Below are 111,440 nucleotides of genomic sequence, written 5' to 3'. Positions count from 1 at the left end.
GACGCGCCCGTCGCGCCGCTGAGCGTCGAAATCCGCGACGCCGGCGGTCGGACGATCAAGACCTTCACGGTCGCGCCGCCGCGGACGATCCTCGCCGCGACCGAGACCGCGCGATTCCGCGCGAGCCTGCCGTCGCCGCCGGCCGCTGGGCGCGCGGTGGTGCTGCGTTTCGCCGACGCGTCCGCGACCCGCTCCGACCCTCGGGTGGCGGCGGCGGATCGGTGAGGCAGGTCCGCGCCGGCAATTAGCTCAGGTTGCGCCTCTCCCGCGGATCGGCAACCTTCTCGACGGCGCTCCCGTTGCGGGCGTGAGCGTCGGCCGACGTCGGCGTATGGGATCGCCGTGCCTTGAGTGTTCGCGAAACCGTTCCCATCGTCGTCGAGACGACCGACTCGGTCGATCAGAAGCGCGCCTTCGACTACTGGCGCAGCACGGCACTGGCGCGCGTCGACGCGACGCCGCTGGCACCCGACATCCCGTTCGCGGCGGGCCGCCGGCTCGCGATCACCCGTCACGGCGCGATCCTGCACACCCTGAGCAAACCGATCGGGGTCGAGCGCACGACGCAGCACGTGCGCCGGGACGGGCGCGACGACATCGCGATCGTGCTCCTCGTCCAGGGCAGCGGCTACATCGAGCAGGGCAACAGCGGCGCCGTGCTGGGCGCCGGCGACATCGCCGTCCATGCCATGGACCAGCCCTTCGCGATCGGCAGCCGCGATTCCTACGAGGAGATCCGCCTCCAGGTGCCGCGCGCCGCCTTCGTGAGCCAGGTCGGCAGCGTGCACGCCTTCGCCGGGCGCGGTCTCCGCGCGACGCCGCTCAGCGGCCTGTTCGCGACCTATCTGCGGTCGTTCTCCGAGACGGTCGGCGGTATGTCGGAGGCGGAAGCCGGCATCGCCCTCGAGGGCGTCCTGCACCTGCTGCGCGCCCTGGCCGACCGCCAAGGCGAGACGGCCGGCGACGAGCTGTCCGGGGACGCCGTACGGGCCCTGGCCCTCGCCCATATCGAGCGCCGACTGCACGATCCCGCCTTCGGGCCGGAATCGCTGCCGACGGCTCTGCGGGTCTCGCGAAGCCGCCTCTACGCGGCTTTCAGCGGCGACGAGGGCGTGGCGGCGAAGATCCGCGACGCCCGGCTCGACCGGGCCTACAGGCGGCTCCGCGGCGGCACGCGGATCGGGTCGGTGATGACGAGCTGCGGCTTCACCGACGCGGCCACCTTCAGCCGCGCCTTCCGCCGCCGGTTCGGCGTGGCGCCTCGGGACGTGCTGGAACGCCGCCCCTGACGGAGTCAGATGCGGCTGCCGCGCGGGTCGGAGACCGTCCGCCCGGGCGCGACCGCGCCCGCGAGCCGCTGCGCCACGCCGATGAACCCCAGGCCGAGGCGGATCGCGACGACGCCGACCCGCGCGATCCGGATCTGCCCGGGCAGCTGGCGCGGGCCGATCGGGCGGTAGGCGAGGCGCGGGCTGGCGCGCTCCGCCTCCGCGATGGCCTGACCCAGCGGGAGGGACGCGATGCGCCGCGCCTCCGGCGGAACGATGCCGATCGCCCGCGCCCAGCCGTCGCTCCGCGCGAGCGCCCCGCGCCCGTGCATCTGGCGGAATCGCCGCCGCCAGAGGTAGCGCCGCACGGCGCGCGGGAAGGTCTCCATCCGGGCATCGCAGAGCGCGTCGGGCTCCTCGCAGCGGGAGCGGATCGTGTCCGCCACGCCGCCCGGCGCGCGCCCGGCGAGGCGGGCCGAGATGGTCACGCAGACGTCGGTGGCGTGCCGGACCCGCAGCCCGTGTTCCAGCAGCCGGGCGATGAAGGCGCCGTCCTCGCCGAGCGGGATCTCGGGCATGCCGCCGACGGCGAGGTACGCGCTGCGGGTCACCGCGAGGGTCGCGCCGATTGCGGTCCGGTGGCAGGGCCAGGGGTCGTTCGGATCGGGATCGATCCGCGCCTCGGCCTCGGTGATCAGGGCGTCGTAGGTGTCCTCCAGCCGGCCGCGGGCGGGGAGCGAGGGCGGCAGCAGCGCCGCCTCCGCCGCGTCGAGCTCGACCCGGCCGGCCACAGCGTCGGCCCCGGCCTCAATCGCCGCGCGATTGCGCGCCACCCAGTTGGGCGGGACCCGGCTGTCGGCGTCGGTCGACAAGATGATCCCCGCATTCCCCGCATCACCCAGCCAGGCGGCGGCGGCGTCCATGGCCCGGCGCCGGGCCCATCCGGCATGGGCGCCGGAAAAATTCTCGACGGACACGCGGACCGGGATCGACAGCGTCGGCACCAGCGCGGTGACGAGGGCCTCGGTGCCGTCCGTGCAGTTGTTCAGGAACAGCACGAGCCCGACGCGCCCCGATTCGGCACCCTCCTGGGCGTCGATCGCCCGCAGGCACGCGGCGATCCGCTCCTCCTCGTTGCGCACGGGCACCGCCACGATCGCATCGGGACCCGGGACGTCTGACAAAGGGGGGCTCGACACCGGTGATCATCTCCGCCGGACCCGTCGTGCGGGTCTGGATCGGGCTTATGCCGGAGCTTCCCTGAACGGGACCGGACCGGGGAGACCTAGCGACGCGCCGCCGGTCAGAGGGTCTTCTCGACGAAGCCCTCGATCCATTCCGGCTGGGTCTCGCCGACCGAGCGGCCGACCTCGGTCTCGCCCTTGTAGGCGATCAGCGTGCTCTGCATCCGCACGTTCAGGCGGCGCAGCAGCTCCTTCTGGCTATCGAAGTCGATGTCGAAGATCTGGAGATCCTTGAAACGCGGCTCGGCCGCGAGTTTCGCGAGGATCGGCTTCTGCGTCCGGCAGATCGGGCACCACGGGGCGCTGACCGCGATCAGCACCGGCTTCCCGCCCTTCTGCGCGGCCTCGAAGGCCGCGTCCGAGAACGGCCGGGTCTCGCCCGCCAGGGCAGCGGTCGGGACCTCGAGCAGGGCCGGGCCGGCGAGGGCGAGGCCGACGAGCGCGAGGACGTGACGGCGGCTCTTCATGGCATGCGATCCTCCCGCGACCCCGTCGGCGCGGGGGGCTGCTGGTGGCGGGATGCTACGTCGCGCGCCCGGCCCCGTCCCTGTGACCTGTGCGCCCCGGAGACGGAAAGCCCCCGCGCCGGATCACATTGTCGAGACGCCGGACGGCGGCGCGTCGGACGACCGGTCCTCCGCCACGAGCGCCGCGATGTCGTCGGGATCCACCGCGTCGATCGGGCGCCGGATCTTCAGGGCGCGCGTGGGCGCGCCGGCGCGCATCACCAGCACGATCGTCTCCATGTCGGGGCAGCCCGGATCGGCGCAGGCGATCTCGTTGACCGCCAGCGTGTCGGCCTCGCCGAGGCCGAGGGCCGTCCGCAGATCCTGCTTCAGGCGCGCCGCGATCGCGGCGCGCTCCGCCGAGCGGGCCCGCCACGCCTTGAGGCTCACGAAAGCCATGCGCGATGCTCGTTGTCCTGCCGTGGAAGCCCGGTTGCGGATGTGTAACACTGTTACAGTTTTCCGGGGGCGGTCAAGCGTCGCCCCATGCGCCTGAAACAACCGTCGTGTTCACCGGTCATGTAGAGGCCGACCTCGGAAAAACCGACTGCGTTGGTCTTCGGACTCGACAGGGGCGTAGAGGTCCGGTGTGGTGTAATAGGCGCGCGAAGGATGTGAGATCTTGCGACCCTGGCGGGACGGACCGGACGACCGGCGGAGCTACCATCACGGCAACCTGAAGGAGGCCCTGCTGGAGGCCGCGCGCCGGTTCATCGCCGAGCGCGGGATCGGCGGCTTCACCCTGGTCGACGCGGCGCGGCTCGTCGGCGTGACGCCGGCCGCCTTGTACCGCCATTTCCGCGGCCGCGAGGCGCTCCTCGAGGAACTCGCCGGGCGCGGCTTCGCGGAGCTCGCCGCGCGTCTGGCGCGGGCCCTGACGTCGCGCGGGACGCCGCTGGAGCGGTTCACCCGGATGGGTGAGACCTATCTCGCCTTCGCCGAGGAGGAGCCGGCCTACTACGCGGCGATCTTCGAGACCCGCGGGGCACCCGTCGGCGGGGCCGATCCCGACGCGCCGCCCGGCACCCCCGGTGCGGAGGCGCGGCCGAGTCCCTTCGACCTGCTGGTGGAAGCGCTGCAGGCGACCTTCGCGGACGGGTTCGGGGGCGTGGCGCCCCGCTTCATCGCCCTGGAAGTCTGGGCCCTCGCGCACGGCCTCGCCACCCTCTCGGCCGCCGGCCATCTGCCGCGCGGCCCCGGCTTCCCCGACAAGTACGAGTTGCTGCGGGCCGGAGTCCTCGCCCTGGTCCACGGGGCGGGGCGCCCCGGCGAGCGCGACGGCGGCGGTGGGCGGCCTTGAAAGGCCCCCGCCGGACCCGCATGTTAACCGCGTTCACATGAACAGCGGAGCACAGCCGTGACCTCTCAATCCTCCTCTCCCTGGGCGACCGGCAGGCTCTGCCGGTCCGGCCCGTTCCCGCGTCGGTCGCTGGAGATCGGCGCGATCGTGGTGGGCTTCATCTACTGGTGGCCGATCGGCCTCGCGCTCGTGGCCTGGAAATTCGCGGGCTACCCGGCCTTCGCCGAGATGCGGGACGCCGCGCGCCGGACGGTGTCGGGGTTCGAGGGCGGGCGCCCCGCGTCGCGCTTTGCCCGCGCCTTCGAGGCCGCGAACCGCCGCGGCGGCAGCGGGAACGCCGCCTTCGACGAGTACCGCCGGGCCGAGCTCGACCGCCTCGAGGCGCAGCGCCGCGCCCTCGAGGAAGAGAGCCGCGCCTTCTCGGACTTCGTGGAGGAGCTGAAGCGCGCCCGGGACCGCGAGCAGTTCGACGCGTTCATGGCCAAGCGCCGGACCGAGGGTGGCGGCCGCGCGGTCTGATTCTGCGACGCGGCGTCCGGGCTCATCGGCCCGGACGCACCCCCTGAACACCGCGTGCCGTCTCAGGCCGCGCGGACGCGATCGAGGAACCGCGCCACCTCGCCGTTCAGGTGCTCGGACTGCTCCGAGAGCCGCGACGCCTCGGCCAGAACCTGCCCGGCGGCCTGACCGGTCTTCTCGACGGCCCCAGCGACGCTGACGATGCTGCGGGTCACCTCGCCGGTGCCGGCCGCGGCCTGACCGACGTTGCGGACGATCTCGTGGGTCGCCGCGCCCTGCTGCTCCACCGCCGCCGCGATCGTCGTCGCCACGCCGTCGATGTCCCGGATCCGGGCCGTGATCGTCCCGATCGCCGCGACGGCCTGCCCGGTCGAGGCCTGCACCCGCCCGATCTGGCCCGCGATCTCTTCCGTGGCCCGGGCGGTCTGCTCGGCCAGCGCCTTCACCTCCGTGGCCACCACCGCGAAGCCGCGGCCGGCCGCGCCCGCGCGCGCCGCCTCGATCGTGGCGTTGAGCGCCAGGAGGTTGGTCTGACCCGCGATGGTCGAGATCAGCCCGACCACGTCGCCGATCCGCGCCACGGCCTCGCTCAGGTCCCGGACCAGCGCGCCGGTCCGGTCGGCCTCCGCGACCGCCGCCCGCGCGAGGCCGGCCGAGCCGTCGACCTGCCGGCCGATCTCCTGCACGGAGGCGCCGAGTTCCTCGGCCGCCGCCGCCACGGTGCCGACGTTGCTGGCCGCCTCCTCGGCCGCGGCCGCGACGGTGGTCGACTGCCCCGCGGTCTCGGCCGCGGTCTCCGTCATGCCGCGGGCCGTGGCCTGCAGGCCGGCGGCCGCCGTCGAGACCTGCGCGACGATCCCGCCGACGGCGTCGGCGAAGCGGTCGGCGACCTGCCGCATCGCGAGGCTGCGCTGGCGCTCCGCGTCCTGCCGCGCCGCCTCGGCCTCGGCCTCCAGCTGCCGGGTGCGGATCAGGTTGTCCTTGAACACCTGGACGGCCGCCGCCATGGCGCCGATCTCGTCGCGACGGTGTCGGAACGGGACCTCGGTGCCGGCCTCACCCCGCGCCAGCCGGGTCATCGCGGCGGTCATCGCGGCGATCGGCCGCGAGATGTAGAGGAGGCCGAAGATCGCCGCCGCCAGGGCGGACACCAGCGCGAGGCCGATGCTGGCGACGGCCGCGGCGGACGCGGCCTCGACCCGGATCATCGCCGCGTCCGCGTCCTGCTGCGCCGCTTTCTCGTCGTGGTCCGCCAGACGGGCCAGCGCCGCCCGGGCGCCGTCGTACAGTGCCACGACGTCGGGCCGGATCAGCAGCGCGGTCGCCTCCGTCTGCCGCCCCGCCTCCACGAGGCGCCGCACGTCCCGTTCCACCTCCGCGAATCGGGTCCAGGACGCGCCGAACGCGTCGTAGTGCCGCCGCTCCTCGACGGTGGTGATCAGCGGTTCGTAAGCCCGGCGCGCGTCGCGCAGCCGCGCGTGCGTGTTCGCCAGGGCGGCCTCATTGGCGTCCCGGTGCTCCGGTGTATCCGACAGCAGGATGAGCCGGTACTGCTTGATGCGCACCTCGGAGGCCGCCACTTCGATCGCGCCGACCTTCTCGAGGGAGGGCACCCAGTCCCTGGCCAGCGCCGTCGCAGCCTGCCCGATCCCGGCCAGCTGACGGAGGGACAGACCGCCCTGCGCCGCGGAGATCAGGGCAAGTCCTGCGAAGAGAAGGGCCAGGATTGCTTTGAGTGGAATGGATGCGCGCATGACGATCCTCGGCCAGATCCGAGTGCGGGACGGTCGCATCGGGCGGTCCGACGCAGGCGACTGCATCTAGCCACTTCAGGATCTCGCGCAACTCGCGCCTTAGAAACATCGTAGAATGATTTTTACTTATGATAATACTCTAGAACCGATAATTTACCGAACAAAGCTACATTATTATATCAAATAAAGGTCAACCGTCGCGCAAGTTCGGGTATCTGTTTCGGCCGAAAATCTCTCTTATCCAGACGAAAGCGTTGACGGCGACGAGACAAGTGACGCTTGTGCCGGACCCGCACGCGACGGTCCGCGCCGACCGAGCTCCCATCCATCCGAGAGGATTCCGCGCCCGGCCGCGATGCCTACCCGAGTCCTCACGCACCTCCGTCGATCCGGCCTTCCGCCGGGATCACCGGGACGAGTTGCACCCCGGCCTTCGCTCCTGCATTGCTCCTCAACCGCAAGGGGAGGGTTCGGGGCATGTCGACGGCTCGGGTCACCGTGGTCGATCACCCGCTGGTGCAGCACAAGCTGACCCATCTGCGGGACAAGAACCGCTCGACCAAGGGCTTCCGGCAGATCCTCAACGAGATCGGGATGCTGCTGGCCTACGAGGTGACCCGTGACCTCCCGCTGGAGCCCGTCACCATCGAGACGCCCCTCCAGCCGATGCAGGGGCAGCAGATCCAGGGCAAGAAGCTGGTGCTCGCGCCGATCCTCCGCGCCGGAGTGGGCTTTCTCGACGGCATGCTGTCGCTGGTGCCGTCGGCCCGCGTCGCGCATATCGGGCTCTACCGGGATCCCGAGACGCTGGAAGCCGTGGAGTACTACTTCAAGGCGCCGTCCGATCTGGCCGACCGGACGGTGCTGGTGCTGGATCCGATGCTGGCGACCGCCAACTCGGCGATCGCGGCCCTCGACCGCCTCAAGGCCCGGGGCGCCTCCGACCTCCGCTTCGTCTGCCTGCTGGCGGCGCCGGAGGGCCTTGCCAAGTTCCAGGCCGCCCATCCGGACGTGCCGGTCTGGACCGCGGCGATCGACAGCCACCTGAACGACCACGGCTACATCGTCCCGGGCCTCGGCGACGCCGGCGACCGGATGTACGGCACCCGCTAGGAGCCGGCCTCAGCGCCGCCGCCGGGCTCCGGCGCGGCCCTTGCCGACGACCTTACGGAGGGTCTGCGAGAGCTGATCCACCGAATAGGGCTTCTGGATCAGGTCGAAGCCGTGGACGCCCTCCTGCGCCAGCACGTGGCTGTAGCCGGAGGTGAGGACCACCGGCAGGTCGGGCAGGCGCCGCTGCAGCTCGCGGGCCAGCGCGATGCCGCCCATGCCGGGCATCACGACGTCGGAGAAGACGGCGTCGAAGCGGAAGGGGATCCTCTCGATCTCGACGAGCGCCTCCTCGGCATTGGTCGCCCAGACGGTCTTGTGCCCGAGATCTTCCAGGATCTGCGTGGCGAAGCGGCCGACCTCGATGTTGTCCTCGACCACCAGCACGCAGAGGCTGGCGCCGTCGAGCCCGCTCTCCTCGCTCCGCGGCGTGACGGACATGTCCGGCGCGTACTCCGCCTGCGGCAGGTAGAGCGTGAAGGTCGTGCCGTGGCCCGGGCTGCTGGACACGTCGACGTCGCCCCCGGACTGCTTGGCGAAGCCGAAGACTTGGGACAGCCCGAGCCCGGTGCCCTTGCCGATGTCCTTGGTGGTGAAGAACGGTTCGAAGATGCGCGGCAGCACGTCGGACGGAATGCCGATGCCGGTGTCGGACAGCGACACCGCCGCGAAGGTGCTGCGCGACCCCGCGTGACCGCGGATCGCCGGCATCGGCCGGTCGCCGGATAGCTTCAGGGTGAGGGTGCCCTCACCGCCCATCGCGTCGCGGGCGTTCACCGCCATGTTGATCAGCGCGGTCTCGAACTGGCTGAGGTCGGCGCGGATGTAGCAGGGGGTGGCGGGGATTTCGGCCAGAACGCTGATGCGCGCTCCGGTGACCGAATCCAGCATCTCCGCCACGGCCCGCAGCGAGGCGCCCACCTCGAAAACCTCGGGCCGGAGGGCCTGACGGCGCGCGAAGGCCAGGAGCTGGCCGGTCAGCTTGGCGGCGCGGTCGACCGTGTCGGAGATGGCCTCGACGTAACGGCGACGGCGCTCCTCCGGCAGGTCCGGGCGCTTGAGCAGGTCGGTGGAGGATTTGATCACCGTCAGCAGGTTGTTGAAGTCGTGGGCGACGCCGCCGGTCAGCTGCCCCACCGCTTCGAGCTTCTGCGACTGCCGCAGCGCCTCCTCCACGCGCTCGCGCTCGGCGCTCTCGGACTGGAGTTTGGCATGAGCCTCCGCCAACGCCTGCATACTGCGTCGCTGCTCGGTCAGGTCCGTCAGGATCCCGCAGAGGAGCGGCTGATCGCCCTGGCAGGCGAAGCGGCTGAGCGACAGGAAGGTCGCGCTCTCCGATCCCGCCGCGTGCAGCGCGATCTCCTCGCGGACGGGCCCGTCCATCGCGTGCCGGATCAGGCGCCCGAGGTCGACATCCGCGTGGACGAAATTCCGGAGCGCGCGGCCGGTCAGGCGCTCCTGCGGCTCGCCGAGCATCTCGGCCAGCCGCCGGTTGCAGTAGAGCAGCGTCCCGTCCAGCGCCAACGTGAACGCGCCTTCCTGCATCTGCTCGATTAGCGCCCGGTAGGGCAGGTCCGCGTTCTCGAGCGTGTAGACGAGGCGCTCGTGGTTCGGGCCCTCCACCACGACGGCGTCGAAATCGCCCCGGCGGATGGCCGCGAGGGTCTCCTCGCTCTCCTCCAGCCGCGCCTCGAGCTCGCGGATATGGGCGCGATAGGCGTCGAGCCCGGGCTCGTCGCCGGGCAGCAGAGCGTCCACACCCATCAGAGCGGCTCCGCGGCGGACGCGATCTCGAGACTGCGCAGCACGCGGCCCTCATCCAGGAGGTCGCCCGAGAGGCGCCGTTCCGGCCCCGGCGCCAGTCTCAGGAGTGTGGGCGCGGCGAGGATCCCGTCGCGCTCGGCAAGGTCGGGCTGCTGATAGATGTCGACGATCTCCAGCTCGTAGCGGCCCGGGAAGTGGGCCTCGCAGATGCGGCGCAGCACTTCGACCGCGCGCAGCGAGCGCGACGCGGTTCCGGCCACGAACAGCCGCAACCGGACGTGCTCCGCGTCCGTCGGAGACGAGGCGGCCGCGTTCAAGGCCGGTCGGCCTTGGGACGGATGTCGAGGCCGACCAGAACCTTCTCGGTGTTCGACAGGTCGCCGATGATCCGCTTGAGCGGCGACGGCAGCCGGCGCACGAGGGTCGGGATCGCGAGGATCTGATCGCCGGCGGCGAGCTGAGGGTTCTTCATGAGGTCGATGACCTCGATGTCGTAATGGCCGGCCAGGTGCTCCTCGCAGAACCGCTTCAGGTTGCTCAGGGCAGCGAGAGACTTGGCCGTCTGCCCGGCGACGTAGAGGCGCAGGTGATAGTGGCCGGCATCGCGGTCGGGATCCGTCTCGGGTGCTTGGTCGTCCGATGTCGTATCGCTCATTCCGCGGCACTCCGTCGTGCGCTCAACGCCTGCTGCTCCGCCGCGAGCGTGACGCCCCGCGCCGCGTCCTCGGTACGCAGGCTCTCCTCCTCGTCCACGGCCGCCTCGAGACCGGCCCTGAGCTCCTCGATCTGACGCTCCAAGGCGGAGCGTCGGCGCGCCATATCTCGGAGCCGGCGCTCGGTCGCGTCCCGGTGCTGCAGCGCGGCCGCGCGTTCCTGAGCCTCCTGAACCAGGCGCGCGGTGCCGGTGAGAACACCTGAAGGACCAATATAGGCATCCACCAACTGGATCCCGTCCGACGACATCAGAAATTCGCGGATCTGGTTGGAGTGGCTCATACCCCGCGCCTTGATGACGTAGAGGGTCCGCGTCCGCTCGCCGTTCGCCTCCATGTTCTGGAGCTTGATCCAGGCATCCATCAGGGAGGACACGCCGAGATCGTTGTCCTCGATCAGGGAGCCGTCGCCGCGGAGGGTCGTGAAGATCGCCGTGATGCCGCGGGTCTTGATCAGGTCGATCATGCGCAGGAGCGTCGCCTGCAGCTCGCCCGACGACCCGCGCAGGGCCGAGATCGGGTCGAGCACCACCACGTCCGGCCGGAACTGGTCGAGGTCGCGGTGCATCCGCGCGAGATGCGTCTCCAGACCGAACAGGCTCGGCCGCGCGGCCTCGAAGCGGAGGCGGCCGCTCGCCACGTGCGCGGCGAGGTCGAGCCCGATCGAGCGCGCGTTGCGGATGATCTGGGCACCGCTCTCCTCGAACACGAAGGCCATGCAGCGCTCGCCGCGCCGGCAGGCCGCGTCGAGGATCGAGGCGGCGAGCATGCTCTTCCCGGTCCCGGCCTCGCCGGAGATCAGGATCCCGGAGCCGCGATGGAAGCCCCGCGGCCCCAGCATGGCGTCGAGCCCGGCGATCCCCGTCGAGAGGATGCCGTCGGGCACCCCGTAGACGAGATCCGCCGAGGTCACCGGCAGGACGCTGATCCCCGCGTGATCGATCAGGAACGGGTACTCGTTGGTGCCGTGGGCGGAGCCTCGATACTTGACGACGCGCAACCGTCGCGTGGTGATCTGGTCCTCGACGCGGTTGTCGAGCAGCACGACGCAGTCGGAGACGTACTCCTCCAGGCCCTGGCGGGTGAGCGGCCCGTCGCCGCGCTCGCCCGTGATGATCGCGGTCAGGCCGCGATCCTTGATCCAGCCGAACAGGCGGCGCAGCTCGGCGCGGAGCAGGGTCGGATCGGTGAAGCCCGCGAACAGCGTCTCGATCGTGTCGAGGACGACGCGCTTGGCCCCGATCGAGTCCACCGCGAAGCCGAGGCGGATGAACAGGCCCTCGAGGTCGTACTCTCCGGTCTCCTCGATCTCGCTCCGCTCCACGCGCACGTGGTCGATGGCGAGATGGCCCGCGGCGACGAGACCGTCGAGGTCGTAGCCGAGCGACGCGACGTTCGCCGCCAGATCCTCGGCCCGCTCCTCGAAGCTCATGAACACGCCGGGCTGGCCGTAGAGCGTCGCGCCGTTGACCAAAAAGGTCGTGGCGAACAGCGTCTTGCCGCAGCCCGCGGCGCCGCAGATGAGCGTCGGCCGCCCAGCCGGCAGACCGCCATGGGTCAGGTCGTCGAAACCGGTGATGCCGGTCGCGACCTTGGGTAGTGTCCGGGCGGCTTGCGGGTCGGGCACGATGGGCGAATCCCTGGACGTCTCGGAGGACGGCAAGTCCGGAAGTGGGGCGGCGCTCTCAACCCTGCCGGGCCGATCGGGACGGTTCGCACCGCGAGAGACGCGGAGGCTGGCGCGAACAGCGCATCGAACGGGCGGAACACCGGTGGAATGCGGTATGGCAACGGGTCCGCCCGCGCAATATGGGTGCGTGACGCGTCCGGCCGCCATCCCGTCGACGGACTGCGCAGACCGATGGAGGGCCTCCATGCTCGGCTGGGACGTCGACGTCAACGAGGCCCTGACGGCGCCGGCCGTCGCGCGCAACCGCGACGCGATCCTGGCCGTGCTCCGCGAGATCCTGCCCGACAGCGGCACCGTTCTGGAGATCGCCAGCGGCTCCGGTGAGCACGCGGTTCACGTCGCCGCGGCCCTGCCTGGCCTGGACTGGCTGCCGAGCGATCCCGAACCCGCCGCCCGGCGCAGCATCGCCGCGCACGCGCTCCGGGCCGGGCTCGCCAATATCCGGCCGCCGCTCGCGCTCGACGCCGCCGCCGCGGCGTGGCCCGTCGAGCGGGTCGACGGGATCGTGTGCATCAACATGATCCACATCGCGCCCTGGGCCGCCACCGAGGGCTTGATGGCCGGCGCCGGACGCGTCCTGAGCGCGGGCGGCGTCCTGTTCCTGTACGGGCCGTTCCGCGAGGCGGACCGGCCGTTCGCGGAGAGCAACGCCGCCTTCGACGCCTCCTTACGCGCGCGGGATCCCGCCTGGGGCGTGCGGGACCTCGACGCCGTCGCGGCGGAAGCGACCCGGCACGGGCTCAGCCTGGTCCGGCGCGTGGCCATGCCCGCCAACAATCTGAGCCTGATCTTCGGCCGGGCGGACAGGTGAGCGCCCGTCTGTCACGGCTTTCCGCATCTGCACACTGTATTCAAGCATCCGCGTGCTGCACTATCCTGTCCTGAACCCGATGCGGCGGCAAAAGCCGCACGGGCCGCAGGAGGAAGCCCATGCCGATGGAACGCAGCGTCTCGAGCCGGGCCCTCGCCCTGCTCGCAGTGGCCGGATTACTGGGATCGACACAGGCGCGGGCCGCGGATCCCATCAGGATCGGGGTGATCGCCGAGGCGCAGTCGGTGGTCGGGGCCTCGATCCCGCAGGCCGTCCAGCTCGCCGCCGACGAGATCAACGCCCAGGGCGGCGTCGACGGGCGCCAGATCCAGGTCGTCACCTACGACGACAAGTCCTCGGCCTCCGACGCGGTCCGAGCCTTCCAGCGGGCGGTCTCCGAGGACAAGGTCAACCTCGTCATCGCCAGCTACATCTCCGAGGTCGTGCTGGCGCTGATGCCCTGGGCGGCCCGGCTCAAGACGCCGATGATCACGCCCGGCGCGGCCTCGAACGAGATCAGCGCCGCGGTCCACAAGGACTACGCGCGCAACAAGTACACCTTCCATGGCTACCTGACCTCGGCGGCGCTCGCCCAGTCCATCTGCGATTCCACCAAGGACATGCTGATCGACCTGATGAAGGTGAAGACCGCCGCGATCATGAGCGAGGACGCGGCCTGGACCCGGCCGCTCGACGTCGGCTACGAGAAGTGCCTGCCCGAGATCGGCGTGAAGGTCGTCGACCACATCCGCTTCTCGCCGGACACGGGCGACTTCACGCCGATCTACAACAAGATCGAGGCGGCCAAGCCCGACCTGATCGTCACCGGCATCTCGCATGTCGGCGTGCAGCCGACCGTGCAGTGGCAGAACCAGAAGGTGCCGCTCGCCATGACCGGCATGAACTCGCAGGCGACCTCCTCGACCTTCTGGTCGAACACCAACGGCGCGACCCAGGGCGTGATCTTCCAGAGCATCGCCGTGCCGGGCGCGGCGATCACCGACAAGTCGCTCGCCTTCAGCGCCGCGTTCAAGAAGCGCTTCGGCAGCGACCCGTCCTACGCCGGGTACATGGCCTACGATCAGGTCTACTACGCCGCCGACGCGGTGAAGCGGGCCGGCACCACGGAGGCCGACAAGCTCGTCGACGCCCTGGAGAAGACCGACTGGGTCGGCACCGTCGGGCGCACGCAGTTCTACGGCAAGGACGACCAATTCACCCACTCGATCAAGTACGGGCCGGGCTTCGTTACCGGCCTGATGGCGCAGTGGCAGGACGGCAAGCAGGTCGCGGTCTGGCCGAAGAGCCTCGCGCAGGGCGCGATCGTCCTCCCGGCCGCCGTGAAGGCGGCGGCCCGCTAGGCGGCTCCCCGGACCGGCAACGGGCACGCGGCTTGCCAAGCGCGCCCGTTGCCGCAAGTAGAGCCGGGCCGCGACACCGTGAGCGCGGCCGAGACGACGTGCGCGCTGAGGACAATCGCTGATGGCCACCACCGACCTGCCCGGGACCATGCGCCAGATCCGTTACGCGGGTTCCGGGGGACCGGAGGTGATCAGCCTGGAGAACGCGCCCGTGCCGAGCCCGGGGCCCGGCCAGGTCCTGATCGAGGTGGTGGCGGCCGGGGTGAACCGGCCCGACGTCGCGCAGCGGTCCGGGGTGTACCCGCCGCCGCCCGGCGCCACCGAGATTCCCGGCCTCGAAGTCGCCGGCCGCGTGGTCGCGCTCGGCAGCGGGGTCGAGGGCCTGTCGGCCGGCGACGAGGTCTGCGCCCTGGTGATCAGCGGCGGCTACGCCGAGTACGCCGTGGCCGAGGCGGCCCACTGCCTGCCGCGACCGAAGGCCGTCTCGCTGGTCGATGCCGGCGGTCTGCCGGAGACCTTCTTCACGGTCTACTCCAACGTGGTCCAGCGCGGCCGCCTGACGCGCGGCGAGAGCTTCCTCGTCCACGGCGGGTCGAGCGGCATCGGCGCCACGGCGATCCAGATCGCCAAGCATGTCGGCGCCCGGGTCTTCGCGACGGCGGGCTCCGCCGAGAAGTGCCGGTTCTGCGAGGATCTCGGGGCGGATGCCGCGATCGACTACAAGCAGGCCGACTTCGCCGAGGAACTGAAGCGCCTCACCGACGGGCGCGGCGTCGACGTCATCCTCGACATGATCGGCGCCAGCTACCTCGCCCGGAACCTGAAGTCGCTGGCACCGGACGGGCGGCTGGTGATGATCGCGCTGATGGGCGGCTACAAGGTCGACGGGCTGAACATCACGCCGATCATGCGCAACCGCCTGACCTTCACCGGCTCGACGCTCCGGCCACGCGGGAAGGCCGACAAGGCCGCGATCGCCGACGGTCTCCGTCGGGACATCTGGCCCGAACTCGAGGCCGGACGCATCCGCTCCGTCACCCACGCCACGTTCCCGCTCGAGCGGGCGCGGGAGGCGCACGAGCTGATGGAATCGAGCGCCCATCTCGGCAAGATCCTGCTGACGACCGGCCGCTGAGCCGGCCCCGTCAGGAACCTGCCTCGGCGGCCCCGCGTTGGCGGCCGGTAACGAGATCGTGTCGCACAGCGCCCGTTCCGGCGTGTGGCGTCCCGCCGAGGAAGGTTTTGCACATGGCCGAGAGACTGAACCCCAACGAGAGCCGCCAGGGCGAGCGCGGCAAGCCGGTGCTCTGGGTCCTGGTGGCGAGCCTCGTCCTGCTGGCGATCGCCACCGTGGGCCTGCTCACGTGGAACGGCGCGAACTCGCCGAAGGACTACGCCAGCCAGAGCCAGGACGCGTCGCGCAAGGAGGTGACGGGCTCGGTCAACGGCCAGTCCGGCGGGTCGTCGCCGTCGAACAGCACCGCCGTCCCGGGCGGCAACCCGTCCTATCCGCAGCCGGCCCAGCCGGGCGCGAACGGCGCGCCGAAGTAAGGCGTCGCGCGCGGGACGGGATGCGCCGTCCCGCGGCCGACCCTCTCAGCGGGTCGGGATCGGCGTCGGGCCGCGGTAATCGTAGAAGCCGCGCTTGGCCTTCCGGCCGAGCCAGCCGGCCTCGACGTACTTCACGAGGAGCGGGCAGGGCCGGTACTTCGAATCGGCGAGGCCCTCGTAGAGAACCTGCATGACCGACAGGCAGGTATCGAGGCCGATGAAGTCGGCCAGCTGCAGCGGGCCCATCGGGTGGTTCGCGCCGAGCTTCATGGCGGTGTCGATCGACTCGACCGATCCGACGCCCTCGTAGAGCGTGTAGATCGCCTCGTTGATCATCGGCAGCAGGATCCGGTTGACGATGAAGGCCGGGAAATCCTCCGACATCGTCGACGTCTTGCCGAGTTTCGCGATGAACGCCTTGGCCGACTCGTAGGTCGTGTCCTCGGTCGCGATGCCGCGGATCAGCTCGACGAGCTGCATCACCGGCACTGGGTTCATGAAGTGGATGCCGATGAACTTCTCCGGCCGGTCGGTCGCCGCCGCCAGCCGGGTGATGGAGATCGACGACGTGTTGGTCGCCACGAGGGTCTCCGGCCGCAGCGACCCGCAGAGCGTGGTGAAGATCTCGCGCTTCGTCGCCTCGTTCTCGGTCGCCGCCTCGATGACGAGATCGCACGGGCCGAGGGCAGCGAAGTCGCGGGCGGGGACGATGCGCGAGCGGGCCTCGCCGCTGTCGCCTTCGGTGAGCGTGCCCTTCGAGACGAGGCGCGCGAGGCTGCCCTCGATCACCGACAGCCCGTTCTCGAGCCGGGCGGGATCGCGGTCGTTCAGCAGAACCTCGAAGCCGGCGGTGGCGCAGACTTGCGCGATGCCGCTGCCCATCTGGCCCGCGCCGACGATGCCGACCCGCTTGATCTCCATATGCATGTGCCGACCTGTGCCCCCAAGGCGGATGCCGCAGCGCTGCCGCCCAGCTCTCTGGACGGCACGGACGCGACGGCACCGCGCGAAGTCTCGCCGCTGCTGCCTTCTAGACCAATCCTCGATCCGGAAGGAACCCGTGAAGCCGCGTTCTGCGACAATGCTCGCGGGTTGCCAGATCCGGTGCCGTTACTGGCCCTTGGCTTTGCCGATCTCGGATTGCAGCTCGGGAACGACCTGGAACAGGTCGCCGACGAGGCCGTAATCGGCCACCTGGAAGATCGGCGCGTCCTCATCCTTGTTGATGGCGACGATGACCTTCGAGTCCTTCATGCCGGCGAGGTGCTGGATCGCGCCCGAGATCCCCACCGCGACGTAGAGGTCCGGCGCCACGACCTTGCCGGTCTGCCCCACCTGCCAGTCGTTCGGCGCGTAGCCCGCGTCCACGGCGGCGCGCGAGGCGCCGACGGCGGCGCCCAGCGAGTCGGCCAGCGGCTCGATCAGCTCGTGGAACTTGTCCGAGGATCCGAGCGAGCGGCCGCCGGAGACGATGATCCGCGCCGAGGCCAATTCCGGCCGGTCGGACTTGGCGATCTCCTCGCCCTTGAAGCTCGAGCCGCCCGCCTCAGGCGCGGCCGCCGAGACGGCCTCCACCGGCGCCGGGGCGCCGCCCTCTTCGGCCGCCTTGAAGGCCGCCGTGCGCACGGTGATCACCTTCTTGCCGGCGGGCGCCTGCACGGTCTGGATGGCGTTGCCGGCGTAGATCGGCCGCTCGAACGTGTCGGGCGAGACCACCTTGATGATGTCGGAGACCTGCGCGACGTCGAGCAGGGCGGCCACGCGCGGCAGCACGTTCTTGCCCGTGGTCGAGGCCGAGGCGATGATCGTGTCGTAGGGCTCGGCGATGGCGGCGATGAGCGCCGAGACCGGCTCGGCGAGATCGTGGTCGTAGACGCCGTCCTCGGCGTTCAGGACCTTCTCGACGCCGTCGAGCTTGCCCGCGGTCTCGGCCACGGCCTTGGAGCCGGTGCCCAGCACGAGGGCGTGGACCGGCGCGCCGATCTCCTTGGCGGCGGCGAGCGCCTTCAGCGTGCTGTCCTTGATCTGGCCGTTGCCGTGCTCGACGAAGAGAAGTGTCGTCATGGTCTGCTGGTGCCCTCGAAGGTGGTGGCGCGGGGCTCGACCGTCGACCGGGAGCCCCGCCTCGGATCAGATGACGCCGGCTTCGACCTTGAGCTTCTGGACGAGCTCGGCCGCGGAGGCGACCTTGACGCCGGCCGAGCGGCCCGGCGGTTCGGCGGTCTTCAGCACCGTGAGCCGCGGCGTGACGTCGACGCCGAGCGCGTCGGGTGCCAGCTCCTCCAGGGGCTTCTTCTTGGCCTTCATGATGTTGGGCAGCGATGCGTAGCGCGGCTCGTTGAGGCGGAGGTCCGTCGTCACGATGGCCGGCAGCTTGAGGCTCACGGTCTGCAGGCCGCCATCGACCTCGCGGGTGACGTCGAGGCTGCCCTCGCCGGGCTCGATCTTGTACGCGAAGGTGCCCTGAGGCCAGCCGAGCAGGGCGGCGAGCATCTGGCCGGTCTGGTTCGAGTCGTCGTCGATCGCCTGCTTGCCGAGGATGACGAGCTCCGGCCTCTCCTTCTCGACGACGGCCTTCAGGAGCTTCGCGACGGCGAGCGGCTCGCAGTTCACGTCGGTCTTCACCAGGATCGCCCGGTCGGCGCCCATGGCGAGTGCCGTGCGCAGCGTCTCCTGCGCCTGCTGCGGGCCGATCGACACGGCCACGATCTCGGTGACCTTGCCCTTCTCCTTCAGGCGGATCGCCTCCTCGACGGCGATCTCGTCGAAGGGGTTCATGGACATCTTGACGTTGGCGAGCTCGACGCCGGAGCCGTCGGCCTTCACGCGAATCTTGACGTTGTAGTCCACCACCCGCTTGACGGGCACCAGCACCTTCATGGCGGTCACGATCCTTCCCCGGAGGATTCTTGTCGTCGTGCAGGCCACTCCCACGGGCGCGCGAGGCGCAGCGTGGCCGGGGCACGCAAGGCGCCGGACCGTAACGGCCACATTTCCGCCTTGTCAACGCGGCGCCGTGGCGGCCCCGCGAAAACCGCGATGCCGGCTCAGCGATTGGCGCCGGGCACCCAGAGCACGTCGTCGGCCCCGTCGCCGTTCGCCGCCCGGCTCGCCACGAACAGGAAGTCCGACAGGCGGTTGAGGTAGCGCAGCGCCTCGGACGAGACCGTCTCGTCCTCCCGCGCCGCGAGGCTCACCGCGAGCCGCTCGGCGCGCCGGCAGACGGTCCGGGCGAGGTGCAGGGCCGCGGCAGCCGGCGAGCCGCCGGGCAGCACGAAGGATTTCAGCGGCGGGATCGCGGCGTTGAGCGCGTCGATGTCGCGCTCCAGCCGGTCGACCTGGCTCGCCACGATCCGCAGCGGCTCGTAGGGGAGGGGCTCGGGGGTCGGCGGCGTCGCGAGGTCGGCGCCGAGGTCGAACAGGTCGTTCTGGATCGCCCCCAGCATCCCGTCGAGGGGGCCCTGCGTGTGCAGGCGCGCCATGCCGATGCAGGCATTGGTCTCATCGACGGTGCCGTAGGTCTCGACCCGCAGGTCCGCCTTCGAGCGCCGCTGCCCGTCCGCTAGCGCGGTCGTCCCCTTGTCGCCGGTCCTCGTGTAGATGCGGTTGAGCTTGACCACGGGGTGGCGTGCCTCAGAACGTGTAGCCGATCTTGCCGCCGAAATTGGTCAGGCCGCGGTTGTTGGCGCAGAGCCCGGCATTCGACATGTGCTCGACCGTCGCCATGATGCTCCAGTGCTCCGTCAGGCGGAAGCCCAGGGCGGCCGCCTCGCGGAACATCGGCGAGCAGCCGAGGGTGTTGAAGCCGTAGGGCGTCTCGGCCTTCGGGCCGGTCCAGCCGTTATGGGCCACGCCGCCGAAGAACCCGTCGAGGAACACGCGGCGGTTGAAGGTCTCGGGGAAGATCTCGAGCGTCCAGGTCGCGCCGAGATAGGCGTAGCTGGTCCGGCCGCCGGTGTTGTAGCTGCCGCCGACGGTCGGCCGCGGCACGAAGGCCTGCCAGAACGGATCGTCGCTGATGCGCGGCTTGGCGAACAGGATCTCGCCGTTGACGTTCGCCTTGCTGAAGCCGGGGAGCTTGCCCTCGGCGCTCCCGGGATCCTGCACCGAGCCGCCGATCCGGATCTCCGACACGATGCTGAGCGGCTGGACGGGGGCCGCGTAGGCGGCGGGCGGCGGCGGCGCGAGGTCGGCGGCCGAAGCCGGCAGAATCGCCGCCCCGGTCAGAAGGCCGAACAGACGGAGGCGGGAAGGGGCAGTCATGCGGGCTCGGCCGGTTAGGCGCAGCGATTTGCTTCTACCGAGCGTAGCAGAGGCCCGCGCGGCGGGGCGGCCTATTCATCCTTCACCGGATCGAAAGGTGTTCGGTGCGGCGGCGCGGTCACACCCGGCCCGACGACGTCACGCCGAGCGCCACCAGACGACGCCCATGATGATCACGATCGCGACGAACTGCAGGAGCACCCGGAGGCGCATCAGCTTCTGCGAGAGGTTCACGCTGCCGCCGCGCATCATGTTGGCGAGGCCCGCGACCAGGACCGCGGCGACGGCGAGGCAGGCGATCAGGACGAGGGTGTTGGACGACATGCGGTCGGGGATCCGGGTGGGGCGCAAGCCGCGATGCGGCTCGGCGCGTCGTTGAGGTGTCGGGCGCTCAGTTGCGGCGGAGCAGGCGCTCGAAATAGTCGAGTTCCTCGCGGGGGCGACTCGGGTCGCCGAGCTTGCGCCGCAGCTCCTCCATGATGCGCCGGGCGCGCTGGACCGCGGATTCGTCGGCCGTGGGGACGCGGACCCGCCCGTCGCTCATGTCGCGGCCGCGGGTCGGGCGCCCGAGGGGATCGTCGTCGCGCGCGCCGGCCTGACCCTGCTGGCCCGGCTGCTGGCCGCCCTCCTGCTGGCCCTCGCCCTGGCCCTCGGCCATCTCCTGCATCTGCTGGGCCATGCCGTCGGCGCCGCGCTTGAGGCCGTCGAGGGCGCGGCCCTGCGCGTCGACCGCGCCGTCCGAATCGCCGTCCTTCAGCGCGTTCTCGGCCTCGCGCATGGCGTCCTCGGCGTCGGAGAGGCCCTGCTCGCCGCGCATGCCGTTCTCCTTCATGCGCTTCTGAAGGTCCTCCAGCCGCTGCCGGAGCGCCTGCTGGCGCTCGCCGACGCCGCCCTGCTGGCCCTCGCCCTGCTGCCCCTGACCCTTCTGGCCCTGTTGGCCCTGACCCTGCTGGCCTTGCCCCTGCTGACCCTTCTGACCCTGCTGGCGCTGGCCCTGCTGGCCGCGCTGTCCCTGCTGCGGCTGGCCGCGGTTCTGCGGGCGCTGGCCGTCGCGCTGCTCCTCGCCGTCCTTGAAGGTCTCGTCGCGCAGGCCCTGCTGCTCGCGCGACATCGCGTCGAGATCGCGCATCTGCTTCTGCATCTCGCGGGACGCCTGATCGGAGCGTCCGCCGCGCTCGGCGGTCTGGAGATTCTCCAGGATGTTGCGCAGCTGCTCCATCAGGCGTTGCGCCACGGCGGTGTCGCCGCGCTTCATCGCCTCCGCCATGTCCTGGATCATCTTGTCGAGATCCTCCGGCGTGACGGTCTTGGTCTGCCCGTTGCTCTGGCCGCGCTCGCTCTGCTCGCGGGGCTCGCGGCCCTGCTTCTGCGCCATCTCGGACAGGAACTTGTCGAGCGCCTGCTTCAGGTCCTGCGTCAGGCGCTTGATCTCGTCGTCGGGCGCGTTGCGCTCGATCGCCTCCTTCAGCCGGTCCTGGGCCTGGCGGAGCTGCTTCTCGGCGTCCGACAGGTCGCCGTCCTCGATCTTGAGAGCCATCTCCCAGAGGAGGTCGGCCACCGCGACGAGGTCGGCATCCGTTCGGGCGCGGCGCAGGCGCTCGGTCGCGGTCCGCAGGCCGAGGAAGATCGCGGGCTGCGGCGTGTACGTGTCGGGCGCGACCAGCAGGGCGTCCAGCGCCCCCTGGACCCAGCGGCGATCCGTGTCGGGCGCGATGACGAGCCGGCGGCGCTGCTCGGCGAGCGCCCGCGCCAGCGGCTCGCGGAACGGCCGCGCCGGCAGGACGATCTCGGTGTCGGGCGTGCGCCCCTCCTGGCCGGCCTCGTCCTTGACGACGATGTGGTAGCGCACCTTCGCGCCGGACCACGGGCTCTCGGTGAGGTCCACGAGGGTCTTGGTATCGGTGTCGCCGCTCGCGTCGCCCGGCAGCGCCAGGTTGATCTGCGGCACCGGGACCAGGGCCCGCGCGGATTTCAGCGGCTCGATCACCGCCTCGGCCGAGCTGATCCCGTAATCGTCCTTCGCCCGGTAGGTCAGGTTGAAGGTGCCGCGCCCGTTCACCTCGGGGCCGCCCACGGCGGTCACCTCCGGCGGCCGGTCGGGGATCGCGTCGACCGTGAGACGCTGCTTGCCCGCCGGGGTGACGATCGTCAGCGCGGCGCCGCCGACGATGCGGTAGCGCTCCTCGCGCAGGTCGGCGCGCGCCTCCTGGCCCGGCACCGGGACGAGGCCGGCATTCGGCGTGGGGGTCGTCTCGGACGCGGCCTTGCCCTGGCCGGCGATCCGCACGATCAGCTGCGCGTTGACCGGCGCGCGCAGGTGCTGGTCGCTCCCGTCCATCGCGATCAGCAGCGGCGGAAGCCGCGTGTAGAGCGGCGGGTCGATCCAGCCGTCCACGCGGAAGTTCGGGCCGGGCGCCGCCGGCTCCTGCCAGTCGAAGGCGGCGCCGATCCGCTGGCGCCACTCGGGGCCGGCCACGAACAGGCTGGCGACCGCCGCGACCACTAGGCCGGCGCGCAGCGCGAAGGGGTCGTGCCGGGTCATGCCCGGCCGCGGCAGGCCGACCCGCAGGGCCGAGATCGCCTGCGCGGCGCGGCGCTGGTGGAGGTCCCACAGCAGCCGGCTCCCCGGATCGGCGGCGCCGACGGCGAGGCTGTCCTGGGCGGCCGAGGCCGGCCCGTGCCGCAGCTTCGGATCGCGGGAGGCGGCCTCGCGGTCGAGCCGCGCCAGGGCGAGGCGACGGTCCGGCCGGGCGATGTGGATCAGCGGCAGGAGCGCGGCAACGAGCAGGATGGCGAGGGCGCCGAGGCCGATCTGGCGCCAGAGCGGCGTGAGGTCGAGCCAGACGCCCGCCCAGGAGACGACCAGGAAGAGCAGGAAGACGCCGATGCCGCGCCAGAGCACGGGCCAGGCCTGCTCCCACAGGGCGGCGGCCCGCGCCTGCGCCACGAGCCGGTCGAGCCGCGTGGACGCAGCGTCCGCTCCGCCCACCCGGGTCTTGCTCTCGGTGCCGTTGCTGCCGATCACGCCGACCGTTCCGCCTCACGCCGAAGGAGTGGCCCACGGAGCCGCGCCCGGCGGGCCCCGTCACACGTGCCTAGCATGGTGGGCCGCGCAGGTCGGCGGGTCAAATCGGCGCGACGCCGACCCGACCGGGGCGCGGTCAGTTGTGCGCCTGGATGAAGTTCCGCACCTGCGGGTAGATCTGCGACTCCCAGCGCCGGCCGGCGAAGACGCCGTAATGGCCGACGCCGGCCTGGAGGTGATGGGTCCGCATGTACGGGGCGAGGTCCGAGCACAGGTCGTGGGCCGCCATGGTCTGGCCGACGGCGCAGATGTCGTCCCGCTCACCCTCGACCGTCATGAGCGCCGTGCGGCGGATCGCGCGCAGGTCGATCGGCTCGCCCCGATACGACACCGCGTTCCGGGCCAGGGCGTGGTCCTGGAACACGGTCTTGACCGTCTCCAGGTAGAAATCGGCGGCGAGATCGAGCACGGCGAAATACTCGTCGTAGAAGGACTCGATCGCCTCGGCCTTGTCGTGCTCGCCGTTGGCCATGTGCCAGAACAGGTCGGCGTGGCCCTGGACGTGGCGCTTGGCGTTCATCGCCATGAAGGCCGAGACCTGCACGAAACCCGGATAGACCTTGCGGCCGGCCCCCTTGTGGCGCGACGGCACCGTGGCGATCAGGTTCTTCTCGAACCACTCGATCGGCTTGGAGGTCGCGAGCTCGTTCACGCCCGTCGGGTTGATCCGGCAATCCACCGGTCCGGCCATCAGGGTCATGCTGCGCGGGGCGGCCGGGTCCTTCGACTGCGCCATCGCGGCGGCGGCTACCAGGGCCTGCACGGCGGGCTGGCACACCGCCACCATGTGGGCGCCTTCGCCCATGGTCCGCAGGAACTGGATGAGGTGGCTCACGTAGTCGTCGAAGCCGAAGGTCCCGTCGGAGAGCGGCACGTCCCGGGCGTTGTGCCAGTCGGTGATGTAGACGTCGTGGTCGGGCAGCATCGTGCGCACGGTGGCGCGGAGCAGCGTGGCGAAGTGGCCCGACATCGGCGCCACCATCAGCACCTTGGGCTGCTCGGTGTGGATGTCCTTCTTGAAGTGGAGCAGCGTGGCGAAGGGCGTGACCTCGACCGCCTCCTCGGAGACCGGGACGCTCCGGTTCCCGACATTCACCGACTCGATGCCGTAGGGCGGCCGCGCGAAGGTCAGGCCGGCGCGCATCATCATCCGGGCCCCGGCGGACATCCAGGTCGCCGGCTCGCCCCACCCGACCCAGGGCGACCAGATGTCGTTCAGCAGCCGCCCCCACGCCCGGGTCTGGGCGGCCATGTCGGTCTGCAGATCGAACGCGTCGTACAGCATCGGGCAGGCACTCGCTTGAGCCCTGCCCGGCACGCGGGCCATCGGGGCGGCAACGTTGGCGGATGCCGGAGTGAGGGTTGCATCAGCGTGGCCGTGCAGGATGGGTCCCGTTCCCGGGGGCGGCAACTGTCCGATAGGCGGATGCGAACAAGAATTGTCGTGACGTGACTTTGATGCACCACGCGCCGCGCCGATCACATTCGGGTGTGCCGAATCGTCCGGCACACCCCCGCCGTCACGAGGCGCGGCGAATGACCGGGCGCGGGTCGGACTCGCTCCGACGATGCTCGCAGGCGACCTTGAGGTACCGGTCGCTGCCCCCGGGCAACCCGGCCTGGGCGGCCATCGTCTGGGCGTGCATCAGGCATTCCATCGGCGTGTGCGCCGGCGCGACGATGACGTCGAGGGCGGTGTCGCGCGAGCAGTCCTGGGCCAGCAGCGTGCCGGCACAGACGAGGGCAACGGAGAGCAATTCCGACATGACGGACCTCAGCTTCGAGTGATCGAAAGGTCCGCGGGGTGCTCCGGCGTGCGAGCCACCGCGTTGTCGTTGCCTGGTCGCTTCCTCCGGTTGCTGAAGACTTGAAGCACGTCATGTGCCAGCGCAGCACGACGCGTCCCTTGAGAGGTGCAGTGCCGTCCGGGCCGGCCTCAGTCGCGGGCGGGAAGCCAGCGCGTCTCCGGCTCGTCGGCGGGCAGGAGCGCCGCGACCGCGTCGAGGTCGACCACGTACTGATCGGTGAGGCGCTGCCACATCTCGACCGGCGAGGCGACCTGCGGCCGGAGCCCGTCGAGGGCGCGGGCGAGCAGAGCCGCATTGACGAGCTTCGGGCGCGGCACGAGCGGGTCAGCGTTCAGCATCGATGACGATCCCATTGGAGTGACGCCATCCTGCGTCGATCGTGGTTAACGATGGGTTACGTGCCGCCTCGACATCTTGCGCTGTTCTTGCGGACGCTTTCGCGCCGGGCTCTGAGCTGGATTCGTCGGCGCCCTCGGTCACGCCGAGGCGCCGCCAGACCTGAGTAACGCTGCCCGCGGACGCACCGGGCCGCGTGGGACGCCCAGGCGAATCCACGCGCGTTCGCCAGGGCGTCGGCACCCGCTCGAGTTCACAAGCCGGACCCCTTCCCTTATCAGGCAGGCGCATCGAGCCTGTCCCGGCCGACGAAGTGCCGCCGCGCAGGGCGCGCACGGCTCCGGTCGCGCGGCTCCGGTCGATTGTGCGAACGGGACATCATGGACGCCAAACCTGAAGCGATCGGCGCGACGCATGAGCCGACGGCGCGACTCGTGCTCGCGTCCGCTTCGCCCCGCCGTCTCGCGCTGCTCCAGCAGATCGGGATCGAGCCGGCGGCGCTCCTGCCCGCCGAGATCGACGAAACACCGCGCAAGGCCGAGCCGCCGCGCGAGCTGGCGCGTCGCCTCGCGCGGACGAAGCTCGCCACCGCCGAGGCGGCGCTCCACCTGGAGGACACGACGACGCCGACCTGGCTTCTCTCGGCCGACACGGTCGTCGCGGTCGGGCGGCGCGTCCTGCCGAAGGCCGAGATCCCCGACGAGGCCGCGGATTGCCTGCGCCTGCTCTCGGGCCGGCAGCACCGGGTCTACACGGCGGTCTGCGTGCTCTCGCCCCGCGGGCGCCGCGAGCGGATCGTCGAGAGCCGCGTCCGGTTCAAGCGGCTCTCGGGCCGGGACATCCAGGGCTACGTGGCCTCGGGCGAGTGGCGCGGCAAAGCCGGCGGCTACGCGATCCAGGGCCTGGCCGGGGCCTTCGTGGTCAAGCTGGTCGGCTCGTACAGCGGCGTGGTCGGCCTGCCGCTCTACGAGACCCTGAGCCTGCTCGACGGCGAGGGGTATCCTGTGCGGGCCGGGTGGGGCGCCCTCGCATGAACCGCGAACGCCGGCCGCCGCCCTGTCCGATCTGCCGGAAACCGTCCGCGCCGGAGTTCCAGCCGTTCTGCTCCCAGCGCTGCGCCGACGTCGATCTGGGGCGCTGGCTCAACGAGCGCTACGCGATCCCCGAGGAGCTCGATCCCGACGCGCCGCCGCCCCCGCCGGATCCGGAGCGCTGAATTTTTCGGCCTTCCGGTCCCGTCAATGTCACGCGAGGCTGGACAGGCCGCCAAGCACTCACTATACCCCGCGACGTCCGAGGCCGGCACCGGCGCGGACGACGCCCAGGTAGCTCAGTTGGTAGAGCATGCGACTGAAAATCGCAGTGTCGGCGGTTCGACTCCGTCCCTGGGCACCATCATCCCGCTGAGCCCCCGACCATCGGATCGGTAGAGCCGGCGACAGGATCTTCGATTTTCTGACAATACTCGGCTGCAGGTCGCGCGCGTCCGCGCGTCCCAATCAGCGCGTCTCCGCGTCGCGCAGGTGCAGGTAGGTCGGATCGAATTCGGCCGCTTCCTGCAGCCCGGCCCAGTCGTGGACGGTGAGGCGGCGACCCCGGAGCGTGATCAGGCCGGCGGCTTTGAGATCGCGGATCGTCCGGTTGACGTGGACCGACGTGATCCCGAGGGCATCCGCGAGTTCGGGCTGCGTCATCGGCAGGTCGCAGGTCCGGTCGGGTGCCAGCCCGACGGCGTCGAGGCGGGTCATCAGCTCGCAGAACAGGTGGGCCATCCGCGCATACGCTTCCCGGCGCCCGGTGTTGAGCATCCATTCCCGGACCAGGGCGGCGTCCATCAGCGTCGCGCGCCAGAACACCTCGTTGAGGCGCGGGTGCGCCCGCAGCATCGCCCGGACCGTGTCGTGCTGAACGAAGCCGAGGCGGCAGGCGCTCACCGTGGCGATGTTGATGTCGAGCACCTCCAGGAACAGGCTCTGGAAATCCGGCACGTCCCCGGGGACGTGGTAGCTCATCACCTGCCGCTTGCCCGCGCGTGTCGACTTGTAGGTGCAGGCGATACCGCTGAGCAGCGTGAAGCTCCGGGACGGCCGGTCGCCCTCCCGAATGATGTCCTGGTTGGGCTCGAACTGGGCGACCTGCAGCGGGAGCGCGACGAGGGCGGCGCGCTCCGCGTCGGACAGCCGGAACAGGGCCACGGTCTCGATCCGGCGCAGGAACGGATCTCTGACCGACGGTTGGGGTGTCTCGTTCATCGCGCCTCGGCCGTCCGGCAGAAGCGCTCGGCGTCGCGCGGCCGGTCGTCCACCGTCGTTGGTCCCCGCGTAAGTGTAGGGTCCCGGTCGGGCGCGACCAGGGCGAGGGCCGGCACCGGGCGCCCTCGGTGAGGCCGGGACTGGAATTTCCCGCCCCGTCCGCGCACAGAAGTCCGGCGGCGCGGTCGCCGTTCAGCCTGACGGAAAGCCCGATGAACACGGCAGATCTCGCCCCGCACGCGCATCAGGTCCTGCGCGACGCGACCCTGCCCGAGCTGCCCCGGCACTACCGCGGCAAGGTCCGGGACAATTACGACCTTCCCGACGGCCGGCGCATCCTCATCACGTCGGACCGGATCAGCGCCTTCGACCGGGCGCTCGCGGCGATCCCGTTCAAGGGCCAGGTCCTGACCCAGACCGCCCGGTACTGGTTCGAGCAGACCGCCGACCTGTGCCCGAACCACGTCCTCGCCTATCCCGATCCCAACGTGGTGGTCGGCCGGCGCCTGGATATCCTGCCCGTGGAGGTGGTGGTGCGCGGCTACCTCGCGGGCACCACGTCGACCTCGATCCTGACGCGCTACCGCGCGGGCGAGCGGGACATGTACGGCCACACCTTCCCCGACGGGATGCGGCCGAACCAGCGCCTGCCGGAGGCGATCATCACGCCGACCACCAAGGCGTTCGACGGCGGCCACGACGAGCCGCTCACCGAGGCGGAGATCCTCGAGCGCGGGTTGCTGACGCGCGCGCAGTGGGAGACCGTGTCGGGGGCGGCCCTGGCGCTGTTCGCGCGCGGCACGGCCCTGGCGGCGGAGCGCGGCCTGATCCTGGCCGACACGAAGTACGAGTTCGGCACGGATCCCGAGGGCCGGATCGTCCTCGCCGACGAGATCCACACGCCGGACAGCAGCCGGTACTGGTTCGCGCAGAGCTATCCCGAGCGCTTCGCCGCGGGTTCGGCCCCGGAGAGCTTCGACAAGGACTTCGTGCGCAACTGGGTCGTCGCCCGCTGCGACCCGTACAAGGACGCGATCCCGGAGATCCCCGCCGAGGTCGTCCTGGAGACCGCGGCGGTCTACATCCGCGCCTACGAGACGATCACGGGCAAGCGCTTCGTCCTGCCGGACCCGGCCGAGGAGCCCCTGGAGCGGATCCGGCGCAACATCGCCGCCTATCTCGCGGCGTAGCCTCGGGGTCGGGACAGGAGGTGCGGCGCCCGCCGCCGCACCCGGTCGAGCCTGTCAGGCCGCCGCGGCGATCGGGGCCGGCGACGGCGCGTCCATGGCGCGCAGGTAGACGTCGAGGAGCGTCTCCTGCTCGTCGCGCTCGTCCTTGTCCTGCTTGCGGATCTTCAGGATCTCCTTGAGCACCTTCACGTCGAGACCCTCGCCCTTGGCCTCGGCGAAGACCTCCTTCTTGGCCTCCATCAGGTCCTTGATCTCCTCCTCCAGCCGTTCCACGCGCTCGATGATCGAGCGGATGCGGTCGCCCGCGACGCCCACGGTGTCGGTCATGTCGGTCATGCAGTCCCTCGTCGGATGACGGGGGCACCCTCGCCCGACAGGGTAAGCGGCGGGTTAAGGCCGGGCCGGCGCTTCGACTTGGCCCTGGACCGGGCCCTGGACCCGGTTCCGGATCCACCCGGCGATCGCGTCCGCCACGGCGTCGCTGTTCGATTCCAGCATCATCATGTGGCCGTTGCCGCGGATGCCGTGGTCGGCGAGCGCCAGCCGGTCCGGCTTCGCGCCCGCCTGAGTCAGGAACGCCGCCGTGCAATCGTCCATGGTGGCCCGGAACGACGCCTCGGCGGTCACGATCACCGCCGGCACCCGGGCGAGGTTCGGCAATCGGCGCGCGGGCTCGGCCTGGAGCCAGCAGCGGATCCGGTCGGGCGCGGCGGCGCTCTCCGCCTGAACCACCGTCAGGTCGGCCGGGCCGCTCACCGGCGGCTCGAAGTGCAGCGGCACCCGGGTGATGCCGTAGGGCCGCGCCCGGGCCTCGCCGACGCGCTCGTACCAGTCCGCGCCGCCCTTGAAACGGATGTCGTAGAAAGTCGGCCCGTTCGGCTCGACGGCGACGTGCGCCTTCACGAGGTCGGGCCGCTGATCCGACACCGCCCAGCCGAAGACGCCCGCCTGCGAGTGCGTCAGCAGGATCGCCGGGCCGATCTTCTCCAGCAGGGCGATCAGCGCCGGGTCGACCAGTTCCTCGCTCCTCAGGGCGCTGGCGATGTAGGGCACCTGGGAGAGGTAGAACTGATCGAAGGCGGCGTTGCCGCGGATCCCGGCGCCACCCGGCCACTGCGTGTGGAGCTTCGCCTGCGGGTAGAGCGCGGACCGCTCCTGCCCGGTGAACACCGTCTCCAGATCCTCGGCGGGCAGGCGGGCGTAGGGGCCGTAGGTGTCCGGGTCGCCGCCCGAGCGGCCGCGACCGACCTGGTCGACGACGTAGACCGCGAAGCCCTGCGCGGCGAAGCGGTCGGCCCAGCCCGGCCGGCCGTCGGGCGTCCCGAGGAAGTTGGTCCCGGTCTGGGCGGTGCCGTGCACCAGGACGATCGGGTAGGGCTGCGTCACCCGCTCCGGAACGCGGTACTCCACGAACATCTGGCCGGACGCCGTCGTCTTGCCGCCCGCGGTGGCGTAGCGGCCGCCGACGAAGAAGTAGCCCGCGGGCTGCGTCGGCCTGAACGGCCCGTCGGCGGCACCCGGCTCGGCGGCTCGGGACGGCGATGCGGTGGCGAGACAGAGCAGGGCCAGCGCCCCGGCGGCGGCGTTCCTCGACATGGCGTCCTCCCGCGGGCGTCTGGCGCGCCCGGCGGGAGGCATATCAGCGTGAAAGTCCGGCCCGGTCCAGCCGGGCGTCCGTTCAGGCGTGGGCGAGGCGCGGCTTCTTCCCCAGCGCCTCCTCGACGGTGCCCGCGCCGTCGAGATAGCCGTGGACCTTGGGGTTCGGCATGATCAGCGAGGCCACGAAGGCGATCGCCATCAGGACGGTCACGTACCAGAAGAACGTGCTCTCCATGCCGGCGTCCTTGAACCACAGGGCGACGAACTCGGCGGTGCCGCCGAAGGTGGCGTTGGCGATCGCGTAGGAGAGGCCGACCCCGAGCGCCCGGACGTTGGTGGGGAACAGCTCGGCTTTCACGATACCGCTGATGCCCGTGTAGAACGACACCACGGCGAGCCCGAGGGTGATCAGCGCGAAGGCAAGGTAGGGGTCCTTGTTGGTGCCGAGGGCCGTCATCAGCGGCACCACCATGAGCGTGCCGAGGCCGCTGTAGAGTAGCATGTTCGCCTTGCGGCCGATCTTGTCGGAGAGCGCGCCGAAGATCGGCTGGATGATCATGTAGACGAACAGCACAACCGTCATCGTCTGCGAGGCCGACGTCTTCGGCATACCGGCGGTGTTGACGAGGTACTTCTGCATGTACGTCGTGAAGGTGTAGAAGCTCAGCGAGCCGCCGGCCGTGTAGGCGACCACGACCAGGAACGCCCGCCAGTGCTTGGCCAGCGCCGAGAAGGTGCCGGCGGTCTCCTTGTCGCTGCTGTCCTTCGTCTCGGCCAGCGAGCGCCGGAGATAGAGCGCGACGACCGCCAGCGCAGCGCCGATGAAGAACGGGATGCGCCAGCCCCAGGCGGTGAGTTCCGGGCCGGTCATCACCGTCTGCAGCAGAACCAGGACCAGCGAGGCGAGGAGCTGGCCGCCGATCAGCGTGACGTACTGGAACGAGGCGAAGAAGCCGCGCTTCCCCTTGATCGCGACCTCACTCATGTAGGTCGCCGATGTGCCGTACTCGCCGCCGACGGACAGGCCCTGGAGCATGCGGGCGAGGAGAAGCAGCACGGGGGCCAGCGTGCCGACATGCTCGTAGGTCGGCAGGATGCCGATCAGCAGCGAGCCGAAGCACATCATCAGCACCGAGATGACCATCGAGGTCCGACGGCCGACGCGGTCGGCGATGCGCCCGAACAGCCAGCCGCCGATCGGCCGCATGAAGAAGCCCACCGCGAAGATGCCGGCGGTCTGCAGGAGCTGACTGGTCGAATCGCCCTTCGGGAAGAAGGCCGGCGCGAAATAGAGCGCGAAGAACGCGTAGCAGTAGAAATCGTACCACTCGACGAGATTGCCCGACGACGAGCCGACGATCGCCCAGATCCGGCGCTTGCGGTCCGCGGCATCATCGAGGTCGCTCGGTGCGATACCGATCGTATCGTCGCGCGAGGCGGACATGGCGTCTCCGTCGATCAATCTTGGTGCCGGCCGAGGCCGGTCTCTTCTTGGTGCGGCGCGACGTTACAGGTGACGCGCCCGATCGCAAGACCGTGATCCGACTTAGCCGAGGACAGCGCAGGGCGGTGTCACCGGCCGCGCGTCCACGGTGCCGCGGGAGGGAACGGTTCGGCCCGGGGCCCCGTTGCGGGCCGGCGTGGGCGTCGATGGCGTTCCGACCACCACAGGAGGAAGAAGCCATGAAGCGAGTTCTGAGAGACGCGGTCGCGGCCGCCATCGTCGTCGCCGGAGCGGCGACGGCGTTCGCGCAGGGCGGACCGGGCGGCGGCGGGGCCGGACCCGGTGGTGCGGGCGGCGGCGCCGGCGGTCCGGGTGGTGGGGCCGGCGCGGGCGCGGGTCCGTCCGGCGGCGGCCCGGCCGGCGGCCCTGCTGGCGGCGCCGGCGGCGGGATGCGGGGCGGCGCGCCCGAAGGCGGGGCGGTGCGCGGTCCCGGCGGTGCCGAGGGTGGGCCGCGCGGCGCCGAGGGACCGGGTCGCCCGGGCGGCGCGGCCGAGCGCAACGGACCGGCGGACCGGGGCGGCGCGGCCGCGAATCCAGGTGCGGGCGAACGCGGTGCGGGCGAACGCGGTGCGGGCGAACGCGGTGCGGGTGAACGCGGTGCGGGTGAACGCGGTGCGGGTGAACGCGGTGCCGGCGATCGGGGTGGCCGCGAGCCGGGTGCCGGACCCGAGCGGGGCAACCGCGACGCGGCCGGTCCCGAGCGCGGCGGTCGCGGTCCGGCCGGCGAACGGGACGGCCGTGCCGGTGCCCGCGACCGCGGCGCCGTCCGCGGCGCTGTCGGCCGCCTCGACACCCGTCAGCGGACCGAGTTCCGCAGCTCGATCACGCGTCTGGGCGTCTCGCCGCTCCGGGACGTGGCTTTCGGCTTGGCGATCGGCACCGCGATCCCCCGCTCGGTCAGGCTCCACAGGCTGCCGCCGGCGATCATCGAGCTGGTGCCGGAATACGAGGGCTACGACTTCGTCCTGGTCCGCGACGACATCGTGATCATCGATCCCGACACCTACGAGATCGTGGACGTGATCCCGGCCTGAGCGGGCAATCACAGGAAGATCGGTGGGCCGGGCGGATCCTCTGCCCGGTGCCCTCTACCGTCCGCCGTCCAGGAGTTTCGACACCACGCGCGCCGTGTAGTCGACCATCGGCACGATCCGCGCGTAGTTCAGCCGGGTCGGACCGATCACGCCGACGACGCCCACGATCTTCTGCGAGCCGTCGCGGAACGGCGCCGCGATCAGCGAGGATCCGGAGAGCGAGAACAGCTTGTTCTCCGAGCCGATGAAGATCCGCACGCCCTCGCCGCCCTCGGCGCGGGACAGGAGGTCGATCACGTCCTTCTGGGTCTCCAGATCGTTGAACAGAAGGCGGATCCGCTCGAGATCCTCGACCGCGCGCAGGTCGTCGAGCAGGTTCGCCTGCCCGCGCACGATCAGCTGGCGGGCCTCCGTGGGGCCGACCGGCGTGGCGAGCCCGGCATCGACGAGGCGCTCGGTGATCGCGTCGAGCTCCCGCTTCATCGCCTTGCGGCCGGCCTCGATCTCGGCGCGCAGCGTGCCGAGGGTGCGGCCCTGCAGGCGCGCGTTGAGGAAGTTCGTCGCCTCTTGGAGGGCCCCGGCCGGCAGGCCCGCCGGCAGGTCCACGAGGCGGTTCTCCACCGAGCCGTCGTCCGAGACGAGGATGACGAGGGCGCGGGCGGGATCGAGGCGCACGAACTCGATGTGCTTCAGGTTGACGTTCGCCTTGGTGGTCAGGACGACCCCGGCGCCCCGGGAGACGCCGGACAGCATGGTCGAGGCTTCGGCCAGGGCCGAGTCGAAGGTGTGACCCGAGGCGGCGGCGCGCATCTGCGCCTCGATGCGCGCCTGCTCGTCCTGGCTGACGTCGCCGAGCTCGAGCATCGCGTCCACGAAGAAGCGCAGGCCGAGCTCCGTCGGCAGGCGGCCGGCGGAGGTGTGCGGCGCGAAGATGAGTCCGGAATGCTCCAGATCCGCCATGACGTTGCGGATCGAGGCCGGCGACAGCGCCATCGGGAGGATGCGCGCGAGATTCCGGGAACCGACCGGCTCGCCGGTCGTGAGGTAGCTCTCCACGATCTGCCGGAAGATCTCCCGGGCACGCTCGTTGAGGGCGGCGAGCGCCTGCATCGCTTGGCCGTTCGAGAAGTTGGAACTGGGGTGTGTCACGGGGTCATCCTGTGGTCCGATCATGTCCAACCGTCCCGCGCGGATCAATCCGTACGGCGATGCTTGCCCGCGGTGGCGCGGCGGCCTAAGAGCCCGGCCCTCGACACTCTCGACAGAAGGGGCCCGCGATGCGGCCTTCCAAGCGTGCCGCCGACGAGTTGCGGCCCGTGAGCCTGGAGCGCGCGGTCTCGCGCTACGCCGAGGGCTCCTGCCTCGTCAGCTTCGGCAACACCCGGGTGCTCTGCACCGCGTCGCTGGAAGAGCGCGCGCCGCCGTGGCTGCGCGGTTCCGGCAAGGGCTGGGTCACGGCCGAGTACGCCATGCTGCCGCGTGCGACGCACGAACGCACCCGCCGCGAGGTCGGTTCCGGGAAGCCTTCGGGGCGGACGCAGGAGATCCAGCGGCTGATCGGCCGGTCGCTGCGCGCCGTCACCAACCTCCCGGCCATGGGCGAGCGCCAGATCACGATCGATTGCGACGTGATCCAGGCCGACGGCGGCACCCGCACCGCCGCGATCACGGGCGCCTGGGTGGCGCTGCACGACTGCTTCGCCTGGATGCGGACCCGCTCGATCATCTCCGTCGACCCGCTGCGCGACCACGTCGCCGCCGTCTCGTGCGGCCTCTACAAGGGCATGCCGGTCCTCGACCTCGACTACGCCGAGGATTCGGCGGCCGAGACCGACGCCAACTTCGTCCTCACCGGCCGGGGCGGCATCGTCGAGGTGCAGGGCACCGCCGAGATGGAGCCCTTCACGCAGGAGCAGCTTCTCGAGCTCCTCGGCCTCGCCCGCGCCGGCACCGAGCGGCTGGTCGCCCTGCAGAAGGAGGCCCTCGCGTGAGCCGCCGTCTGACCGGGAAGGTGGTCATCGCCACGCACAATGCCGGCAAGCTCGCCGAGATGCGCGACCTGCTCGCGCCGTTCGGGATCGAGGCGGTGTCGGCGGGCGAGCTCGGCCTGCCCGAGCCCGACGAGACCGGCACGATGTTCGCCGAGAACGCGGCGATCAAGGCGCGGGCGGCGGCCGACGCCACCGGGCTGCCGGCCTTCGCGGACGATTCCGGCCTGTGCGTCGACGCCCTGGACGGCGCGCCGGGCATCTTCTCGGCCCGCTGGGCCGGCGCGACCAAGGACTTCACCGGCGCGATGGCGCGGATCTTCGCCGAACTCGACCGGCGCGGGGCCGCCGAGCGCCGGGCGCACTTCGTGTCCGCCCTCGTGCTGGCTTGGCCGGACGGGCACACCGAGCTGTTCGAGGGACGGGTCTTCGGCGACCTCGTCGCCGCGAAGGGCTCCGCAGGCTTCGGCTACGACCCGATCTTCCGGCCGGACGGCCACGACCGCACCTTCGGCGAGATGAGCGCCGAGGAGAAGCACGGGGTCGACTGGCAGCAGGGGCGGGGCCTGTCGCACCGGGCGCGGGCCTTCGTCGAGCTGAGCCGCGCCTGCCTCGCGCCCGGCGCCTGATTGCCAAACGGCGCGCGGGCGCTCACATGCCCGCCATCATGTCATCGATCGGCCCGGACCATCCGACCCGCGACGCGGGCTTCGGGATCTACCTGCACTGGCCCTTCTGCGCCGCGAAGTGCCCGTACTGCGACTTCAACAGCCACGTCCGCCACGCGGGCGTGGACGAGCCGCGCTTCGTGGCGGCCTTCCGCGCCGAGATCGCCCACACCGCCGCCCGCACGCCGGGCCGGACCGTGACCAGCATCTTCCTCGGCGGCGGCACGCCCTCGCTGATGCAGCCCGCGACCGTGGCCGGCCTGCTCGACGCGGTGGCGGAGCATTGGGCGGTCGCGCCGGACGCGGAGGTAACCCTCGAGGCCAACCCGTCGAGCGTCGAGGCGGGCCGCTTCCACGGCTACCGCGCCGCCGGGGTCAACCGGGTGTCGCTCGGGATCCAGGCCCTCGACGACGCCTCGCTGCGGACCCTCGGGCGCCTGCACGACACCGCGCAGGCGCTCGGCGCGATCGCGCTGGCGCAGTCGGCCTTCGCGCGGACCTCCTTCGACCTGATCTACGCGCGGCCCGGACAGACGCCGGACCTGTGGCGGGCGGAGCTTAGCGACGCGCTCGCGCGGGCCGCCGAGCACCTCTCGCTCTACCAGCTCACCATCGAGCCCGGGACGCCGTTCCACGGGCTCGCCGCCGCCGGCAAGCTGGTGACGCCGGACGATGAGGTCGGTCGCGCCCTCTACGACGTCACCCAGGAGCTCTGCGCTAAGGCCGGCCTCCCGGCCTACGAGATCTCGAACCACGCGCGGCCCGGGGCGGAATCGCGGCACAACCTGCTCTACTGGCGCTACGGCGAGTATGCCGGCATCGGTCCGGGCGCCCACGGACGGCTCGTGACGGGACAGGGTCGCGTTGGAACCGTGACGGAGCGGTCGCCCGAGGCGTGGCTCGCCCGCGTCGAGGCCGAGGGCCACGGGATCGTCGAGACCGAGAGCCTCTCGGCCGCCGACCAGGCCGACGAGTTCCTGGTGATGGGCCTGCGCCTGCGCGAGGGGATCGATCCCGACCGCTACGCGGCGCTCAAGGGCCGGCCCCTGAACGGCAACCGCATCGGCATGCTGATCGGGGACGGCCTGCTCGAGCGGCTGCCGGGCGGCCGCATCGCCGCCACGGCGCGGGGGGCGCCGGTGCTCAACGCCCTGGTCGCCGAGCTCGCCGCCTGATCAGATCGCCGGCTTGGCGAGAACCCGGGGCGCCGGGCTGACGGGCGTCGCGGCGTTGTTGCGGATCTCGTAGACCGCGAGGGACCGCTCGCTCTGACCGTCCGGCCGGAACCGGAACGTCCCGTCGACGCCGGCGAAGCCCAGGCCGTTGGTCAGGGTGCTCTCGGCGAAGCGCTGCGAGCCGTAGCGCCGCGACAGGGCCGCGGCGAGCAGCACCGCGTCGTAGGCGAGCGAGGCCACCCGCGGCGGGACGGCGCCGAACCGAGCCTGGTAGCGCGCGCTGAAATTCGAGAAGCCGACGCGGTCCGGCGCGGCGAAGCGGCCACCCTGGAGGGCCGGCAGCGCGAACAGTGACGGCTCGTTCCAGAGGGCGGTGCCGAGGGGGCGCACCCGTGCCGGCGAGAAGCCCGCCTTCGTCAGCGCGGCCGCCACGGCGGGCATCGCGTCCGCGGTCTCGGGGATGAACAGCGCGTCGGCGGTGGCACCGGGCCCGGCGATCACCCGCGCGAGCCGCTCGACCGCCGGGCCGGGCGCGCCGGCCGGGTAGCGCTCCACGGCGGCGACGCGCGCGCCCTTGCGGGCGACGACCTCCCGGAACGCCGCCTCGACGGCGTTGCCGTAGGCGGTCTCGGGGATCAGCGCCGCGAAGGACCTCTTTCCGCCCGCGACCGCGTCCTCGACCACGCGGTCCACCTCCGGCTGCGGCAGGAAGCTCAGCAGGTAGACGCCCTGGTTCGCCACGGTCGCGTCCGTGGAGAAGCCGATCACCGGCTTGCCGGCGGTCCTGGCGACGGCCGCGGCGGCCTGGACGCTGCCGGCGAAGAGCGGGCCGAGGACGATCTCGGCGCCCTGCCGCAGCGCCTCCTGGGTCGCCTCCCGGGCGCCGTCCGGACTGCCCCGGTCGTCCTCGACGATGAGCGTCAGGTCGGGCTGCTGGGCCTCGTCGTAGGCGAGCTGCGCGGCGTTGCGCATGGCGGCCCCCACGGTCGATCCCTGGCCGGTCAGCGGCAGCACCAGGGCGACCTTCACCGAGCCCGCCCCGATGCGCCCGCTGCCGCCCGCGGCCGGCATCGGCGCCGCGGGCGCGGTGCCCGGTGCATCCGGCACGGCGGCCGGCGGTGACAGCTCGGCCTGCGGCCCGGTCACGCGTCGCGCGAGGTCGCTGCCGACGCAACCGCCGAGCGTGAGCAGGATCGCGCAGAGCGCGGCGGTCTGGGCGGTGACACGCACGAGACGGTCCCGCGCGCTTGTCGGGCGCGCCATGGCGCGTACTCCTTCGGGCAGGCTCCGCAGCCTGACCGGCGGATACTCAAATGTAAACGCGGCGGCGGGGACTTGCCCCCCGGCCACGCGGCCTCGCCGCGACGAGAGGCGACCAGTGTGGCAAGATCGCCGGTGATGACCCGCAGATTCGACGACCCGGGGCCCGCCGCCCCGACCCGAGCTCCGTCCCCGAAGCTCGCCCCCGACCGCACGCGCAGCACGACCTTCACGGCCTTCGGCCTCGCGAGCGAGACCGAACCCCTGTCGCCGGGCCTGCACATCGTGGCGACGCCGATCGGGAACCTGCGCGACATCACCATCCGGGCGCTGGCGACGCTGGCGGCCGCCGACGCAGTCCTGGCCGAGGACACCCGCGTCACCCGGAACCTGCTGGCGCATTACGGGATCACGACGCCGCTGCTCGCCTATCACGAGCATTCAAACGACGCGGTGCGCGAGCGGATGGTGGCGCGGCTCACCGCCGGCGAGGCCCTGGCGCTGGTCTCTGATGCCGGGACGCCGCTCGTCTCGGATCCCGGCTACAAGCTGGTCCAGGCCGCCATCGAGGCCGGGATCGCCATCACGCCCGTCCCGGGGCCGTCCGCGGTGATGACCGCGCTGGTCGCGGCCGGCCTGCCGACCGACCGGTTCTTCTTCGAGGGCTTCCTGCCGCAGAAGGCCGGAGCGCGGCGCAACCGCCTAGAGGCGCTGATCCAGGTTCCCGGCACCCTGGTCCTGTTCGAGTCGCCGCATCGCCTGCCCGACATGCTGGCCGACGCCGCCGCGGTGCTCGGTCCGGAGCGGCCGGCGGCCGTGACCCGCGAGCTGACCAAGCTCTACGAAACCATCCGGCGCGATACGTTGGGCAGCCTGAGCGCGCGCTTCGCCCAGGAGGGACCGCCGAAGGGGGAGATCGTGGTGATCATCGGTGCGGCGACGGCGCCGGAGCGCAGCGCGGATTCGGATGCCGCCCTCGACGCCCTGATCCTGGCGGCGCTGGAGCGGCATTCGATCAAGGATGCCGCCAGCCTCGTGTCCGACGAGACCGGTCAGCCGCGGCGCCTCGTCTACACCCGCGCGCTGGCGCTGGCGCGGGACCAGGGATGACCGGGGCCCTGCCGGACCGGGCCGGCCGGCGCCGCGCCGCCTACCGGCTCGGCCACCGCGCCGAGTGGCTGGCGCTCGCCGCGCTGATGCTCAAGGGGTACTGGCCGATCGGCCGGCGCGTGAGCGTCGCGGGCGGCGAGATCGATCTCGTCGTCCGGCGCTGGAAGACCGTCGTGTTCGTGGAGGTGAAGGCTCGGGCGCGCCGCGACGATGCCCGGGAAGCGATCGACGCTGCCAAGCGGCGGCGGTTCTCCCGCGCGGTCCGCGCCTGGATCGGACGCAATGCGTGGTGTGCCGGGTCGACGTTCCGGGCCGACGCCGTGTTCGTCGGATCCCGCACCTGGCCCGCCCATGTCGAGCGGGTCTTCACCATCGAGGGTCTCTGACGGGCGGCCCGAGGCCGGCGGAGCCGACGCGCCGGGTCTCAGTCCCGGGCGGCGCGGATCGCTCCGATCAGGGTCCGCTTCAGGTCGGCCTGGCTGAACGGCTTCTGGACGACGGGCCTGTCGCGGAACGGCTCGCGGATGCCGGCACCGCCGTAACCGGTCGAGAAGACCAGAGGCAGGTCGCGCTTGGCGATGGCCTCGGCCACCGGGTAGATCGGCTCACCCGCCACGTTCACGTCGAGAATGGCGACCTCGAACGCTTCCTGCGACGCCATCTCCAGCGCGGAGGACAGCCGCGCGGCCGGCCCGACCACGGCGCAGCCGAAATCGAGGAGCATGTCCTCCAGCAGCATCGAGATCGCGGCCTCGTCCTCGACGACGAGAACACGGACGCCGTTGAGGACGTCGTCGTTGGGGTCAGCAATCACGCCGGGCCGTCTTCCCTTCGAATGCCCCCGTCGCCGGGGATCTTGCCATGCGGCTGGTCACGCCTTGCGCACCGCGTGAGCAGCGTCCGGACGGGTGAACGCGGCCCGAGGGTCAGCCCGCGAGACAACCTGAGGCGTCGCCCGTAATGCGCAATGTGTCAAGCGTTCCCGGCCCGTTCCGACACCCAGACCGGGCGCTATGTTAACCGATGATACATTTTTGTGCGGGCGGGTTCGCGCGGGCGTATGCGAGTGTCGCCGCGCTGCCGCTCAATCGTCCTTGAACGTGACCGTGGCGCCCCGTGTCACATGCGCGGCGAGGTCGCGGGCGTTCCAGTTGGTCAGGCGGATGCAGCCGTGGGACTCCGTCTTCCCGACCTTCTCGGGCTCGGGCGTCCCGTGGATCCCGTAGCTCGGAATCGCCAGGTCGATCCAGACCAGGCCGACCGGGTTGTTGGGCCCCGACTGGATGGTGAATTTGTGCTGCGCCTTCACGCCCTTGAACGCGTATTTCGGGTTGTAGGTGTAGTCCGGGTCGAACGCGACGCCCTTCACCTTGGTCTCGCCGCTCGGGGCCGGCTTCTCGGCACTGCCGATCGACGCGGGGTAATAGGCCACGAGCTTCCCGTCGGCGCCGTAGGCGCGGACGTCGAGGCTCGACTTGTCGACCTCGATGCGTTCGACCTTCGGCTCCTGGGGCAGATCCTTGCCCTTCGGCTTGTCCGTGCCCATCGGGTCCACCGCCGCGACCGCGATGGTCGTGCCGGCCTTGTCGAGGGGCTTGCCGGGATTGAGCGCGCTGACGAGGTCGCGGCTCATGTGGAAGCGCTCGGCCAGCATCTCGCGGGGATTGGTGTAGCCCAGCGACTTGAGCTCGGCCTGCTCCTCCATCTTGGGCGGGATCCGCTCGACGTAGGGGCCCGCGGCGTCGGCCTCGGAGAGCGTGTAGTCGGTGACGGCGGGCTTGTCGCTGGTCGCCTGGAGCTTGTCCCAGATCTCGGGCGTCAGGGTCTCGCCGGCGGGAAGCCCCTGGGCCACCGCGAAGGCCGAGAGGGCGTGACGGTAATTGTCGCCCTTCCGGCCGTCGATCGCTCCGGGATAGAAGCGCGCGCGATCGAGCAGCACCTGGGCCTTGACGATTAGCGGATCGGGCTTGTCGTCCGACGACTTGGCCCGACGCGCCTTCTCAGACTTCGTGCCCTCGGTCTTCCCGGCGCCCGGCTGCGCCAGGGTCGCGGCGTTCACCGCCTCGGCGGTCAGCGCCGGCGGCTGGGCCGTCTCGGCCTTCCGGCCCTTCCCGGTCCGGGCGGCCGCGCCGTGCGCGGCCAGACAACTCGCCAGGAGGGCCACGCAGACCGGCCGCCAGGGTTTCGGGATCATCGCCGTCGTCATTCCGGGGAGCGGACGCGCTCCCGAGCCGAGAAATGCCGGACCTGCGGGAACGTTCCACCCGGTTCTACTGGCACAGGCGGTGACCGCCATTGCGCTCGCGCTCGTCGAGGTGGAAATGGTTGGCGTGGGCGGCGTTCGAGCCCGGGCCGAGGACGGTGCGGAAGAAGCCGCAGGCCTTGGCGCGCACCGCGCCGAGGAACTGCGCCTCCTCGGAACCGTCCGGCATCGCCTTGACGGGGATACTCGCGCGTCCGGCGAAGGCGAAGCCCATGATGTCGGCGGCGTTGGCGAAGGCGTGCTCGCTGAGCTTGGCGTCGACGTCGTGGTTCTGTCCCCGGCAGACATAGGAACCGCCGAGTTCGAGCGCGGTCAGCGGATGCTTCAGCGTTCGATCGGCCTCGATCTGAACCTCCGTGACCCAGCGAGCCAGCGCCTCGGCGGTTCGGCAGGTCAGCGTGGCGCCCTGCGGCAGCGTCACGCCGTCGGCGAGCTTCGTCACCTTGAGCGGCAGCGGCGCGGTGCACTGGCCTTCGGAGATCGGCGGCAGCGGCTCGAACTCGACCCCGAGGCGCTTGAGGCGTGTCCGGCAGGCGGAATCGTCCGGCGGTGTCACCTTGAGCGCCAGGGCTGCGGCGCCCGACAGCTCCGGCGGCCGCGCGGGCGGCGCCGGCGGCGGTGCGGGGATATCGGGCTTCGCGGTCTCCTTCGCGGTCTCCTTCGCGGTCTCCTGCGCCGACTCTGTCGGCTTGTCCCGGCCGGTCTCCCTCGACGGCTCCCTGCTCGGCTCAGCCGCGGCAGGTTTCAGCTCGGGCGGCCGCGCCGGCGGCGTCGGTGGCGCCGGCTCGGCGACGGGCGGCTTCAGCGCCTCTGGGCGCTCCGGCGGCAGGGGCGGGGGCGTCGGCACCGTGGCCGCCGGCGTCTCGACGGCGCCGACCGGCGTGGCGGAGAGGGCGAGCCCCGCGGCGAGGGCGCCGCCCGCCAGGAGCGTCGCGGATCGGAGGATCGACAGGCTGCGTCCCGGCATGGGGCCTCGAAGCGTGGGCGTTGGCCTCTACAACGGGCGAGACGCCATTCGGATCGCCCGGACCCGGTTGACGGCCGCGCCGATCGGACCACTGTCTTCCGGATCGCGCCGGCACACCCCATGTCGGCGCACCTGCGGCGCGGACGATCGCGCCGTCGCGTGGACGTCGAGATCGAGGACTGCATGTCGGACGCAGCTGATGCCGGGCTCCCGAGCCTGCCGCCGGACAATCCCTTCCGCGAGGCGCAGTGGAGCACCCCGCACGGCCTCCCGCCGTTCGAGCGGATCCGGCCGGAGCACTACCGGCCCGCGTTCGACGCCGCCCTGGCGGCGCACGATTCCGAGATCCGCGCCATCGCGAGTGAGTCCGCTACCGCCACCTTCGGCAACACCGTCGAGGCGATGGAGCGGGCCGGCCTCGCCCTCGAGCGCGTCGCCGGTGTGTTCTACAACCTGACAGGCAGCCACACGAACCCCGAGTTGCAGGCCATCGAGCGGGAGATCGGGCCGAAGCTCGCCCGGCACGGCAGCGCCATCTACCTGAACCCCGAGCTCTGGGCCCGGATCTCGGCGATCGACGCCGAGGGCCTGAGCGCGGAGCAGCGCCGGGTCCTCGACCGGTACCGGATCCGCTTCCGCCGGTCGGGGGCGGATCTCGGGCCCGAGGACAAGGCCCGCATCGCCGAGATCGCGGCGCGTATGTCGGAGCTCGGGACCACGTTCAGCCAGAACCTCCTGGCCGACGAGAGCAGCTTCACCCTGCCGCTGCAGGGCGAGGAGGATCTGGCCGGCCTGCCGCCGTTCCTGCGGGCCGCGGCCGAGAGCGCCGCGAAGGAGCGCGGCCTCGACGGGCACGTCATCACCCTGTCCCGCTCGCTGATCGAGCCGTTCCTGGTCTGCTCGACCCGGCGCGACCTGCGCGAGCGCGCCTACGCGGCCTGGACGCGGCGCGGCGAGAACGGCGGCGCGACCGACAACCGGGCGATCATCGCGGAGATCATCCGGCTGCGCGCCGAGCGGGCGCGGCTCCTCGGCTTCGAGAGCTTCGCCCATTTCGCCCTCGACGACACGATGGCGGCGAGCCCGGACGCGGCGACCGGGCTGCTGCGGGACGTGTGGACGCCGGCCCGCGCGCGGGCGGCGGAGGAGCGCGACCGTCTCCAGGCCACCATCCAGGCGGAGGGCCACAACTTCGCCCTCCAGGCGCACGATTGGCGGCACTACGCCGAGAAGGTGCGGCGCGCCGAGCACGACCTCGACGAGAGCGAGATCAAGGCGTACCTGCCGCTGGAGCGAATGATTCAGGCGGCGTTCGACACGGCCTCGCGGCTGTTCGGTCTGACCTTCACGGAACTCGCCGACGTGCCGCGCTACCATCCCGATGTCCGGGTCTGGCGGGTCGGCAATCCCGACGGGTCCGAGGTCGGCCTGTTCCTGGGCGACTACTTCGCCCGCGCCTCGAAGCGGTCCGGCGCCTGGATGAGCGCCTTCCGCTCGCAGGAGCGCCTGAACGGGACGGTCACGCCGATCATCGTCAACGTCATGAACTTCGCCAAGGCGCCGGACGGCGAGGCGACGCTGCTGTCCTTCGACGACGCGCGCACCCTGTTCCACGAGTTCGGCCACGCCCTGCACGGGCTGCTCTCGGACGTGACCTACCCGCTCCTGTCGGGGACGGCGGTGTCGCGCGACTTCGTGGAGCTGCCCTCGCAGCTCTACGAGCACTGGCTGGAGCAGCCGGAAGTCCTGCGGACCCACGCGCGCCACCATCGCACGGGCGAGCCCATGCCCGACGCCCTGCTGCGGAAGCTGCTCGCCGCGCGGACCTTCAACCAGGGTTTCGCCACCGTGGAGTACACGTCCTCGGCGATCGTCGACATGACCCTGCACCTCTCGGCGCAAGGCGAGGGCGGTCTCGACGTGCCCGCCTTCGAGGCCGAGGCGCTGCGGCGGATCAGCATGCCGGCCGAGATCAGCATGCGGCACCGGACGCCGCACTTCGCCCACATCTTCTCGGGGGACGGCTACGCCGCCGGATACTACAGCTACCTCTGGTCTGAGGTGCTGGACGCGGACGCCTTCGACGCGTTCCGCGAGTCCGGCGACATCTTCGATCCGGAGACGGCGAAGCGGCTGCGGACCTTCGTGTACGGGGCCGGCAATTTGCGCGACCCGCGCGAGGCCTACACGGCCTTCCGCGGGCGGATGCCGAGCATCGAGCCGCTCCTGAAGAAGCGCGGGCTCGCGGCCTGAGCCACGGGCGTGCGGTAAGGGTTTCGTAAACAAACGTCCTTAACGAACGCTTGCAGCGCGAGGCCGCGTGCGGAGTTCGGGGCGATGACGAAGATCGAAGCCAAGCAGGGCGTTTCCCAGGGCATCTCGCCGGCCGACCTGCTCAAGGCCGCGGTGACCGGCAAGACCGACGCAGCGGCCGCCGCGACCGAGACCGCAGCCTCGCCGGCCGGCGGGAAGCTCGCGCTGGCGTCGCTGGCGCGCCTGGATCCGAAGCGGTTCGCGATCCCGGGCGCGACTCTGGCGGTCGGCGTCCTCCTGGGCGGGGGCGTGATGGCGCTTTCCCGCCCGGCCTCGGTCCGGCCCGACGCGCTCGCGGCCCTCGAGACGACGCTCGATGCCGGCCGCACCGAGACCGTGCGCCTCGCCGCCGACATCGCGCAGCTCCACACCGTGCTCGCCGACCTGCGCGCCTCGACCGACGTGGCGCGGAAGGAGGCGGCCAGCCGCAGCACCGCCCTCGGCGAGCGCCTGGCGCAGGTCGACAAGAGCCTGAACGGCAAGGTCACGGCCCTCGGCGAGCGGCTCGAGCAGGTCGAGCGCGACCACAACACCCGCCTCAGCGGCCTCGCCGCGCAGCTCGACCGCCGCGCGGCCGCGACTCCGGCCGCCGCGAAGGCGGAGCCGACCCAGACCGGCAGCATCGGCGAGCCCGCCCGCGCCGCCGAGGCGAAGCCCGAGGTCAAGGTCGCGGACGCCAAGGTGAGCGAGCCCAAGCCGAAGCCGGCGGCGGCCGACAAGCCGCCGGTCATCGAGGGCTGGGCCCTGCGGGACGTCTACGAGGGCACCGCGATCCTGGAGAACCGCCGGCGCCGCCTCGTCGAGGTCGCGCCCGGCGACGTCATCCCGGGCGTCGGCCGCGTCGAGGGCGTCGAGCGCCACGGTCGGGAATGGGTGGTGGTGACCCGCCAGGGCCTCGTCACCGCGCAGGCTTGGTAGACCTCAGCGGCCCGTGAACCCGGTCGGCGCCAGCTCGCCGGGCGCGATCGGGAAGCGCGGCTCGATCGTCATCGGATCGGCCAGGGCCGCCGCGCGCTCAGCGCGCCGGCGACCGTGCCTCAGGGCCCGGGTCTGCGCCGCGCGGGTCGGGTGCAGGATGGCAGCGAGCAGGGACTGCCCTTCGAACTCGCTGTCCAGGTTCTTGGCTTCGAAGACGGGCATGGCCGGCCTGCTTGAGTGCGGTACCGGACACTGCCGAAGGCGTCGATCCGGGCCACATCCCCAATAACGGGGATCGCGTGGACAGGTTCCGTCAAGCTTTCGCTCCGCAACCTCTTTTTTACTTTCGTCCAGGCGTCACCCGAATGCAGTGCGGCCGCGCACACCGGCCCGCGGTCAGACGAACTGGTTCAGCCCCGGGATCGAGCCGATGATCGGGCCCATCGCGTCCTCGCCGACCTTCTCGCGGCCGAAGGCGAACAGCTCCTGGCCGAGCGGCTGCATCTGACCCATCGGCACGCCGGCGGCCATCAGCTTCTGGCCGAGCGCCATGACGCCGCCGCCGCCCATCATCCCGCCGAGCATGCCCATCAGCCCGCCGCCGCCACTCTCGCCGGCATTCGACTCGGCGATCAGCGCCTCGGAGCCCGGCAGGGCCGCCAGCAGCTGGCTGACCTCGGCGGCGGGCCCTTCCTTCTGCAGGAAGGCCAGGATGTGCCCGATGGCGGTCTGAGCGGTCGCGGCGTCGAGCCCGGTGCGGGTGGTGACGCGGGCGAGCAGTTCTTCCATGGTGATGATCTCTTCGGAACGCTTCCAGACGTCCTTCGACTCTGAGGCGTCGGAAATCAAGCGCGCGGCATCGCTTCCCAGGAAAACTCCCCGGTTACAGCGGGCACGGTGACGCAGCGGGCAACCTCGCCAAGGGCCGCCCCTTCCGGTAGACCCTCGGTCAGTCTTGAACCGTTCCAGGCCGCCGCGCCGGGCCATCCAGGGAGTTGCCGGACCATGCGGGTGGGCCTGTTCGTGCCGTGCTACGTCGACGCCTTCGAGCCCGAGGTCGGGATCGCTACCCTGGAGCTCCTCGAGCGCCTGGGCTGCACGGTCGAGTATCCGTTCGACCAGACCTGCTGCGGCCAGCCGATGACCAACACTGGCTGCCACGCCGAGGCCGCGGCGACCGAGGCCTTGTTCGTCAAGAACTTCTCCGGCTTCGACTACGTCGTCGCCCCGTCGGGCTCCTGCGTTCACCAGGTGCGCGAGCACCTGACGGCGATCCCGCAGACCGACGAGGTCCGACACGTCCGCGCCAGCACCTACGAGCTGGTGGAGTTCCTGCACGACGTTCTGAAGGTCGAGGACCTGCCCTGGGCGAACTTCCCCCACAAGGTCGCCTATCACACCAACTGCAACGCCCTGCGGGGCATCCACCACGCGCGGCCGACCGAGCTGGTGAAGCCCTACTACTCGAAGCCCCTCGACCTGCTGCGCCTCGTGAAGGGCGTCGAGCTCGTCGATCTCGCCCGGCCGGACGAGTGCTGCGGCTTCGGCGGCACCTTCTCGGTGTTCGAGCCCGCCGTCTCGGCGAAGATGGGCTACGACAAGGTCGCCGATCAGAACCGGGCCGGGGCCGCCTACGTCGTCTCGGCGGATTCCTCCTGCCTCATGCACCAGAAGGGCTGCGCCGAACGGCTCGGCTTGCCGCTCAAGTACATCCACATCGCGCAGGTGCTGAACGGAGCCGCCGCATGAGCGTCGAGGACCTCAACCCCCGCGAGCGCGAAGGCGTCATCCACCCCGAGGTGCGGGCCGGCCACGACGAGAGCGAGCGGGCGCCGGACGGCCGGCGCCTCCAGCACGCGGAAGCCGCTTCGAAGCCGATCCGCGCCCCGCAGACCCGGGAGCCGCAGCCGCGCGGCGCGAAGATCCGGGGCGACCGGCCGATCAACCAGTCGGAGGCCGCCGAGCGCTTCCTCGCGGCGCCGCTGCACCAGGCCGCCCACGACGAGCGCCTGTGGGACCTGCGCAAGAAGCGCGACGCCTCCGCGCACGGCATCCCGGAGTGGGAGGAGCTGCGCGAGCTCGCCTCGCAGATCAAGACCCACACGCTGAGCCACCTTGACCGGTACCTCGAGCAATTCGAGGCGGCCGCGAAGGCCAACGGCGTCCACGTGCACTGGGCGAAGGACGGCGCCGATCACAACCGGATCGTGCTGGACATCCTGCGGAGCCACGGCGCCAAGACGCTGGTGAAGTCGAAGTCGATGCTCACCGAGGAGTGCGGCTTCCGCCACCACATGGCGGCCAACGGCATCGAGGTCATCGAGACGGATCTCGGCGAGCGGATCCAGCAGCTCGACAACGAGGAGCCGAGCCACGTCGTGGCGCCGGCCGTCCACAAGACCCGGATGGACGTGGCCGAGGTCTTCGCCAAGACGCTCGGCACCGATCCGGACAACGACGACGCGCACTACCTCGCCGAGAGCCAGCGCGAGACCACCCGGCCCTACATCCTGAAGGCCGATGCCGGCATGACCGGATGCAACTTCGCGATCGCCGAGACCGGCACGGTCGTGACCTGCACCAACGAGGGCAACGCCGACCTGTCCGGCAACGTGCCGCCGCTGCAGATCCACTCCATCGGCATCGAGAAGATCATCCCGAAGGTCGAGCACCTCGGGGTGTTCATCCGCCTGCTGTCGCGCTCGGCGCTGGGCTCGCCGATCACCCAGTACACCTCGCATTTCCGCGGCCCCCGCGCGGGCACCGAGATGCACATGGTGCTGGTCGACAACGGCCGCTCCGAGCGCCTCGGCATGGAGGAGTTCTGGACCTCGCTGAAATGCATCCGCTGCGGCGCCTGCATGAACACCTGCCCGGTCTACCGGCGCTCGGGCGGCCTCTCCTACGGCGCGACCTATTCGGGGCCGATCGGGCTGATCATCGATCCGACCTTTAACAAGCGGAAATACTCGACGCTGCCGTTCTCCTCGACGATGAACGGCTCCTGCACCAACGTCTGCCCGGTGAAGATCAACATCCACGAGCAGATCTTCGCGTGGCGGAAGGTGCTGGTCGAGGAGCACCAGATCCCGGCGCTCAAGCAGGGCATGATGAAGGCCGCGGGCGCCGTGCTCTCGCGCCCGGCCGCCTACCGGGCGGCGATCGGCGCGGCGGATTCCGCCCTGAAGGTCCTGCCGCGCTTCGCGGTCTACAACCCGCTCAACACCTGGGGGAAGAAGCGCGAGATGCCCGACGCGCCGCGCCAGACCTTCCACGCCTGGTACAAGCAGAACCGCATGAAGGACACGGGTCGATGAGCGCCCGCGACGCGATCCTCGACGGTATCCGCAGGAACCGGCCGGCCGGCGACTTCCCGCTGCCGGAGGTGCCGCTGTTCGCGCCGCTCGTCGGCGAGGACCTGGTCGCCGAGTTCGGCGAGCGGCTGAAGCGCATGGGCGGCCGCGTGGCCGAGCCCGGCGCCGCCGACGTGTTCGCGGGCGTGCGCGAGCGCCTCGACGCCGCCAAGGTGATCGCCTCCGCGGTGCCGGAGCTGACCGGCAACCGCGACCTGCGGAGCGTGCGCGCGCCCCAGGAGGTCGAGGACGTGGACGTGGCGGTGGTCCGCGCGGTGTTCGGCATCGCCGAGACCGGCTCGGTGCTGTTCACGCAGGACCAGCTGATCGTCAACGCCGTCGCCTATCTCGCGCAGCACCTCGTCGTGCTGCTCGACCCGGCCGACATCGTGCCGAACGTGCAGGCGGCCTACCGCCGGCCGGAATTCGGCCGCTCGGCCTACGCGGTGCTGCATACCGGCCCGTCGGCCACCGCCGACATCGAGGGCGTCCTCATCCACGGCGCGCAGGGCGTGCGCTCTCTGACGGCGGTGCTGCTCCCGCGGGATGCCGCCGAGCGCGGCTGAGACCGGCTCCATCGCTTCAGCCGTCCTTGCGAGCGGAGCGAAGCAATCCAGGGACGCGCTGCTCTGGCTCGCTTCGCTGCGCTGGCGATGACGGTGGCGCCGTCCGACGCACGCGGCGCCGCCGTCTCGCCCGCGACCCCCCGATCGAGCCGGAACCGACGGTCGGGCGCGCCCCTTGCTTGGACGGCGGATGGGCCGTCATCCGGCAAGGAGATCCGATGCGCTACACCCTCGGTTGCAGCCTGTCCTACAACATCCTCTCGGACACCACCTTCATCTTCAATCTGGAGGTGGCGAAGCTGAAGAGCGTCGAGATCCTGAGCGAGAGCCTGGTCCTGACGCCGAACCTCAAGCGCGATCTCTACACGACCCCCGATCTCCAGAACCGCTATCTCGCGGTCAACGTCCCGACCGGTCAGTTCGCGCTGGAGTACAATGCCGAGGTCGACCTGACCGTGCACCGGGCCGACCCGGCGACCGTCAACGAGACGCCCATCGGGCAGCTGCCGCTCGACATCCTGCCGTTCCTGCTGCCGAGCCGGTTCGTCTCCTCGGACCGGCTGACGCCCTTCGCGCTCGCCGAGTTCGGGGCGCTCCCCAAGGGCCACGCGCGCGTGAACCAGATCTGCAACTGGATCCACGACCACATCGCCTACCAGCCCGGCTCCAGCGACGGCGAGACGACCGCCCACGAGTCGCTCCTGAAGCGCGCCGGCGTCTGCCGCGACTTCGCGCATATCGGCGCCGCCTTCTGCCGGGCGCTCGGGATCCCGGCCCGGTTCGTGAGCTGCTACGCCCACGGCCTCGTCCCGAGCGACTTCCACGCGGTGTTCGAGGCCTATCTCGACGGGCGCTGGTGGCTGTTCGACGCCACCCGGCAGGCCGACCTCGACGGGCTGGTGCGGATCGGCGTCGGGCGCGACGCCGCGGAGATCGCCTTCTCGACGCCCTTCGGCAACATGCAGCCGGTCAATCAGCAGGTCCGGATCCAGCGCGCGGACGGGCAGGGCAGCCCGATGCCGCGCACGGTGGACGCCATCTCGACCGAGATCCCGGCGCCGCACGCCGGAGCGGCCTGAGCGCGGATCCGGCCGGGATCACGTCGTCCTGTGATCCCGTGATCCCGGCCGCGCCGCGGCGAAGCGGGTGCCGGTGCAGGACGCCCGATCCCGGCCTGCGTCGGCGAAGAGCGGCACACGGGCTCCATTCGATCAGGCCCGCGACGCCGCCACGGACGCGCGCCGGACCCGCCGTTCCGCGCGAGCGAGGACCGCGCGGCGCACAAGCAGATTGGCGCGCGGGACCCGCCGCGGCGGCGGCGCGACATGTCGTTCCGCCCGTCGGTCGGCGTATTGCCGGCGCCGGTCCCGCACAGGGATAGTGATACAGCGACTTTCCGGGTGCCGGATTGCCGCGTCCCGCCCGGATCGCGGCCGGGAGATCCTCGGCTTGCCCGAAGACAAGTTGCGTCTCGGGGAAGCGTCTCGTCAGCGCCGCGCCATTGTCCTTCATCTTGTCGTCGCCGCCGAAATGGCCGCAAGCGTGGCTGTGGCGGGGTCGCAACACCGTAAAACGATCCCCGCTCCGCCCCGAGACCTGCCCGTAAACGCCGCGATCCCGCCATAGTCCGGGCCCACCTCAACATCCGCGGTAAACGGCAAATTCGACAACGGTTTACCGTTCGGAAACGAGGACTTCCCGAGCACGCGGACGGATCTCCCGGCGCCTCGCGAACGGCGACGCGCCGCGGTTCAACGCACCCTCGGGATCGGCTGCGAAGGCTTGGTCTGAAGTCATGGTGACGCGTTTGAACGACAAGTCGAAGCTGCCGAGTCGCCACGTCACGGAGGGGCCCGACCGCGCCCCGCACCGCTCCTACCTCTACGCCATGGGCCTGACCCGTGAGCAGATCCACCAGCCGCTGGTGGGTGTCGCCTCCTGCTGGAACGAGGCCGCGCCCTGCAACATCTCGCTGATGCGCCAGGCGCAGGCGGTGAAGAAGGGCGTCGCCGCCGCCAACGGGACGCCGCGCGAGTTCTGCACGATCACCGTCACAGACGGCATCGCCATGGGCCATGGCGGCATGCGCGCGTCGCTGCCGTCGCGCGAGGTCATCGCCGACTCGGTCGAGCTGACCATGCGCGGCCACGCCTACGACGCCCTCGTGGGTCTCGCGGGCTGCGACAAGTCGCTGCCCGGCATGATGATGGCGATGGTCCGGCTGAACGTGCCCTCGATTTTCATCTACGGCGGCTCGATCCTGCCCGGCTCGTTCCGCGGCAAGCCCGTGACCGTCCAGGACCTGTTCGAGGCGGTCGGCAAGGTCGCCGTCGGCGACATGAGCCTCGAGGACCTCGACGAGCTGGAGCAGGTCGCCTGCCCGTCGGCCGGCGCCTGCGGCGCGCAGTTCACCGCCAACACCATGGCGACCGTCTCCGAGGCAATTGGCCTGGCGCTGCCCTACTCGGCCGGCGCCCCGGCCCCCTACGAGATCCGCGACAAGTTCTGCGCCACGGCCGGCGAGAAGGTGATGGAGCTCCTGGAGAAGCGCATCCGCCCGCGCGACATCGTCACCCGCAAGGCGCTGGAGAACGCCGCTACGGTGGTAGCGGCCTCGGGCGGCTCCACCAACGCGGCGCTGCACCTGCCGGCGATCGCCCACGAGTGCGGCATCGAGTTCACCCTGTTCGACGTGGCCGAGATCTTCCGGCGCACGCCCTACATCGCCGACCTGAAGCCCGGCGGGCGCTACGTCGCCAAGGACATGTTCGAGGTCGGCGGCATCCCGCTGCTGATGAAGACGCTCCTCGACCACGGCTTCATGCACGGCGACTGCCTGACGGTCACCGGCCGCACCATCGCGGAGAACATGGACCGGGTAACCTGGAACCCGGACCAGGACGTGGTCTATCCGGCGAACCGGCCGATCACCCCGACCGGCGGCGTCGTCGGCCTCAAGGGCAACCTCGCCCCCGAGGGCGCGATCGTGAAGGTCGCCGGCATCCCGGCCGAGAAGCAGGTCTTCACCGGCCCGGCCCGCGTGTTCGACGGCGAGGAGGCCTGCTTCGCGGCCGTGCAGGCCCGCAGCTACGAGGAAGGCGACGTCCTCGTGATTCGCTACGAGGGCCCGCGGGGCGGCCCCGGCATGCGCGAGATGCTGTCGACCACCGCGGCCCTCTACGGCCAGGGCATGGGCGACAAGGTCGCGCTGATCACCGACGGGCGCTTCTCGGGCGCGACCCGCGGCTTCTGCGTCGGCCATGTCGGACCTGAGGCCGCCGTGGGCGGCCCGATCGGGCTGCTGCGCGACGGCGACGTCATCACCCTCGACGCGATCCAGGGCACGCTCAGTGTCGCCCTGTCGGACGCGGAGCTGGCCGAGCGGCGCAAGGCCTGGACTGCGCGGCCCAACACCGCGACCTCCGGCTACCTCTGGAAATACGCGCAGGGCGTCGGCCCGGCCTTGTACGGCGCCGTCACCCATCCGGGAGGTGCCAAGGAGACGCAGAGCTATGCGGACGTCTAGGACTGACCTCAGCCGGCGCAGGGCGCCGGCCGGGGCCGATCCCGGTCGGTTCCGGTCCGTCGGCGGCCTCGCGGTCGCGGCCTGGGCGCTCGCCCTGGTCGCGCTGCCGGTCGCGCCGTCGCGCGCCCTCGACGCCAATGTCCGCACGCCCGTGCAGGTCCCGGTCGCCGACAAGAGCTACCGCTCGGCCAAGGACGCGCTGCGCGCCGGCATGCGCGAGTACAATGCCGGCGACAAGCAGGGCGCCGCCCGCGCGCTGGAGTACGCGGCCGGCCAGGGCCACGCCCTTGCGCTGTGGAAGCTCGGCCGGATGTACGCCGACGGCGACGGCGTCCCGCACGACGACCTGAAGGCGTTCGAGTTCTTCTCGCGGATCGCCGACGCCAGCACCGATGACGGGCCCGATCCGCAGAACTCGGCGGTCCTGGGCAGCGCCTTCACGGCGCTGGGCACGTACTTCCTGGAGGGGATCAAGGGCACCTACGTGCGCCCCAATCCCGAGCGCGCCTACGACATGTTCAACTACGCGGCGTCCTACTACGGGGACCCCAACGCGCAGTACAATCTCGCTCGGCTCTACCTCGACGGCACCGGCGTCGAGGCCGACCCGCGGCAGGCCGCGCGCTGGTTCAACCTCGCCGCCGAGAAGGGCCACCACCCGGCGCAGGCGCTGCTCGGCGACATGCTGGTCAACGGCCTGGGCGGCATCCCGGTCCAGCGGGTGCGCGGCCTGATGTGGCTCTCGCTCGCCCGGGAAGGCGCCGAGAGCCGCAAGGACGACTGGATCGTCGCGCTCTACGAGAAGAACTGGGCGGCCGCCAGCGAGGACGACCGCGCCGAGGCGCAGACGCAGCTCCAGACCGTGGGCTCGATCCGCAAGCGGCGCTGAGCCGCCCTCGACTGTGCAAGCGGCGCTGAGCGGCCTCAGCTCTTCGCCGCGGCGATCGCCGCGGTGAAGGACGGCCGCTCCAGCGTCGCCGCGACCCAGTCGGCGAGCTTCGGCCACCGGGCGCCGTCGACCGCGACCTTGGCCAGCCGCAGGTTGTGGAACGGCGCCGCCACGGCGATGTCGGCGATGCCGAACCGGCCTCCGACGAGGTAGGGCCCGTCGATCTGCGATTCGAGGTAGTCGAACAGCGGCGGCAGCGCCGTGTCGACGGTCCGCTGCGCCAGGGCCTCGTCGCCCTCGACCTTGAACAGGCGGGGCTTGAGGAAGCGCTCGACGAACGGCACCAGCACCTGCCGGGTCAGCTCGCACTCGCCGAACTTGTCGAACCAGCGGGCGCGGGCGGCGTCCCGCGCGTCCTCGGGGATCAGCGCGGGCGCCGGATGCAGCCGCTCGAGATAGTCCACGATGGCGCTCGAATCGGCGAGGCGATACCCGGCATCCTCCATCGCGGGGATCTTCCCCATCGGGCTCGCCGCCCGGAAGCCGGGATCCTGCGCGTGGAAGCCGACCGGGCGGTGCTCGAAGGCGACGCCCTTCTCGTAGAGCGCCGCGAGCACCTTGCGCACGTAGGGCGACACGCTGCTGCCGTAGATGATCATCGTCGTTCCCCCCGATCGCGGCTCTAACCGGCCGCCAGTTCCGCCGTGACCGGCACGTGGTCCGACGGCTTGTCGAGCCCGCGCATGTGCTTCTGGACCGAGGCCGAGACCAGGCGGTCGCCGGCCTGGGGCGAGAGCAGCAGGTGGTCGATGCGGATGCCGGCATTCCGCTGCCAGCACCCGGCCTGATAGTCCCAGAAGGTGTAGAGCCCGTCGCGCGGGTCGCAGGCGCGCAGGGCGTCGGTGTAGCCCTCGGCGAGGATCGCCCGGAACGCCGCCCGGGTCGTCCCGAGGAACAGGGCGTCCGAGCGCCAAGCCTCCGGATCGGCCGCGTCGGCCGCCTCCGGGATGACGTTGTAGTCGCCCGCCAGCACCACCGCGATCTCGTCGTCCAGCAGCGCCCGGGCGTGAAGCCGCAGCCGCTCCATGAAGGCGAGCTTGTACGGGTATTTCGGGCTGTCCACCGGGTTGCCGTTCGGCAGGTAAATCGACGCCACGCGCACCGGGCGGGTGTCCGCGCCCGAGATCAGCGCCTCGATGTAGCGGGCCTGCTCGTCGGCGGCGTCGCCCGGCAGCCCGCGCCGAATCTCCGACATGGCCAGCGGCGCCCGGACCAGCAGCGCCACGCCGTTATAGGCCTTCTGGCCCAGCGTCTCGACCGCGTAGCCCGCCGCCTCGATGTCGGCGCGCGGGAAGGCCTCGTCCTGGCATTTCAGCTCCTGCAGGCAGACCACGTCGGGCCGCGCCTCCTCCAGGAAGCCGAGGAGGTGCGGGAGCCGCTGCTTGATCGAGTTGACGTTCCAGGTGGTGATCCGCATCGCCTCGCTTCCGGTCGCCGCCCGGCCGTCATCCGCGCTTCGCGTCGCGCTGACAAGGCCATCCCGGCGCAAGGACGGGGAAGTAGGGTCGGCGAATGGACTGGTTCGAGCCGGTGTCGGCTTACTGCGAGCGGGGCGGGCCGGACTTCTGGGCCGAGCCCGCGAACGCGCTGTCGAACTCGGCCTTCCTGCTGGCCGCCGCCGCCGCGGCGCGGCGCGCCGCCGTCACCGATCCGCCGGACCGGACCTGCCTCGGGCTGGCGGCCCTGATCGCCGTGGTGGGCGTCGGCTCGTTCCTGTTCCACACCCTGGCGGTCTACTGGGCGATGCTCGCGGACGTCGTCCCGATCGCGCTGTTCATCTACGCCTTTCTCGCGCTGGCCCTCTCGCGGTTCCTGCGCTTGGCGCCGGTCCGGGTCGCGGCGGCGACGGGCGGCTTCGCGCTCCTCGGATTCGCGCTCACGCCCCTGCTCGACGGGCTGACCGGCCTCGACGTCGCGCGGCTCACCAACGGCTCGGTCGACTACCTGCCCGCCCTGCTGGCGCTGTTCGGCGTCGCCTGGGCGGCCGCGCGGCGGCCGGAGGAGCGCTTCGTCGGGACCGGGCGGCGGCTCGCCAGCATCGGCCTGCTCTTCCTGATCTCGCTCGCGGCGCGAACCGGCGACCGGGCGGCCTGCGCGCTGCTGCCGACCGGCACGCACCCGCTCTGGCATGTGCTGAACGCCGTCGTCCTGTACGCCCTCGTGGCGACGGCGATCCGCCACCGGGAGACCGCCGGGTGACACGCCCCACGGTCCCGGGCCAATTCCTTGCGGGCGGGGCGGAATTCTTGCAGAAGTGCGCCGCATCGGGCGCCCGGTCCATCGCGGTCGCCCGGGCACGGAAGGGGTCATGACAGTGAGCTTTCGCCTCGGGATCGCCGGACTCGGGACCGTCGGTGCGTCCGTGGTCCGGATGGTCGAGCGCCGCCGCGCCGCCTTCGCTGCGGCGGGCCTCGACATCCGCGTCACCGCGGTCTCCTCGCGCGACCGTGGCCGGGACCGCGGCCTCGACCTGTCCGGCATCGCGTGGTTCGACGATCCGGTGGCGCTCGCCCGGTCGGAATCCGTGGACTGCGTGGTCGAGCTGATCGGCGGCGCCGAGGGACCGGCCAAGGCCGTGGTCGAGGCGGCGCTCGCGGCGGGCAAGCCGGTGGTGACCGCCAACAAGGCGCTGCTGGCGCGCCACGGCGCCGCCCTGGCCGCGCAGGCCGAGGCGAAGGGCGTGGCCCTCGCCTTCGAGGCGGCGGTGGCCGGCGGCATCCCGGTGATCAAGACCCTGCGCGAGGGCCTGCCGGGCAACGCGGTCTCCCGCGTCTACGGGATCCTCAACGGCACCTGCAACTACATCCTCAGCCGCATGGAGCGCGAGGGGCTGACCTTCGAGGCCTGCCTGAAGGACGCGCAGGCCCTGGGCTACGCCGAGGCGGACCCGACCTTCGACGTCGAGGGGTTCGACACCGCGCACAAGCTCGCGATCCTGACGAGCCTCGCCTTCGGGACCGTCGTCGACGCCGACGGCGTGTCGGTCGAGGGCATCTCCCGGGTGCAGCCCCTCGATCTGCGCATGGCGGACGAGCTCGGATACCGGATCAAGCTGCTCGGCGTCGCGCAGGCGACCGAGGCCGGCATCGAGCAGCGGGTCCACCCGACCATGGTGCCGAAATCCTCGGCGATCGCGCAGGTCATGAGCGTGACCAACGCCGTGACGATCGACGCGGACGCGGTGGGCGAGCTCACGCTCATCGGTCCCGGCGCCGGCGGCGAGGCCACGGCCTCCGCGGTGGTGGCCGACATCGCCGACGTGGCGCGCGGCGTGATCCGCCCGACCTTCGGCGTTCCGGCCGCGGCGATGCGCGCCAGCGAGCGCGTGGAGATGCAGCGTCACGAGGGCGGCTACTACATCCGCCTCACCGTCCATGACCGCCCGGGCGTCGCGGCCGGCGTCGCGCAGCGGATGGCCGAGCGATCCATCTCCCTGGAGAGCATCCTGCAGCGCCGCGTCGAGGGGCCGGAGGCCGATCCGCGCGGCCGCTCCGGTCGGCCGGTGCCGCTGGTGCTGATCACCTACGCGGCGACCGAGGGCAACATCCGCGACGCCCTCGACGCCATCGGCGCCGACGGGCTGCTGGCGGAGCCGCCGCAGCTGATCCGGATCGAGCGTGAATAACAGTGCATACGGTAGCGTGACCCCCCACCGCTTGATGCAGGATAGTGGGCATTAGCGAACCGGCGTATACGCTGCGCGGCCGTCATCCGACGGTATCCATCCGGGATCCGACCCCAAGATCGGACCCGGCCAGAGGCAGGAAACCATGGAAGAGGCCCCCAAGCCGGCATCGCGCGGCGTCCCGCGCACGCTCGCCCTCGAACTGGCCCGCGTGACGGAGCGTGCCGCCATCGCCGCCGCCCGATTGCGCGGCCAGGGCGACGAGAAGGCGGCCGACCAGGCCGCGGTCGACGCGATGCGCGACGAACTCAACGGCCTGCCGATCCGCGGCACCGTGGTGATCGGGGAGGGGGAGCGCGATCAGGCGCCGATGCTGTTCATCGGCGAGCAGCTCGGTCTCGGGGAAGGGCCCGAGGTCGACATCGCGGTCGATCCGCTTGAGGGCACGACCCTCTGCGCCAAGGACATGCCCGGCGCCATCGCCGTCATGGCCATGGCCGAGCGCGGCTCGCTCCTCGCCGCGCCGGACGTCTACATGCAGAAGATCGCGATCGGGCCCGGCTACCCGCCCGGCCTCGTCGATCTCGACGCCAGCCCGACCGACAACATCGCGGCGCTGGCCCGGGCCAAGGGCGTCGACCCGAAGCAGATCACCGCGCTGATCCTCGACCGGCCGCGCCACGCGGCCCTCGTGGCCGAGGTGCGGGCGGCCGGCGCGGCGGTGCGCCTGATCTCGGACGGCGACATCGCCGGGATCATCTTCACGGCGAGCCCCGAGGAGACGGGCATCGACCTCTATCTCGGGACCGGCGCGGCGCCCGAGGGCGTGCTGGCGGCCGCCGCGATGCGCTGCATCGGCGGCCAGATGCAGGGACGCCTGATCCTCGACACCCCGGACCGTCGGCGCCGGGCCGCCGAGATGGGCATCGAGAATCTGGACCGGAAATACGACCTGACCGATCTCGCGAGCGGCGACGTCATCGTGGCCGCCACGGGCATCACGGACGGGGCTCTCCTGCGCGGCGTGCGCTTCCGGCCGGACAAGATCCAGACCGAGACCCTGGTGTACCGGTCCGAGGCCGGGACGGTCCGCCGGATCCTCGGCGAGCACCGGCGCGGGCTGACCTGAACCGGCGGACCGCCGGTCCCGGACCGGCGGCGCTCGGGCGGTGGGCCCGGCCCGGCCTCAGTTCAGCACCACCACCTTGCTGCCGACGCCGACCCGGCTGAACAGGTCGATCGCGTCCTGATTGATCATCCGGATGCAGCCCGACGACACGCTCTTGCCGATGGAGAAGGGCTCGAGGGTTCCGTGGATGCGGAACAGCGTGTCCTTGTTGCCCTGCCAGAGGTACATGGCGCGGGCGCCGAGCGGATTGCGCAGACCGCCGGCGACGCCGAGACCGCTCTGCAGCTTGTCGACCTCGCTGGCGAGCTTCGGGCTGCGGGCGATCATCTCCTTCGGCGGATACCAGTCCGGCCACGCCTGCTTGGAATTCACCGTCGCGGTGCCCGACCACGAGAAGCCCTGCTTGCCGACGCCGACGCCGTAGCGGCGGGCCCGGCCGTTGGCCTCGACCAGGGTGAGCTGGTGGGCCCGCGGGTCGACGATGATCGTCCCCGGCTCGTAGGGACCGTGATAGGCGATCTCCTGACGGAGGAAGGCGGGGTTCATCTTCTTGTAATTGAACGCCTGGACCGGGAACACGTCGTCCGTGATCGGGCCGTAGATCTTGGCGTAGTCGATCGGCTCGTTGTCGGGTGCGCGGAGCACGGCCTTGGCCTTGGCGGCCTCCAGCGGCGAGAGCCCCTCGGCCGCAGGCGCGCTGCCCGGGCGTGCCGGGACCGTCGGGTCCGTCTCCAGGTTGGCGGCCGGCGGCGGCGCGACCGGGACCTGCGCGGCGGGCGGCGGGGGGGCCGGGCGCACGAAGTCGGTGCGGCCGGTATAGGGCAGGTAGCGGCCGCCGCGACGCACGTAGAGCGCGCCGTTCTGATCCTGGTAGAGCTGATTGTCGTCGCCGAACCCGTCGATCCCGGCATCGCCCACGGGGCCGCGGCCCTGGGCGTGCGCGGCGGAGGCGAGGGCGAGGACCGTGAAGCCGGCCAGGAGAAGGCGACGGATCGGGGCGGACATGGTTCGAATTCCTCGGGAGGCGTCGCCGGGGCTTGCCGCGACGCGCAGGCGAGCAGGCCGGCACGAAGTCGCGGCACAGCTCATCCCGGGGCTTAGCAAAGGTCGCGCTTTACCGCCAAGTTGCCGACGGTCATCGAGGGCAACTTACAGGGTCTTCCGGGTCGTTTCTCGCCGCGTGTGTTGCCCTCGTGCAGCAACGATTTCGGCCGCGCCGCTCACCGATCCGTGAGGGCGCCGGGCGAGCGCCCGTTTACTCGGCACGCCTGCCTCGCCGAGCGGCAGCGACTCGGCGCCAGCGACTTGGCGGAACGCGGTTCGGCCGCGGCGCCGCGACGGCCGAGCGATCCGGTCGGCGGGCGTCCGTCCGGGATGGCACGCTTGCTGCATTGCCCAGTCAGCCGCGCCTGCTGCGGCGGCGGAGCAACGACGCTCCAAACAGCGGACGGTGTGAGTCCGGATCCCCGGCATGAGCGACCGCACGGCGGTTCGCCCACTTACGACGAGCACCAGCTATGGCCAGCTTCAAAACGGTGATGAAGTCGGGTCACCCCCCGACGCTGTTCGCGGCATTCCTCTACTTCGATTTCTGCTTCGCCATCTGGGTCCTGAACGGCGCCATGGGCCCGTTCATCACCGAGACCTACAAGCTGACGCCGGCCCAGACCGGCTTCATGATCTCGCTACCGATCCTCGCCGGTGCGCTGATGCGCTTCCCGCTCGGCGTCCTGGCCCAGTATATCGGCCGCAAGAACGCCGCGATCACCGAGATGGTCGTGATCATGCTGGCGATGGCCTACGGCTATCTCTTCGTCTCCTCCTACAACGACGTGCTCGCCATGGGCGTGCTGCTCGGCATCGCCGGCGCGTCCTTCGGCGTCGCGCTCTCCCTCGGCTCCGGCTGGTTTCCGCCGGAACATAAGGGGCTGGCGATGGGCATCGCGGGCGCCGGCAATTCCGGCACCGTGCTGGCCGTGCTGTTCGCTCCGCCGCTGGCCCAGGCCTACGGCTGGCAGACCACCTACGCCTTCGCGGGCCTCGTCATGCTGCTGCCGCTGGCGGTCATGATCGTGCTCGCCAAGGAGCCGCCGGATTGCGAGCACCAGTCCTTCAAGGAGCACGTCTCCTGCCTGTTCACGAAGGATGGCTGGGCGTTCTCGCTGATCTACGTGATCACCTTCGGCGGCTTCATCGGCCTGTCGAACTTCCTGCCGACCTTCTTCTACGAGCAGTTCGCGGTGACGAAGGTCGAGGCCGGGCGGCTGACGATGCTGGCGGCCTTCATGGGCTCCGGCATCCGGATCGTCGGCGGCTACTTCGCCGACCGGATGGGCGGCATCGCGGTGCTGTCGGTGGTGCTGCTGGCGGCGATCGCGACCCTGCTCTCGCTGACCGCGACCCCGTCGCTGGCGCTCACGACGCTCCTGTTCATGCTGTGCTTCGCGGCGCTCGGCGCCGGCAACGGCGCGCTGTTCCAGCTCGTCCCGCTGCGCTGGCCCACCAACACGGCGGTGGCCGGCTCGATGATCGGCGAGATCGGCGCGCTCGGCGGCGCGATCCTGCCGAACGTCATGGGCCTGTCGAAGCAGTATACCGGCTCGTTCTCGCTGGGCTTCGTCGGCTACGCCGTCTTCACCGCGATCGTGCTCGGTTGCCTCGCCCTCTGGCAGCGCAAGTGGGTCGGGAGCTGGGTCGGGCCGCGCGGCAAGGCGCTCGGCAAGGCGATCGGCACCCCGACCGAGGCCGAGCAGGGTCAGCTCCGCCCCGCGACGGCCTGACCGGCGCCGCGGCGCCTCCCGGCGACGACCGACACGATACGGGGGCCCGGGCGGCCCCCGTTTTCAGTTGCACCCCGTGGAATGAATTCACGTGCCGGATGCACGTCGGCGGTTGCGTTCCGCCGCGCGACGCGTTTGAATAATGCATTACGAAAGAGCGCCCGGTCCGAGAGCCGAGGTGCCCGGCGACCGCGCGAGGCGGCGCCCCCATGGGAGGAACGGTCGATGTCGAAGCGCTTCAGCGCCACGAACGGCGTGCTCGGCCTGCTCTGTCTGATGTACTTCATCACGTATCTGGACCGGGTGAACATCGCCACGGCCGGTGCGGAGATCATGCGCGATTTCGGCATGTCGAAGACCGATTTCGGTCTGATCCTGTCGGCCTTCGCGTACCCCTACGCGATCTTCCAGGTGATCGGCGGCTCGGTCGGCGACAAGTTCGGCGCCCGGCGCACGCTGCTCGCCTGCGGCGTGATCTGGGCCTCGGCGACCATCCTGACCGGCATGGTCGGCGGACTCGTCAGCCTGTTCATGGCCCGGGTGCTGCTCGGCTTCGGCGAGGGCGCGACCTTCCCGACCGCGACCCGCGCCATGCAGAACTGGACGGCGCCCGGCCGGCGCGGCTTCGCGCAGGGCATCACCCACGCCTTCGCGCGGCTCGGCAACGCGGTGGCGCCGCCGATCGTGGCGTTCCTGATCTACCATTTCGGCTGGCGGACGAGCTTCGTCATCCTCGGCGCGGTGAGCTTCGTCTGGGTCGCGATCTGGTGGCTGTACTTCCGCGACGACCCATCCGAGCATCCGGCGATCACCGAGGCCGAGCTCGCGACGCTGCCGCCGCCCCGCCAGGTCGGCGCGAAGCAGAGCGTGCCGTGGGGTGCCCTGACGCGCCGGATGCTGCCGGTCACCGTCACGTATTTCTGCTACGGCTGGACGCTGTGGCTCTTCCTCGGCTGGCTGCCGAGCTTCTTCAAGGAGAACTATAGCCTCGACCTGAAGAACTCGGCCCTGTTCGCCTCGGGCGTGTTCTTCGCCGGCGTCGTCGGCGACACGGTCGGCGGCCTGCTCAGCGACTCGATCCTGCACCGCACCGGCAAGGTGAAGCTCGCGCGCCTGTCGGTGATCGTGATCGGCTTCCTCGGGGCGGCCGCGAGCCTCGCGGGCGTGTTCATGACCCGGGACCTGACCCTCGTGGCGCTGCTGCTGTCCTCCGGCTTCTTCTTCGCGGAACTGGTGATCGGACCGATCTGGTCGGTGCCGATGGACATCGCGCCGAAATACGCCGGCACCGCCAGCGGGCTGATGAACACCGGCTCGGCGGTGGCGGCGATCGTCTCGCCGATCGTCTTCGGCGTCATCGTCGACGTGACCGGGAGCTGGACGCTGCCGTTCGTCGGCTCGATCGGCCTGTGCCTGCTCGGCGCCGCGCTGGCCTTCACGATGCACCCTGAGCGGGAATTCGTGGATCCCGTCACGCCGCCGGTCGGCCCCGCGGCCACCGTCCCGGCCGGGGAGTAGCGCGCGATGGCGGAGACGATGAAGCGGTCGGGTCCCCTCGCCGGGATGCGGGTGATCGAACTCGCCCACATCATGGCCGGGCCGGTCTGCGGGCTGATGCTCGCCGACATGGGCGCGGAGGTGATCAAGGTCGAAAAGAGGGAGGGCGACGACACCCGTCGCACCGTCCCGCCCGCCCTCGAGGGCGAGAGCGCGGCCTACATGATGATGAACCGCGGCAAGCGCGGACTCAGCCTCGACCTGAAGGATCCGGACGGCGTCGCGGTCCTGCGGCGCCTGCTCAAGGGCGCGGACGCCCTGATCGAGAACTACCGCGGCGGCACGATGGAGCGCCTCGGGATCGGGTACGAGACCCTCAAGGTCGAGTTCCCGGAGCTGGTCTACTGCTCGCTCTCCGGCTTCGGCCGCACCGGTCCCTACGCCGACCGGGCCGGGTTCGACCTCGTGGCCCAGGGCATGAGCGGCCTCATGTCGGTGACCGGGGAGGGGCCCGGGCGTCCGCCGATGAAGTGCGGGCCGCCGGTCACCGACATCACCGCCGGCATCCTGGCCGCCATGGGCATCCTCGCCGCCTACGCGAACCGGCTCCGCACGGGCCGGGGCCAGGCGGTCGACACGTCGCTGTTCGAGGCCGGCATCACCCACACCTACTGGCAGTCGGCCATCGCCATGGCGACCGGGGTCGCGCCCGGGCCGATGGGCTCGGCCCATCCGCTGAACGCCCCCTACGAGGCCTTCGAGACCGCCGACGGCTGGATCACGATCGGCGCGGCCAACCAGACCAACTGGCTGCGCCTGCTGAAGGCCATCGGCGCCGACGACCTCGCCGAGGACCCGCGCTTCGCGCTGAACCGCGACCGGATGGCCAACCGGCACGCACTCGCCGCGACCCTCGCGCCGATCTTCCGGGCCCACGGCTCGGCCGAGTGGCTCGCCCGGCTGGAAGCCGGCGGCGTCCCGGCCGGCCCGGTCCTCGACGTGAACGCGATGCACCGGGACCCGCAGACCCTCGCCCGCGAGATGGTGGTCGAGGTCGATCACCCGCGGGTCGGCCGCATGAAGACGCTCGGCCTGCCGGTGAAGTTCTCCGAGACGCCGGGACGCGTGCACGGGCCGGCCCCGTTGCTCGGCGAGCATTCCCGCGCGATCCTGGCGGAGGCCGGCTACGCGCCGGCCGAGATCGACGCGCTGATCGCGCGGGGCGTGGTCCGCGAGACCGCGGCCTGACGCCGCCACCCGGAGACCCGCGCATGACCGCCAAGCCCGCGACCGACGAGTTGCTGTTCACCGCCGACGAGGCCGGCATCGCCCGCATCGTCCTGAACCGTCCGCAGGCGCGCAACGCGCTGACCTTCGCGATGTATCAGGGCCTGATCACCTGCTGCGAGGCGATCGCCGCGAACCCGGCGGTCAAGGCGCTGATCATCACGGGCGCGGGCGACAAGGCCTTCGCGGCTGGGACCGACATCGCCCAGTTCCGCGACTTCAGCACCGCCGAGGACGCGCTGGGCTACGAGCGCTTCATGGACAGGGTGCTGGGCTCCCTGGAGCGGCTGCGGGTGCCGACCATCGCGGCGATCGCCGGGGCCTGCACCGGCGGCGGCGCGGCCATCGCGGCGGCCTGCGACCTGCGCATCGCCACGCGCGATGCCCGCTTCGGCTTCCCGATCGCCCGCACCCTCGGCAACTGCCTGAGCCAGGGCAACCTCAAGCGGCTCTCCGGCCTGATCGGCCCGGCGCGAGTCAAGGACATCATCTTCACCGCCCGCCTCGTCGGCGCCGAGGAGGCGCTCGCCATCGGCCTCGTGGGCGAGGTGGTCGACGATCGGATCGCGCTCACGGAGCGGGTCGATACGCTGGCCCAGCTCTTGGCCAACCACGCGCCGCTGACCATGCAGGCGACCAAGGAGGGTCTGCGGCGGCTCGCCGAGGAGGAGGCCGGCGCCGAGGGCGCGCCGCATCCCGGCGATGACCTGATCCTCATGTGCTACATGAGCCAGGATTTCCGCGAGGGCATGGAGGCGTTCCTCGGCAAGCGCCCGCCCAACTGGACCGGGCGCTAGGGCCGCACCGGAGGGTGTTGCGACGGTCCGGATAGAAGGCGTCTTCGGTGTCGAGACAGTGGCGCCATGCCCCCTTTCCCGGGCGGGAGAGGGTTGGGGTGAGGGACGAGAACGTTCAGGATCAAGAGCGCGATCCTCCGTCGACGGCGCGCGCCTCGTCCGGAGAGACCTGATCCCTCACCCTGTCCCTCTCCCGCGCGGGAGAGGGGATCCGCGCCTCGTGCGGAGCGGGAATGGCGCTGGCCACGCCGCTCAGCTTGGCAGCGCGCAGACATCGATCCAGGCGGCGCCGGTGAGCGCGGCCATCCGAGCCGGCGCGATCCGCACCGAGCTGTGGGTGCTGCCGGCCGCCGGCACCACCTCGTCGAACGCCCGCAGCGAGACGTCGCAGTAGACCGGCAGCGGCGTCGACAGGCCGAAGGGGCAGACGCCGCCCACCGGATGGCCGGTGAGCGCCTCGACCTCGCCGAGGTCGAGCATCCGCACCTTGCCGCCGAAGGCAGCCTTGGCCTTCCGGTTGTCGAGCCGCGCGTCGCCGCGCGTCACCACCAGGACGACCTGATCGCCGACCCGGATCGAGAGCGTCTTGGCGATCTGGGCCGGGGCGACGCCGTGGCCTTCCGCCGCCTCGGCAACGGTCGCGGTGCTGGTCTCCAGCACGATGACCGCGATGTCGGGCGCCTTCTCGGCGAAGAAGGCGCGCACGGAGGCGAGGCTCATGGTTCGGTCCGAAGCTCGGGATCGGGGCGGGGCGGCGCGCGCGCTGCCATAGGCGGCTCCGGTCGCGCCGGCCAGCGCGCCGACGCGGGCCGCCGCTGCGCGGGACGCGGCGCTCGCGCGACCACGTTCCCTCACGCGACAGGCCCCTCTCCGGGCGGAGAGGGGCCTGCCTCGCACGGGCCGGATGGATCGAGCTACCGGGTCGTCGTGAGCAGCAGGTCCGGCAGCCACATCGCGATGCCCGGCACGAGGCACAGGATCAGGATTGCCACCGCCATCAGGATCACGAAGGGCAGGGTGCCCCAGATGATGTCCGAGAGCGGGATGTCCGGGGCGATGTTCTTGATGACGAAGATGTTGAGGCCCACCGGCGGGTGGATCAGGCCCATCTCCATGGTGATGGTCATCACCACGCCGAACCAGACGAGGTCGAACCCGGCGGCCTTGAGCGGCGGCAGGATGATCGGCGCCGTCATCAGGATGATCGAGACCGGCGGCAGGAAGAAGCCGAGCGCGATCACCAGCGCCAGGATGGTCACCAGCAGCACCCACGGTGACAGCTGCATCGCGACGATCGCGGCGGCGGCCGACTGCGAGATGTGCAGGTAGCTCATCACGTAGGCGTAGAGCAGCGACATGCCGATGATCAGCATCAGCATGGTCGATTCCCGCAGCGTCGCCGTCAGGATCGGCGTGACGTCGCGGAACCGCCAGACGCCGTAGATCGCGGCGATCAGCGCCAGGGCCATCAGCCCGCCGAGGCCCGCGGTCTCGGACGGCGTGGCGTAGCCGCCGTAGAGCGCCACCATCACGCCGGTGAGCAGGACCACGAAGGGCAGGACCCGCGGCAGCGTCGAGAAGCGCTGCGCCATGCTGTACTGCTCGTCCGCCAGGATCGGCGAGGCCGGCCCACCGCGCTCCAGGGCCACCTTCGCGGCGGCGTATTCCGAGCGGAAGCGCACCATCGACCACGCGGCGAACAGGCCCACGAGCAGGAGCCCCGGCCCGATGCCCGCGAGGAACAGCCGCCCGAGCGACTGCTCGGCCGCCACCGCGTACAGGATCATGGTGATCGAGGGCGGCAGCAGGATGCCGAGCGTGCCGCCCGCCGCGATGATCCCGGCCGCGAAGCCCGGCGAGTAGCCGCGCTTGCGCATCTCCGGGATGCCGGCCGAGCCGATCGCCGAGCAGGTGGCCGGGCTGGAGCCCGCCATGGCGGCGAAGAGCGCGCAGGCGAAGACGTTGGCGATGCCCAGGCCGCCCGGGATGCGGTGCATCCAGGCGTGCATGGCCGTGTAGAGATCCTGGCCGGCCTTGGACCGCCCGATGGCCGCGCCCTTCAGGATGAAGAGCGGGATCGACAGCAGGGTGATGGAGGCCATCTCCTCGTAGACGTTCTGCGCCACCGTATCGAGGGAGGCCCCGGGCATGAACGCCACCATGAAGGCGAGCGCCACGAAGCCCAGCGCGAAGGCGATGGGGATGCCCGAGAGCATCGCCCCAAGGGTCGCGCCCGCGTACAGGAAGCCGATCGCGGCCGTGCTCATCGTTCAACCTTCGCGGAAACGGTCTGACCCATCGGGTCCGGTCCCCGGGGCGCGACCTCGGCCGCCCCGTGCATGTCGCGATTCACGTCGGCCCCGAGCCCGATCTTGGGCTGCGCCCAGCCGGCGGCCCGGGGCCCGTAGGCGAGGGCCTCGGCGATCTGGAGGACGAACTGGACGCACAGCAGGCTCATGCCGACCGACATCAGCGTGTAGGGGATCCAGAGGGGCGGCCCCCAGGTCGATTGCGAGACCTGCCCGTCGACCCAAGCCTCGTGATCGAGCGACCAGCTCTTCCACGCGAAGAACAGACAGAAGGCGAGGCTGACGATGTCGGCCAGCAGGAGCCGGACCCGGTTGGCGGCGGGCGGGAGGAGGCCGGTCAGGGCCTCGATCGCCACGTGCCCGCGCTTGGCCTGCACGCCGGCCGCCGACAGGAAGGTGGCCCCGATGATGAGGTACACCGCCATCTCGTCCTGCCACTCCGTCGGCTCCTTCAGGAGGTAGCGGACGACGACGCTGTGGGTCAGGACGAGGCAGGCTGCCACCAGGCAGAGGCCGCCGACGGCCAGGATCACCTTGTTCAGGAGGCGCATGCCCCGATCGAAGGTGCCGAGGAGGCCCGGAAGGCGCGGTTCCTCGGCCCCGCGCGCCTCCGGAGCGGCCGTGGCCGCGTCGAAGCCGTGGCTCACGCGACCTGCTCCGCGAGCTTCAGCAGTTCCGCGCAGTTCGCGTTCTTGGCTGCGTAATCCTTCCAGGCCGTGCTGCGGGCGAGATCACGCCACTGGCCGAGGGACTTCTCGTCGACTTGGACGACCTTGGCGCCGGCCTTCGCGAAGATTTCCTCGACGCGGGTGTCGTCCTCCTTCGCGCCGGCCTGGCCGAAGGCCTCGAGCTCCGTGCCGACCGCCATGATCAGATCCTGCTGCTCCTTCGGCAGGCCCGAGAACACGATCTTGGACATCATGATCGGCTCGAGCATGAACCAGTAGGAGCGCTCGCGCCCCGAGGTCAGCGCCTTGGACAGCTCCTCCAGGCGGAAGGAGATCAGGCTGGTGGATGAGGTGATCACCGCGTCGCAGGCGCCGGTCTGCATCGCCGCGTAGGACTCGTTCGACGGGATCGAGAGGGTGGCCGCGCCGGCCTCCTTCATCATCATGTCCATCTCGCGCGAGCCGCCGCGGACCTTCATCCCCTTGGCGTCGGCCGGCGCCACGAGGGCGCGCTCCCGGCTCGCGACGCCGCCGGCCTGCCAGACCCAGGAGACCAGGATGATGCCCTTCGCGTCCAGGATCTCGGTGAGCTTGCGGCCGACCGGGGCCGCCTTCCACGCCACGGCCTGCGCGTAGGACGTCACGAGGGCGGGCATCAGGCCGATATTGAGTTCCGGAATCTCGCCGCCCGCATAGGGGCTCGGGTAGAGCGACATGTCGAGCGCGCCCTTGCGCATGGCGCCGAACTGGGCGTTCGTCTTCATCAGCGAGGAGCCCGGGTAGACCTGGACGTCCAGGGCGCCCTTCGAGCGCTCGCCGACCATCTTGGCGAACTTCCGGCACATGCGGTCGCGGAAATCGCCCTCGTCGATCGTGCCGCCGGGGAACTGGTGGGACAGCTTCAGCGTCGTGGCCGCCTGCGCGCTGTTCAGGCCGAACCGCAGGATGGCCGGTGCCGCGAGCGTGGCCGCGATCAGCGATCGACGAGTTGGCGTCATGGAGCTCTCCCGCACCGCAAACAACGCGGCGTAATTTTGTGCGCTGCAATAGTGCGGCGCCTCGTTGTATGCATGGAAAACCGCCTTGTATATTTTGTCAATGCTCCAGCATAATGTCCGCGCGTGCCGAACATCCGCCGGCCTCAAGTGCGGGGCGGCGCGCGACCCGTTCATCGGGGGAGGGAACGGCGGCATGAGCCACGCGCAGCGGCTGCGGCAGCGAATCGAGGATGAGATCGTCTCGGGCGAGCTCGCCTTGGGATCGCGACTCGACGAGAACCAGCTCGCGGCCCGCTTCGGGGTCTCGCGCACGCCCATCCGAGAGGCGCTGCTGCAGCTCGCCGTCACCGGCCTCGTGCAGACGAAGCCCCGGCGGGGAGCGATCGTCAGCGCGCCCGAGCCGCACCTGCTGCTCGCCATGTTCGAGACGATGGCGGAGATCGAGGCGGCCTGCGGCCGTCTCGCGGCGCGCCGGCTCGTCCCCGAGGACGCCGCCGCGCTGCGCGCCGCGCTGGAGGGCTGCCGCGCCGCCCTGGCCACCGAGGACACCGAGGCCTACTACGCCGAGAACTACGTGTTCCACACCGTCGTGTACCGGGCGAGCCGGAACGCCTTCCTGGCGGAGCAGGCGCTGTCACTCCACCGCCGCTTGGCCCCGTATCGCCGGCTGCAGCTGCGCGTGCGCCAGCGCCTGCCGCAATCGCTGGCCGAGCACGAGGCGATCGTCGCCGCGATCATCGCGGGCGACGAGGCCGGCGCCGCGGAGGCCCTCCGGGGCCACGTGATCGTCCAGGGCGACCGCTTCACCGATCTGGTGGCCGGACTGCGGGCGCCGAGCGCTGCCTGAGCGGCGGGGGGCGCGTCGCCCGCGATAATTGTGTCGACGGCCTGTCCGAATCCGGGCCCGGCCCGGGGATCGTTCCTTCATCCCGCCCTAACCCTGCCGGCAGGTCGGACTGCGTAGGTGTTCCGCCCGACTCGACCATAAGTTGCAGTCCCGGCATTGTCGATCCGGAGCCGGGGATCGATCATGCTGAAGGACGTCGTCAGGAGCGCGGGCCGTCGCGCGGGGGTGGATATCTTCCGGGCCAGCCGGGAAGCGTTCCGCTGGAGCCACACGGTCCACGATTACTACCCCGTCGTGCCGTCCGCGCGCTGGTCGCCGGGCCGGGCGCCGCACGGCCAGCTCAAGGCGGTGCTCGCCCGGTCGCACGCGGCCTACGACAGCTTCCTCACGGAACTCGAGGCGCGGGCGGACCTGCTGCACAGCGTCCCGCATGATGCGCCCGTGACCGGTGGGGCGACGCCCCACTGGAACAACACGTGGTTCACCGCCCTCGACGGCGCCGCGCTGATGACCATGCTGGCCTGGAAGCGCCCGTCTCGGTTCTTCGAGATCGGCTCGGGCTGCTCGACCTGCTTCGCGCGGCACGCGATCGACACCCTGAACCTTCCGACGCGGATCACCTCGATCGATCCGATGCCCCGCCGCGAGATCGACGCGCTCTGCAACTGGACCGTGCGCAGCCCGCTGGAATCCTGCGACCTGAAGATCTTCGAGGAACTGAAGGCGGGCGACATCCTCTTCTTCGACGGTTCGCACCGCTCCTTCGCGAATTCGGATGTGACGGTGTTCTTCTTCGAGGTGATGCCGCGCCTCGCACCCGGCGTGATCGTGCAGATCCACGACATCTTCATCCCGGACGACTACCCGTCCGCCTGGAACTGCCGATTGTACAACGAGCAGTACCTTCTGGCGGCGATGCTGCTGTGCGGCGCGCCGCCGTTCCGGGTGACCGTGCCGGTGATGTATATCTGCCAGGACCCGGCGATGAGCGCTCGGGTCAAGACGGTCTTCGCCGCCCGCGGCACCGGCCCCGACATCCCGTTCCTCTACGCGAACGATTCCCGCACGCCGGGCGCGTCGTTCTGGTTCGAGATGACCGGGACGCCCGGCTGATCGCGGGCGTGGTCTACCGTGGTCGAGGCGCTCAGGCGGTCTCGGCCGCACCGTAATTGGCGGCGATCACCGACTTCTTCCCGCGGATATGCTCGCGCATCAGGACGGCCAGCGCCGCGCCGTCCCGGGCGCGCAGCAGCGCGATCATGCGCTCGTGCTCGGAGACGGCGCGGGCCCACTGCTCGGGTGTCTGGTGGGCGGAGTAGCGCGAGCGCTGGATCCGGCCGGACAGGCTCTCGTAGATGTTGGCGAGGATCGTGTTGCGGCTCGCCGCCATGATCCCCTCGTGGATGCGCCGGTTGTGGCTGAAGTAACCGGCCTCGTCGCCCGATTTCCAGGCCTCGACCATCGCGTCGTGGTCGACCACCAGGGCGTCGATGTCGGCGTCGGTGATCGTGCGGCAGGCGAGGTCACCGGCCGTCGCCTCGAGGCCGGCGATCACCTCCATCATCTCCTCGAGTTCGCCGTCCGAGATGCTGGCGACGCGCGCCCCGCGATTCGGGAGCAGTTCGAGCAACCCCTCCGTCGCCAGGATCTTGATCGCCTCGCGGAGCGGCGTCCGCGAGATCCCGAAGCGCTCGGTCAGCTCGCTCTCGTTGATCCGCGCCTTCGGCTCCATCTCACCGGACCGGATCAGTTCGCGCATGCGCTCGGCGACCTCGTCGTGGAGGTAGCGGCGGCTGATGCCGATCCCGGGCTCGATTTTATTCATGGTCCCCCGACACACGTCAGGTCAGTGCGACCTGTGGTCTATGTGTAGGTGCCCGGCAATGGAGTGTCGAGGCACGAGGGCCCGATCCAGCACGCGGGCCACATGTTCCGCCTGGAGACCCAGCCCGTCGTGGATCTGGTGACGGCAGCTCGTCCCGTCGGCCACCACGAGGTCGTCGGGCCCTGCGGCGCGTAGCGCCGGGAACAGCGACAGCTCCGCCATGGCGAAGGACGTCTCGATCGATTCCGGCCGGTAGCCGAAGGCACCCGCCATCCCGCAGCAGCTCGACTCGATGACCCGCAGGTCGAGCCCCGGCACCGCCCGGAGCACCGTCTCGACCGAGCCCATGACGCCGAAGGATTTCTGATGGCAGTGGCCGTGCAGGTGCGCGACCCGGCCGCCCTGATCGGCGAACGGCAGCGCGATGCGTCCGGCCGTCAGGTCGGCGGCCAGAAGCTCCTCGAACAGGAACGACTGCTTGGCCAGCAGCGCGGCCTCTTCGCCGGGCAGGAGCGCCGCGAACTCGTCCCGGAAGGTGAGCAGGCAGGACGGCTCCAGGCCGACGACCCGTGCCCCCGCGCGCAGGAACGGCAGCAGCGCGTCGAGGGTGCGGCGCGCCTCCTGGCGCGCCCGGTCGGTCTGGCCGGCGGAGAGCCAGGTCCGGCCGCAGCAGAGGGGGCGCCGGCCGCGGGACGGGTAGACCCGGTGCAGCCGGTAGCCGGCCGCCTGAAGCACCCGCTCGGCCGCCTCGAGGTTCTCCCGCTCGAAGGCCCGGTTGAAGGTGTCGCCGAACAGGATCACATCGCGGAAATCGCCCGCGACGTCCTGCGCGTGGGCGGGCTCGCCCTGCTCGCTCCAGGGCCGGCGCCAGCGCGGCAGCGAGCGCTTGGCCGAGAGGCCGGCGACGCGCTCCGAGAGGGCGGCGAGGGCCGGGTACCGGTCCCGCAGGTTGAGGAGCGGCGCCAGCCGCGCGGCGGCCCCGGCGTAGAGCGGCATCGTCGCGATGAGGCGCTCCCGCAGGGGCAGCCCGTGGCGGGCGTGGTAATGGTGCAGGAACTCGATCTTCATCTTGGCCATGTCGACGCCGGTCGGGCACTCGCGGCGGCAGGCCTTGCAGGAGACGCAGAGATCGAGGGTGCGCTTCATCTCCGGGCTGGTGAAGGCGTCCTTGCCGAGTTGGCCCGAGATGGCGAGCCGCAGGGAATTGGCCCGGCCCCGGGTCAGGTGCTGCTCCTCCCGGGTTGCCCGGAAGGAGGGGCACATGGCGCCGCCGACGAGCTTCCGGCAGGTGCCGTTGTTGTTGCACATCTCGACGGCGGAGCCGAAGCCGCCCCAGTCCGACCAGTCGAGGGCGGTCTTCATCGGCGCCGAAACGGCGTAGTCCGGTTTGAAGCGGAACAGGCTGCGATCGTCGAACTTCGGCGCCCGCACGATCTTGCCGGGGTTGAGCCGGTTGTCCGGGTCGAACGTGTCCTTCACGGTCTCGAAGGCGCGGGTGAGCGTCGCGCCGAACAGCGGCTCGACGAATTCCGAGCGCGACAGGCCGTCGCCGTGCTCGCCGGAATACGAGCCCTTGTAGCGGCGCACCAGCTCGGAGGTCTCCTCCGCGATCGCCCGCATCCGCCGGACGTCACCGGCCTCCTTCATGTCGAGGATCGGGCGGACATGCAGGCAGCCGACAGAGGCGTGGGCATACCACGTGCCGCGGGTGCCGTTCTTGGTGAAGACCTCTGTCACCGCGTCGGTGTAGTCGGCGAGGTGCTCCAGCGGGACGGCGCAATCCTCGATGAACGAGACTGGCTTCGCGTCGCCCTTCATCGACATCATGATGTTGAGGCAGGCCTCGCGCACCTCCCAGACGGATTTCTGGCGCGCGGGCTCGACGACCTCCACGACGGCGTCTGGGAAGCCGTGATCGGCCATGCAGGCGTCGAGGCGCTTCAGGTCGCGCCGGAGCGACGCGAGGTCGTCGCCGGCGAACTCCGTCAGCAGAAGGCAGTTCGGCTTGCCCTTGGTGATGTCGGCGAGCGTCGTGCGGAACAGCGGGATATCGGCGCCGAGCACGAGGACGTTGTTGTCGACCAGCTCGACCGCCACCGGGTCCAAGCCGACGATGTGCCGCGTCGTCTGCATGGCCGCCCGGAAGGACGGGAAGTGGCACACGCCCATCACGCGGTGTGTCGGCAGGCGCGAGAGCTTCAGCGTCACCGCGGTGGTCGCGGCCAGCGTGCCCTCGGACCCGACGAGCAGGTGCGCGAGGTTCGGCTGGGCCTCGATCAGCGAATCGAGGTTGTAGCCGCCCACGCGGCGCTGAACCTTCGGGTAGTGCGCCTCGATCTCGGCGCGGTGGTCCTCGGCAAGGCCGCGCATCCGCGCGGCGAGCGCCGCGGCCCGATCCGACCCGTTCACGCCCGGATGCGCGTTTCCGGTCGGGCCGAAGCCGAAGGCCTCGCCGTCGTGGAGCAGCGCCTCGATCGCGAGGACGTTGTCGCTCATCTTCCCGTAGCGCAGGGAGCGGGCCCCGCAGGAATTGTTGCCCGCCATGCCGCCGATGGTGCAGCGGGTGGCCGTCGAGGGCTCGACCGGGAAGAACCAGCCGTCGGCCTTCACTCGGGTGTTCAGGCGCTCCAGCACCATGCCGGGCTCGACGGTGATCGTTCCGGCCTCCGCGTCGTAGGCCAGGACGCCGTTGAAGTACCGCGAGCAGTCGACGACGAGGCCGGACCCGATCGGCTGGCCGTTCTGCGAGGTGCCGCCGCCACGCAGGATTACCGGGGCGCCGTGCTCGGCGGCGATGCGCAGGGTCGCGGCGATGTCGGCGGCGGAGCGCGGCAGCACCACGCCGGCGGGCATGATCTGGTAGATCGACGCATCGGTGCTGTAGCGTCCGCGCGTGAAGGCGTCGAAGCGCGCCTCACCCTGGAGCTGCTCCGCCAGCCGGCGCGGCAAACCGGCCTCGAGGCGCGCCGCTGCACGCGGCGCCGGAGCATCCGCCCTCGCTTCCGTCACGATCGATCCCTCCCGAGATGGGACGCGCCCACCCGCGGGGAAATGTATTCAAAATTCACTGCGGCGCAAATCGGCCGCCGTGTCACGCTGGCAGCGGGCGGCCGGAGTCCTGTACTGCGCCGGGCCTCGCGGGCTGCCGCGAACCTCGCCCGGCGCGCGGGCCGTCGCAGCCCCGCGTCCGCCCGTCGGGCGGGTTCTGGTAACGGCCTCAGTGGTTGTCCCGCGGCACCCCGGAGGCCTGCGCGACCTTCTGGAACTTCACCGCGCCCTTCAGCACCATGCCCTGGTCGAGCTGGTCGACCTGATCGCGGTAGATCTCCTGCCAGGGCGTCTGCGTCGCCGGGTAGGGATATCCGCCGCGCGCCGCCAGATCCGAGCGCCGGCGCGCGATCTCCTCGGCCGGGAGCAGGATGTCGGCGCTCCGGCGGTTGAGATCGATGCGGATGCGGTCGCCGCTCTGCAGCAGGGCCAGCCCGCCGCCCACGGCCGCCTCGGGAGACGCGTTCAGGATGGCGGGCGTGCCGGAGGTGCCGGATTGCCGGCCGTCGCCGATGCAGGGCAGCGAGGTGACGCCGCGCCGGATCAGGGCGCCGGGCGGCTGCATATTCACCACCTCGGCGGCGCCGGGATAGCCGATCGGTCCGGCCCCGCGCATGATCAGGATGGTGTTCTCGTCGATGTCGAGCGCCGGGTCGTCGATCCGCGTGTGGTAGTCCTCGGGACCGTCGAACACGATCACCCGCCCCTCGAAGGCCATCGGATCGTTCGGATTGCGCAGGTAGCGGGCGGCAAATTCCTCCGAGATCACGCAGGTCTTCATGATCGCGGAATCGAACAGGCTCCCCTTGAGATTGAGGAAGCCGGCGCGCTCCATCAGCGGCTCGCCGTAGGCGCGGATCACGTCGCGGTTCCAGCTGTGCCGCCCGCGGTAGTTCTCGCCGACGGTCCGGCCGTTGCAGGTCAGGGCACCCTCGTGGACCTTCCCGGCCTCGATCAGCTCGGCGAAGACCGCCGGCAGGCCGCCCGCGCGGAAATACTCCTCGCCGAGCCAGCGGCCGGCGGGCTGCATGTCCACGAGCAGCGGGATCTCGAACCCGACCCGTTCCCAGTCGTCGCAGCTCAGCGGCACGCCGATATGCTTGGCGATGGCGTTGATGTGGATCGGCGCGTTGGTCGAACCGCCGATCGCGGCGTTGGCCACGATCGCGTTCTCGAAGGCCTCGCGGGTCAGGATGTCAGAGGGCTTGAGGTCTTCCCAGACCATCTCGACGATCCGCTGGCCGGTGGCGTAGGCCGCCTGGCCGCGCTCGCGGTAGGGCGCCGGGATCGCCGCCGAGCCGGGCAGCGCGAGGCCGAGCGCCTCGGCGAGGGCGTTCATCGTCGAGGCCGTGCCCATCGTGTTGCAGTGGCCCGTGGACGGTGCCGACGACCCGACGATGTCCATGAACTGCTGGAAGTCGATGTCGCCGGCGGCATGCCGCTCGCGCGTCTTCCAGACGATCGTGCCGGACCCGGTCAGCTCCTTCTGGAAGTAACCGTTGAGCATCGGCCCGACGTTCAGCGAGATCGCCGGGATGTTGACGGTGGCCGCCGCCATCAGACAGGCCGGCATGGTCTTGTCGCAGCCGGTCAGCAGCACGACGCCGTCGAGCGGGTAGCCGTACAGCACCTCCACCAGCGACAGGTAGGCGAGGTTCCGGTCGAGCGAGGCGGTCGGCCGCTTCCCGGTCTCCTGGATCGGGTGGCAGGGAAACTCGAAGGCGACGCCGCCGGCCGCCGTGATGCCGTCCCGCACCCGCTTGGCGAGCTCGACGTGATGGCGGTTGCAGGGCGAAAGGTCGGAACCCGTCTGGGCGATGCCGATCAGGGGCTTGCCCGACCGCAGCTCCTCCGGCGTCAGCCCGTAATTGAGGTAGCGCTCCAAGTAGAGGGCGGTCATGCCCGGGTTGTGCGGGTTGTCGAACCAGGCCTTCGAGCGCAGGTCGGCGGGCGTGATCCGGCGTTTGTCGCTCATGGTCGCTTCCTCGCATCCTGGGGCCGGCGCTGGCGGTCCGGCTCGTGTCTTCCGCTACCGCGGCGGGCGTCGCGGCCGCGGTCGCGGCGCCCTGAGCTCGATCTTGCAATACTCTGAGGATTGATCCGCCGCAGCATCTCCGGCGCTGGATTAATTTCAGGACAGCATCCGGGTGTCACCATCGATGGAAATGGCCTGCCCCGAGATCGTCCGGCCACGCGGCGAGCAGAGCAGCAGGATCTGGTCGGCGAGCTGCCGCGCCGTGACGTACTCCTTCACCGACACGAACGAGAACGCCCGCGCCTCCATGTCGGCGAAGCTCGTGCCCTGCTGCTGGGCCTTCGATTCGAGTACCCGGCGCTGGCGATCCCCGGCGACGAGACCCGGGAGGATCGCGTTCACCCGGATCCCCGCGCCGCCGAGCTCGATCGCCAGGGACTTGGTGAAGCCGATCACCCCCCACTTGGCGGCCGCGTAGGGGCTGCGCAGCGCGAAGCCGAACTTGCCCGCGGCCGAGGAGAGGTTGACGATCGAGGCGTTGGCGCTCTGGCGGAGGTGCGGCACCGCCAGCCGCGCGCAGTTGAACTGGCTGGTCAGGCAGACCGTGAGGCAGCGATCCCACTCCTCGGGGGCGATCTCCTCGACCCGGCCGGTCGGACCGGCGATCCCGGCATTGTTGACGAGCACGTCGAGGCCGCCGAGGAACTCGACCGCCTGGTCCATCATCGCGGCGACCGCGTCGCGGTCGGCGACGTCGGTCCGGCTGCGCCCGACGGTGTCCGGCAGCGCGGCCAAGGCGTCTATGTCGATATCGCAGGCGAAGACGCGCGCGCCTTCGTCCAGGAAGGCGTCGACGATCTCGCGACCGATTCCGGCAGCGCCCGCCGTCACCAGGACCCGCAGGCCGGCAATCCCCAGATCCATGATCAATCCTCTCCCTGAACGTCCCGCAATCCGCCGCGGGTCAAGATGAACTCCGCGGCTTCCCGGATGTCGGCGGCGATCGCGGCCGCGGCTGCCGCGCCGTCCCGGATCTCGATGGCCGAAACGGCCTCGGCGTGCCGGCGCAGAGCGAAGCCCTGGAGGAGGCGCTCCGGGTGGGCGCGCAGATCCAGGTTGATCACCGGGCCCGCCTTCAACCAGAGCCGCGCGATGATCTCCTGCAGGGGTCCCAGTCCGCAGGCGCCGTAGATGGCGAAATGGAGGTCGCGGTTGAGCTGGACGGCGCGCGCCCTGTCGGGCTCCGCCGCCTCGGCCTCGGCCCGGAAGGCCGCCTCGGCGCTCCGTATCGCCGCGAGTTCGGCGGCCGTCCGCCGCTCGGCCGCCCGCGCCACCGCGATGCCCTCGACCGCGATGCGGGTCTCGACCAGGGCCCGGAACGCGGCCGCGCCCATGACCGGCACCCGGATCACGCGATTCGGCGCCACCTCCAGCACGCCGTCCGCCGCGAGCCGGCTCACCGCCTCGCGCACCGGCATGACCGAGACGCCGAGGGCCGCGGCGCTCTGCCGAAGGGACAACCGGTCGCCCGGCGCCAGCCGCCCCGAGGCGAGCAGGTCCGACAGGGCCTCGTAGACGGTGTCGGACAGGGTCCGCCGCTCGAGCTGGGGCAGGTCGGCCAGCGCCGAAGTGGAATTCATATGCCGACACTAGACGGATCCGGCACTATCGCGCTAGTGATCTGTGATCACAGTTCGGGTGAGGGCCGTCAGAGCCCGCCACAACAACCCGGCTGGAGGACACGCACGGGAGCGGAACGATGACGGACCGGTACGGGGATTCCCTTTCTCGCCGCAGCCTCCTGCGCGCCGGCGGCGCGGCGCTCCTCGCGCCGGCCCTCGCGAGCCCGGCGCTCTCCCAGGGGCAGTCCGAGGTGATCCGGATCGGTCACCTCACGCCGCGGACCGGCTTCCTCGGGCCGCTCGGCGAGTTCGCCGTGCAGGCGGCCCAGCTCGCGGTGGAGGAGATCAACGCCGCCGGCGGCATCGCGGGCCGGAAGGTCGAGCTCCTGTCGGAGGACAGCGTCAACCCGCAGACCGCCTCGGCCAAGGCCGAGCGCATGGTCCAGCGCGACCGCGTGGCGTGCCTCGTCGGCGAGATCAACTCGGCCTCCGCGCTGGCGATCAGCCAGGTCGCCCAGCGCGAGAAGATCCTGTTCATCAACACCGGCGCCAACTCGGACGCGCTGCGCGGCTCCGACTGCAAGCGGTTCATGTTCCACGTCGAATCGCAGAACACCATGATGGTGCGGGCCTGCGGCCGAGCACTGCTCGACCGGGGCCTGATCAAGGGGCGCAAGGTCTACGCGCTCACCGCCGACTACGCCTTCGGCCACGATCTCCTGAAGCAGGCCAAGAAGTACTTCGCCGCCAACGACGCCACCCTCGTCGGCGAGGATCTGATCCCGACCGAGCTCACCGACTTCTCACCGTTCCTGCTCAAGCTCCGTCAGGCCAAGCCGGACCTCGTGATCTGCAACCTCGCGGGCGCGCAGATCACCAACTTCCTGAAACAGTACAGCGAGTTCGGCCTGCCGTTCCCGGTCGCCGGCTTCGGCTTCGACACGGCGCTGGCCTGGGGCGCCGGGCCGGGGAACTTCCTCGGCACCTGGCCGGTGATCTGGCACCACCAGATCGACTCGCCCTCGGCGAAGAAGTTCGTCGCCGCCTTCAAGGCCAAGTACAAGAAGCCGCCTGAGAACCAGGGCTGGGGCGACTACACGGCGATGAAGATCGTCGCGCAATCGATGAACGAGCTCAAATCGACCGAGTCGATCAAGGTCGTGGAGCACCTGGAATCGGGCGCGAAGTTCGACATCGCCAAGGTCCGCGAGGGCTATTTCCGCCCCTGGGACCACGAGCTGATGCAGGAGATGTTCGCGATCACCGCCCTGCCGGCGGACCAGGTCAAGAACCCCTACGACATCTTCACCTCGACCGGCCCGCTGCCCGGTCCCGGCGAGAGCCTGGAAGTGCTCGCCACGACCCGCGACGAGAACGCCTGCACCTTCCCGGCGTGAGGCGTCCATGCAGCTCGTCTTCATCCTGGAGCAGGTGCTCAACGGCCTGCTGATTGGCGTCCAATACCTGCTGATCGCGCTGGGCCTGTCGCTGATCTTCAGCCTCGGCGGGATCGTGAACCTTGCCCACGGCGCCTTCTACGCGATCGGCGCCTACATGACCGTGCTGCTGACGCCGACCATCGGCTTCGGCGGCGCCCTCATCGCCTCGCCGCTCGCGGTGGCGGTGCTCGGCCTCCTGATCGAGCGGTTCCTGCTCCGGCGCTTCTACCGCGGCGACCCGACGCTCGGCCTGCTCCTCACCTTCGGGCTCGCGATGGTGGCGGAGCAGGCGCTGCGCATGGCCTTCGGGGCGGCGCCGGTGCCGTTCGGGATCCCGAGCTGGCTGCGCGGACAGATCTTCATCGGCGACCTGATCTACTCGCGCTACCGGCTCTCGATCCTCGTCGTGGCCCTCGCCTGCGTCACCGGCCTGTGGCTGCTCCTGACCCGCACCAGCTTCGGGCGGGTGGTCCGGGCCGGCGTGCAGAACCCCGACATGGTCGCGGCGCTCGGCATCTCGCTCCGGCCCTACATGACCGCCGTGGTGACGATCGCGGTCGGGCTCGCGGCGCTCGCCGGGACCATGATGGCGCCGGTCACGGGCGTGCAGCCCGCCATGGGCGCCGAGATCCTGACCTTCGCCTTCGTGGTCGTGGTGATCGGCGGTCTCGGCTCCTTCTGGGGCGTGGTGCTCGCCGCGCTGATCGTCGGCGTGGTCCGGGGCCTCACCGCCTACGCCTACCCGCCGGCCACCGAGGCCGCCGTCTACGCCCTCATGGTGCTCGTCCTGCTGCTGCGCCCGCGCGGCCTGTTCGGCGAGCACATCGCCCGGTTCGAGTGAGCGGAGAGCGTCCCATGTCCGGAACCGCCGAGCCGCTGCCGCTCGCCCTGCCGCAGCGCGGCCTGATCCTGCGCGAGAGCCGCCAGCTCTGGGCGGCGCTCGCCGCCCTGATCGTCCTGCCCTTCGCCCTCGACGCGATCGGCCTGACGCTGATCACCGCCACCGACGTGGTGATCTTCGCCCTGGCGGTGCTCGGCCTCAACATCCTGGTCGGCTGGACCGGGCTCACGTCGTTCGGCCACGGGGCGTGGTTCGGGATCGGCGCCTACGCGGTGGCGATCCTCCAGATGCGCCTCTTCCCCGGCGACATGGCCCTGCCGCTCCTCGGCGCCCTGGCGATCACCGGGCTCGCGGCCCTCGCCGCCGGCGGCCTGATCCTCCGGCGGCGGGGCGTCTACTTCTCGCTCCTGACCCTCGCGTTCACGGCGATGCTCTACGCCATCGCGTTCCGCTGGACCGACCTCACCGGTGGCGAGAACGGCATCGGAAACCTGCACCGCTGGGCGGCGCTGCAGGAGCCCGGCGCCTACTACGCCGCGGTGTCCGGTATCGCCTTCGCGGTCCTGATCGCCCTGTGGCGCTTCCGGCGCTCGCCCATGGGCACCGTCCTGGTGGCGATCCGCGAGAACGAGCAGCGCGCGGGATTCCTCGGCTACGCCACCAACCGCTACAAGCTCGCGGCCTTCGTGATCTCGGCGACGATCACCGGGCTGGCGGGGGCGCTCGCGGCCTACAGCCACCGCTTCACCTCGGCCGACCCGATCTCCATCGCCTTCTCGGGAGAGCTGCTCGCCATGGTGGTGATCGGCGGGATGCGCTCGTTCCTCGGGCCGGCGCTCGGGGCGCTGTTCTACATCCTCTTCCGCGAGTTCCTGTCGATCTACACCGCCGATTGGCTGCTGTATTTCGGCCTGCTGTTCGTCGCCTTCATCGTGTTCTCGCCGGACGGCCTCGTCGGCATCGCGGCGCGGCTGCTCAAGCCGTTCCGGCGCGTCCCGACCGAGGGCGCGGCCATGTCGGCCCGCCGCGCCGGCGCCTCGGGCCGCGTCCCGGCCCGCTTCATCGCGGAGGGGCGCGGCGACGGCCCGGTGCTGGTCGCCGACGAGATCCGGAAGAGCTTCGGGCCCGTGAAGGCGGTGCGCGGCGTGTCCTTCGCGGTGGCCGACCGGACGCTCCACGCCCTGATCGGACCGAACGGCGCCGGCAAGACCACCGCCTTCAACCTGCTGTCCGGGATGTTCCGCCCGAGCGGCGGCAGCATCCGACTCGACGGAAGCGAGATTGCCGGCTTGGAGCCGCACGCCATCACCCGCGCCGGGATCGGCCGCTCGTTCCAGATCACCAACCTGTTCCCGGGCCTCTCCGTGGAGGAGAACGTTCGCCTCGCGGTGCAGGCCCGGCACGCCGCGCATTTCAGTCCCTGGCGGGACGCGCTGGCCGTCCGCGAGATCGCCGACGACACCGCCGAGCTGCTGCGCTGGACCGGCCTGTCCGGCATCGAGCGGGCCGAGGCCGGCAGCCTGTCCTACGGCGGCCAGCGGCTGCTCGACATGGGGCTGGCCCTGGCCACGCGGCCGCGCGTGCTGCTGCTCGACGAGCCCCTCGCCGGGCTCGCGGCGGCCGAGCGCGAGCGGGTCGGCGACCTGATCAAGGCGCTCTCGGCCGACATCCCGGTGCTCCTCGTCGAGCACGACATCGACCGCGTCTTCCGCCTCGCCGACCGCGTCACCGTGATGGCCGACGGCGCCGTGCTGGTCGACGGCTCGGTCGCGGACGCCCGGGACGACGATCGGGTGCAGGCGGTCTATCTCGGCTCGGGCACGGCGGCGATCGCCGCGAAGCCGCGCGCCAGCGCCGCCGAGGCCGAGACGCTGCTCGCCATGGAGGGCGTCGACACCTTCTACGGCAAATCGCACATCCTGAACGGGGTGAACCTGGCGGTGCGCCGGGGCGAGGTCGTGGCGCTCCTCGGACGCAACGGGGCCGGCAAGTCGACACTGCTCAAGACCCTGATCGGCACCGCGCCGCCGGCCGCCGGCCGGATCGTCCTCGCCGGCAAGGACATCGCCGGCCTGTCGCCCGACCGGATCGCCCGGCTCGGGATCGGCTACGTCCCGCAGGGGCGGGCGCTGTTCGCCGGCATGACCGTCGCGGAGAATCTGGGCCTCGGCCGGCTGCGGCGGCTCACCGGCGCCGGCATCCACTGGGACGAGGAGAAGGTCCTCGAGTTCTTCCCTCGCCTGAAGGAGCGCTGGACCGTCGACGCGGCCCGCCTGTCCGGCGGCGAGCAGCAGATGGTGGCGGTGGCCCGCGCCCTCTCGGGGGACACGCGGCTCCTCCTCCTCGACGAGCCCTTCGAGGGCCTGTCGCCGGCCGTGACGGAAGAGCTGTTCGAGGCCTTCGACCGGCTCCGCCGGGAGATCGCGATCATCCTGGTGGACCACCACCTCGACCTCGCCCTGGCGCTGTCCGACCGCACCGTCGCCCTGGAGCGCGGCAGCGTGCAGTGGACGGGCGAGTCGCGTCTCCTGCGCGAGGATCAGGAGTTGAGGCGGAAGGTGCTGTGGCTATGACCGAGAGCGTCGCGATCGTCGGCGCCGGCCTGATCGGCCGGGCCTGGGCGATGATCTTCGCCCGTGCCGGCTGGGACGTGCGCCTGTTCGATCCCGCGGCGGGCGTCGCCGAGGCCGCGATCCCGCTCTGCGCCGAGGGGCTGCGGACCCTGGCGGCGAATGACCTCTGCGCGGATCCCGCGGGTGCCGCGGCGCGCATCCGCGCGGCCGGCACGCTCGCGGCCGCCCTCGACGGCGTCGCCTTCGTGCAGGAGAACGGACCGGAGCGGCTGGAGGTGAAGCGGAGCCTCTTCGCGGACCTCGACGCCGCGACGCCGCGGGAGGCCGTCATCGCCTCGTCCTCCTCGGCGATCCGCTGCTCCCTGTTCACCGAGGATCTGCCCGGTCGGGCCCGGTGCCTCGTCGGCCATCCGGTGAACCCGCCGCACCTGATCCCGCTGGTGGAGATCTCCGGCGCGCCGTGGACGGCGCCCGAGGCACTGGCGCGGGCCCGTCAGGTTTACGAGCAGATCGGGCAGGTCCCGATCACCGTGTTGAAGGAGATCGAGGGCTTCATCCTGAACCGGCTCCAGGGCGCCTTGTTGGCGGAGGCGTTCCGCCTCGCCTCGGAGGGCTACGTCACCCCGCAGGACCTCGACAAGACCGTCGCGGACGGCCTCGGCCTGCGCTGGAGCTTCATGGGTCCGTTCGAGACGATCGAGCTCAACGCGCCCGGCGGCATCGCCGATTACTGCGCGCGCTACACCGGTTTCTACAAGAGCCTCGCCGCCGACCCGGCGCCACCCTCGGTCTACGAGGCGCCGGCCACCGAGGCGATCCTGGCCAAGTGGCAACCGCCGACCGATCTGCCCGCACGCATGAACCGCCGCGACGCGCGGCTGGCGGCGCTCCGCGCCCACAAGGCTTCACGGAAGGACTGAGCATGGCCTCACAGCGGAAAGTCATCATCACCTGCGCGGTGACGGGCGCGATCCACACGCCCAGCATGTCGCCGCACCTGCCCGTGACGCCCGAGGAGATCGCCGACGCGGCCATCGGTGCCGCCGAGGCCGGCGCCGCCATCGTCCACCTGCACGCCCGCAACCCGGAGAACGGCCAGCCCGACCAGACACCCGAGGCCTTCGCCAAGTTCCTGCCGGTGATCAAGCAGCGCACGAACTGCGTGGTGAACATCACCACCGGCGGCGCGCCGACCATGTCGATCGAGGAGCGTGTGCGCCCGGCCGCGACCTTCCAGCCGGAGGTCGCCTCGCTGAACCTCGGCTCGATGAATTTCGGCCTGTTCGGCATGCTCGACCGATTCAAGGACCTGAAGCACCAGTGGGAGCGGGACTATCTCGGCAACAAGGACATCATCTTCCGCAACACGTTCGGCCAGATCGAGCACATCCTGACGACCTGCGGCCCGAACGGGACGAAGTTCGAGTTCGAGTGCTACGACACCGCGCATCTCTACAACCTGAAATACTTCTTCGACCGCGGGCTGGTGCAGGCGCCGCTGTTCATCCAGACGGTCTTCGGCCTGCAGGGCGGGATCGGCGCGCATCCGGACGACGTGATGCACATGAAGCGCACCGCCGACCGTCTATTCGGCGATCAGTACCGCTGGTCGGTGCTGGGCGCGGGCCGCAACCAGATGAACATCGCCGCCATGGCGGCCGCGATGGGCGGCAACGTCCGCGTCGGCCTCGAGGACAGCCTCTGGGACGGTCCGGGCAAGCTCGCCGAGACCAACGCCGCGCAGGTCCGGCGGGTGCGCGCGATCATCGAGGGGCTGGGCCTCGCGGTCGCCTCGCCCGACGAGGCGCGCGAGATGCTGGCGCTGAAGGGCGGCGACAAGGTCGCGTTCTGATCGATCAGTCGATGGACGATGCGTCGCGGAAGGTGGGACGCATCGTCCGAGAGCGGCTGACGTTCAGGCTCTTCCGTCCTTGCGAGCGCAGCGAAGCAATCCAGGCGCGCCTCAGGCCTCCGATCGCGCGCAACACTGGATTGCTTCGCTGCGCTCGCAAAGACGTAGGCGAGCGCTCACGGCGAACCGAACACGCGATCCAGATCCGCCTGCGCGACGCCGTCGATCTCCAGGATCTTCAGCCGGCTCTGCTCGCCGGTCACGATGCGGACCGAGCCGCGGCTGACCTTCAGCGCCTTGGCGATCAGCGCGACGAGCGCCTCATTGGCCGCGCCCTCGACCGGCGGGGCGGCGACGCGGACCTTCAGGTAGGGCTGCCCCTTCTCGTCCCGGGCCCAGCCCTCAGCGGCGTCGCGCCCCCCGCGCGGCGTCAGGCGCACCGCCAGACGGATCGCCACGGCGGAGCCCTCAGAAGATCTTGCCCGGGTTCAGCCGGTTGTCCGGATCGAGCGCCCGCTTCACGAGCCGCATGACGGCGATCTCCTCGGGCGAGCGTGACAGCTTCAGCTTGGCCCGCTTCTCGAGCCCGATCCCGTGCTCCGCCGAGACGGAGCCGTTCAGCTCCGCCAGCGGCTCGTAGATCGCCGCATCGATCGCCGCGTTGCCGGCGGCGTCGAGGCGGGTGGTGTTCCAGTGGAGGTTGTTGTCGCCGATATGCCCGTAGACGACCGCCCGGCAGCCCGGGATCGCCGCGAGCCGGTCGAGCGCGCCGCGGACGTAGCCGTCCATCCGCGCGAGCGGCACGCTCACGTCGAAGGCCCGGTCGATCCCGTCGGCGTTCAGGTGCTCGACGCGGTCGCGGATCCGCCACATGCCACGGCGCTGCTCCTCCGAGGCGGCGACCACGGCGTCGAGGATCGTGCCGTCTCCCATCAGCCCTTCCAGCAGGCCGAGGAACCGGTCCGATTCCTCGGGGACGCACTCGACCTCGATGATCGCGTAGAACGGGTAGTCCGGTCCCAGCGGCGGGGTCGCGCGCCCGGGTGCCGTCATCAGCCGGTAGAAGTCCGGCCACAGGCCTTCGAACGAGGAGACACGCCCCTGGAAGGCGCTCTGCGCCGCCCGCAGCACCCGCGCGCCGTCGTCGACCCCGGGGCACGCGATCAGCGCCGTCGCGTAGCCGGCGGGCTCCGGCCGCAGGCGGATGACCGCCCGCGTGACGATGCCCATCGTGCCCTCGGTGCCGAGGAAGAGCTGCTTGAGGTCGAGCCCGGTATTGTTCTTGATGAGCGGCCGCATCGACGACACGACCGTGCCGTCGGCGAGCACCGCCTCCAGGCCGAGCACCATCTCGCGCATCATGCCGTAGCGCAGCACCCGCAGGCCGCCCGCGTTGGTGGAGATCGCGCCGCCGATCGTCGCCGAGCCGCGGGCCCCGAGATCGAGGGGGAAGAACAGGCCCGCCGCGGACGCGGCGTCCTGCACGCTCTCGAGGGTCGCGCCGGTGCCGACCACCACCGTCATGCCGAGCGGGTCCACCGGCTCGATGCCGGTCATGCGCTCGGTCGACAGGGTGATCTCGTCGGGCTGGCAGAGCGTTCCGTCGACGAGGCCGGTGGCGCCGCCCCGCGGGACCACCGCGACGCCCGCCGCGTGGCAGGCGGCCATGACGGCGCCGGTCTCCTCCGTGCTGCGCGGGCGGACCAGCGCCAGCGCGGCGCAGGGCTCGGTCGGGCGCGTCCAATTAGCCGAGCGTCCCCGCAGCTCCGCGCCGGTGACGAGACCGGACGGTCCGACGATCGCGGCGAGGCGGTCGAGGAAGGCGGTGTCGGTCATCGGCATCATCTCGGGGCTCGGTCCGGTGGCCGCTCTGTCACAGAATCCCGCGCGCGGCGAGGTTCCGCATGAGCGCGCGGGCGCCGAAGGTCCAGGGCTCGCAGGCGTCGCAGCGGCGCATGCGGTTGACGAGGCTGCCGAGTTCCGGGCTCGCCACCACGACGCGGTCGCCGTCGGCGTGGGTGAAGCCGAGGCCCGGCCCGTGCCGGTCCTGGATCGGCGCGAACATGGTGCCGAGAAGGAGGAGGGCGCCGTCGGGGTAGTCGTGCGTCCGCCCCATCAGCGCCTCCGCCAGCTCCTCCGGGTCGCGGCTGATCTCGGAGAGCGGCGAGGTGCCCTCCAGCCGGAAGCCGTCCGTGCCGGTCACCTCGAGGGTCACGGTCGTGCGGCGCACGTCGTCGAGGCCGAATGTCCCGTCGAACAGGCGCAGGAACGGCCCCACGGCGCAGGAGGCGTTGTTGTCCTTGGCCTTCCCGAGGAGCAGCGCCGACCGGCCCTCGAAGTCGCGCAGGTTCACGTCGTTGGCGAGCGTCGCCCCGATGATCCGCTGGTCGGAGGCGACCGCGAGCGCCACCTCGGGCTCGGGGTTGTTCCAGTGCGAGTCCGGGTGCAGGCCCGCATCCGCGCCGCAGCCGACGGCCGAGAGCGGCTGCGCCTTGGTGAAGATCTCGGCGTCCGGGCCGATGCCCACCTCCAGATACTGGCTCCAGGCGCCCTGCGCGACCAGCACCTCCTTGAGGGCCATGGCCTCGGGCGAGCCGGGCTTCAACCGGCGCAGGTCGTGCCCGACCAGGCGCTCGACCTCGGCGCGGATCGCCGCCGCGGCGGCGAGATCGCCGCGTGCGCGCTCCTCGATCACCCGCTCCAGCATCGAGGTGGCGAAGGTCACGCCCGCCGCCTTCAGGGCCTGGAGGTCGACCGGGGCCAGGAGCCAGGGCTTGGTGGCGTCGCGCGCGTCCGGCGGCGTGTTGGCCAGCACCGCGTCGAGGCTGCCGAGGTCCTCGCCCTGGGCGCCGCGCAGGGCGGCGGCGGGGTCTCGGGCCTCGCACAGGTCGCTGACGGTGGGGAAGGCGGCGGTAACGTCGACGATTCGGGCCGCACCGTCCGCGTCGGCGCGGATCGCCACGACGCTCGGACCGGCCACGTCCGGCCGCCACACCCGGCCCACGAGGGCGCCCCGGCATCCGTCGGCGGGCAGGATCTCCCGCGCGGTCAGGCCCGATAACGACATGTGCTCATGCCCCTGAATGTGTGACCCCGAGATGTCCGCGCGCGACGGGCCCGGTTCCGGGACCGCGGCCGGCGCGCGATCCCATAGCATTCCGCGCCGCCCGTCATCCCGCCGGAAGTTTCACCGGGCCGCGCTCGTCACGGGCGCCGGGGGGCTCGCCTGACAGATCCAAGATTATCTGCAGCTTTGCCAGGAGGCCGGCTTGCTTTCCCGCGAACCCTCATTTGTACTACTGCCCTAGAGCCGCCGACAGAGCGGCCTTGATCGGGAGGAAGCATGGCCTCGGTGGGAATCCGCGAGGTTCGCAAGGCTTTCGGATCGACGAATGTCCTGCACGGCGTGTCGGTGGATATCCGGGACGGTGAATTCGTGATCCTGGTCGGCCCGTCGGGCTGCGGGAAATCAACGCTCCTGCGGATGATCGCCGGGCTCGAGAACATCTCCGGCGGCGAGATCCGCATCGGCGAGCGCGTGGTGAACGATGTGCCGCCCAAGGAGCGGGACATCGCCATGGTGTTCCAGAACTACGCCCTCTATCCGCATCTCACCGTCCGCGAGAACATGGCGTTCTCGATGCGGATCCGGAAGGCGCCGGCCTCCGAGATCGATCTCCGGGTCAACAAGGCCGCCCAGATCCTCGGGCTGGCTCCCCTGCTGGACCGCTACCCGCGCCAGCTCTCGGGCGGCCAGCGCCAGCGCGTCGCCATGGGCCGGGCGATCGTGCGCGACCCGCAGGTCTTCCTGTTCGACGAGCCGCTGTCCAACCTCGACGCCAAGCTCCGCGTGGCGATGCGCACCGAGATCAAGGAGTTGCACCAGCGCCTGAAGACGACGACGATCTACGTCACCCACGACCAGATCGAGGCCATGACCATGGCCGACCGGATCGTGGTGATGCACGACGGGGTCGTGGAGCAGATCGGGCCGCCCCTCGAGCTCTACGACCGGCCCGACAACCTGTTCGTCGCCGGCTTCATCGGCTCGCCGGCCATGAATTTCATGCCCGGCAAGGTCCGGGCGAACGGGCGTCTGACCTTCACCACCGAGACCGGCCTGTCGATCCCGCTCGCCGACGCGCCCTCTGGGGTCGACGGTCGGCCGCTCATCCTGGGCGTCCGCCCCGAGCATTTCGACCTCGCGCCCGAGGGGATCGCCGCGGAGGTCGTCGTCGTGGAGCCGACCGGCTCCGAGACCATGCTGGCGGTGCGGGCCGGGGGCCAGGACCTCACCTGCGTGCTGCGCGAGCGCGTGCGCGAGCGGCCGGGCGAGACGATCTCCCTGCGGCCGAACCGCGTGCACTTCTTCGACGCCGAGACCGGCCGTCGCCTGCCGAACTGACCCGCGTCGGATCCGACGCGGATTCGAGGCGCGCGGCGCCTCCAGGATCACGATCACCGAGGGAGAAGAAACGATGTCCGTTCTCGATCGCCGGTCCCTCCTCGCGGGCGCCGCAGCGACAGGCCTCGCCGCCGGCGGCGACCTCCTCGGCTTCGCCAAGGCCTGGGCGCAGAACGCGGAGTGGAAGCCCGAGCCGGGGGCGAGCCTGTCGCTCCTGCGCTGGAAGCGCTTCGTGCCGGCCGAGGACGAGGCCTTCATGAAGCTCGTCGACGCCTTCACCAAGGCGACGGGCGTCAAGGTCACGGTGACCAACGAGTCGTTCGACGACATCCAGCCCAAGGCGTCCGTCGCCGCCAACACGGGCCAAGGGCCCGACATGGTCTGGGGTCTGTTCTCGTTCCCGGCGCTCTTCCCCGACAAGTGCCTGCCGCTCGAGGACGTGGCGGAATCCCTCGGCAAGAAGTACGGCCCCTGGTTCCCGTCGGCCGAGGCCTACGGCAAGGTCAAGGGCAAGTGGATCGCGATCCCCGTGGCGTTCAACGGCGGCTATCCGAACTACCGCATCTCGGCGATGAAGAAGGCCGGGTTCGACAAGTTCCCCACCGACACGGCGGGCTTCCTCGAACTCTGCCGCGGCTTGAAGAAGAACAACACGCCCGCCGGCTTCGCCCTCGGCCATGCGACCGGCGACGGCAACACGTGGTGCCACTGGGCGCTCTGGTCGCACGGCGGCAACCTCGTCGACGCCAACGAGAAGATCGTCATCAACTCGCCCGAGACCGCCAAGGCGCTCGAATACGTCAAGTCCCTGTACGAGACCTTCGTGCCCGGCACGGTGTCGTGGAACGACTCGTCGAACAACAAGGCGTTCCTGGCCGGCGACCTGTACCTGACCAACAACGGCATCTCGATCTACGCGGCGGCCAAGAAGGACAACCCGAAGCTCGCCGAGGACATGGACCACGCGGTCTGGCCGATCGGCCCGGTCGGCAAGCCCACCGAGTTCCAGCTCGCCTTCCCGATCCTGGCCTTCAAGTACTCCAAGGCGCCGAACGCCTGTAAGGCCTTCATCGCCTTCATGATGGAGGCGGCGAACTACAATCCCTGGCTGGAGGCGGCCCAGGGCTACCTCTGCGAGCCGCTGTCGAACTATCCGAAGAACCCGATCTGGACGAGCGACCCGAAGAACGCGGTCTTCGCCGAGGCGGGACGGCGCTCCCTGGCGGCGGGCGGCCTCGCGCCGGTGAGCGAGCGGATCGCCGCGGTGCTGGCCGACTTCGTGATCGTCGACATGTTCGCCAGTCACTGCACCGGCCGCGAGGACGTGAAGGGCGCCATCAAGAACGCCGAGCGCGCCGCCACCCGCATCTTCCGGAACACCTGACCGCACCCGCCGGAGGCGAGACGATGGCGCACACGGCCCTGACGCAGCCCGCCCCGGCCGCAATCCCCACCCGCTCGGCCTGGCAGCGCGTCCGCGCCAGCCGGGGCTGGGCGGGGTTCTGGTTCATGCTGCCGACGGCGCTGATCCTCGGCCTGTTCCTGGCCTACCCGCTCCTGAAGGGCATCTGGCTGTCCTTCACCAACGCGCGGATCGGCCGAGACGGGGTCTTCGTCGGCCTGGAGAACTACGAGTGGCTCTGGGACGACGACGTCTTCTGGCTCTCGGTGTTCAACACCTGCCTCTACACGGCGGTGGCGTCCGTGGTGAAGTTCGGGGTCGGGCTCTACCTCGCGTTGCTGCTCAACAAGAACATGCCGTTCAAGTCGATCATCCGGTCGATCGTGCTGATCCCGTTCGTTGTGCCGACCGTGCTGTCGGCCATCGCGTTCTGGTGGATCTTCGACAGCCAGTTCTCGATCATCTCCTGGTCGCTGCGCCATCTCGGGGTGATCGACGGCAACATCGACTTCCTCGGCGATCCCGCCATGGCGCGGGCCTGCGTGATCTTCGCCAACATCTGGCGGGGCGTGCCGTTCATCGCCATCACGCTGCTCGCCGGTCTCCAGACGGTCTCGCCCTCGCTCTACGAGGCCGCGACGCTGGACGGCGCCTCCAACTGGCAGATCTTCTCGCGGATCACCCTGCCGCTGCTGACCCCGATCATCGCGGTCGTGATGACCTTCTCGGTGCTGTTCACCTTCACCGATTTCCAGCTGATCTGGGCCATGACGCGCGGCGGCCCGGTGAACGCCACCCACCTGATGGCGACCCTGTCGTACCAGCGCGGCATCCTCTCGGGGACGCTCGGCGAGGGCGCAGCCATCGCCACCGCCATGGTGCCGTTCCTGCTCGCGGCCATCGGCATCTCGTGGTTCGGCCTGCAGCGCAGGGCCTGGCAATCCGGGGGGAACGACCGATGAGCGCGCCCGCACCGCCGGCCCACGCCGATCCGCATCTCAACTCCGTGCTGGAGGCGCGGCCCGCCGGGCTCACGGACAATTCGGAGGGCATGGCCTATCTCGAGCGCCTGCCCCGGCGGCTCGTGACGACCTACCTGCCGCTCCTCCTCATCCTCGCCGTGCTGCTGTTCCCGTTCTACTGGATGGCGCTGACGGCCATCAAACCGGACGAACAGCTGATCGACATGGAGCGGTTCAACCCGTTCTGGGTCGTGGATCCGACGCTCAAGCACATCAACAAGCTCCTCTTCGAGACGCAGTATCCGCGCTGGCTCTGGAACACGATGTACGTGTCGGTGGCGGCGACCGTGCTGTCGCTGTTCGCGAGCGTGCTCGCCGCCTACGCCTGCGTCCGCGTGCGCTACCGGGGCGCCGGCTGGGTCGGGGCGGCGATCTTCCTCGCCTACCTCGTGCCGCCCTCGATCCTGTTCATCCCGCTCGCCACGATCATCCAGGCCTACGGCCTGTTCGACTCGCCGATCGCCCTGATCCTCGCCTACCCGACGATCTTGATCCCGTTCTCGACGTGGCTCCTGATGGGCTACTTCAAGACCATTCCCTACGAGCTGGAGGAATGCGCGCTGATGGACGGCGCCAGCCGGTGGCAGATCCTCACCAAGATCATCCTGCCGCTCGCCTTCCCGGGGCTGATCTCGGCGGGGATCTTCTCGCTGACCCTGTGCTGGAACGAGTTCATCTACGCGCTAACCTTCCTGTCCTCGACGCAGAACAAGACGGTGCCCATCGCCGTGGTGAGCGAGTTCGTGGATGGCGACGTCTACAAGTGGGGGTCGCTGATGGCCGGCGCGCTGCTCGGCTCGCTGCCGCTGGTGATCCTCTACTCGTTCTTCGTCGAGTACTACGTCTCCGCGCTCACCGGCGCCGTGAAGGAATAGGGGACGGGCAGGACCGTCGTCGTCGCGCGCGCAGCGAAGCGCGCCGGGGCGGCGGGACCTCGGTCGGCGTGGCGCGGGCCGGATCGCTGCGCTGTGCTCGCGAGGACGGAGACCGTTGCCAGCAGAGCTCGACGACGCCGAGAATGCGCGCGGATCCGCCGGCGCCGAATCGCGGACCGGCCCCATCTAAGGTCACGCCATGGCCCACTTCATCGACGCCCGCTCCACCCTGGTCAACGACGCCGTCGACGGCCTCGTCGCCGCGAGCGGCGGACGCCTGGCACGGCTCGACGGCGACCCGGGCATCCGCGTCGTCCTCCGCGCCGCTCCGGATCCCGGGAAGGTCGCGGTCATCTCCGGCGGCGGCTCCGGCCACGAGCCGGCCCATGCGGGCTTCGTGGGACCGGGCCTGCTCAGCGCCGCTGTCTGCGGCGACGTCTTCGCCTCGCCGAGCGTCGACGCGGTGCTGGCCGGGATCCTCGCGGTGACGGGGCCGGCGGGGTGCCTGCTCGTCATCAAGAACTACGCGGGTGACCGGCTGAATTTCGGGCTCGCCGCCGAGCGCGCCCGGGCGCTGGGCCACAGGGTCGAGACCGTGATCGTCGCGGACGACATCGCGCTGCCGGACGCCAAGCAGCCGCGCGGCGTCGCCGGGACGCTGTTCGTCCACAAGGTGGCGGGTCACGCCGCGGAGGCCGGGGAACCGCTCGAGACCGTGGCGTCGCTCGCCCGCCGGGCGGCCGGGGCGGCGAAGTCGCTCGGCATCGCGGTCTCCACCTGCACGATCCCCGGCTCGCCGCGCAGCGAGCGGCTGGCGGAGGGAGAGGCCGAGCTCGGCCTCGGCATCCACGGCGAGCCCGGCGCGGAGCGCATCGCGCTGCCGAAGGCCAGCGACCTCGCCGAGCTGATGGCCGATCGTCTCGCGCGGGCCGTCGAAGGTGCGGACCGGCTGGCGCTGCTCGTGAACAATCTCGGCTCCGCCTCCGCGCTCGAGATGCAGGTTCTCACCCGCGCCGTGCTCGCCACCGACCTGGGGCGGCGCGTCGGCCTGCTGCTCGGGCCCGCGCCGCTGATGACGGCGCTCGACATGCACGGTGCCTCGCTGTCGGTCCTGCCGCTCGACGACGCGCTGGAGCGCGCCCTGTCGGAGCCAGTCCCGGTCCCGGCCTGGCCCGCGGCGGTGCGGGTCGCGCCGCCGATCCTGCGGCCGGTGCCCGAGGGACTCGCGGGCGAGGCCTTCGCGCCGTCGCACGACGCCGTCACCGCCGCCCGGATCCGGGCCGTCGCCGAGGCCCTGATCGGGGCCGAGGACACCCTGAACGGCCTCGATGCCAAGGTCGGGGACGGCGACGCCGGCACGACCTTCGCGGGCGCGGCCCGCGCCGTCCTGGCCGATCTCGACCGGCTGCCGCAGGCGGAGCCCGCGGCCCTGTGCCGGGCGCTCGCCGAGCGGATCGGGCGCGCGGTCGGCGGATCGAGCGGCGTGCTCGGATCGATCTTCTTCGCCGCGACGGCCTCGGCCCTCGCCGACGGCGCCGCGTGGCCCGAGGCTCTCGGGCAGGGCGTGGCGCGCGTCCAGGGGTACGGCGGCGCCCGGGCGGGCGACCGCACCCTACTCGACGCCTTGATCCCCGCCGTCGAGGCCCTGACGGGCGGCGATCTCGCGGCCGCCGCGACGGCGGCCCGGGCCGGCGCCGAGGCCACGGCCGGCATGGATCGCGCCGGCGCGGGCCGCTCCAGCTACCTCGCGGCCGGGGATCTCGCCGGTGTCCAGGATCCCGGCGCCGCCGGCGTCGCGGCGGCGTTCGGGGCCCTAGCCGGGGCGTAGGAACTGGGCGCCGCGCGCCGTCACCCGGCATCCGTTGACGCTCCACCCGTCGAGGCCTACCCCATCCCCATGCGCACCGGCCTGATCCTCGACGATTACCAGCAGGCGGCCCTCGCGCTCGCGGACTGGGCGCGCCTCTCCGACCGCGTCGCGATCTCCGCGATCAGCCAGCACATCCCGAACCCGGACGACCTCGTGGCGCGGATCGCGCAGGCCGAGATCCTCGTGATCATGCGGGAGCGGACGCCGTTCCCGGCGGCTCTGCTGGAACGGCTGCCACGGCTGGAGCTCCTCGTCACCAGCGGCATGCGCAACCTCGCCATCGACCTCGCGGCGGCCCGCGCGCGCAACGTCGTCGTCTGCGGCACCGATTCCAGGCCGACGCCGCCGACGGAGCTGACCTGGGCGCTGATCCTCGGACTGGCGCGCCACGTGGCGCCGGAGAGCCTGACCCTGCGCGCGGGCGGCCCCTGGCAGAGCACGATCGGGACCGATCTCGCCGGCGCGACCCTCGGCGTTCTGGGCCTGGGGAAGATCGGGACGCGGGTGGCCGAGATCGGGCGCGCCTTCGGCATGCGGGTGATCGCCTGGAGCCCGAACCTCGACGATGGTCGCGCCGCCGCCGCCGGGGTGGAGCGGGCGACCTCGAAGGAAGCCCTGCTGGAGGCGAGCGACGTCGTCACGATCCACCTCGTGCTGGGCGACCGGACCCGCGGCCTCCTGGGCGCGGCCGAGCTGCGCCGCATGCGCCGCAACGCTTTTCTCGTGAACACCTCGCGCGCGCCGATCATCGATTAGGCCGCGCTGGTCCAGGCGCTGGAGGAGGGCTGGATCGCCGGCGCGGGCCTCGACGTGTTCGAGACCGAGCCGCTGCCGGCCGACAGCCCGTTCCGGCGCCTGCCGAACGTGCTGGCGCTGCCGCATCTCGGCTACGTGTCGCGCAACAACTACCGGACCTTCTTCACCCAGGCGGTGGAGGACATCGAGGCCTGGCTCGCCGGCGCCCCGATCCGGCAACTGGGCTGACGTCGCGGAGCTTGCCGGACCCGGGCTCAGTCCCGGCGCGGGTCCAGCGCGTCCGCGAGGCCGTCGCCGATCAGGTTGAGCGCCACCAGGGTCGCGATCAGGAACGCGGCCGGGGCCGCGAGCAGGTGCGGCGCCGCCTCGATGGAGCGGGCGCCCTCAGCGATCAGGACGCCCCAACTGGTCTGCGGCTCCTGAACGCCGAGCCCGAGGAACGACAGGAAGCTCTCCAGCAGGATCACCTGCGGCACCAGCAGCGTCGCGGTCACGGCCACCGGGCCGAGGGTGTTCGGCACGATGTGCCGGAGGATGATCCGGGGTGTCCCGAGGCCGAGTGCCCGCGCGGCGCGGACGAAGTCGCGCTCGCGCAGCGACAGGGTCACGGCGCGCACCACCCGGGCCATGTCGAGCCACTCCACCGCGGCGATCGCCACCAGCATGAGCAGCAGGCTCGGGCGGAAGAAGACCAGCAGCAGGATCACGAAGAACACGAAGGGGAGCGCGTAGAGCACGTCGACGGCGCGCATCATCACGGCGTCGACGGCGCCCCCGACGAAGCCCGCAATCGCCCCGTAGGCGACGCCGATGAGCAGGGCGACGAGGCTGGCCGCGAGCCCGATCGCCAGCGAGATCCGGCCGGCGACGAGGCAGCGGGTCAGCAGGTCGCGGCCCTGGATGTCGGTGCCGAGGGGGAAGTGCAGGCGCCGGACCGGCACCGCCACGACGAGGCCGCGGCCGCCGTCCCGCTCGTCCACGACGACGGGCGTCCCGAACTGGGCCGAGCGCGGCAGGTAGACGAGGCTACGCCGGTCGACGCCGGCATCGGAGCCGAGGGTGAGCCGCAACGTGTCGCCGTCGCGCTCGACGGCGTCGAGCCGCGCGCGCATGCGGAAGGCCAGACGCTCGAGCGCCGGCCGGAGACGCGCGGCGTCGGGCTGCGCGGAGACACCGGCCGGGAGCTGGCGCAGGTCCGGATAGGCGCGCTCGGGGTCGTGGCCGGTGAGGTTCGGGCCGACCAGGCAGGCGAGGGCGATCAGGACCAGCACGGCGAGCGCCGCCACGGCGGTCCGCTCCCGCGCGAACCGGAGGACGGCGCGCCGGGCCGGCGCCGTGGAAACCGCCGTCACGCCGCCACCCGGAGGCGCGGGTCGAGCCACGCGCAGGCGAGGTCGGCGGCAAGGTTGAGCAGGATCACCAGCCCGGCGACGAGCAGGACCGTGCCCATCACCAGCGTGTAGTCGCGGTTGAGCGCACCCTCGACGAAGTACCGGCCGATCCCCGGAAGCCCGAAGATCGTCTCAACCACCACCGAGCCGGTGAGCAGGGCCGCCGCCAGCGGTCCGAGATAGGCCACCACCGGCAGCAGCGCCCCCCGCAGGGCGTGCCGGGTGACGCGGGCCGGCGGCAGGCCGAGGCTGCGCATGGTGCGGACGGGCTGCGTCCGCAGCGCCTCGGCGAGCGAGGTCCGGGTCAGCCGGGCCAGGGCACCGACCTGCGGCAGGGCCAGGGTCACCACCGGCAGGACGAGGTGGCTCGGGGCGCCGTCGTTCCAGCCGCCGAGCGGCAGCCAGCGCAGGGTCAGGCCGAAGGCGATCTGCAGCAGGGGCGCGACGACGAAGCTCGGCAGCGAGAGGGTCAGGGCGGCCCCGACGCCGAGCAGCCGGTCGACGAGCCCGCCGCGCCGGAGCGCCGCCGCGATCCCGATCCCGACGCCGAGCGCGGTGGCCAGCGCGAGGGCGAGGGCGCCCAGCGTCGCCGAGACCGGCAGGCCCCGCGCGATCAGGCCGAGGACGCTCTGGTCGCGGAACGAGAAGGACGGACCGAGGTCGCCCCGCGCCAGCGCCGCGAGGTAGCTGCCGAACTGCGCGATCAGAGGCCGGTCGAGGCCGTAGACCCGGCGCAGGTTCTCCATGGCGGCGGGCGCCAGCGGCCGCTCCAGATCGAAGGGGCCGCCAGGGGCGAGCCGCATCAGGAAGAAGCTGACGGTCACCACGGCGAACAGCGTCGGCACCGCCTGGAGGAGGCGGCGCAGGATGAAGCGGATCACGCGTCGAGCCTCATGAAGCGGGTCGGCGCGGCGTTGCGCAGGTTCGGGTGGTAGCCGTGCAGCCGCGGCGCGATCAGGGCTTTGGAGCGGTAGTGCATCAGCGGGATCCAGGGCAGCTCGCGCAGGGCGATCGCCTCGGCGTCGTAGAGCAGGCCGGCCCGGCGGGTGAGGTCGCGCTCGGTGGCGGCCCGCGCCATCAGGGCGTCGTAGGCGGCGTCCGACCAGTGGCCGGCGTTCATGCCGTCATTCCCGCTCTGAAGCAGGAACAGGAAGTTCTGCGGATCGGAATAGTCGGCGATCCAGCTGTAGCGGGCGACGTCGAAGTCGCCGCCGTCGCGCAGGTAGGCGAAATGCGTCTTCGCGTCCGTGTAGACGTAGCGCGTCACGATTCCGAGGTCGCGCCACATCTCGCCGAGCGCCACCGCGATGGTGCGGTTGTTGTCGCTGATATTGAACCGGTACTCCACGGTGAGTGGCCGGTCCGGGCCGAACCCCGCCTCCGCGAGGAGCCGGCGCGCCTCCGCCTCGTGGTCGATCGGCAGGCCGAGGCGGCCCTCGGTCTCGGGGGGCGTGCGGTAATTGTCGAGGCCGGGTGGGCACAGGGAGTAGGCCGGGCTCATGGTGCCGCCGTTGAGGCCGTCGGCGAGGTACTCACGGTCGATGACGAGCGACAGCGCCCGGCGGACGCGGCGGTCCGAGAACGGCGCCTTGCGAGTGTTCACCACCAGCGCCGCGAGCCCCAGCGAGGGGCCGAGCACCACCTGCGGCCCGAACCGCCGGCGCAGGTCGGTGATCTGGTCGACGGGCAGGTCGGAGAGGGAGTCGATCTCCCCGGCGGCGTAGCGGCGCACCGCGGCGGCGATGTCGGGCGTCGGCAGGAAGGCGACGCGCCGGATCGCGAGGCTCGCGGCGTCCGGATGGTGCGGGTTGGCCTCCAGCGTGATCGCGCCGCCCGGCACGCGGTCGGCGAGCCGGTAGGGTCCGTTGGTCACGAGGTTTCCCGGCCGGGTGAAGCTGTCGCCGTAGCGCTCGACCGAGGCGCGGTGGACCGGAAGCGCGGTCTGGTGGGTCAGGAGTTCCAGGATGTAGGGCGTCGGCTGTTCCAGCGTGATCGCGAGCCGGAGCGGCGCCTCGGCGGCGACGCCGAGGGCGTCGGCCGGCCGCTCGCCGCGGTTCACGGCGGCGGCGTTGCGGATCGGGAACAGGATCTCGGCGTATTTCGCCGCCGTGGCCGGGTCGAGCATCCGGCGGAACGCGTAGACGAAGTCGTTCGCTGTGACCGGCTCGCCGTTCGACCAGCGGCCGTCGGGGCGCAGGTCGAAATGCAGGCTCACCCCGTCCTCGGAGATCGACCAGGCGCGCGCCGCGCCCGGGATGATCGTGCCCCGGTTGTCGTAGGTGAGCAGCCCGTCGCAGAGGTCGCGCAGGATGTGCGCCTCCGCGACCGTGGACGAGCGGTGCGGGTCCAGCGTCTCGGGATCGGCGTCGTTGCCGCGGCGGTAGAGCGCGTCGGCCGCGCGGGCGGGCCGCACGGCCGCGAGGGCGAACGCGCCGGCCAGCCAGTCGCGCCGGCGCGGGCGCACGGTCAGGCGCCGGTATCCGGCTTCAGGCCGGCCGCCTCGATCCCCGCCACCGCGCAGATCTCGTCGTTGTCGGAGGTGTCCCCGGAGATGCCGACCGCGCCGAGAAGGCGTCCCTCGCCGGAGCGGATCAGCACGCCGCCCGGCACCGGCACGAGGGCGTCGGGCCCGGCGAGGTGCGTCACAGCGGCGACGAAGTAGGGCTGCTGCTCGGCCCGCGCGTGGATCGCCCGGGAGCCGAGGCCCAGCGCCAGGGCACCGTTGGCCTTGCCGCTCGCGATCTCGGCCCGGCGCAGGGACGTGCCGTCCTCGACCGAGACCGCCTTGAGCGCGCCGCGGGCATCGTAGACGACGACGGCGAGGGGCTTGAGGTTGCGGGTTCGCGCCTCCCGCAGGGCGGTGTCGACGATGGTGCGGGCGGCCTCGAGGGTCAGGTCGATCATCGGATTCCAACACGGACGCCGCTCCGGGCGGCGTCTCCATCCTTACGGACGGGGGCGCGCCGGGTCCACCGACGCGGATCGCTGCGGCCTCCGACACACGACTTCGACGTTCGGCGGCCGGCGCGAGCTCGACCCGCCGGTCTGCGAGCGCCTGCGCGCCGGTGTCCCGCGGGCCCGCTAACGGATCACGCCGGTCGCGCGGCCGGCAGGCGGATGATGCTCGCCAGGAACGCGTCGTAGCCGGCCGCCACCGCCTCCGGCCGCTCGAAATGCGGGAACGCGCCGGTCGGCAGGATGTCGACGCGCCAGTTCGGCCGGTCGGCGACCCGCGGCACCAGACGGTAGTCGACGAAGTCGCCGCGCTCCCCGTGCACCATCCAGACCGGGAGGCGCAGGCGCTCGTAGAGGCGGGTCGCATCGGTGGGGAACAGGTGGCCCGCGATGAAGCAGAACGGGGCGTGCTCGGCGCCGGGCTGGTGAGCCGAGGCGTGATCGTAGGCGAGCAGACCCTCGTCGATCTCGGAGGAACCGAAGGTCTTCTCCAGGAAGAACCGCATGCTCGGCCGCGTGACCAGCGCGTCGAAGAGCGGCCGGCCGAGCGGAGGGCGGTCGAGGACGCGGAGCAGCCAGTCGCGGCCGCGATGGCCGTCCGGCGGTCCCTCCCCGGAGAGCCGGGCGTCGAACCCCGTCGGGCTCACCAGCGCGAGGCTGCGATAGGCGTCGGACCGCTCCAGGCTCGCCCGCGCCAGGAACGAGCACGAGAGCGACAGGGCGAGGGCGTCGATCGCCCAGCCGCCGTGCCGGCTCCGGATCTCGTCGACCGCCGCGTGGATCGCCTCCACCATCAGGCGCGGCGTATAGCGGCGGCGCGAGCGCTCCGAGAAGCCGAAACCCGGGAGTTCCAGGGCGTAGACCGGGCGCGTGCCGCGGTAGCGCAGGTACAGCGGCCGGACCTCGTAGGCGTTGGCCGCCGCGTTGATCGAGTGGATGAGCAGGAGCGGCACGCCCTCGGCCTCAGCGGAGCCGTAGAGCGACAGCGCGCCGGCGCGGCGGGTTCGGATCCGCTCGTGGCGGCCCGGCAGGGCAGGCGGCAGGGTCATCCGCCGGTCCACGGCCAGCGCGCTCCAGCCGACCAGCGCCGCCGCCGATCCGGCGAGCGTCAGGGCCGCCGCGGTCGCGGCGCGACCGGTGCGATGGCGGGACACGGAACTCATCGGAACACCTCGACGTCCTTCCCGCGGCGGCGGGCCGTGGCCGACAACGCCGGGCCCGCGGGGAAGTGCCCTTCCGGACGCTACGAGGCGTGGCCGGCGAGGCTGCCGGCATTCACCGCCGGGGCCCGGCTCGCCGGCCGCGCCGGCGCGTCGCCCCGGCCCGCGGCCTCGCGCAGGAAATCCACCGTCGGCGCGTCGTTGAGCCAGCCCTGGACGCGCTGCGAGATCAGGAGCTTCCGCTCGCGCCGGTCGTAGTTCGCGTAGGAGGCGGCGACGAATTCGGGCCGGCTCATCGTGCGCGCGGGGCCGGACCGGCGCGTCTCCGCCTTGAAGAACAGGGCGCTGCCGGGCACGCCGTAATGCTGGGCGATCTCCGGATAGACCGGCCAGCTGCCCTGGCCGCCGAGATCGTCCGGGAGGAACGCGTCGAGGTCGCATTCCTCGAAGGGCACGCCGGCCCGGGTCAGCAGGCCGCGGGCGAGGTCGGCCACCACGTAGAGCTTCGTGTGGTTGATCGAGTGCATGAAGCAGCCCCGACGCGCCCAGCGCGTGAGGTGCGTGTCGAGATCGTACCCGGCCTGGACGCCGAGGCCGCGCAGGTACGCGACCGACTCGTCCCAGAGATTGAAGTATCCGAGGCGCTCGAAGACCGGCTCGGAGAACAGCCGAAGCGCCTGCGCCTGCGAGAAGCCCGACAGGTAGGCGAACAGCGTGATCGCCGAGTGCGAGTGCCCCATCGGACCCGAGATCAGGCCGTTCAGCGTGACGTGATCCTGAACGCCCACGTGGACGAGGTCGGGATGGTAGGCGCTGAACACGATGGTCGGGATCAGTCGGACCTTCGGGTGCGTCCGAAGCGTGTCGATCGAGCCGCCGCCCTTGAACTTGGGCAGGTAGATGCTGGTGAAGACGTGGTCGTACCCGTCCGCGTGCGCCATCAGGTCGGCGAGCCGCGGGAACCGGCGGGACGCCGTGAAGGCCGAGACGAAATCCACCTGCGCGTGCGGCAGCAGGTAGCGCATCGTCTTGGCGATGGATCCGGCCTGGCAGACCCCGATCACGAGGATGCGCGGCGATCCGGTCCGCTTCTTCCCGAACTGCGCGAGCCGGTGCCGCGCGCGCCAGAGGCTATCGACGGTCAACATCCGGCCTCTCTCGCATGTCCGCGGGCCGCGGGCAAACACCGCACCCGTGCGGATCCCGCGGGCCGGGACCGCCGATCGCGCCCATCGGGAGGAGCCCCCTCGCGGTGCTGACCGTCGGACGGACTGCGCGACCCGCGCGGCGGAACCGCAGCACACGGCGACGCGCGCCGCCTGTGGATCGCCCAGGCTTGAAAGCACGCGCTCGGGGATCTCCGATTATTCGGAGCACCGCCCGCCATTTCTGAGAAGAGCGGAAGCAACGCGTACAGCGGACCGCCGAATTCCTACGATGTCGCCACGATATAAAGTCCAAGAAAGTCCGTCACGGAGACGATTCAACTTGCGCGCTGTTGACAGAGTCAAGTCGTTGGATACAAATCCGATTCAACGAAGCATGAAGCTCGCGGACTGGGCGCTCGCGGTCATGAGGACCGGCAGGCCCCCGATGACCGAGGTGGATCCCCTCTCTCGCCGTGTTTCCGCGTCAGCGGCCGCTCCGACGGGCGCGGGGCATTTCCGACCGACCTGCCTGGACAACCGGCCACGGTCCGAGCCGCTCGGACGGCGCAGCCGCGGCATGCCCGCGGTGGCGCCCCTCCGCATCGCCGCGACGGTCGTCGATCCACGCCCGCATGGCCGTCGGCAAACGGTCGATGCGCGGGCGACGGCGCTGCGCGGGTCGGAGGCCGGGTTCCGCATCGGGTCGAAAGCTGGAGACTGCGCGATGGATTACGTACCTCCGATGGCCGCGATCGCGGCGGCCGCACAGAAGGCGCCGCCCGGCGAGGCGACCGTGCTTACCCCGGCGCGCGACGTGAATCCCGTCGCGGCGCCGGATCCGCGGTCGATCTACACGCTCACGCCGGAGGCGGCCGGGGCCGTCTTCGCGCTCGTCGAGAACCGCATCCAGGTGATCGACGCCGCGCTCGACGTGACCGACCGGCGGGGCACGCAGGTCGCTGCCGCCGCGATGGCGACGGCCACGGCGACGACCCCGGTCGTGTCGCCGGAGACGACGAAGACGATCGGCGCCGCCAATCGCAATTGGAGCGAGGATGTCCGATTGGATCACAGCCCGTCCCGGCTCGTCGGCGCCGACACGGTCGTGGCGTACGACAGCCCGCGGGTCACGGCGGCCTGGAGCCTGGCCTTTCCGGACGTGCCCGGCCGGCGGTTCCGGGCCGTGCAATTGCCGGGTCCGAGCCTCCGCTCCGTCCTGCGCGAGGCAGAGGCCGGTTTGGACGACACGGGGAGCGACATCTACCTGCTCTGCAACAGCGCGCATTTCGAGACGATCCGCCAAGCCCATCCGCGCACCCACATCAACTGGATCAACGTCGACAACGACGAGATCGTCGTCGTCTGGCGGAAGCCGTCCGAGGCGGGCTAGCGACAGGCCCGACCGGCTCGGGGCGGCCGCGATCGCGACCGGACCAGGGCTACCCCGCCCGGACGAACGGGAGCCCGGCGGGACCGCCCGATCAGAGCGTCGGCAGTACCGCGCGCAGGTGGGCGGCGAAGGCGCGGGTCAGCGGCGCGGCGTGCGCCTCGTCCAGGCGGATCGTCAGGCCGATCCGCGGCAGCGCGGGCAGGCCGCTGCCGCGGTTCAGGATGCGCAGGTCGGGCGGGACCGCGGCGCGGGTGAGGACCGCGACCGCCTGGGCAGAGCGCGCCACCGCCAGCAGTCCGGACAGGCTGCCGCTCGCGTAGGCGATCCGGTACGCGCGCCCGCCCGCGTCGAGGGCGGCCCGCGCCGCCCGGTGGTCCAGCGTGTCGGGATCGCCGAGCGCCAGCGGCAACGGGTCGGGCCATGGCGCTTCGGCGCCGCGCGGCGCCACCCAGACGAGGTCCTCGCGCCGCAGGATCTCCCGCCCGGCCGCCAGCGGGACCGAGACGAGGGCCAGATCGAGCCCGCCGCGGGCGAGCCGCTCCTCCAGACGGGGCGTCGCGCCGCAGACCACCTCGATCGCCGCGTCGGGATGCAGGTGCGCGAAGCCGCGCAGCAGGGTGGGGAGGAAGGCCTGCGCGTAATCGTCCGGGCAGCCGAACCTGAGCGTGCCGTTGAGGCGGCCGCCGGACAGTTCCGCCACCGCGTCGTCGTGCGAGGCCAGGATCCGGCGCGCGTGGACGAGGAGGCGCTCGCCCTGCACCGTGAGCACCACCCCGCGCCCGGTCCGTCGCAGCAGCGGCTGCGCGACCAGATCCTCCAGCCGCTTCATCTGCATGCTGAGGGCGGCTTGGCTGCGCCCGACCCGCTCCGCGGCCCGGCTCAGCGCGCCCGTCTCCGCGACCGTGGCGAAGCTGCGCAGGAGGTCGATGTCGAGGCTCTGGGCCATCAGGATCGCTGAACCCTCGGTTCAGAACTATAAGCTTCTCTGGGGTTGCGGGCGGTCCTAGCATGGCGGGGCCTGCCTTGGGACCCGGATCGATGACGACGCGGAACGACGACCCCGACTTCTGGACGCGCGCGCGCCGGCACCTCGTGCGCTACGGCGGCGCCTTCGCGCCGGTCATCATCGAGCGCGCGGAGGGCAGCTTCGTCTACGACGCGGACGGCCGGAAGATCCTCGACTTCACCTCCGGCCAGATGAGCGCGATCCTGGGTCACGGGCATCCCGAGATCGCCGCCGTCGTCGCCGACCACGTCGGGCGCCTGGATCACCTGTTCAGCGGCATGCTGAGCCGGCCGGTGGTCGACCTCGCGACCGCGCTGGCCGGACTCGCCCCCGGCGGGCTGGAGCGCGCGCTTCTCCTGACCACCGGCGCCGAGGCCAACGAGGCCGCCCTGCGCATGGCCAAGCTCGCCACAGGCGGCTGGGAGATCGTGAGCTTCGCGCAGTCGTGGCACGGCATGACGGCGGGCGCCGCTTCGGCCACCTACAGCGCCGGCCGCAAGGGCTACGGCCCGGCCCCGGTCGGATCCTTCGCGATTCCCGCCCCGAACGCCTACCGCCCGACCTTCGCGCGGGACGGGGCCGACGACTGGCAGACCGAGCTCGACTACGCCTTCGCGCTGGTGGACCGGCAGTCGACCGGCAACCTCGCCGCCTTCCTGGCCGAGCCGATCCTCAGTTCCGGCGGCATCCTCGAACTCCCGCCCGGCTACCTCGCGGCGCTGAAGCGCAAATGCACCGAGCGGGGCATGCTGCTGATCCTCGACGAGGCCCAGACAGGCATCGGCCGCACCGGCCTGATGTTCGCCTGCGAGCGCGACGGCGTGGTGCCCGACATCCTGACCCTGTCGAAGACCCTGGGCGCCGGCCTGCCCCTCGCGGCGGTCCTGACCACGCCGGAGATCGAGGATCTCTGCCACGCCCGCGGCTTCCTGTTCTACACGACGCACGTCTCCGACCCGCTGCCAGCCGCGGTCGGGCTCAAGGTGCTGGAGATCGTCCGGCGCGACGCCCTGGTCGGCCGGGCCGAGGCGGCCGGCGCGCGGCTCGCGGCGCGGCTGCGGGCGCTGCAGCAGCGCTTCGCCTGCATCGGCGACGTGCGCGGGCGCGGCCTCCTGCAGGGCGTGGAGATCGTGGCCGACCGGGACACGAAGGTGCCAGCCCCGGAGCTGGGCGACGCGATCACGCGGCGCTGCCTCGAACTCGGGCTGAGCATGAACATCGTGCAGCTGCCCGGCATGGGCGGCGTGTTCCGCATCGCCCCGCCGCTCACCGCCACGGACGCGGAGATCGACCTCGGGGTCGACATCCTGGAGCGGGCGATCGAAGGCTCGGTGTGAGGCGGCCCCGTCAGGCCGCCTCGATCTCCGCGCTGACCGTCAGCCACTCCTCCTCGGCGGCGGCGAGCGCGGTCGCGGCGTCCGACCGCATCTTGGCGATCTCGCCGGCCTTGGCGGCGTTCTCCCGGAACGCGGACCCGTCCTCCAGGGCGGCGTCGATCTTCTGGATCGCCGCGGTCAGCTTGGCCATCCGTGCCTCGATCGCCTCAAGCCGCTTGCGCAGGGGCGCGAGGGCCGCGCGGCGCTCGACGCCGGCGCGGCGCGCCTCGGCCTTCTGCCCGCCGGAGGGCTCGGACTCGCGCTCGACCTCGCGCTCGGGCCCCGACAGGACGAAGCGCCGGTAATCGTCCATGTCGCCGTCGAAGGTCTTCACCGTGCCGTCCGCGACCAGCCAGAGCCGGTCTGCGCAGGCCTCGACGAGGAACCGGTCGTGCGAGACGAGGATGACGGCGCCCTCGTAGTCGTTGATCGCCTCCACGAGGGCCTGCCGGCTCTCGATGTCGAGGTGATTGGTCGGCTCGTCGAGGATCAGGAGGTGCGGGCCGTGGAAGGCGGCGAGCCCCATGAGCAGGCGCGCCTTCTCGCCACCCGACAGCTTCTCGACCGGCGTGTCGGCCTTGTTGGCGCCGAATCCGAGCCGCGCCGTCGCGCTGCGGACCTTCGCCTCGGGGACATCCGGCATCAGGGTCCGGACATGCGCGTAGGCGCTCTCGGCGGGGCGCAGCTCGTCGAGCTGGTGCTGGGCGAAGTAGGCGACCTCCATCTTGGAGGAGCGCTTCACCTCGCCGGCGACCGGCCCGAGCCGGCCGCCGATCAGCTTGCAGAAGGTCGACTTGCCGTTGCCGTTGGCGCCCAGCAGCGCGACCCGGTCGTCCGGCGCGAGGCTGAGGTCGAGGCCGGTCAGGACGATCCGGTCCCCGTAGCCGGCCTTGACGCGCTCCATGGCGACGATCGGCGGCGACAGCGGCTTCTCCGGGCTCGGCAGGTGGATCACCGGCACGTCGTCCTCGAGGAGCGCGGCGATCGGCTCCATCTTGGCGAGCCGCTTCATCCGCGACTGGGCCTGCCGCGCCTTGGTGGCCTTGGCCTTGAAGCGGTCGATGAAGCTCTGCAGGTGCGCGCGCTCGGCATCCTGCTTGGCCTTCGCCTTGGCCTGGAGAACGCGCTTCTCCGAGAGCTGCTTGGCGAAGCTGGTGTAGCCGCCGCGGTAGATCGCCAGCTTGCCGCGGTCGAGGTGCAGGATGTGGTCGACGCTGGTGTCGAGCAGGTCGCGGTCGTGGCTGATGATGATCGCGGTGCGCGGGTAGCGTTCCAGGTAATCGTACAGCCAGAGCGTGCCCTCGATGTCGAGGTAGTTGGTCGGCTCGTCGAGGAGCAGCAGGTCCGGCTCCGAGAACAGGACGGCGGCGAGCGCCACGCGCATCCGCCAGCCGCCGGAGAAGTCCGCGCAGGGCCGCGCCTGGGCCGCCGCGTCGAAGCCCAGCCCGTGCAGGATCGCGGCGGCCCGGGCCGGCGCCGAGTGGGCGCCGATATCCACGAGCCGCGTCTCGATCTCGGCCCGGCGCAGACCGTCCGCGTGCTCGGCCTCCGCCATCAAGCGGGCGCGCTCCGTGTCGGCGGCGAGCACGACCGCATGCAGCGTCTCCGGTCCTGCCGGCGCCTCCTGGGCGACGGCGCCGATCCGCATGCCCTTGGGCAGCGCCACCGACTTCGCGTCGACCGGCAGGTCGCCGAGAATGGCCTTGAACAGGGTGGTCTTGCCGGCCCCGTTGCGCCCGACCAGCCCGACGCGGGCGCCTTCCGGGATCGTGAAGCTCGCGGAATCGAGAATCAGACGGTCGCCGATGCGGTAGGTGAGGTCGTTGACGCGCAGCATGCCGGCGTTCTGGCGGTCCGGACGCCGCGAGGCAAGCGCCGCCGTCGCGCGGGCAGGCCGGCATCCCCGTGTCGCCCTCCGACACAACGCGACGCCTATTTTAAGCTTGAAACATCAGCTTCGGCTGTCGGATTTTTAACGGAATGCCGTCAAACCTGTGGCGAGTGCTGCGCAAATAGACGCTGATAGTGCGTTCATCGGCTCTAGAACGTCGTCGCGTGAGCCGGAAAAGCGCCCGGGCGGGGGCGAGCCACAGGGGGGAATCTTGGGCCAGACCCTGATCCTGACCGACGATGTCGAGCGCGCCGAGAGGCTCGCGCGCAATCTCGGCGGCGTCACGCCCGTTGTGCTGCACGACCTCTACGGCGACGCCGTCCCGCCGCGGGGGGCGGGGCTGATCATCAGCGACGTCAGCGCGCTGACCTCCGAATCCGTGCGCCGGCTGCGCCAGGCGCTGTCCACCGCGCGCGGGCCCGGCATCCCGTTCCTGGCCCTGATCCACGGCAACCTCGGCCGCGGCGAGATCCAGGCCACCGCCCTCGGCGCGACCCGCGCGATGCCGGCCGCCGCGGTCAGCGCCATGCTGCTGAACGCGGTCGCGACCCTGATCGGCACCGCCAAGGCCCCGCCGCAGACCGGCAACTGGCAGGAGCAGGTGAACGAGGCCCGCTCGGCCTTCGTCAGCCTGTTCCGCGCCGATCAGGCGCCCCCGGCCGCGCTGGTCGAGAACGGCGCCGACTTGGTCAACCAGGCGATCCGCGAGGCCAAGGTGCGCGAATGGCTCAGGGTCGTGGCGAGCTTCGACGACGTCACGCACCGCCACTGCCTGAGCGTGGCCGGGATCGCGGCCGAGTTCGCGCGCGTCCTGGGGCTCAACGAGGCGGATTCCCGCTACCTCGTCAAAGGCGCGCTGCTCCACGACATCGGGAAGGCCAAGATCCCCCTCGCGATCCTGAACAAGCCCGCGCCGCTGACGCCGACAGAGCGCGCCGAGATGGCTCGCCACCCGGCGCTCGGACACGAGATGCTGCTCACGGGCGACTACGACGCGCTGACCCTGTCGGTGGTCCGCTCGCACCACGAGTATCTCGACGGGTCGGGCTATCCTGACGGGCTGCGCGGGCAGCAGATCCCCGACCTCGTCCGCCTGATCACCATCGCCGACATCTTCGCCGCGCTGATCGAGGCGCGCCCCTACAAGGCGCCGAAGGCCCCGCGCGAGGCCTACGCCATCCTCGAGTCGATGAGGGCGAAGCTCGATGCCGACCTCGTCCGCGCCTTCGGAGCGGTCGCGGTCGCCTGCGAGACGCCCCGCCGCGCCTTCGCCTGAACCCGACCCTCAGACGAGTTCCCAGGCCTTGCCGTCCCGCATCAGGGCGGTGACGAGGGCGTGGTTCAGCTCGTGCCCCGTGTGGAACGCCGAGATCCGGCCCTCGACCGGGTGGCCCGCCAGCGCGAGGTCGCCGACGAGGTCGAGGATCCGGTGGCGAACCGGCTCGCCGGGGACGCGCATCCCGCCCAGGACGTGCCCGCGCACCAGCAGCGCTGCCGAGTGGGGCGAGACGCCCTGCAGGAAGTCGTTCCGCATCAGGTAGCCGTAGGCGCGGCCCGCCATGGCCCGCGCGTAGCGCCCGAAGCTGCGCGCCGGCGCGATCTCCCGCTCGAAGCTGTCCGCCGTGATCGCGCCCGACCAGTCGATCGATCCGAAATGCGCCAGCGCGACGTGGCCGGTGATGTGCAGGCCCGGGCCGGGCTCGATCTCGAGGCGGCGCCGCCCGTTCTCGACCGCCACCGTGCGCAGCAGCCGGATCACACGGCAGGGCAGGCTCTGCTCGCGCCGGCCGGCGATCCGTATCGCCTCACACCAGGGCGTCGCGCTCCCGTCGAAGATCGGCAACTCGTCGGCGTCGATCTCGGCCAGCACGTTGTCGATCCGCAGCGCGCTGAGCGACGCCATCAGGTGCTCGATCGTGCGCACGAGGACGCCGTCGCGTCGCAGCGCCGAGGAGAGCGGCTGCGATTCCCGATAGTGCCAGTGGGCGGGCACGTCGACCGCCCGTCCGTCCTTCAGGTGGCGGCGGAAGACGATGCCGTGGCCGGCCGGGGCGGGGCTGACGCGGACCGTGGCGTGCCGCCCGGAATGGAGGCTGCGGCCCGAACGCTCGAAGGGGCGCGCGAGTGTCGCCTGCTGGCGGGGACCGGTGGAGGATGTCGAGCGCGGGAAAGGTACGTCTTGATGCATCGATACTGCCCGCCTCGGCGGGCCAGGAATTTAGCCCTGATACCTGATCCACGCTAATAAACTCCTGTTCATCGGGACGCGGCTTGACCGCCCCGCCCGCGACCGTCACGATTGCGGCGCCCGATCGATCCAGCACCGCCCCGGCGGGGCGCGGCTTCACTGTGCGGGCTGCTCCCGTCCCCAGATCTGCTGGCCGGCCCCCGTCAGGGCAGGGACGGAGGCCGGAGTTGAGGGAACACGATCGATGGCGCGGTTGGGGACAATACCTTTCTTCAAGGATCCCGGCATCGAGCTCAGCCCCTACGAGCCCCGCTGCCACTGGCGCCGCTTCGACGAGAACGAGGTCCTCGTCGACTTCGACGATATCTCCACCGACGTGTACTTCATCGCCTCCGGCGAGGTCCGCATCCTGAACCGGACCCAGTCCGGCAAGGAAGTCATCCTGGGCGAGATGCGGGGCGGGGCCTTCTTCGGCGAGCTCGCCGCCATCGACGGGATCGGCCGCTCGGCCAACGTCACGGCGCTGACCCGCGGCGAGGTCTGCGTGGTGCCGGCGCCGGTCTTCCGGCAGATCGTGTTCGCCTCCGAGGCGATCGCCGACCGGCTGTTCCGGCTCCTGGCCAAGCGCGTGCGCGAGCTGAACACGCGGCTCATGGAGCACGCCCTGCTCGACCTGAAGCACCGGCTCTACGCCGAGCTGCTCCGTCTCTCCGTGCCCCGGGCCGGCACGGCGGGCGAGCGGGTGGTCTCGCCGCCGCCCTACCACCACGTCCTCGCCGCGCGGATCGGCTGCCGCCGCGAGCAGGTGACCCGGGAGTTTACCGCGATGGCGGCGGAGGGACTGGTCGACCGCACCCGCGGCGCCCTGGTCCTGCGCCGGCCGGACCTCCTGGAAGCGCGCGTGGCCGAGGCGCTGCGCGAGGATTCCTGATCCGTTGTCCGAGGGGCCTGCGCCGCGCCTGCGGCTGGAGGAGCTGACCAAGCGCTTCGGCACCCATCGGGCCGTCGACGCCGTGTCCCTCGACCTCGAGGCGGGGGAGTTCTTCTGCCTGCTCGGCCCGTCCGGATGCGGCAAGAGCACACTCCTGCGCATGATCGCGGGCTTTGAGAGCCCGACCTCGGGACGGATCCTGCTGGGCGCACAGGACCTGACCGCGCTGCCGCCCCATCGGCGGCCGGTCAATATGATGTTCCAGTCCTACGCGCTGTTCCCGCACATGAGCGTGGCCGGCAATATCGGCTACGGGCTGAAGGGCCTCGGCCGCTCCGCCTCGGCGGAGCGCGTGTCGGAACTGCTCAAGCTCGTGCGCCTGGACGGGTTCGGCGACCGTCGACCGGAGACGCTCTCGGGCGGCCAGCGCCAGCGGGTCGCCCTGGCCCGGGCGCTCGCCCGGGAGCCGAAGCTGCTGCTACTCGACGAGCCGCTCGGCGCGCTCGACCGCGGCCTGCGCGAGGAGACCCAGGGCGAGCTGCGCGCGGTCCAGCGCCGCCTCGGCACCGCCTTCGTCGTCGTCACGCACGATCCCGAGGAGGCGATGATGCTCGCCGACCGGATCGGCGTCATGGAAGCGGGCCGCCTGATCCAGGTCGGGCCGCCGGCCGATCTCTACCGGCGCCCGGCGAGCCGCTTCGTCGCCGGCCTGCTCGGCGACGTGAACCTCATCCCCGGTCGTGGGGGGGGGGGGGGGGGGGGCCCCCCCCCCCCCCCGGCGGAAAGCGCAGGACAGCAGCGGGGCGGGGCGGGGGGCGCGGCGCCCGGGAGGGGGGCGGGCGGG

The 111,440-nt window shown here is 71.3% G+C and carries 103 protein-coding genes, 1 tRNA gene and 1 pseudogene (1 of these 105 running past the window's edge); 52 read left to right on the top strand and 53 right to left on the bottom strand.

The window, feature by feature from the left end; genetic code table 11:
- Both ABIC30_RS16145 and ABIC30_RS16140 read left to right on the top strand, forming a co-directional pair.
- Positions 1-225, top strand: partial view of a zinc-ribbon domain-containing protein gene (locus ABIC30_RS16145; protein WP_042670636.1) — the final stretch only. The gene continues 552 nt to the left of window position 1, outside the view; the window shows 225 of its 777 coding nt (coding positions 553-777); its start codon lies beyond the left edge, outside the window; the stop codon is at positions 223-225.
- Positions 226-347: 122 nt separating this feature from the next.
- The gene (locus ABIC30_RS16140) at positions 348-1,289 is read left to right on the top strand and encodes a helix-turn-helix domain-containing protein (protein WP_020093601.1); all 942 of its coding nucleotides are present in this window, start codon (positions 348-350) and stop codon (positions 1,287-1,289) included.
- 5 nt (positions 1,290-1,294) lie between these two features.
- Here ABIC30_RS16140 and ABIC30_RS16135 read toward each other — a convergent pair whose 3' ends face one another.
- The 3 genes from ABIC30_RS16135 to ABIC30_RS16125 all read right to left on the bottom strand — a co-directional run bounded on the left by ABIC30_RS16135 (position 1,295) and on the right by ABIC30_RS16125 (position 3,417).
- Positions 1,295-2,422: a glycosyltransferase family 2 protein gene (locus ABIC30_RS16135; RefSeq protein WP_020093602.1), complete on the bottom strand. Its 1,128-nt coding sequence runs from the start codon at positions 2,420-2,422 to the stop codon at positions 1,295-1,297.
- 149 nt (positions 2,423-2,571) lie between these two features.
- Positions 2,572-2,979, bottom strand: a complete 408-nt coding sequence (locus ABIC30_RS16130) for a thioredoxin family protein (RefSeq protein WP_020093603.1) — start codon at positions 2,977-2,979, stop codon at positions 2,572-2,574.
- 123 nt (positions 2,980-3,102) lie between these two features.
- Complete coding sequence (locus ABIC30_RS16125; protein WP_020093604.1) at positions 3,103-3,417, bottom strand: hypothetical protein; 315 nt, start codon at positions 3,415-3,417, stop codon at positions 3,103-3,105.
- 223 nt (positions 3,418-3,640) lie between these two features.
- On the opposite strand from ABIC30_RS16125, the gene ABIC30_RS16120 reads away from it, so the two are divergent.
- Both ABIC30_RS16120 and ABIC30_RS16115 read left to right on the top strand, forming a co-directional pair.
- Entirely contained in the window at positions 3,641-4,318 is a 678-nt protein-coding gene (locus ABIC30_RS16120) for a TetR/AcrR family transcriptional regulator (protein ID WP_020093605.1), read from the top strand.
- Between the two features lie 57 nt (positions 4,319-4,375).
- On the top strand, positions 4,376-4,837 hold the full coding sequence (locus ABIC30_RS16115; RefSeq protein ID WP_026605002.1) for a DUF2852 domain-containing protein: 462 nt from the start codon (positions 4,376-4,378) through the stop codon (positions 4,835-4,837).
- A 62-nt stretch (positions 4,838-4,899) separates the two neighbouring features.
- Here ABIC30_RS16115 and ABIC30_RS16110 read toward each other — a convergent pair whose 3' ends face one another.
- Positions 4,900-6,591, bottom strand: coding sequence for a methyl-accepting chemotaxis protein (locus ABIC30_RS16110; RefSeq protein ID WP_354455724.1), 1,692 nt, complete (start codon positions 6,589-6,591; stop codon positions 4,900-4,902).
- Positions 6,592-7,068: 477 nt separating this feature from the next.
- Here ABIC30_RS16110 and upp point away from each other — a divergent pair, with 477 nt between their 5' ends.
- The gene (gene upp, locus ABIC30_RS16105) at positions 7,069-7,704 is read left to right on the top strand and encodes a uracil phosphoribosyltransferase (protein ID WP_020096508.1); all 636 of its coding nucleotides are present in this window, start codon (positions 7,069-7,071) and stop codon (positions 7,702-7,704) included.
- A 9-nt stretch (positions 7,705-7,713) separates the two neighbouring features.
- Here upp and ABIC30_RS16100 read toward each other — a convergent pair whose 3' ends face one another.
- From ABIC30_RS16100 to kaiC, 4 genes are read right to left on the bottom strand one after another with little or no spacing between them, the layout of a single operon-like run.
- Positions 7,714-9,465 carry an ATP-binding protein gene (locus ABIC30_RS16100; protein WP_020096507.1) on the bottom strand — a complete coding sequence of 584 codons (1,752 nt, stop codon included), beginning with the start codon at positions 9,463-9,465 and terminating at the stop codon, positions 7,714-7,716.
- Complete coding sequence (locus ABIC30_RS16095; protein ID WP_020096506.1) at positions 9,465-9,737, bottom strand: circadian clock KaiB family protein; 273 nt, start codon at positions 9,735-9,737, stop codon at positions 9,465-9,467. Before ABIC30_RS16095 ends, ABIC30_RS16100 begins: the two co-directional genes overlap by 1 nt.
- A gap of 41 nt (positions 9,738-9,778) precedes the next feature.
- Positions 9,779-10,120, bottom strand: coding sequence for a circadian clock KaiB family protein (locus tag ABIC30_RS16090; RefSeq protein WP_020096505.1), 342 nt, complete (start codon positions 10,118-10,120; stop codon positions 9,779-9,781).
- A complete protein-coding gene (gene kaiC, locus ABIC30_RS16085; RefSeq protein ID WP_020096504.1) occupies positions 10,117-11,805 on the bottom strand; it encodes a circadian clock protein KaiC in 1,689 nt (562 codons plus the stop codon). The genes ABIC30_RS16090 and kaiC overlap by 4 nt, the downstream gene beginning before the upstream one ends.
- A 247-nt stretch (positions 11,806-12,052) precedes the next feature.
- Here kaiC and ABIC30_RS16080 point away from each other — a divergent pair, with 247 nt between their 5' ends.
- The 4 genes from ABIC30_RS16080 to ABIC30_RS16065 all read left to right on the top strand — a co-directional run bounded on the left by ABIC30_RS16080 (position 12,053) and on the right by ABIC30_RS16065 (position 15,591).
- On the top strand, positions 12,053-12,679 hold the full coding sequence (locus ABIC30_RS16080; RefSeq protein ID WP_020096503.1) for a DUF938 domain-containing protein: 627 nt from the start codon (positions 12,053-12,055) through the stop codon (positions 12,677-12,679).
- Between the two features lie 119 nt (positions 12,680-12,798).
- Positions 12,799-14,040: an ABC transporter substrate-binding protein gene (locus ABIC30_RS16075; RefSeq protein ID WP_091677173.1), complete on the top strand. Its 1,242-nt coding sequence runs from the start codon at positions 12,799-12,801 to the stop codon at positions 14,038-14,040.
- A gap of 121 nt (positions 14,041-14,161) precedes the next feature.
- Positions 14,162-15,175: an NAD(P)H-quinone oxidoreductase gene (locus ABIC30_RS16070; RefSeq protein WP_020091846.1), complete on the top strand. Its 1,014-nt coding sequence runs from the start codon at positions 14,162-14,164 to the stop codon at positions 15,173-15,175.
- A 113-nt stretch (positions 15,176-15,288) separates the two neighbouring features.
- Positions 15,289-15,591, top strand: a complete 303-nt coding sequence (locus ABIC30_RS16065) for a flagellar basal body-associated FliL family protein (protein WP_020091847.1) — start codon at positions 15,289-15,291, stop codon at positions 15,589-15,591.
- 45 nt (positions 15,592-15,636) lie between these two features.
- On the opposite strand, the gene ABIC30_RS16060 is transcribed toward ABIC30_RS16065, so the two are convergent.
- The 10 genes from ABIC30_RS16060 to ABIC30_RS16015 form a co-directional block, all read right to left on the bottom strand.
- Entirely contained in the window at positions 15,637-16,518 is an 882-nt protein-coding gene (locus ABIC30_RS16060; RefSeq protein WP_026604743.1) for a 3-hydroxybutyryl-CoA dehydrogenase, read from the bottom strand.
- Positions 16,519-16,701: 183 nt separating this feature from the next.
- On the bottom strand, positions 16,702-17,655 hold the full coding sequence (locus ABIC30_RS16055; protein WP_020091849.1) for an electron transfer flavoprotein subunit alpha/FixB family protein: 954 nt from the start codon (positions 17,653-17,655) through the stop codon (positions 16,702-16,704).
- Between the two features lie 66 nt (positions 17,656-17,721).
- Positions 17,722-18,471 carry an electron transfer flavoprotein subunit beta/FixA family protein gene (locus ABIC30_RS16050; protein ID WP_020091850.1) on the bottom strand — a complete coding sequence of 250 codons (750 nt, stop codon included), beginning with the start codon at positions 18,469-18,471 and terminating at the stop codon, positions 17,722-17,724.
- 167 nt (positions 18,472-18,638) lie between these two features.
- Positions 18,639-19,211, bottom strand: a complete 573-nt coding sequence (locus tag ABIC30_RS16045) for a cob(I)yrinic acid a,c-diamide adenosyltransferase (RefSeq protein ID WP_020091851.1) — start codon at positions 19,209-19,211, stop codon at positions 18,639-18,641.
- A gap of 13 nt (positions 19,212-19,224) precedes the next feature.
- Positions 19,225-19,854: an acyloxyacyl hydrolase gene (locus ABIC30_RS16040; protein ID WP_020091852.1), complete on the bottom strand. Its 630-nt coding sequence runs from the start codon at positions 19,852-19,854 to the stop codon at positions 19,225-19,227.
- Positions 19,855-19,992: 138 nt separating this feature from the next.
- Positions 19,993-20,178, bottom strand: a complete 186-nt coding sequence (locus tag ABIC30_RS16035; protein WP_020091853.1) for a twin transmembrane helix small protein — start codon at positions 20,176-20,178, stop codon at positions 19,993-19,995.
- A 67-nt stretch (positions 20,179-20,245) separates the two neighbouring features.
- Entirely contained in the window at positions 20,246-22,879 is a 2,634-nt protein-coding gene (locus tag ABIC30_RS16030) for a TIGR02302 family protein (protein ID WP_354455718.1), read from the bottom strand.
- Between the two features lie 136 nt (positions 22,880-23,015).
- Positions 23,016-24,224 carry a polyhydroxyalkanoate depolymerase gene (locus ABIC30_RS16025; RefSeq protein ID WP_020091855.1) on the bottom strand — a complete coding sequence of 403 codons (1,209 nt, stop codon included), beginning with the start codon at positions 24,222-24,224 and terminating at the stop codon, positions 23,016-23,018.
- A gap of 235 nt (positions 24,225-24,459) precedes the next feature.
- Entirely contained in the window at positions 24,460-24,705 is a 246-nt protein-coding gene (locus tag ABIC30_RS16020) for a hypothetical protein (protein WP_020091856.1), read from the bottom strand.
- Positions 24,706-24,875: 170 nt separating this feature from the next.
- The gene (locus ABIC30_RS16015; RefSeq protein WP_020091857.1) at positions 24,876-25,085 is read right to left on the bottom strand and encodes a hypothetical protein; all 210 of its coding nucleotides are present in this window, start codon (positions 25,083-25,085) and stop codon (positions 24,876-24,878) included.
- A 378-nt stretch (positions 25,086-25,463) separates the two neighbouring features.
- Here ABIC30_RS16015 and ABIC30_RS16010 point away from each other — a divergent pair, with 378 nt between their 5' ends.
- From ABIC30_RS16010 to ABIC30_RS16000, 3 genes are all read left to right on the top strand, one after another.
- Positions 25,464-26,117, top strand: a complete 654-nt coding sequence (locus ABIC30_RS16010) for a Maf-like protein (protein WP_020091858.1) — start codon at positions 25,464-25,466, stop codon at positions 26,115-26,117.
- On the top strand, positions 26,114-26,299 hold the full coding sequence (locus ABIC30_RS16005) for a DNA gyrase inhibitor YacG (protein ID WP_020091859.1): 186 nt from the start codon (positions 26,114-26,116) through the stop codon (positions 26,297-26,299). The genes ABIC30_RS16010 and ABIC30_RS16005 overlap by 4 nt, the downstream gene beginning before the upstream one ends.
- 103 nt (positions 26,300-26,402) lie before the next feature.
- Positions 26,403-26,478 (top strand) — tRNA-Phe (locus ABIC30_RS16000).
- Between the two features lie 104 nt (positions 26,479-26,582).
- Here the strand turns inward: ABIC30_RS16000 and ABIC30_RS15995 are convergent.
- Complete coding sequence (locus ABIC30_RS15995) at positions 26,583-27,335, bottom strand: Crp/Fnr family transcriptional regulator (RefSeq protein WP_020091860.1); 753 nt, start codon at positions 27,333-27,335, stop codon at positions 26,583-26,585.
- Positions 27,336-27,547: 212 nt separating this feature from the next.
- Between ABIC30_RS15995 and ABIC30_RS15990 the strand changes: the two genes are divergently transcribed.
- Positions 27,548-28,525, top strand: a complete 978-nt coding sequence (locus tag ABIC30_RS15990) for a phosphoribosylaminoimidazolesuccinocarboxamide synthase (RefSeq protein WP_020091861.1) — start codon at positions 27,548-27,550, stop codon at positions 28,523-28,525.
- A gap of 54 nt (positions 28,526-28,579) precedes the next feature.
- Here the strand turns inward: ABIC30_RS15990 and ABIC30_RS15985 are convergent, their stop codons facing one another.
- The 3 genes from ABIC30_RS15985 to ABIC30_RS15975 form a co-directional block, all read right to left on the bottom strand.
- Positions 28,580-28,861: a DUF2312 domain-containing protein gene (locus ABIC30_RS15985; RefSeq protein ID WP_020091862.1), complete on the bottom strand. Its 282-nt coding sequence runs from the start codon at positions 28,859-28,861 to the stop codon at positions 28,580-28,582.
- A gap of 54 nt (positions 28,862-28,915) precedes the next feature.
- Positions 28,916-30,121 (bottom strand): alpha/beta hydrolase, encoded by a 1,206-nt coding sequence (locus ABIC30_RS15980; protein WP_020091863.1) that lies wholly within the window; start codon positions 30,119-30,121, stop codon positions 28,916-28,918.
- Positions 30,122-30,203: 82 nt separating this feature from the next.
- Positions 30,204-31,568, bottom strand: coding sequence for an MFS family transporter (locus ABIC30_RS15975; RefSeq protein ID WP_020091864.1), 1,365 nt, complete (start codon positions 31,566-31,568; stop codon positions 30,204-30,206).
- A gap of 23 nt (positions 31,569-31,591) precedes the next feature.
- Here ABIC30_RS15975 and ABIC30_RS15970 point away from each other — a divergent pair, with 23 nt between their 5' ends.
- Complete coding sequence (locus ABIC30_RS15970; protein ID WP_326491905.1) at positions 31,592-32,662, top strand: DUF1236 domain-containing protein; 1,071 nt, start codon at positions 31,592-31,594, stop codon at positions 32,660-32,662.
- 54 nt (positions 32,663-32,716) lie between these two features.
- Here the strand turns inward: ABIC30_RS15970 and hrcA are convergent, their stop codons facing one another.
- A complete protein-coding gene (gene hrcA, locus ABIC30_RS15965) occupies positions 32,717-33,772 on the bottom strand; it encodes a heat-inducible transcriptional repressor HrcA (RefSeq protein WP_020091867.1) in 1,056 nt (351 codons plus the stop codon).
- A 167-nt stretch (positions 33,773-33,939) separates the two neighbouring features.
- Here hrcA and rph point away from each other — a divergent pair, with 167 nt between their 5' ends.
- Genes rph through hemW form a run of 3 tightly spaced genes read left to right on the top strand, consistent with a single transcriptional unit; the run spans position 33,940 to position 36,493 of the window.
- The gene (rph, locus tag ABIC30_RS15960) at positions 33,940-34,653 is read left to right on the top strand and encodes a ribonuclease PH (RefSeq protein WP_026604745.1); all 714 of its coding nucleotides are present in this window, start codon (positions 33,940-33,942) and stop codon (positions 34,651-34,653) included.
- A complete protein-coding gene (gene rdgB / locus ABIC30_RS15955) occupies positions 34,650-35,279 on the top strand; it encodes an RdgB/HAM1 family non-canonical purine NTP pyrophosphatase (protein ID WP_020091869.1) in 630 nt (209 codons plus the stop codon). The genes rph and rdgB overlap by 4 nt, the downstream gene beginning before the upstream one ends.
- Positions 35,280-35,305: 26 nt before the next feature.
- Positions 35,306-36,493: a radical SAM family heme chaperone HemW gene (gene hemW, locus ABIC30_RS15950; protein WP_020091870.1), complete on the top strand. Its 1,188-nt coding sequence runs from the start codon at positions 35,306-35,308 to the stop codon at positions 36,491-36,493.
- Here the strand turns inward: hemW and ABIC30_RS15945 are convergent, their stop codons facing one another.
- Positions 36,494-37,756 (bottom strand): penicillin-binding protein activator, encoded by a 1,263-nt coding sequence (locus ABIC30_RS15945; protein WP_020091871.1) that lies wholly within the window; start codon positions 37,754-37,756, stop codon positions 36,494-36,496. It lies immediately after the preceding gene.
- A 135-nt stretch (positions 37,757-37,891) separates the two neighbouring features.
- Here ABIC30_RS15945 and rsmI point away from each other — a divergent pair, with 135 nt between their 5' ends.
- Positions 37,892-38,863 (top strand): 16S rRNA (cytidine(1402)-2'-O)-methyltransferase, encoded by a 972-nt coding sequence (rsmI, locus tag ABIC30_RS15940; RefSeq protein WP_354455712.1) that lies wholly within the window; start codon positions 37,892-37,894, stop codon positions 38,861-38,863.
- Positions 38,860-39,249, top strand: a complete 390-nt coding sequence (locus tag ABIC30_RS15935; protein WP_020091873.1) for a YraN family protein — start codon at positions 38,860-38,862, stop codon at positions 39,247-39,249. Before rsmI ends, ABIC30_RS15935 begins: the two co-directional genes overlap by 4 nt.
- Positions 39,250-39,287: 38 nt before the next feature.
- On the opposite strand, the gene ABIC30_RS15930 is transcribed toward ABIC30_RS15935, so the two are convergent.
- The 3 genes from ABIC30_RS15930 to ABIC30_RS15920 form a co-directional block, all read right to left on the bottom strand.
- Positions 39,288-39,677, bottom strand: a complete 390-nt coding sequence (locus tag ABIC30_RS15930) for a response regulator (protein ID WP_012319888.1) — start codon at positions 39,675-39,677, stop codon at positions 39,288-39,290.
- Positions 39,678-39,947: 270 nt separating this feature from the next.
- A complete protein-coding gene (locus ABIC30_RS15925) occupies positions 39,948-41,057 on the bottom strand; it encodes a L,D-transpeptidase family protein (RefSeq protein WP_043712288.1) in 1,110 nt (369 codons plus the stop codon).
- A 76-nt stretch (positions 41,058-41,133) separates the two neighbouring features.
- Positions 41,134-42,093 carry an extensin family protein gene (locus tag ABIC30_RS15920; protein ID WP_020091875.1) on the bottom strand — a complete coding sequence of 320 codons (960 nt, stop codon included), beginning with the start codon at positions 42,091-42,093 and terminating at the stop codon, positions 41,134-41,136.
- 183 nt (positions 42,094-42,276) lie between these two features.
- Here ABIC30_RS15920 and ABIC30_RS15915 point away from each other — a divergent pair, with 183 nt between their 5' ends.
- Positions 42,277-44,346: a M3 family metallopeptidase gene (locus ABIC30_RS15915; protein ID WP_026604746.1), complete on the top strand. Its 2,070-nt coding sequence runs from the start codon at positions 42,277-42,279 to the stop codon at positions 44,344-44,346.
- A gap of 84 nt (positions 44,347-44,430) precedes the next feature.
- A complete protein-coding gene (locus ABIC30_RS15910; RefSeq protein WP_020091877.1) occupies positions 44,431-45,324 on the top strand; it encodes a hypothetical protein in 894 nt (297 codons plus the stop codon).
- Positions 45,325-45,327: 3 nt separating this feature from the next.
- Here the strand turns inward: ABIC30_RS15910 and ABIC30_RS15905 are convergent, their stop codons facing one another.
- Positions 45,328-45,546 (bottom strand): hypothetical protein, encoded by a 219-nt coding sequence (locus ABIC30_RS15905; protein ID WP_012319883.1) that lies wholly within the window; start codon positions 45,544-45,546, stop codon positions 45,328-45,330.
- Between the two features lie 174 nt (positions 45,547-45,720).
- On the bottom strand, positions 45,721-46,113 hold the full coding sequence (locus tag ABIC30_RS15900) for a DUF2267 domain-containing protein (protein WP_020091878.1): 393 nt from the start codon (positions 46,111-46,113) through the stop codon (positions 45,721-45,723).
- A 216-nt stretch (positions 46,114-46,329) separates the two neighbouring features.
- On the opposite strand from ABIC30_RS15900, the gene ABIC30_RS15895 reads away from it, so the two are divergent.
- The 6 genes from ABIC30_RS15895 (at position 46,330) to ABIC30_RS15870 (ending at position 53,658) form a co-directional block, all read left to right on the top strand.
- On the top strand, positions 46,330-47,073 hold the full coding sequence (locus ABIC30_RS15895; RefSeq protein WP_020091879.1) for a (Fe-S)-binding protein: 744 nt from the start codon (positions 46,330-46,332) through the stop codon (positions 47,071-47,073).
- Positions 47,070-48,641, top strand: coding sequence for a lactate utilization protein B (locus tag ABIC30_RS15890; protein WP_020091880.1), 1,572 nt, complete (start codon positions 47,070-47,072; stop codon positions 48,639-48,641). Before ABIC30_RS15895 ends, ABIC30_RS15890 begins: the two co-directional genes overlap by 4 nt.
- The gene (locus ABIC30_RS15885; protein ID WP_020091881.1) at positions 48,638-49,243 is read left to right on the top strand and encodes a LutC/YkgG family protein; all 606 of its coding nucleotides are present in this window, start codon (positions 48,638-48,640) and stop codon (positions 49,241-49,243) included. Before ABIC30_RS15890 ends, ABIC30_RS15885 begins: the two co-directional genes overlap by 4 nt.
- A 218-nt stretch (positions 49,244-49,461) precedes the next feature.
- Complete coding sequence (locus tag ABIC30_RS15880; RefSeq protein WP_020091882.1) at positions 49,462-50,322, top strand: transglutaminase-like domain-containing protein; 861 nt, start codon at positions 49,462-49,464, stop codon at positions 50,320-50,322.
- Between the two features lie 716 nt (positions 50,323-51,038).
- Positions 51,039-52,769 (top strand): dihydroxy-acid dehydratase, encoded by a 1,731-nt coding sequence (gene ilvD, locus ABIC30_RS15875; protein WP_020091883.1) that lies wholly within the window; start codon positions 51,039-51,041, stop codon positions 52,767-52,769.
- Positions 52,756-53,658, top strand: coding sequence for a tetratricopeptide repeat protein (locus ABIC30_RS15870; RefSeq protein ID WP_020091884.1), 903 nt, complete (start codon positions 52,756-52,758; stop codon positions 53,656-53,658). Before ilvD ends, ABIC30_RS15870 begins: the two co-directional genes overlap by 14 nt.
- A gap of 35 nt (positions 53,659-53,693) precedes the next feature.
- Here the strand turns inward: ABIC30_RS15870 and ABIC30_RS15865 are convergent, their stop codons facing one another.
- Together ABIC30_RS15865 and xth are read right to left on the bottom strand one after the other, a co-directional pair.
- A complete protein-coding gene (locus tag ABIC30_RS15865; RefSeq protein ID WP_020091885.1) occupies positions 53,694-54,317 on the bottom strand; it encodes a glutathione S-transferase family protein in 624 nt (207 codons plus the stop codon).
- A gap of 23 nt (positions 54,318-54,340) precedes the next feature.
- Positions 54,341-55,135 carry an exodeoxyribonuclease III gene (gene xth, locus ABIC30_RS15860; RefSeq protein ID WP_020091886.1) on the bottom strand — a complete coding sequence of 265 codons (795 nt, stop codon included), beginning with the start codon at positions 55,133-55,135 and terminating at the stop codon, positions 54,341-54,343.
- Between the two features lie 95 nt (positions 55,136-55,230).
- On the opposite strand from xth, the gene ABIC30_RS15855 reads away from it, so the two are divergent.
- The 3 genes from ABIC30_RS15855 to glpX all read left to right on the top strand — a co-directional run bounded on the left by ABIC30_RS15855 (position 55,231) and on the right by glpX (position 58,472).
- Complete coding sequence (locus ABIC30_RS15855; RefSeq protein WP_020091887.1) at positions 55,231-55,917, top strand: ceramidase domain-containing protein; 687 nt, start codon at positions 55,231-55,233, stop codon at positions 55,915-55,917.
- 109 nt (positions 55,918-56,026) lie between these two features.
- Positions 56,027-57,343, top strand: a complete 1,317-nt coding sequence (locus ABIC30_RS15850; RefSeq protein ID WP_020091888.1) for a homoserine dehydrogenase — start codon at positions 56,027-56,029, stop codon at positions 57,341-57,343.
- A gap of 145 nt (positions 57,344-57,488) precedes the next feature.
- Positions 57,489-58,472, top strand: a complete 984-nt coding sequence (glpX, locus tag ABIC30_RS15845) for a class II fructose-bisphosphatase (RefSeq protein ID WP_020091889.1) — start codon at positions 57,489-57,491, stop codon at positions 58,470-58,472.
- A 57-nt stretch (positions 58,473-58,529) separates the two neighbouring features.
- Here the strand turns inward: glpX and ABIC30_RS15840 are convergent, their stop codons facing one another.
- Positions 58,530-59,477 (bottom strand): L,D-transpeptidase, encoded by a 948-nt coding sequence (locus ABIC30_RS15840; RefSeq protein WP_020091890.1) that lies wholly within the window; start codon positions 59,475-59,477, stop codon positions 58,530-58,532.
- Between the two features lie 512 nt (positions 59,478-59,989).
- Here ABIC30_RS15840 and ABIC30_RS15835 point away from each other — a divergent pair.
- The 4 genes from ABIC30_RS15835 (at position 59,990) to ABIC30_RS15820 (ending at position 64,833) form a co-directional block, all read left to right on the top strand.
- Positions 59,990-61,252, top strand: coding sequence for an MFS transporter (locus ABIC30_RS15835; protein ID WP_020091891.1), 1,263 nt, complete (start codon positions 59,990-59,992; stop codon positions 61,250-61,252).
- A gap of 225 nt (positions 61,253-61,477) precedes the next feature.
- Positions 61,478-62,770: an MFS transporter gene (locus ABIC30_RS15830; protein ID WP_020091892.1), complete on the top strand. Its 1,293-nt coding sequence runs from the start codon at positions 61,478-61,480 to the stop codon at positions 62,768-62,770.
- A 6-nt stretch (positions 62,771-62,776) separates the two neighbouring features.
- Positions 62,777-63,997 carry a CaiB/BaiF CoA transferase family protein gene (locus ABIC30_RS15825; protein ID WP_020091893.1) on the top strand — a complete coding sequence of 407 codons (1,221 nt, stop codon included), beginning with the start codon at positions 62,777-62,779 and terminating at the stop codon, positions 63,995-63,997.
- Between the two features lie 23 nt (positions 63,998-64,020).
- Positions 64,021-64,833 carry an enoyl-CoA hydratase/isomerase family protein gene (locus tag ABIC30_RS15820; protein ID WP_020091894.1) on the top strand — a complete coding sequence of 271 codons (813 nt, stop codon included), beginning with the start codon at positions 64,021-64,023 and terminating at the stop codon, positions 64,831-64,833.
- A 252-nt stretch (positions 64,834-65,085) separates the two neighbouring features.
- Here ABIC30_RS15820 and ABIC30_RS15815 read toward each other — a convergent pair whose 3' ends face one another.
- The 4 genes from ABIC30_RS15815 to dctP form a co-directional block, all read right to left on the bottom strand.
- Positions 65,086-65,553: a YbaK/EbsC family protein gene (locus tag ABIC30_RS15815; protein WP_020091895.1), complete on the bottom strand. Its 468-nt coding sequence runs from the start codon at positions 65,551-65,553 to the stop codon at positions 65,086-65,088.
- 194 nt (positions 65,554-65,747) lie between these two features.
- On the bottom strand, positions 65,748-67,100 hold the full coding sequence (locus ABIC30_RS15810) for a TRAP transporter large permease (protein WP_020091896.1): 1,353 nt from the start codon (positions 67,098-67,100) through the stop codon (positions 65,748-65,750).
- Positions 67,097-67,789 carry a TRAP transporter small permease gene (locus ABIC30_RS15805; RefSeq protein WP_020091897.1) on the bottom strand — a complete coding sequence of 231 codons (693 nt, stop codon included), beginning with the start codon at positions 67,787-67,789 and terminating at the stop codon, positions 67,097-67,099. Before ABIC30_RS15805 ends, ABIC30_RS15810 begins: the two co-directional genes overlap by 4 nt.
- Positions 67,786-68,808, bottom strand: a complete 1,023-nt coding sequence (dctP, locus tag ABIC30_RS15800) for a TRAP transporter substrate-binding protein DctP (RefSeq protein ID WP_020091898.1) — start codon at positions 68,806-68,808, stop codon at positions 67,786-67,788. The genes ABIC30_RS15805 and dctP overlap by 4 nt, the downstream gene beginning before the upstream one ends.
- A gap of 193 nt (positions 68,809-69,001) precedes the next feature.
- On the opposite strand from dctP, the gene ABIC30_RS15795 reads away from it, so the two are divergent.
- Both ABIC30_RS15795 and ABIC30_RS15790 read left to right on the top strand, forming a co-directional pair.
- Positions 69,002-69,655: a GntR family transcriptional regulator gene (locus ABIC30_RS15795; protein WP_020091899.1), complete on the top strand. Its 654-nt coding sequence runs from the start codon at positions 69,002-69,004 to the stop codon at positions 69,653-69,655.
- A gap of 183 nt (positions 69,656-69,838) precedes the next feature.
- Positions 69,839-70,768, top strand: coding sequence for a class I SAM-dependent methyltransferase (locus tag ABIC30_RS15790; protein WP_020091900.1), 930 nt, complete (start codon positions 69,839-69,841; stop codon positions 70,766-70,768).
- Between the two features lie 31 nt (positions 70,769-70,799).
- On the opposite strand, the gene ABIC30_RS15785 is transcribed toward ABIC30_RS15790, so the two are convergent.
- From ABIC30_RS15785 to ABIC30_RS15765, 5 genes are all read right to left on the bottom strand, one after another.
- Positions 70,800-71,480: a GntR family transcriptional regulator gene (locus tag ABIC30_RS15785; protein WP_020091901.1), complete on the bottom strand. Its 681-nt coding sequence runs from the start codon at positions 71,478-71,480 to the stop codon at positions 70,800-70,802.
- 21 nt (positions 71,481-71,501) lie between these two features.
- Entirely contained in the window at positions 71,502-74,489 is a 2,988-nt protein-coding gene (locus tag ABIC30_RS15780; protein ID WP_026604747.1) for an FAD-binding and (Fe-S)-binding domain-containing protein, read from the bottom strand.
- A 208-nt stretch (positions 74,490-74,697) separates the two neighbouring features.
- Positions 74,698-76,503 (bottom strand): IlvD/Edd family dehydratase, encoded by a 1,806-nt coding sequence (locus ABIC30_RS15775; protein WP_020091903.1) that lies wholly within the window; start codon positions 76,501-76,503, stop codon positions 74,698-74,700.
- Between the two features lie 156 nt (positions 76,504-76,659).
- A complete protein-coding gene (locus ABIC30_RS15770; RefSeq protein ID WP_020091904.1) occupies positions 76,660-77,427 on the bottom strand; it encodes an SDR family oxidoreductase in 768 nt (255 codons plus the stop codon).
- 2 nt (positions 77,428-77,429) lie between these two features.
- The gene (locus tag ABIC30_RS15765) at positions 77,430-78,143 is read right to left on the bottom strand and encodes a GntR family transcriptional regulator (RefSeq protein WP_020091905.1); all 714 of its coding nucleotides are present in this window, start codon (positions 78,141-78,143) and stop codon (positions 77,430-77,432) included.
- Between the two features lie 119 nt (positions 78,144-78,262).
- On the opposite strand from ABIC30_RS15765, the gene ABIC30_RS15760 reads away from it, so the two are divergent.
- Genes ABIC30_RS15760 through kce form a run of 5 tightly spaced genes read left to right on the top strand, consistent with a single transcriptional unit; the run spans position 78,263 to position 84,830 of the window.
- Positions 78,263-79,522, top strand: coding sequence for an ABC transporter substrate-binding protein (locus ABIC30_RS15760; RefSeq protein WP_020091906.1), 1,260 nt, complete (start codon positions 78,263-78,265; stop codon positions 79,520-79,522).
- A 7-nt stretch (positions 79,523-79,529) separates the two neighbouring features.
- Positions 79,530-80,405 carry a branched-chain amino acid ABC transporter permease gene (locus ABIC30_RS15755; RefSeq protein ID WP_020091907.1) on the top strand — a complete coding sequence of 292 codons (876 nt, stop codon included), beginning with the start codon at positions 79,530-79,532 and terminating at the stop codon, positions 80,403-80,405.
- Positions 80,406-80,419: 14 nt separating this feature from the next.
- Positions 80,420-82,978, top strand: a complete 2,559-nt coding sequence (locus tag ABIC30_RS15750) for a branched-chain amino acid ABC transporter ATP-binding protein/permease (protein WP_020091908.1) — start codon at positions 80,420-80,422, stop codon at positions 82,976-82,978.
- Entirely contained in the window at positions 82,975-83,898 is a 924-nt protein-coding gene (locus ABIC30_RS15745; RefSeq protein ID WP_020091909.1) for a 3-hydroxyacyl-CoA dehydrogenase, read from the top strand. The genes ABIC30_RS15750 and ABIC30_RS15745 overlap by 4 nt, the downstream gene beginning before the upstream one ends.
- A gap of 2 nt (positions 83,899-83,900) precedes the next feature.
- A complete protein-coding gene (gene kce, locus ABIC30_RS15740) occupies positions 83,901-84,830 on the top strand; it encodes a 3,5-dioxohexanoate:acetyl-CoA acetone transferase (RefSeq protein WP_020091910.1) in 930 nt (309 codons plus the stop codon).
- Positions 84,831-85,006: 176 nt separating this feature from the next.
- On the opposite strand, the gene ABIC30_RS15735 is transcribed toward kce, so the two are convergent.
- Genes ABIC30_RS15735 through ABIC30_RS15725 form a run of 3 tightly spaced genes read right to left on the bottom strand, consistent with a single transcriptional unit; the run spans position 85,007 to position 87,897 of the window.
- The gene (locus tag ABIC30_RS15735) at positions 85,007-85,288 is read right to left on the bottom strand and encodes a DUF167 domain-containing protein (RefSeq protein ID WP_020091911.1); all 282 of its coding nucleotides are present in this window, start codon (positions 85,286-85,288) and stop codon (positions 85,007-85,009) included.
- Between the two features lie 10 nt (positions 85,289-85,298).
- Positions 85,299-86,666: an FAD-binding oxidoreductase gene (locus ABIC30_RS15730; RefSeq protein ID WP_234082416.1), complete on the bottom strand. Its 1,368-nt coding sequence runs from the start codon at positions 86,664-86,666 to the stop codon at positions 85,299-85,301.
- 37 nt (positions 86,667-86,703) lie between these two features.
- Entirely contained in the window at positions 86,704-87,897 is a 1,194-nt protein-coding gene (locus ABIC30_RS15725) for a fumarylacetoacetate hydrolase family protein (RefSeq protein ID WP_020091913.1), read from the bottom strand.
- 276 nt (positions 87,898-88,173) lie between these two features.
- Here ABIC30_RS15725 and ABIC30_RS15720 point away from each other — a divergent pair, with 276 nt between their 5' ends.
- From ABIC30_RS15720 to ABIC30_RS15695, 6 genes and pseudogenes are all read left to right on the top strand, one after another.
- Positions 88,174-89,235, top strand: a complete 1,062-nt coding sequence (locus ABIC30_RS15720; protein WP_020091914.1) for an ABC transporter ATP-binding protein — start codon at positions 88,174-88,176, stop codon at positions 89,233-89,235.
- Positions 89,236-89,308: 73 nt separating this feature from the next.
- Positions 89,309-90,619: an ABC transporter substrate-binding protein gene (locus ABIC30_RS15715; protein WP_020091915.1), complete on the top strand. Its 1,311-nt coding sequence runs from the start codon at positions 89,309-89,311 to the stop codon at positions 90,617-90,619.
- A 23-nt stretch (positions 90,620-90,642) separates the two neighbouring features.
- Positions 90,643-91,599, top strand: coding sequence for a carbohydrate ABC transporter permease (locus ABIC30_RS15710; RefSeq protein ID WP_020091916.1), 957 nt, complete (start codon positions 90,643-90,645; stop codon positions 91,597-91,599).
- A gap of 89 nt (positions 91,600-91,688) precedes the next feature.
- Positions 91,689-92,534: a carbohydrate ABC transporter permease gene (locus ABIC30_RS15705; protein ID WP_234082978.1), complete on the top strand. Its 846-nt coding sequence runs from the start codon at positions 91,689-91,691 to the stop codon at positions 92,532-92,534.
- A gap of 199 nt (positions 92,535-92,733) precedes the next feature.
- Positions 92,734-94,362: a dihydroxyacetone kinase subunit DhaK gene (locus ABIC30_RS15700; protein ID WP_020091918.1), complete on the top strand. Its 1,629-nt coding sequence runs from the start codon at positions 92,734-92,736 to the stop codon at positions 94,360-94,362.
- A gap of 69 nt (positions 94,363-94,431) precedes the next feature.
- A pseudogene (locus ABIC30_RS15695) lies at positions 94,432-95,388 on the top strand (D-2-hydroxyacid dehydrogenase family protein).
- 26 nt (positions 95,389-95,414) lie between these two features.
- Here ABIC30_RS15695 and ABIC30_RS15690 read toward each other — a convergent pair.
- The 6 genes from ABIC30_RS15690 to ABIC30_RS15665 all read right to left on the bottom strand — a co-directional run bounded on the left by ABIC30_RS15690 (position 95,415) and on the right by ABIC30_RS15665 (position 101,814).
- Complete coding sequence (locus tag ABIC30_RS15690; RefSeq protein ID WP_020091920.1) at positions 95,415-96,512, bottom strand: ABC transporter permease; 1,098 nt, start codon at positions 96,510-96,512, stop codon at positions 95,415-95,417.
- Positions 96,509-97,432, bottom strand: a complete 924-nt coding sequence (locus ABIC30_RS15685) for an ABC transporter permease (protein WP_020091921.1) — start codon at positions 97,430-97,432, stop codon at positions 96,509-96,511. Before ABIC30_RS15685 ends, ABIC30_RS15690 begins: the two co-directional genes overlap by 4 nt.
- Positions 97,429-99,015: a peptide ABC transporter substrate-binding protein gene (locus ABIC30_RS15680; protein WP_020091922.1), complete on the bottom strand. Its 1,587-nt coding sequence runs from the start codon at positions 99,013-99,015 to the stop codon at positions 97,429-97,431. The genes ABIC30_RS15685 and ABIC30_RS15680 overlap by 4 nt, the downstream gene beginning before the upstream one ends.
- Before the next feature lie 2 nt (positions 99,016-99,017).
- Complete coding sequence (locus ABIC30_RS15675; protein WP_020091923.1) at positions 99,018-99,455, bottom strand: GlcG/HbpS family heme-binding protein; 438 nt, start codon at positions 99,453-99,455, stop codon at positions 99,018-99,020.
- A gap of 185 nt (positions 99,456-99,640) precedes the next feature.
- Positions 99,641-100,669 (bottom strand): alpha/beta fold hydrolase, encoded by a 1,029-nt coding sequence (locus ABIC30_RS15670; protein WP_026604751.1) that lies wholly within the window; start codon positions 100,667-100,669, stop codon positions 99,641-99,643.
- A gap of 80 nt (positions 100,670-100,749) precedes the next feature.
- Positions 100,750-101,814 carry a WcbI family polysaccharide biosynthesis putative acetyltransferase gene (locus ABIC30_RS15665; RefSeq protein WP_020091925.1) on the bottom strand — a complete coding sequence of 355 codons (1,065 nt, stop codon included), beginning with the start codon at positions 101,812-101,814 and terminating at the stop codon, positions 100,750-100,752.
- Positions 101,815-102,538: 724 nt separating this feature from the next.
- On the opposite strand from ABIC30_RS15665, the gene ABIC30_RS15660 reads away from it, so the two are divergent.
- Entirely contained in the window at positions 102,539-103,204 is a 666-nt protein-coding gene (locus ABIC30_RS15660; protein WP_106735905.1) for a hypothetical protein, read from the top strand.
- A gap of 91 nt (positions 103,205-103,295) precedes the next feature.
- Here the strand turns inward: ABIC30_RS15660 and ABIC30_RS15655 are convergent, their stop codons facing one another.
- Positions 103,296-104,150: a LysR substrate-binding domain-containing protein gene (locus ABIC30_RS15655; RefSeq protein WP_020091927.1), complete on the bottom strand. Its 855-nt coding sequence runs from the start codon at positions 104,148-104,150 to the stop codon at positions 103,296-103,298.
- A gap of 92 nt (positions 104,151-104,242) precedes the next feature.
- Here ABIC30_RS15655 and ABIC30_RS15650 point away from each other — a divergent pair, with 92 nt between their 5' ends.
- Positions 104,243-105,547, top strand: coding sequence for an aspartate aminotransferase family protein (locus ABIC30_RS15650; protein WP_020091928.1), 1,305 nt, complete (start codon positions 104,243-104,245; stop codon positions 105,545-105,547).
- Positions 105,548-105,557: 10 nt separating this feature from the next.
- Here the strand turns inward: ABIC30_RS15650 and ABIC30_RS15645 are convergent, their stop codons facing one another.
- Complete coding sequence (locus ABIC30_RS15645; protein ID WP_020091929.1) at positions 105,558-107,423, bottom strand: ABC-F family ATP-binding cassette domain-containing protein; 1,866 nt, start codon at positions 107,421-107,423, stop codon at positions 105,558-105,560.
- Between the two features lie 265 nt (positions 107,424-107,688).
- On the opposite strand from ABIC30_RS15645, the gene ABIC30_RS15640 reads away from it, so the two are divergent.
- Positions 107,689-108,753 (top strand): HD-GYP domain-containing protein, encoded by a 1,065-nt coding sequence (locus ABIC30_RS15640; protein ID WP_020091930.1) that lies wholly within the window; start codon positions 107,689-107,691, stop codon positions 108,751-108,753.
- Between the two features lie 9 nt (positions 108,754-108,762).
- On the opposite strand, the gene ABIC30_RS15635 is transcribed toward ABIC30_RS15640, so the two are convergent.
- Positions 108,763-109,665, bottom strand: coding sequence for a UDP-3-O-acyl N-acetylglycosamine deacetylase (locus ABIC30_RS15635; protein ID WP_020091931.1), 903 nt, complete (start codon positions 109,663-109,665; stop codon positions 108,763-108,765).
- Between the two features lie 244 nt (positions 109,666-109,909).
- On the opposite strand from ABIC30_RS15635, the gene ABIC30_RS15630 reads away from it, so the two are divergent.
- Together ABIC30_RS15630 and ABIC30_RS15625 are read left to right on the top strand one after the other, a co-directional pair.
- Entirely contained in the window at positions 109,910-110,596 is a 687-nt protein-coding gene (locus tag ABIC30_RS15630) for a Crp/Fnr family transcriptional regulator (protein ID WP_026604752.1), read from the top strand.
- Between the two features lie 4 nt (positions 110,597-110,600).
- The coding region (locus ABIC30_RS15625; RefSeq protein ID WP_354455693.1) for an ABC transporter ATP-binding protein at positions 110,601-111,440 on the top strand (840 nt) is incomplete at its 3' end.

This window comes from Methylobacterium sp. 1030 (genome assembly GCF_040544715.1).
GTDB lineage: Bacteria > Pseudomonadota > Alphaproteobacteria > Rhizobiales > Beijerinckiaceae > Methylobacterium.
The sequence above is the reverse complement of the archived record's forward strand: the minus strand, read 5'-3'. Positions and strand labels throughout refer to the sequence as shown.

Bases quoted from the DNA above. Each gene is read 5' to 3' on its own strand.
- ABIC30_RS16130 (WP_020093603.1), bottom strand. From the start codon at position 2,979: ATGAAGAGCCGCCGTCACGTCCTCGCGCTCGTCGGCCTCGCCCTCGCC.
- ABIC30_RS16040 (WP_020091852.1), bottom strand. From the start codon at position 19,854: ATGACTGCCCCTTCCCGCCTCCGTCTGTTCGGCCTTCTGACCGGGGCG.
- ABIC30_RS15985 (WP_020091862.1), bottom strand. From the start codon at position 28,861: ATGACCGACATGACCGACACCGTGGGCGTCGCGGGCGACCGCATCCGC.
- ABIC30_RS15925 (WP_043712288.1), bottom strand. From the start codon at position 41,057: ATGATCCCGAAACCCTGGCGGCCGGTCTGCGTGGCCCTCCTGGCGAGT.
- ABIC30_RS16125 (WP_020093604.1), bottom strand. From the start codon at position 3,417: ATGGCTTTCGTGAGCCTCAAGGCGTGGCGGGCCCGCTCGGCGGAGCGC.
- ABIC30_RS16110 (WP_354455724.1), bottom strand. From the start codon at position 6,591: ATGCGCGCATCCATTCCACTCAAAGCAATCCTGGCCCTTCTCTTCGCA.
- ABIC30_RS16090 (WP_020096505.1), bottom strand. From the start codon at position 10,120: ATGAGCGATACGACATCGGACGACCAAGCACCCGAGACGGATCCCGAC.
- ABIC30_RS15920 (WP_020091875.1), bottom strand. From the start codon at position 42,093: ATGCCGGGACGCAGCCTGTCGATCCTCCGATCCGCGACGCTCCTGGCG.
- ABIC30_RS15870 (WP_020091884.1), top strand. From the start codon at position 52,756: ATGCGGACGTCTAGGACTGACCTCAGCCGGCGCAGGGCGCCGGCCGGG.
- ABIC30_RS16010 (WP_020091858.1), top strand. From the start codon at position 25,464: ATGGACGCCAAACCTGAAGCGATCGGCGCGACGCATGAGCCGACGGCG.
- ABIC30_RS15840 (WP_020091890.1), bottom strand. From the start codon at position 59,477: ATGTCCGCCCCGATCCGTCGCCTTCTCCTGGCCGGCTTCACGGTCCTC.
- ABIC30_RS16050 (WP_020091850.1), bottom strand. From the start codon at position 18,471: ATGAAGGTGCTGGTGCCCGTCAAGCGGGTGGTGGACTACAACGTCAAG.
- ABIC30_RS16025 (WP_020091855.1), bottom strand. From the start codon at position 24,224: ATGCTGTACGACGCGTTCGATCTGCAGACCGACATGGCCGCCCAGACC.
- ABIC30_RS15770 (WP_020091904.1), bottom strand. From the start codon at position 77,427: ATGGATCTGGGGATTGCCGGCCTGCGGGTCCTGGTGACGGCGGGCGCT.
- ABIC30_RS15815 (WP_020091895.1), bottom strand. From the start codon at position 65,553: ATGAGCCTCGCCTCCGTGCGCGCCTTCTTCGCCGAGAAGGCGCCCGAC.
- ABIC30_RS15995 (WP_020091860.1), bottom strand. From the start codon at position 27,335: ATGAACGAGACACCCCAACCGTCGGTCAGAGATCCGTTCCTGCGCCGG.
- ABIC30_RS15775 (WP_020091903.1), bottom strand. From the start codon at position 76,503: ATGAGCGACAAACGCCGGATCACGCCCGCCGACCTGCGCTCGAAGGCC.
- ABIC30_RS15795 (WP_020091899.1), top strand. From the start codon at position 69,002: ATGAGCCACGCGCAGCGGCTGCGGCAGCGAATCGAGGATGAGATCGTC.
- ABIC30_RS15665 (WP_020091925.1), bottom strand. From the start codon at position 101,814: ATGTTGACCGTCGATAGCCTCTGGCGCGCGCGGCACCGGCTCGCGCAG.
- ABIC30_RS15755 (WP_020091907.1), top strand. From the start codon at position 79,530: ATGCAGCTCGTCTTCATCCTGGAGCAGGTGCTCAACGGCCTGCTGATT.
- ABIC30_RS16065 (WP_020091847.1), top strand. From the start codon at position 15,289: ATGGCCGAGAGACTGAACCCCAACGAGAGCCGCCAGGGCGAGCGCGGC.
- ABIC30_RS15790 (WP_020091900.1), top strand. From the start codon at position 69,839: ATGCTGAAGGACGTCGTCAGGAGCGCGGGCCGTCGCGCGGGGGTGGAT.
- ABIC30_RS15935 (WP_020091873.1), top strand. From the start codon at position 38,860: ATGACCGGGGCCCTGCCGGACCGGGCCGGCCGGCGCCGCGCCGCCTAC.
- ABIC30_RS15715 (WP_020091915.1), top strand. From the start codon at position 89,309: ATGTCCGTTCTCGATCGCCGGTCCCTCCTCGCGGGCGCCGCAGCGACA.
- ABIC30_RS15655 (WP_020091927.1), bottom strand. From the start codon at position 104,150: ATGGCCCAGAGCCTCGACATCGACCTCCTGCGCAGCTTCGCCACGGTC.
- ABIC30_RS15830 (WP_020091892.1), top strand. From the start codon at position 61,478: ATGTCGAAGCGCTTCAGCGCCACGAACGGCGTGCTCGGCCTGCTCTGT.
- ABIC30_RS16070 (WP_020091846.1), top strand. From the start codon at position 14,162: ATGGCCACCACCGACCTGCCCGGGACCATGCGCCAGATCCGTTACGCG.
- ABIC30_RS15810 (WP_020091896.1), bottom strand. From the start codon at position 67,100: ATGAGCACGGCCGCGATCGGCTTCCTGTACGCGGGCGCGACCCTTGGG.
- ABIC30_RS16005 (WP_020091859.1), top strand. From the start codon at position 26,114: ATGAACCGCGAACGCCGGCCGCCGCCCTGTCCGATCTGCCGGAAACCG.
- upp (WP_020096508.1), top strand. From the start codon at position 7,069: ATGTCGACGGCTCGGGTCACCGTGGTCGATCACCCGCTGGTGCAGCAC.
- ABIC30_RS15635 (WP_020091931.1), bottom strand. From the start codon at position 109,665: ATGCATCAAGACGTACCTTTCCCGCGCTCGACATCCTCCACCGGTCCC.
- ABIC30_RS15880 (WP_020091882.1), top strand. From the start codon at position 49,462: ATGCGCTACACCCTCGGTTGCAGCCTGTCCTACAACATCCTCTCGGAC.
- hemW (WP_020091870.1), top strand. From the start codon at position 35,306: ATGCCCGCCATCATGTCATCGATCGGCCCGGACCATCCGACCCGCGAC.
- ABIC30_RS15785 (WP_020091901.1), bottom strand. From the start codon at position 71,480: ATGAATAAAATCGAGCCCGGGATCGGCATCAGCCGCCGCTACCTCCAC.
- ABIC30_RS15745 (WP_020091909.1), top strand. From the start codon at position 82,975: ATGACCGAGAGCGTCGCGATCGTCGGCGCCGGCCTGATCGGCCGGGCC.
- ABIC30_RS16075 (WP_091677173.1), top strand. From the start codon at position 12,799: ATGCCGATGGAACGCAGCGTCTCGAGCCGGGCCCTCGCCCTGCTCGCA.
- glpX (WP_020091889.1), top strand. From the start codon at position 57,489: ATGGAAGAGGCCCCCAAGCCGGCATCGCGCGGCGTCCCGCGCACGCTC.
- ABIC30_RS15760 (WP_020091906.1), top strand. From the start codon at position 78,263: ATGACGGACCGGTACGGGGATTCCCTTTCTCGCCGCAGCCTCCTGCGC.
- ABIC30_RS15675 (WP_020091923.1), bottom strand. From the start codon at position 99,455: ATGATCGACCTGACCCTCGAGGCCGCCCGCACCATCGTCGACACCGCC.
- ABIC30_RS16100 (WP_020096507.1), bottom strand. From the start codon at position 9,465: ATGGGTGTGGACGCTCTGCTGCCCGGCGACGAGCCCGGGCTCGACGCC.
- dctP (WP_020091898.1), bottom strand. From the start codon at position 68,808: ATGACGCCAACTCGTCGATCGCTGATCGCGGCCACGCTCGCGGCACCG.
- ABIC30_RS15725 (WP_020091913.1), bottom strand. From the start codon at position 87,897: ATGTCGTTATCGGGCCTGACCGCGCGGGAGATCCTGCCCGCCGACGGA.
- ABIC30_RS15710 (WP_020091916.1), top strand. From the start codon at position 90,643: ATGGCGCACACGGCCCTGACGCAGCCCGCCCCGGCCGCAATCCCCACC.
- rsmI (WP_354455712.1), top strand. From the start codon at position 37,892: ATGACCCGCAGATTCGACGACCCGGGGCCCGCCGCCCCGACCCGAGCT.
- ABIC30_RS15700 (WP_020091918.1), top strand. From the start codon at position 92,734: ATGGCCCACTTCATCGACGCCCGCTCCACCCTGGTCAACGACGCCGTC.
- ABIC30_RS15720 (WP_020091914.1), top strand. From the start codon at position 88,174: ATGGCCTCGGTGGGAATCCGCGAGGTTCGCAAGGCTTTCGGATCGACG.
- ABIC30_RS15990 (WP_020091861.1), top strand. From the start codon at position 27,548: ATGAACACGGCAGATCTCGCCCCGCACGCGCATCAGGTCCTGCGCGAC.
- hrcA (WP_020091867.1), bottom strand. From the start codon at position 33,772: ATGCAGGCGCTCGCCGCCCTCAACGAGCGTGCCCGGGAGATCTTCCGG.
- rph (WP_026604745.1), top strand. From the start codon at position 33,940: ATGCGGCCTTCCAAGCGTGCCGCCGACGAGTTGCGGCCCGTGAGCCTG.
- ABIC30_RS15825 (WP_020091893.1), top strand. From the start codon at position 62,777: ATGGCGGAGACGATGAAGCGGTCGGGTCCCCTCGCCGGGATGCGGGTG.
- ABIC30_RS16060 (WP_026604743.1), bottom strand. From the start codon at position 16,518: ATGCATATGGAGATCAAGCGGGTCGGCATCGTCGGCGCGGGCCAGATG.
- ABIC30_RS15895 (WP_020091879.1), top strand. From the start codon at position 46,330: ATGCGGGTGGGCCTGTTCGTGCCGTGCTACGTCGACGCCTTCGAGCCC.
- ABIC30_RS16080 (WP_020096503.1), top strand. From the start codon at position 12,053: ATGCTCGGCTGGGACGTCGACGTCAACGAGGCCCTGACGGCGCCGGCC.
- ABIC30_RS16015 (WP_020091857.1), bottom strand. From the start codon at position 25,085: ATGCTGAACGCTGACCCGCTCGTGCCGCGCCCGAAGCTCGTCAATGCG.
- ABIC30_RS15865 (WP_020091885.1), bottom strand. From the start codon at position 54,317: ATGATCATCTACGGCAGCAGCGTGTCGCCCTACGTGCGCAAGGTGCTC.
- ABIC30_RS16035 (WP_020091853.1), bottom strand. From the start codon at position 20,178: ATGTCGTCCAACACCCTCGTCCTGATCGCCTGCCTCGCCGTCGCCGCG.
- ABIC30_RS15750 (WP_020091908.1), top strand. From the start codon at position 80,420: ATGTCCGGAACCGCCGAGCCGCTGCCGCTCGCCCTGCCGCAGCGCGGC.
- ABIC30_RS15765 (WP_020091905.1), bottom strand. From the start codon at position 78,143: ATGAATTCCACTTCGGCGCTGGCCGACCTGCCCCAGCTCGAGCGGCGG.
- ABIC30_RS15855 (WP_020091887.1), top strand. From the start codon at position 55,231: ATGGACTGGTTCGAGCCGGTGTCGGCTTACTGCGAGCGGGGCGGGCCG.
- ABIC30_RS15660 (WP_106735905.1), top strand. From the start codon at position 102,539: ATGGATTACGTACCTCCGATGGCCGCGATCGCGGCGGCCGCACAGAAG.
- ABIC30_RS15705 (WP_234082978.1), top strand. From the start codon at position 91,689: ATGGCCTATCTCGAGCGCCTGCCCCGGCGGCTCGTGACGACCTACCTG.
- ABIC30_RS15630 (WP_026604752.1), top strand. From the start codon at position 109,910: ATGGCGCGGTTGGGGACAATACCTTTCTTCAAGGATCCCGGCATCGAG.
- xth (WP_020091886.1), bottom strand. From the start codon at position 55,135: ATGCGGATCACCACCTGGAACGTCAACTCGATCAAGCAGCGGCTCCCG.
- ABIC30_RS15980 (WP_020091863.1), bottom strand. From the start codon at position 30,121: ATGTCGAGGAACGCCGCCGCCGGGGCGCTGGCCCTGCTCTGTCTCGCC.
- ABIC30_RS15670 (WP_026604751.1), bottom strand. From the start codon at position 100,669: ATGAGTTCCGTGTCCCGCCATCGCACCGGTCGCGCCGCGACCGCGGCG.
- ABIC30_RS15905 (WP_012319883.1), bottom strand. From the start codon at position 45,546: ATGCCCGTCTTCGAAGCCAAGAACCTGGACAGCGAGTTCGAAGGGCAG.
- ABIC30_RS16020 (WP_020091856.1), bottom strand. From the start codon at position 24,705: ATGTCGGAATTGCTCTCCGTTGCCCTCGTCTGTGCCGGCACGCTGCTG.
- ABIC30_RS15945 (WP_020091871.1), bottom strand. From the start codon at position 37,756: ATGGCGCGCCCGACAAGCGCGCGGGACCGTCTCGTGCGTGTCACCGCC.
- ABIC30_RS15885 (WP_020091881.1), top strand. From the start codon at position 48,638: ATGAGCGCCCGCGACGCGATCCTCGACGGTATCCGCAGGAACCGGCCG.
- ABIC30_RS15915 (WP_026604746.1), top strand. From the start codon at position 42,277: ATGTCGGACGCAGCTGATGCCGGGCTCCCGAGCCTGCCGCCGGACAAT.
- ABIC30_RS15730 (WP_234082416.1), bottom strand. From the start codon at position 86,666: ATGACCGACACCGCCTTCCTCGACCGCCTCGCCGCGATCGTCGGACCG.
- ABIC30_RS15900 (WP_020091878.1), bottom strand. From the start codon at position 46,113: ATGGAAGAACTGCTCGCCCGCGTCACCACCCGCACCGGGCTCGACGCC.
- ABIC30_RS15890 (WP_020091880.1), top strand. From the start codon at position 47,070: ATGAGCGTCGAGGACCTCAACCCCCGCGAGCGCGAAGGCGTCATCCAC.
- ABIC30_RS15910 (WP_020091877.1), top strand. From the start codon at position 44,431: ATGACGAAGATCGAAGCCAAGCAGGGCGTTTCCCAGGGCATCTCGCCG.
- ABIC30_RS15850 (WP_020091888.1), top strand. From the start codon at position 56,027: ATGACAGTGAGCTTTCGCCTCGGGATCGCCGGACTCGGGACCGTCGGT.
- ABIC30_RS15645 (WP_020091929.1), bottom strand. From the start codon at position 107,423: ATGCTGCGCGTCAACGACCTCACCTACCGCATCGGCGACCGTCTGATT.
- kce (WP_020091910.1), top strand. From the start codon at position 83,901: ATGGCCTCACAGCGGAAAGTCATCATCACCTGCGCGGTGACGGGCGCG.
- ABIC30_RS15820 (WP_020091894.1), top strand. From the start codon at position 64,021: ATGACCGCCAAGCCCGCGACCGACGAGTTGCTGTTCACCGCCGACGAG.
- ABIC30_RS15975 (WP_020091864.1), bottom strand. From the start codon at position 31,568: ATGTCCGCCTCGCGCGACGATACGATCGGTATCGCACCGAGCGACCTC.
- ABIC30_RS15650 (WP_020091928.1), top strand. From the start codon at position 104,243: ATGACGACGCGGAACGACGACCCCGACTTCTGGACGCGCGCGCGCCGG.
- ABIC30_RS15835 (WP_020091891.1), top strand. From the start codon at position 59,990: ATGGCCAGCTTCAAAACGGTGATGAAGTCGGGTCACCCCCCGACGCTG.
- ilvD (WP_020091883.1), top strand. From the start codon at position 51,039: ATGGTGACGCGTTTGAACGACAAGTCGAAGCTGCCGAGTCGCCACGTC.
- ABIC30_RS16055 (WP_020091849.1), bottom strand. From the start codon at position 17,655: ATGACGACACTTCTCTTCGTCGAGCACGGCAACGGCCAGATCAAGGAC.